The sequence below is a fragment of the Streptomyces sp. NPDC023573 genome, assembly GCF_055559735.1.
This window is the reverse complement of record NZ_JBVHKB010000002.1, coordinates 618026-729267: the sequence shown is the minus strand read 5'-3', so window position 1 is coordinate 729267 and position 111242 is coordinate 618026. Positions and strand designations below refer to the sequence as shown.

Below are 111242 nucleotides of genomic sequence, written 5' to 3'. Positions count from 1 at the left end.
ATCGGGGGACGCTCCTCGGTGTCCACCGCATGGGTGTGCGGGACGAATCCGCCGGGCCCCCGCTCGAACTGGGTGATCTCGGGGCGCACGAGGGGCCCCCGGGAGAGCCGCAGCTGCGCCGTCCGGTAGATCGTGGCCGCCATCCGGCCGAGGGCCTGGCCGTCCTGGTGGCGGTGTTTGCGTACGCCGACGTCGACCTGGGCCAGTGCGTCCAGGCCGACCGTGTGCAGCGCGTCGACGAGCAGGCCCAGCTCCACGCCGTAACCGACGGGGAAGGGGAGCCGCTCCAGGAGGGAGCGCCGCACCGCGTACTCGCCGCCCAGCGGCTGCACGAAGCCGGCCAGCAGCGGCCAGTGCAGATTGAGCAGCGGGCGGGCCACCAGTTCGGTCACCCGGCCGCCCTGGCCTGCGGCGTCGCCCAGCGGCCGGTCGTACATGGCCTTCACGAAGTGCACCGAGGGGTCGGTCAGCAGCGGGCCGACGATCCCGGAGACGAAGTCGGCGGAGAAGTCCTTGAGGTCCGCGTCGACGAAGCAGACGATGTCCCCGCTGGTCACCAGCAGGGAGCGCCACAGGACCTCGCCCTTGCCGGGCAGGACGGGGATCCGGGGGAGGACCGTGTCCCTGTGCACGACCCGGGCGCCGGCCAGCCGCGCCTCGTCGGCGGTGCGGTCGGTGGATCCGGAGTCGATCACCACCAGTTCGTCGACGAGCTGGACCTTCTCCATCAGCTCGCGCCGGATCTCCGCGACGATCGCGCCGACCGTCGCCTCCTCGTTCAGCGCGGGCAGGACGACGCTCACGCGCGAACGGTGCGGATCCTTCGCCCGCGCGGCCGTGAGCCGGTCCGGCGGGCGGTCGGCAGCAGACCAGGAACGCCTGGTCAGCCAGCGTTCCACCTCTTCCAGCACGGTCGATACTCCCTGTATGTGATCCATCTCGCGGTTCGGACGACTATCTCAACCGTCCGGTGCTTCGGTTACAGTCTTGAACAACGCGGACGACCCTCGCATGTCGGGGTCGGTCCGCGAATAAACGCCCGGATCCATGGTCCGGTGCCATAGCGCTCATCCAGAGGGACTGAGGGAACGGCCCGTCGAAGTCCCGGCAACCCTCCTGCCGACCGCGAGGTCACGGTGGGGAAGGTGCCAATTCCGTCTTGTGGCGAAATACGTCGCAAGGAAGATGAGGAGAAAGGGCCTCCGCCATCATGGCCGTGCAGACAGTTGCAGCCGACACCAATACCTCCGCAGTGGACCTCGGTCCCGCCGCGGCACTTTCCTGCCGCGAATGCGGCGAGCGTTTCGAGCTCGGCCCCATTTTCGCCTGTGCGTCCTGTTTCGGGCCGCTCGAAGTGGCGTACGACCTGCCGAGCGGCTCCCCCGAAGAGCTGAAGAAGCGCATCGCCGAGGGCCCGAACAACATCTGGCGCTACGCGCCGCTGCTGCCGGTCCCCGCCGATGTCGCGGACAAGCCCAACATCAACCCCGGTTTCACCAAGCTGGTCAAGGCCGACAACCTGGCCCGCGAGCTGGGCGTGACCGGCGGTCTGTACGTCAAGGACGACTCCGGCAACCCGACGCACTCCTTCAAGGACCGTGTCGTCGCCATCGCCGTCGAGGCCGCCCGCGCCTTCGGGTTCACCACCCTCTCCTGCTCCTCCACCGGCAACCTCGCCGGCGCGGTGGGCGCCGCCGCCGCCCGCGCCGGCTTCCGCTCGTGCGTGTTCATCCCGCACGACCTGGAGCAGGGCAAGGTCGTCATGGCCGCGGTGTACGGCGGTGAGCTGGTCGGCATCGAGGGCAATTACGACGACGTCAACCGCTTCTGCTCGGAGCTCATCGGCGACCCGCTCGGCGAGGGCTGGGGCTTCGTCAACGTCAACCTCCGGCCGTACTACGGGGAGGGCTCCAAGACCCTGGCGTACGAGATCTGTGAGCAGCTCGGCTGGCAGCTGCCCGACCAGCTCGTCATCCCGATCGCGTCCGGCTCGCAGCTCACGAAGATCGACAAGGGGCTGCAGGAGCTGATCAAGCTCGGCCTCGTCGAGGACAAGCCGTACAAGATCTTCGGTGCCCAGGCCGAGGGCTGCTCCCCGGTCTCCACCGCCTTCAAGGCCGGCCACGACGTGGTGCGTCCGCAGAAGCCGAAGACCATCGCCAAGTCCCTGGCGATCGGCAACCCGGCCGACGGCCCCTACGTCCTGGACATCGCCCGGCGCACCGGCGGCGCCGTGGAGGACGTGAACGACGAGCAGGTCGTCGACGCGATCAAGCTGCTGGCCCGCACCGAGGGCATCTTCGCGGAGACCGCGGGCGGGGTGACGGTCGGTGTGACGAAGAAGCTGATCGACGCCGGCCTGCTCGACCCCTCCCTCACCACGGTCGTCCTGAACACCGGCGACGGACTGAAGACGCTCGACGCGGTCGCCCCGACGACCGGCCTGTCGGCGACGATCCGGCCCAGCCTGGACGCGTTCCGCGACGCCGGCCTCGCCGCCGCCAACTGACACCCGAGACCGAAGGAAGGCACCCACATGAGCGTCAAGGTCCGTATCCCCACCATCCTCCGCACCTACACGGGCGGTCAGGCCGAGGTCCCGGCGGAGGGTGCGACCCTCTCCGAGGTCATCGCGTCCCTGGAGCAGAACCACCCGGGCATCGGCGCCCGCGTCCTGGACGACCAGGGCAAACTGCGCCGCTTCGTCAACGTGTACGTCAACGACGACGACGTGCGCTTCGAGGGCGGCCTGGACGCGGTCACCCCGGACGGCGCGGGCGTGTCGATCATTCCGGCCGTCGCCGGAGGCTGATCGCCCCCGGGGTCACAGGACGCCCGACCGCATGACGTGAGCACAGTGGCCCTCTCCGCCGGAAAGCGGAGGGGGTCATTCTGCATGGTTGAGCACGGTACAGTTTGGGAAGTCCCCGCAGCTGCCCGTGCCGCCCGCATATGAGAATGCGCCCGGCCGCGACAAGAAGCAGCCAAAGTAAGTGAACTCCTTGCGGCATAAGTGGCCTTTGTCAGGCCCGACTTGTCCTGGAATCTTGTGAGTTCCCCCATTGCGGGCGGTCGCCTGTGCCCAGAATTCTCGTCCGATTGACCTGTTGCAGAGGGCAGTTGGGCAGATACATTCGGCCGCGGTCGACGCGTTCCGGCGCACGCCACCCTCTCCTGTCGGAGGGTGAGTTCTGACCCGGGCCCGCGAAGTGCGGCGCTCGTGCAAGGGCCAGTAATAGGGGAGTTAGGCATGGCTCAGGGCACCGTCAAGTGGTTCAACGCGGAGAAGGGGTACGGCTTCATCGCGGTCGACGGTGGTGCGGATGTTTTCGTCCACTACAGCGCGATCCAGATGGACGGGTACCGCACCCTCGAAGAGGGTCAGCGAGTTGAATTCGAGATCTCGCAGGGCCAGAAGGGGCCGCAGGCGGACATGGTCAAGCTCGCCGTCGGCTGAGCTCGGCGCGGTCGTCCGACGACACTACTCACGCACGTGAGGCCCGTACCCCGGCCAGGGGTACGGGCCTCACGTGCGTCCGCACACCCCTCCAGGTTGTCCACATCCCGAGGCGGACGCTTGCACTCGAAGGGGTCGAGTGCTAATCATTGGCGTTAGCACTCTCCAGGTGAGAGTGACAGAAACTTGGACCGGGCCGGTGAGGCCCGCAGGCCCAGTGGGGCAAGGAACCACTGAGCACGCTGGCCGTCCGTCGCGGGCGCCACTCGGTCCGGAGAATCCACCCCTGTCCGGGAGGACCACTTCACATGGCCAAGATCATCGCGTTCGACGAGGAGGCACGGCGCGGTCTCGAGCGCGGGATGAACCAGCTCGCCGACGCCGTCAAGGTCACCCTCGGCCCCAAGGGCCGTAACGTCGTCCTCGAGAAGAAGTGGGGCGCGCCCACGATCACCAACGATGGTGTTTCCATCGCCAAGGAGATCGAGCTCGAGGACCCGTACGAGAAGATCGGTGCGGAGCTGGTCAAGGAGGTCGCCAAGAAGACGGACGACGTCGCCGGCGACGGTACGACCACCGCCACCGTTCTCGCCCAGGCGCTCGTCCGCGAGGGCCTGCGCAACGTCGCCGCGGGAGCCAACCCGATGGCTCTGAAGCGTGGCATCGAGAAGGCCGTCGAGGCCGTCTCCGCCGCTCTGCTGGAGCAGGCGAAGGACGTGGAGACCAAGGAGCAGATCGCTTCGACGGCCTCCATCTCCGCCGCCGACACCGAGATCGGCGCCAAGATCGCCGAGGCGATGGACAAGGTCGGCAAGGAAGGCGTCATCACCGTCGAGGAGTCCCAGACCTTCGGTCTGGAGCTCGAGCTCACGGAGGGTATGCGCTTCGACAAGGGCTACATCTCGGCCTACTTCGCCACCGACATGGAGCGTATGGAGTCGTCCTTCGACGACCCGTACATCCTGATCGTCAACTCCAAGATCAGCAACGTGAAGGACCTCCTTCCGCTGCTCGAGAAGGTCATGCAGTCGGGCAAGCCGCTGCTGATCATCGCGGAGGACGTCGAGGGCGAGGCTCTGTCGACCCTGGTCGTCAACAAGATCCGTGGCACCTTCAAGTCCGTCGCCGTCAAGGCTCCGGGCTTCGGTGACCGCCGCAAGGCCATGCTCGGCGACATCGCCATCCTCACCGGTGGCACCGTCATCTCCGAGGAGGTCGGTCTCAAGCTCGAGAACGCCGGTCTCGACCTGCTCGGCACCGCTCGCAAGGTCGTCATCACCAAGGACGAGACGACCATCGTCGACGGTGGCGGCGAGAGCGACCAGGTCCAGGGTCGCGTCAAGCAGATCCGTGCCGAGATCGAGAACTCCGACTCGGACTACGACCGCGAGAAGCTCCAGGAGCGCCTCGCGAAGCTGGCCGGCGGCGTGGCCGTCATCAAGGCCGGCGCCGCCACCGAGGTGGAGCTCAAGGAGCGCAAGCACCGCATCGAGGACGCGGTGCGCAACGCCAAGGCCGCCGTCGAGGAGGGCATCGTCGCCGGTGGTGGCGTGGCTCTGCTCCAGGCCTCGGCCGTCTTCGAGAAGCTCGACCTGACCGGTGACGAGGCCACGGGCGCCAACGCCGTGAAGCTCGCGCTGGAGGCCCCGCTCAAGCAGATCGCCGTCAACGGTGGTCTCGAGGGTGGCGTCATCGTCGAGAAGGTGCGCAACCTGCCGATCGGTCACGGCCTCAACGCCGCGACCGGCGAGTACGTCGACATGATCGCCGAGGGCATCATCGACCCGGCGAAGGTCACGCGCTCCGCTCTGCAGAACGCCGCGTCCATCGCCGCGCTCTTCCTCACCACCGAGGCCGTCATCGCCGACAAGCCGGAGAAGGCCTCCGCGGCCGCTCCGGGCGGCATGCCGGGCGGTGACATGGACTTCTGATCCTCGGATCAGCAGCTCCAGGCAGTACCGCGGTATCCGTACGACGCCGGCCCCCGGGATTCGTTCCCGGGGGCCGGCGTCGTCGTTGTCGCCGCTGCGCGGCGCTCTGGTGGGGCCGGGTCAGGACCCGTCGGTGTTCGACGGGCCGAAGAACTCGATCTCGGCGATGGCCACCTGCTTGTCCGAGGACGCGGCGTGGGCCGACTCCACGGTGAAGCGCACCTTGACGGCATCGCCGACGCGGAAGGCCCGCCGCTGGCCGCCGGTGCCCTGGTCCAGGGTCAGCCGGCGGGTCGTCTGCTTTCCGTCCTTCGTCGTGATCGTCGCCTTGAGGCGCTGCGGCAGCGCGGACTTGTTGAGGTCGTCGGCCTTGACGGAGACGCCCGGCGTGATGATCACGTCCAGCAGCCGGGTCGGCTGGTCGAAGCGGGCCTCGATCCACTCGCCCTCACCGGACTGGTCGACTCCGGGGCCCCACCACGTGTTGTTCACCTTGTCGAAGGCGAGCTGCGGCTTGTGGCCGGTCCACGAGCGGGATGCCGCGAGGTCGTTGGGGGCGACCATCGCGCGCTTGGCGAAGTGGTCCTTGGTGGCCTGGATGCCGGCGGGGAGATACATCACGCCGAGGACGGCCAGGGTGATGACGACGGCGGCGGTGATCCATGTGCCGATGCGGTCGAAGACGCGGCGGATGCGGGGCCTGTCGCCGGCCCACGGGTTCTCGTTGCGGCGGGAGCCCGCGAGACGGCGCCACCACGGGACGGGGGCGGGCGCGCGTTCCTCGTTGTCGGCCAGCGGCATCGCGCAGCGTGCGCAGTAGTGGCGGTCGGGGCGGTTGGGGGTGGCGCACCAGGAGCAGGGCGGGCCGTTGCCGGTGTCCTGCTGGGGGCCGGGGACGCGGACCTGCGGCCGGTCGGTGTCCGGGCGGCCGGGCAGGACCGGAGCGGCGGTCGGGGGCGGCGAGGAGTGGGACGGCTCGGGCTCGGAGACCGGGACGAGCAGGGAGCGGGCGCGGTCGGCCGCGCTTTCGCCGGAGGCGGGCAGCGGGACGGTGGGGTCGGTCTCGCCCGGGTGGCGGCCGCCGGAGGCCGGTGAGGCCGCCACGGGCCAGTCGTCGGTCCCGCCGTCCGCCGTGTTCGCCCGGCCGGGCACCTGGGTGTCGCGGTGGTGGCGCGGCAGGCGCGAGGCGTCGGGTGTCGCGGCCGAAGGGCCGGCCTCGGCGGGTGCCGTCGCGGCGGTGTGGCCGCCGGCGCCGGCAGCGTGCGTCGCGTTCGGCCCGCTGTCCGGCAGCGGGCGCGGGGAGGGGGCGCCGCCGGTACGCGCGAAGCCGTCCCAGCCGCCCCCGGCGGACTCCTCGGAGGAACCGCCCGAGGACGCGGCTCCGGCCGACGGGCGTCCACCGGGCGGGGTGGATCCCGCGGGCGGGGTGGAACCGGCGGGCGGGGTGGAACCGGCGGGCGGGGTGGAACCGGCGCGGGGACCCGGGCTCCAGCTGAGCACGGCGCCGCAGGCGTCGCAGAACGACTGCCCCGGTTCCGCGCGGGTGCCGCACTCGGCGCAGTTCTGCGTGGTCATCTCTCCGGGGTCCTTTCGGCTGCCGTCACGGTGACGGTGTAGGGCATGTGCGCGGGGCGGGCGGCGGCCACGAGGGCGTCCAGGCGGTGCGTGTCCGCGGGTGTGGGATCAGGGAGGGCGATGGAGACGTGGAGGTGCGGGCGGGGCTTGCCGGGGACCGGGCCGAGGGGGCGGGCGTTCCACGTGGCGCCGCCGCTCTCGGAGATCTCCGGCTCGGTGCCGAAGGCGAGGTGTACGGCTTCGGAGAGGCCGCGCCGGGTGCCCCGTACACGGTGCAGGCGTGCGGCGGCGGCCACGGCGGCGCGCAGCCGCGGTTCCGGTTCGGTGCCGTCGGTCTCGGCTCCGACCCAGGTGCTGAGCCACTGGGCGAAGTCCACCGGGGTGAGGGCGGGGTCGAAGTAGGAGTCCACGCAGTCGAGTACGTTCAGGATCGGCGCGAGGACGTCGTCGAGGCCGCCGACGAAGCGCTGGGCGAGATCGTCCTCCGCGAAGACGGCGGGGAGCATCGTGCTGATGGGTGTGGACGAGCCGAGGCCGTCGATCGAGCCCCTCATCGGTGGTCTCCTGTGCGGGTGTCGGCCGTCACGCCCCGTCTCCGATCACCCGGACGCGGTGGTCGAAGGAGAAGACCAGGGCCGGCGGTTCGAGGTCGATGCGGTTGGTCGGGTCGCCGCGCTTGCCCGTCAGCGGGTCGGCGGGGTGCAGGATGACCTCGTCGACCAGTTCGACACCGGGGACCCGCTGGAGGACGGCGAAGACCTCGCCCGCCTGGACCGGGCGCCCGAAGGGCCAGCCCCGCCCGTCGGCGCCCCCGGTGAGCGGGTCGAGGTGGTGGTAGAGGGCGTCGTGGACCTGGCGGCGTACGCGGTCGGTGTCCACCCCGCGGAAGGCGTGGACGGTGGCCACCACGGTGACCCCCTGGTAGTAGGGCGGGCCCACGGCGACCCGGGTGCCGATGAGGCGGCGTTCGTCGAGGTGGCGGGTGATGCGGCCGAGCAGCGCGTCGCCCGGGACGAGTTGTTCGAAGCGGAGCCGGCCGCCGGGGTCGGGGACGGCCTGGGGCACGACGAGGACCCGTATCGCGTAGGCCCCGTACTCGCTCTCCTCGCCTTCCAGGCAGGTGATGCGGGCCGTCTCGGGGGCGGCCCGGCGGGCCAGTTCCTCGTAGTCGCGCAGGGTGACGGCGCGTTCCTGGGCGCGGAGGGTGATGGGCGCCCGGAGCTTGGCCTCCTCGACGGTCTCGCCGTCGACGCCGCCGCGGGCGGCCTCGCGGTTGACGACCTCGGCGACGTACGGGATGGAGGTGCGCAGGACCTGGACGGTGCCGCGGGCCACGTTGCCCTCCCGGCCGCCACCGGTGCGGTAGCGGCGGGCGCGGATGACGGAGCCCTTGGGGGCGACGGCGCCGTACTGGCGGAGGGTGCCGTCGGGTTCGCGGACGGCGGGGCCGAAGGCGATCTCGCCGGTCGCGGCGTCCAGGGTGATGTGCCGGTCGTCGGGCCGTGACGCGGCGAAGTGCGGGACCACCTGCCAGTCCTCCCAGCCGTCGTGCTCGGCGGTCTGGAGCCACAGGGGCGGGTCGTCGCCGACCACGGGGGCGTGGGTGAGCCGCAGCCGCTGGCCGGGCAGCCCGATGGACTCGCCGAGCGTCTCGTCGTAGACGGCCTCCGCGTGCACGACGCCGGTGGTGCCGCCGATGGTGTAGGCCTCGGCGGACCGGATGGTCGGCGACGTGGCGTAGAAGGGCTGGCCGGGGTGGGGTTCGGTGACGCGGCAGCGCAGCCAGCCCGCCTCCTGTCCGCCGTTGCGGGAGAGGACGTGGCCGCCGGGGATGTGCAGCACGATGTCGCCGGGCCGGTTGAGTCCGCCGGTGCCGTCGCGGTCGACCTCGCAGGGCCGCCAGCCGTCCTCGGTCCACGCCTCCCACACGAGCGGGGGCTGCCGGGGGTCGACGCCGACACCGTCGACGCGGCTGTCGAGTTCGAGGGCGAGGGCGCAGTGCGGGACGGCGGCGGTGAGGCCGATCAGCATGCAGTCGCCGGGGGTGGGGGACTCCGCGAAGCAGTGCAGGTCCTTGCCCTCGGCGAGGTCGTCGGTCCGGTCGGCGACGGGCTGGCCCTGGTGCTGCACCACGAGGCGCCGGAGCGCGGTGGGCACGACGGTCAGTTCGCGTTCGGTGGCGAAGACGACGGCGCTCTCACGCTCCGTGCGCACGGTCGCCACCTCGGTGCCGACCGGCACGGCTATCGCCTCCTCCTGCGGGGCGGAGAGCCAGAACGTGACCTCGGTGCGGGCGGCGGCCGGAGGGAAGAGGGTGATGCCGACGAGATCGAGGAAGGCCAGATGGTTCTTCTCCGGCACGCGGTTGAGGCGGTAGACGATCTGGTCGGCCATGTGCGCGACCGTCTCGACGAGGGTGACGCCCGGGTCGGAGACGTTGTGGTCGGTCCACTCCGGGGCGCGCTGCTGGATGTAGCGCTTGGCGTCGTCGACGAACTGCTGGAAGCGGCGGTCGTCGAGATTGGGGGAGGGCAGGGACATCAGCCGTCGCTTTCGGAAGGGGCACCGGAGCCGCCGGAGGAGCCCGGCTCCCCGGGTTCGTCGTGGGAGGGGATGACGTAGAACGGGAAGACCAGGCTGCGCGGGTTGTTGGTGCCGCGGATGGCGTAACGCACGTCGATGAACAGGACGTTCTGTTCGGCGCCGGCGGTGACCTCGACCTCGTGGACCTCGATGCGGGGCTCCCAGCGGTCCAGGCTGACGTGGACCTCGTGCTGGATGCGGCCGGCGGTCTGTTCGTTGACCGGTGCGAAGACGAGGTCGTGGATGGCGCAGCCGAACTCCGGGCGCATCGGCCGCTCACCCGGGGCGGTGGCCAGGACGAGCCTGATGGCCTCCTCGACCTCCCGCTCCCCGCTGACGAGGGCGATGCCGCCCGTGGGGCCGATGCGCAGCGGGAAGGCCCAGCCGGAACCGACGAACTGTTCGGCCATCAGGGAGCCACCTGCCTTCTTCTCGATACGGACCCGGCACGCGGGTACGGTCCGCCGCTCATCCGAACGGGTACTTGATGGTGTTGACGAAGAAGCCACCCATGAGGTCGAGCTTGATGGCCTTGATGTTCACGTTGGCCACGGACTGGACCGACACGATCCCCGTGGCGGAGAGCGACGCGGCGCCGGTCGCCGACAGGTTCAGGGCTCCCATCGCGTTCACGCTGACCACACCGCCCGTGGACCGGAGGTTGACCATGCCCTGCCCCTGGAGGGTGAGCGGCCCGCCGCTCTTGATCGTCACCGCGCGGCGTGCGCTCAGCGAGAGATCCGTGCCCGCCTCCACCGACACCGAGCGGCTGCCCGTGATGCTGACCGAGCCCTTGCTGTCGACGGTGATCTCGGTCTTGGTGCGGTCGAGGTTGATGGTCAGCCTGTCGTCGCCGCTGGCGATCCGGACACCCTGCTTCCGCCCGCCGGTCCGCTGGCTGAGCAGGTCGACGCGGTTGCCCTGCCGGTCGGACACGGTGTGCCGGGTGGCCTTCTTCTTCAGGCCGTCGTGCAGGGGCACGTCGTTCCTGGTGGGCACGTCCCGGCCGTTGTAGAGCCCGCCGATCACGAACGGGTGGTCCAGCGCACCCCGGTCGAAGGCGACCAGCACCTCGTCGCCGACGTCCATGGGGAAGACGCCGCCGCCGCCCACGCCGCCGGACTGCACGCTGCGCGCCCAGTCGCTGACGTAGGTGTTGTCGAGCCAGGGGAACTGGAGCTTGACCCTGCCCTGCTTGAGCGGGTCCTGCACGTCGGTGACGATGGCGTTGGCGACGCTGGGCAGCCGGCCGCCGTCCGGGGTGCCGCCGCCCGAGGCCAGCCCGTACAGCGAGCGCCACTGGCGTCCGCTGACGGTGACCCAGGACTCGTAGTGCTTTCCGTCGCCGAACACATGGCGTACGGAGGTGACGGTGTACTTCCCCTCGAAGGGTTTGCCGACGTCGGCGAGCGCCACGGGCACACCGGGCCGCAGGTCCGGGTTCCCGCGCACCACGGCCTCCAGCTCGGCGAAGGAGGAGGTGACGTCGGCGGCGAGGGACTGCGAGGCGTGCCGCACCTCGTCCTGCTTGTCGTAGGGGTTGCCGGTCTCGACGAGCTTGGCCGCCTTGAACTTGCCGGCGGCCTCTCCCGGGGTGAGGCCGATGGTGATGCCGGGATCGGTCTTGGCGGGCGAGACCTCGGTGATCTTCTTCTTGGTGGTGACGTTCCAGCCGCGCGACTCGACCTCACCGACCTGGTCGGCGGCGGTGACGGCGGCCCGCAGCCGCAGGATGTCGTGACCGGCCTGGAGGACGAAGGGGCTCTTGTCGCCGTCCGTACCGGGTGAGGGCGCGCCGGACGACGGGTTCGGTTTCACGAACCGGAACTTGCCCTTGGCGTCCAGGGACATCACCATGCCGTTCTCGTCGGCGAGCCGGGCCAGGAAGTCCCAGTCGGTGACGTTGGACTGGCTGATGAACCCGTACGCGCCCTTCGTCGCCTGGATGCGGCCCACGGGCACGCCGTCCATGCCGACGAGTTTGCGGGCGATGTCGGAGGCCGTCTGGTTGCGGTACGCGGCGACCCGGCGCTGGCGCATCAGGCGGTGCCCGAAGTCGTAGCCGCGGATGACGGTGAAGCTGCCGGTGCCGTCGTAGTCGGCCTCCATGCCGGTGACCTCACCGGTCAGCAGCGGCTTGCCGACGCCCTGGCCGTCCGCCACCGGTGTGAGGACCACCCTGGTGCCGAACTTCACGCTCAGCTCGCCGAGCACCAGGTGGTACGGGTCGCGGAAGGTGAGCCTGAAGGCGGCGGGGACACCGGCACCCTGGTCGACCCAGCCCTCGACGAGCATCGGGGCGATGGCGGCGGGCAGCTTCGCACCGCCGATGGTGACCTGCATGATGGTGGAAAACGCGGTCTGCACCATCAGTGACGCACCTCCTCGGCCGCGGGCAGCACGAGTTGCGTGCCGGAGGGCAGACGGGACGGGTCGTCGATGCCGTTGGCCTCGGCGATCGCACGCCACGCGGTGGCGTTGCCGTACTCGCGCCATGCCAGCGACTGGAGGGAGTCGCCCGCGACGACCTGGTGCACGCGCTGGGCGGTGAGTGCGCCGGAGGTCGGGTTCTGGCCCTTGGTCTTGCCGGGGATCTCGTGCAGCTGCACCTGGCAGGTGGCGCGGATGGGGATGCCGGTCGTCCCGAAGAGGGTGTACGACGCCTCGATGGAGCTGACGTACGCCGTGAAGCGGGCCGTGGAGAACGATCCCCACTGGAAGACCACCCAGGGCGGCGACGGCTGGTTGGCGGCGATGCTCTTGGCGGTCACCTCACAGCAGCCCAGCAGCGACTCCACCTTCTTCAGCACGGTGTTGCCGGTCGGCTTGGTGGAGGAGTCCAGGAAGATCTCCAGGGTCATCTCCCGGGGCTCGGCCCCCATGAACTCCGGCTTGGAGCCGTCCCGCACGGCCGCGGTCGGGGTCGCCTTCCACTGGGCGCGCTGGCTGAGGGACAGCTGCGCCGGGTTGAACTCGAAGCTGAACGTCCGCATGAGCGCGCCGGGTGTGGTGCTCGTGCCCACCGGCGGCTCGTGGATGGCGAGGCCGGCTCGTACGAGGCTCTTGCCGGCGCCCTTGCTGCTCTGGGCCATGGTCTTCCTCTCTGCTCTTCGACGCCGTCAGTCCGTGAAGCCGTGGTGGGCGATCTCCAGGACCTCGTTGGCCACGGCCGGGTTGCCGGGGTCGAGGCTGGGGCCCTGCCAGCTGACGGGCAGTACGTCGATCAGGCCCCAGCGGGCGACGAGCGACCCGTCCGCGCGCAGGGCGGAGATCTGGGCGGTCGGCCGCTTGATCCCCGTCTGGACCGAGGAGATCCACTTGGCGACCTTGGCCGTGTCCGGGGTGAGGGGGCGGGTCAGCCGGATGTTGGAGAAGGAGACGCGGGTGGGCAGTTGCCATACGAACCCGTTGTTGCCGCCCTCCTGGCGCTGCTCGATCTCCACCTGGGACGACAGGCCTTCGCACCCGTTGAAGTAACCGAGGCTCTCGCCGTCGATGGTGAGGGTGAACCAGATGGTTGAGCCCGGGTCCTGGCGGGGCATCGCGGGTGGGCCTTTCGTCGGATACGTCTGTGTCGGTGGTGGTGGTGGTCGTCGGGCGGTGGGACCGCCCGGTCAGTGGCGGGGGTCGCGGAGCCTGCCGATCCGTTCGCGGTCCATCCGCAGCTCGGTACGGATGAGGCGGGTGATGCGGCCGATGATCCGGTGGACGAGCTCGTCGAGCTGGAAGTCGGTGAGATCACGGGGGTCGAACCCGCCGTTCGGGACGGCCGCGTACTCGGGCGGCGGTTCCTGCTGCGACGTCGTGGAGCCCGGGGGCGGGGTTGAGCCGCCGGCGGGCGGGGAGTACGGGGGCGGCGAAGCCGGGGGCGGGGCGGCGGCGGTCCGCTCGACGGCCGGGGGCGGAGTGGTGCGCTCACTGCGGTGCGGCCGGATACGGCTCAGGGAGGAGGCCACCGTGTCGGCGGCCGCGGAGGCGAGCGCGCCGATGGACGAACCGCCGCCGAGACGCTGGACGACGGGTTCCGAGGCACTGCCGCCGCCGGCCTGTACGGGACGGGAGGGCGCCGGCGGTGCCGCCGGGGGCGGGGTGAGCGGCGCCACGGGAAGCGGCGACGCGGCGGCGGCCCCGGGCGGCGTGAGGCCGCGCAGCGGTACGGCGGTGAGGGGCATGGCACGGCGCTGGACGCGGGGGACGGACGCGGGCGGGACGGCGGCCGGGGGCCGGGGGGCCTGAGGAGGCACCGGGAGCGGGGGCGGCAGCGGGGCCTGGGGGATCGGCGCGGGGGCGGCCGGTGCCGTGGTGGTGGGCCGCGGGCCGGCCGGTGCCGCCGACGCGGTGGCGCGGGGGCCGACGGCCGGCGGAGTGGGAGGGGCGATGAGCGGGGCCGCGTCCGTGGGCGCCGAGGACATGGGGGCGCCGAGCGGGGTACGTCGGGTCGCGGCGGCGGGCGGCGCGGCCGTGGTGCGCTGGACCTGCTGCCCGGCGGGTGCGTGGGCCGTCGCGCGCCGGGCCTGCTGCACGGGGGCCGTGGGTGTCGTGGGTGCGGGGGAGCCGTGGGCCGGCGCGGCCGGGGGCTTCGGGGCGGGCGGCGGCGACTGGGGTGCGGTCTGCACGCGCGGTGGTGAGGCGGGTGCGGGCGCGGAAGGAGGGACGTCGGCCGGCGAGGAGGACATCGGGGCGCCGAGACCCGGGCGGGCCGTCTTCGGCGTGCCGGTGCGCGGAGCGGACGGCCGGTTGCTGCCCGTACCCGTCGGTGTGGTGTGAGGGAGGGCCGCCACCGGGAGGGCGGCGGGGGTGGTGGCGGCGGGCGGCGTGGGGGAGGCCGGGCCACGGGTGTCCGAGGCCGCGCGCTGGACGGGCGCCGGAGAGGTGGCGGGGCCGGCGGGGGCCGAAGCCGGGGCCGGGCCATGGGCGGGTGACGCCGCACGCCGGACGGGCGCCGGAGGGGCGGCGGGGCCACGGGTGTCCGAGGCCGCGAGCCGGACCGGGGCCGAGGGGCCCGGTGCCGGTGAAGTGGTGCGCGCGGTGCCGCTGTTGCCCGAGCCCGCCGACGCGGACGGCCGGGCGGCAGGCGTGCCCGCACCGGAGGCGGGGGGCGTCGGCTCGGTGCGGCGCACCGGGGGCTGACCGTCCGCGCGTACGGTGCCGCCGCGCGGAGCGGAGGCAGCCGGACCCGCAGGCCCGGCGGATGAGGCGGGGGCCACCGGGAGGGCGCGGTCGCCGGTGGGCGGCGGTGTGGCGGGACTGCCGGCACCGGCGGTGCGCCGCTGCACGGCGGCCTTCGCGTCGCGCGGACCGGCGGAGGCGGCGGGGGCGCTCGGGGCAGCCGGACCGCGGTGCGCGCTCGGGGGCGTTTCCGCCTGCGCGGGCGGGATCCTGGGCGCGCTCGTCGGGCTGCCGAGGCCGCGCGGGGCGCTCGGCTCGGCCGGCGCCGCTCCGCCGGGGCCGGCAGGCCGTACGGGCGGGGAGGCCGCCCTGTCGCGGGGGCCCCGGGGTGCCGGGCCCTGGGCTACGGCCCGCTGGACCGGGGCAGACGCCGGGGCCGGACCGGCGGGAGCCGCACCGGGGGCGCTGCGCGCGCTGTCCGCTGCGGGAGCGCTGGGCGAACCGGCGCTGGGCGAACCGGCGCTGGGTGATGCGGCACCGCGTGAACCGGCCGAGGGCGAACCGGCACCGCGTGAACCGGTCCCGGGCGAGGCGGCACCGGGCGAACCGGCACCGGGCGAGGCGGCACTCGGCGAACCGGCAGTCGGCGAACCAGCACTCGGTGAACCGGCAGCGCGTGAGTTTGCGCCCGGCGATCCCGCGCCGGACGAGGCGGCTCGGGGCGTTTCAACCCCGCGCGTCCCTGTGGTCACACCGTCGCCGGGGCGGGCCGGTGCGGTGGCGCGCCGGGCCACCGCACGCTGCACGGGTGCGCCACCGGCCGGCGTATCCCGGACGGCGCTCTGCGGCGCAGGCGAGGGCGCAGGGGACGGCGAGGGCGCAGGCGCGGGCGAGGGCGAAGGCGCAGGGGACGGCGAAGGCGCAGGCGCGGGGGAGGGCGCAGGTGAAGGCGAAGGTGGGCGCGAAGGAGAGGGCGCGGGCGAAGACGGCCGCGTGGCGCCGGGGGAGTCGGCCGAGCCGGCTCCCCCGCGGTCGCCATCAGTTGAGGTCGCCGACGCCGGCGCACTCTGCGTGCCCCCCGGGGCGGACGACCGGCGCCGCGTGGCCGGCAGGACCCGCCGCTGCACGGCCGGTGCCTTCGTCAGGGGCCGGGGGCGTGACGGGGCCGGCGGTACAGGCGCCACGCGGACACCGGGCGCCGGGGCCGGAGCGTTCCCGGACCCCGGGGTCCGGACCGCCCGTACGGGTGCGGGGGACGCCCCGGACGGTGCCGGTGCAGCGCCCGCACGGGGCGCGCTCCCCGCTGCGGTCGGTGCTGCGGCAACCGTGCCGCGTTCACCGGCAGCCGGAGGCGCCGCCGCCGGAGAGACCGGCGGCGGAGCGGGAGTCGACGAGGAAGGACGGCCCAGGGACCGCCTCTGCACGGCGGGAACGGCTGACGCCGGCGCAGGCGCCGAGGGGGCCGGCGGAGCGGTACGCCCTCCGGCCGCAGGACTCCCGGAACCCTGCGACGCGGACGGCGAAACGGGTGCCGAGGCCGGCGCGGGTGCGGGCCGGCCCGACTGTGCCGGCCGTGCCGAGGGCAGCGCCCGCAGCGGCACCGCCGGGGCGCGCCGCACCACCGGCTCCGCTGCCGCGCCCGACGCCAACGGCAGTGCGCCCGAGCGGCCTTCGAGCCCCGCCACCGGGTGGGCCGAGCGGTTCAGCGCGCCCGAGAGCAGGCTGTCCGGCGCCGTGTTCATGACGCCGATGGACGGCGTCCCGGTGAACGACGGGTTCTGCCACGTCGGCAGCCGCCCGCCGAACCCGGCGTCCGCGACCACCGGGCGTCCGGCGTCCATGGCCCGCTGCATCGGCGGCAGGCCGGACCAGGACGCGACGGCCGTGGGCACCGGCCCGGAGCCGGGTCCCGGACCGGAGCCGGCCGGATCGGCGGCCCCGGCCGGCGCGGCCTCGGCGGGTGCGGTGTGTTGTGCGTCTGCGCGAGCCTCACGGCCCCGCATCCGGTCCAGGAACCCCACGTCTCAGCCCTCCGCTCCGGCGCGCGTCACGAAGGACGCGATCTGGTCCGCGTACAGCCGGCGGTCGTGGTGTTCCAGGTCCAGGATCGCCTCGAGGCTCCAGTGGAAGTGATAGGCGACGTACGCGATCTCCTCATGCAGCCGGTCGGTCGCGTACGTCACGATTCCCCCAGGCGGCTCCCGCCGAGTTCCACCTCGAAGGGCTCGGAACAGTGCGGGCACGCCACCGCCGCCCGGGTGTGGCCCTCGGCGTTGATCTGCCGGTAGAAGTCCTGGAGGAACGCGAGGTCGGAGGCGAACATGTTCTCCACCGTCCCGTCGTGCACCATCGACAGCGTGCCGAGCCGGGTGATGACCCGGCCGAGCAGTACCACCGACAGATACGCGGGGTTCTCCTGGACCCGGACGTCCCGCAGCGGGATCAGCTCGTCCCGGGCGGTGGACAGACGCATCACGCCGTCCTTGTGCACGGTGCCCGCGTCGTCGACGTAGCCGCGCGGCAGCTCGAAGGGGAACTCCGTCTGCAGGCGCTGCGGCACGGGAGCCGGCGCGGGGGCCGGGGCCGGAGCAGGTGTCTGCTCCGGCCCCGCCACGGCCTCGGGCGCCGGTACGTCCGTGATCGGGCCCGCGCCGGCCCTGGCCGTAGTGCGCCGCATTACTCGATGACCAGTTCTTCGAAGACGATGGTCACGGTCTCCGTCAGCGCCGAGGCCTCACCGGCCTTCAGGGCGCTGGCGTCGATCTTGCTGCACCAGGCGTTGCGCATGTTGTAACGCTTCGTCGGGTTGTTCTGGTAATCCATCACGATGATGGAGGCGTTCTTGCGCGCCGTGGACATCTGACCGGCGATCGAGTCGTTGATCCACGTCGTGAACGAGGCCGACGGGGTCATACCCCGGACCACCGTGCACTGCCCGTCCTTCTGCGTGCCGGGCATGAGGCTGACCTCGGGCTTGCCCTGCGCGGAGTTGGAAAGGTGCTTGATGACGTCCTGCTCGATGGTGAGGCCGTTGACCTCGGCGAGGTACTCGACCATCACGCCGTCGATCTGAAGGCCGAAGTTATGTGAGGTGAACGCGTCACCCGGGCCGATGCTCATCTGTTTCCCGTCCTGCCAAGAATTCTTCTGGATCGCGTACGAGGGCTGGGGGTGTGGGCCGGCGGCCTACTCCTCCAGCTCGCCGTTGCCGCTGGAGAACTGGGCCAGCCGGAAGATCACGAACTCGGCGGGCTTGACCGGGGAGATGCCGATCTCGCAGATCACGCGACCGACGTCGACCGACTCCGGGGGGTTGGTCTCCTCGTCGCACTTGACGTAGAAGGCCTCCTCCGGGCGCGAGCCGAAGAGGGCGCCGCTGCGCCACTCGTTGACCAGGAACGCCGAGACGTTGCGCCGGATGCGGGCCCAGAGGTTGGTGTCGTTCGGCTCGAACACCACCCACTGGGTGCCGATCAGGATCGACTCCTCCAGGTAGTTGAAGTACCTGCGGACGTTCAGGTAGCGCCACGCCGGGTCCGACGACATGGTGCGGGCGCCCCAGACGCGGACACCGCGGCCGGGGAAGGCACGGATGCAGTTGACGCCGATCGGGTTGAGCAGGTCCTGCTCACCGCGGGTGATCTGGATCTCCAGGTCGACCGCGCCGCGTACGACCTCGTTGGCGGGCGCCTTGTGCACGCCGCGCTCGAAGTCGTTGCGCGCCCAGATGCCGGAGACGTGACCGCTCGGCGGGATCAGCTGGGACTGGCCGGACGCCGGGTCGAAGACCTTGATCCAGGGGTAGTACAGGGCCGCGAACTTGGAGTCGTAGCCGGCGGTCTCCTGGCGCCAGACCCTGATCTCGCGGGCGTTCAGGCCCGGCGGCGGGTCGATGACCGCGACGCGGTCGCCCATCAGCTCGCAGTGGGCGATCAGACCGAGCTGGACCGCCTTGACGGCCTCCAGGTCGATCGCTCCGCGCTGGTAGGCGGACATCAGGTCGGGGACGGCGACCATGGAGATCTCGTCCACGGCTTCCAGACCGCCGAAGCCGGTACGGTCGGCGGAGTCGCCGAGGTACTGGGCGGGCCCGGGGTGGGCGGAGGTGTCCGCCGCGGGGACGGCCGGGGCGGCGGCCGGGGCCGCGAGCGCCACGGTCTGGTTCTCGGGCCGTGCGAGCTGCGCGGCGGGCGCTGCCTCCTGCACGGTGATGAGCTTGGAGCGCTCCTTGACCTGCGTGACGACGTAGTTGCGGCCGCTCTTCTTGGCGGTCACGTCGAAGGACTCGGCAATCTTGTCGCCGTCCTTGACGACCAGCTTGAAGCGCTCGGCCGGGCCCTCGCCCTCGGGGTCGGCGACCTCGACGGTCAGCGGGCCGCTCTGCCCGGGCGCGAGCGCGGTCACCGTGAAGGTGCCCAGCTGCTGCGGCGCACCCGTCGGCAGCGCGGCCGGGGTCCTGGAGCCGGTCACGGCGGCGGGGGCGGCGTCGGACGCACCCTCGGCGGAACCGCCGACCCGCACGACGTAGGCGGCGCTGCCGCCGTTGTTGAAGAAGCCGTAGACGGAGTGCGCCAGGTAGTACCCGTCGGTGAAGTCACCGAACGCCGCGACGTACTGCGTCCAGTTGGTCACCAGGGTGGGTTCGTTCAGGGGCCCGGTCGACGCGAGGCCGACAAAGGCCGCGACCGAAGTGCCCACACCCTCGATCGGGCGCGAGCCGCTGGCCACCTCCTCGACGTATACGCCGGGCGACAGGTAGGACGGCATGCTCTGCTCTCCTCGGGGTACGAGACAAGACGGCTTTCACCTTCACGCGCGAAGCGCGTCCCCCGAAACGTCCTGCGGGGCTCGATCGGGGGCACCCCTCTTGCCCACAAGGGCACTTCTGTGCGATGCGTTTCCCCGTGCGTCCCGAAGTTGCCCGCGAAACTGCCCTCGCGGACCTGCCCCGGGCCAGGGCGGGCGGGTAGAGCTGGGTGGTCAGCTGTCCGCCCAGAAGGGAGCGTCGTGCGCGCACACGAAACACCGGCCCCGCAGCCCGGAGAGCGGAACAAGCCCCGCCGGGCCGGTACGCCGAGCACGCAGGCCGGCCGGATGCTGGCACTCCAGCGCGCGGCGGGGAACGCGGCCGTGTCGCGCGCCATCGAGGAGGAGCGGCACGCGCACGGGCCCGGCTGCGGCCACGGTGAGGCCGCGCCGTCCGGCGAACAGCCGGCCGTGCAGCGCCGCGTGTCGGTGCAGGAGGCGATCTCCTCGCCGGGCAGCCGGCCGGAGTCCCGCATCCTCGACAAGGCGCAGCAGGCGTACGGGATGAGCTTCGACCACGTCCGGCTGCACACCGGGCCGGTGGCGCAGCGCTCGGCGATGGAGCTCAACGCCGTTGCCTACACCACGGGTTCGGACATCGTCAGCCAGAAGCCGCGCCTGGACGACGAGACGATCTTCCATGAGCTGGACCACGTCCGTCAGCAGACGATGGGGCCGGTGGCGGGGACGGACAACGGCGCGGGGGCCAAGGTCTCGCACCAGGACGACCCCTTCGAGAAGCAGTCCGCCGCCAACGGCCGGAAGCTGGCCCAGGGTGGCGCGCCCGACCTCTCCCTGCCGGGCTCGTCCGCGCCGGTGCAGCGTGCCGTGGACTCCGCGGAGCCGGGCACACACGAGGTCCAACGGGTCGCCACCGACACCGAGGAGGCACCGGCCAAGTACCGGCAGACCAAGGAGTCGGCCCCGGGTGACCGGGACGTGGCCCTGCGCATGCTGGACCGGATGTCCCGTATCGCCCTGGAGACCATCAACAAGACGAACAAGGATTTCGCGGACAAGCGCGGCAATCCCCTGCGGGGCAAGAGTAAGATCACTCCCCACCTGGCCGTGTCGGTCCTCCCCGGCGGGGCGCTGGCCATCGCCGGCAACACCGGCGACAAGCGGGTCACCGCCAACGACAAGATCGTGGTCGAGGAGGAGCTGCGCAAGTACGTGAACGGCGACCCCGAGATGCAGCACGCCAGGGAGAAGGACCGGACGAAGCTCAAGGCCCTGACGTCGGGTGACTACGCCAAGGCCCACGGCAACGCTCCCCAGCTGCTCGCGATCGACGAGGCCCTGCGCCGGCCCATCGAGTGGTACGCGGTCGGCGGCACCGAGTCCGACAAGAGCTCGCAGCACGGTGAGATGACCGTGCTCGGCCAGCACGTCGCCCACTGGCTGGCGAACCCGAAGACCTCGGACGAGCCGGAGAAGGTCATGATGGGTGGCGTCAAGAAGGCGTGCCGCAGCTGTCAGTGGGCCTTCGACGCGGTCAACGAGCACATCGGCCGGCCCAACGGCTACGAGGTCCAGGCCTCCGGCAGCCACAACCAGTTCTTCCCCGGCTGGCGGATGCCGGAGTGGATGACCGCACACCCGAAGGTGGTGGCGGAGGTGACGGCGCAGGCCGCCGCGATCGGTGCGAAGCTGGAGGACGGGGTCCTCAAGGGGGACATGACGGAGAAGACCGTGAGTCACGACCCGGACTCCTCGGGCTCCGAGTGGGACGAGTAGCGGTACGGGCGCCGGCCGGGGGGCGTGTCCTCCGGCCGAGCCCTGAGGGCATCCCGGTGTGCCCCCGCGTCCCCTGACGCGCGTCACGTCCTCCCCTAGCGTGGGCCCGTGAGCCTGTGGACTTCCCTCGAACCCCTCTCCACCACCGTCGACCCCGGCAGCAGCACCACCGTGCGGCTCCGGCTGCGCAACACCGGTGATGTGGTGGATGAATACCGCTTCGAACCGATCGGCGGCCCCGCCCCCTGGACCACCGTGGAGCCCCAGACACTCCGCCTGTATCCCGGCACCACCGGCTCGGTGGACGTGACGTTCGCTCCGCCGCGTACGCCGGACGCCACGGCCGGGCCGAATCCGTACGCCGTGCGGATCACGCCGACCGAGCATCCGGAGGCGGTGACCGTCCCGGAGGGCAACCTCACGATCACCCCCTTCACGGAGGTGCGGGCCGAGCTGGTGCCGCCGGTCGTCAAGGGCCGCTTCCGCGGCCGGCCCCGGCTCGCGGTCGACAACCTCGGCAACACCAAGGTCACCGCCTCGCTCAGCGGCAGTGACTCCGGCGACCGGCTGTCGTACGACATCCAGCCGAGCAACGTCCAGATCGAGCCGGGCCGGGCCGCGTTCGTCAGGACGACGCTGAAGCCGCGGCAGATCATCTGGTTCGGGTCGAAGGAGGAGCAGCCCTACGCGCTGGCCCTGCGCCGCTCCGGTGCCAAGAGCATGGACGTGGACGGCACCTACGTCCAGCGGGGTTTCCTGCCGGGCTGGCTGGCCACCGTGCTGGCGCTGCTCCTGACCCTGACCATCGCGTTCGTGGTGATCTGGCTGGCGTACAAGCCTCAGGTGCGGAGTACGGCGACGGAGAAGACTTCGGAGACCGTCAGCGTCATCCCACCGCCCGAGGAGAGTGCCGCGCCCACGTCCGCGCCGCCCACCCCGGAGCCGGAGAAGACCCCCGAGACCGAGAACGAGAGCCCCGACGGCGACGGCGACGGCGGGGGCGGAGGCGGTGGCGGCGGGGAGACGAAGAAGCCGCCGGAGCGGACCGCGGCCGTCGCGGTGCACGAGATCGCCGCGCGCAGCGAGGGCCGTCACATCTGCTACCGCGCGTATGTCGCGGACCGCGGCTGGCAGGAACCGGTGTGCGACGGGGCCGAGGCCGGGACGGTCGGCAAGGGGCTGCCCATCAAGGCCCTCAACATCGCCGTGTCCAGGACCAAGGGTGTCCGGGGCGCGTCCGCCTATGTGGTCGAGGGCTGGCGGAAGGGCGACAAGTGGCAGCAGCAGAGCACCGGCAAGGACATGTACCTCGGCAGCACCAAGGAGTCGTACTCCGCGATGCAGGGGTTCACCATCGGGGTCCTCGAAGGCACCGTCTGCCAGACCACCAGCGTCGGGGGCAAGGGGTGGGGCGGCCGGTTCTGCACCAAGCCCGGGGACTGGATCTACGGCGGAAGCGACATGAAGCTGAAGCTCCAGCTGGAAGCCGTCAAGTTCACCGTGTGAGCGCACCGTGAGACGGGGCCGGCCGGGCCGGACTCACCAGTTCGCCTCGCCCGGCACCAGCCGGCCCGCCTTGCGGTACTCGCGGCGCGCGCCCTCCAGCAGGTCGTCCGCGCCGACCGGCTCGTCCCGCCCGGCGGCGAGGTAGGCGGCGGTGACCACCGCGCTGCGGATCGACCCGCCGGCCAGCTCGAAGTCCCGGGCCAGGGGGCCGGCGTCGATGTCCTCGGCCGACGGGACGTGCGCCAGGCCGTGGTGCCACAGCGCCAGCCGCTGGCCGGCGTCCGGGAACGGGAAGTCGACGACCAGGTCCAGGCGCCGGGTGAACGCCTCGTCGATGTTGGACCGCAGGTTGGTGGTGAGCAGGGCGATGCCGTCGAAGGACTCCAGCCGCTGCAGGAGGTAGGAGCTCTCCATGTTGGCGTACCGGTCGTGGGAGTCCTTGACCTCCGAGCGCTTCCCGAAGACGGCGTCGGCCTCGTCGAAGAGGAGCACGGCGTCCGTGCTGTCGGCCTCGCTGAAGATCCGTTCGAGGTTCTTCTCGGTCTCGCCGATGTACTTGTCGACGATCGAGGACAGCTGGACCACATAGAGGTCGAGGCCCAGATCGGCCGAGACCACCTCCGCCGCCAGGGTCTTCCCGGTGCCGGACTCGCCCGCGAACATGCCGACGACACCACGGCCGCGCCCGCCGCCCGCGCTGAGCCGCCAGTCGCCGAGGACCCGGTCGCGGTGGCGGGCGCGCAGGGCGAGTTCGCGCAGTTGCGTGAGGGGCGCGTCGGGCAGGACGAGGTCGCCCCAGTCCACGGCGGGCCGGATCCGGCGGGCGTGCTGTTCGAGGCCGGACGCCGACTGCTGCCGCGCGGCGAGCCGGATGTGGCCGGCGGTGAGCGGCGTCCCGTCGAAGGCGGCCAGCGCCAGGGCGGCACGGGCCGCACGCCCGACGCGCTCGCCGCCGAGGTGGTACGGAGCCACGGTGGCGGCCAGGTCGAGATGCCCGGCCTCGGGGCCCAGCGCGGCCTGCCAGACGTCTGTGCCGCCGGCCGGGCGCCGCGGCGCCTCCAGCACGAGCGGGTCCTGCGGAGACCAGTGCGGGTCGTACGGGCGCGGGTCCGCCAGCAGTACGGTCACGTCAGCGGCCCGGGTCAGCGCTTCGACCAGTGCGGCCGGTCGGTCGGGCAGGCCGGACACCACGACCGCCCGCCCGCTGAGGCGTGCCTCGCGCAGGAGCGCGTGCACGCCGTCGTCGGTGCCGGCGGAGGTGCCGTGAGGAGCGCCGTGGGCGCCCGCGGGGTCGGTGTGACCGGTGTGGCTGGTGTGACCAGAAGGGTCAGAGGGGCCGGAGTGGCCCGAGTGGCCCGAGTAGCGCAGCGCGTCGACGCCTGCCGCGCGCAGGGCGGACGCGAGGGCGGCCAGGCCGTCACCCTTTCGGTGTTCCCGCAGGTAGACGCAGAGCGGACCGTCCTTCAGCCGGGCGGCCAGCTGTCGGCCGAAGACCTCGTCCTCCTCGGCGGCGGACTGCGGGTCCGGCATCGGGTGCAGCCGGCCCAGCAGCGCCGCGTCCGGGGTGTCGTCTCCCAGCAGATGGGCGGCCACCCGGTCCGGCACGCGCAGCGAGCGGGAGAGGAACGGGCGTTCGGGCTCGTCGACCTCCAGCAGCCCGAGGGCGAGGAGCGGTGCCGTCGGATGGAAGCGCGCGCGGCCGTCCGGCAGGTGGGTGGGGAGCCCGCACAGTTCGAGGGCGAGGCCCACCGTGGCGCGGCGCCGGCTCACGTCGTCGTTGAGGTAGCCGTAGAGCGGCTCGAAGGTGCGGTCGAGGTCCGGGGCGAGCGCGATGAGCAGGACGGCCGCGTCCCGGTCGGACAGCCGCAGCCGGGCGGCCGTCCGGGCCAGCCGGTCGTCGGCGTCGTCCTGCGGCCCCGCCTGCGTCCCCGGCGGGAGCGAGGCGTCCGGATCCGCGGCCGGCCAGGCGTGCAGCAGGTGGAGCACGGCCTCGTCGGAGAGGTACAGGCCGCGCAGCGGGTCGCCCGCCGTCGGGTCGGTGGCGGAGCGCCGCTCGACCAGCGCGGTCACCGCCTGCCGCAGTGCGGCCAGCCGGGCGAGCAGCGGCCGGGAGGGGTCACGGTGGTCCGGGACGTCGGACACGGCGGCCGGGTGCGGGGCGTTCATCGCTTCTCCGCGCGGCGGGCCGCCGCCTCTTCCTCGTGGGCGGCGCGGGCCGCCGCCACCTGGTGCGGCCGGTGGGAGCGCCCCGGGGGCCGGGGGGTGTCGGCCTCCAGGTCGCCCACGCGGATCGTCGCGCCCTCGGTGACCGGGGGCCCGGCGTCGTATTCGGGGAAGGCCGGGAAGGGCGCGGTGACCACCAGGTCCAGGGAGGGCTTGAGCTCACCGCCCAGCGCGGACCAGATCTCGGCGAGGGAGCGCGCCTCCGTCTGGAGGCCGGCCACCGTCAGCGGAATCGTCAGGCCGAGGCGCCCCAGCGAGCCGGGGAGTTCCTCGGGGGTGAGCAGTTCCCGGGGCAGCAGTGTCGCCAGCACGGCGGACAGCAGCCGGTGTTCGTCCTGCGGGGTCTTCGTCCACGCCGTCACCAGGTACGACAGCCGGAACCAGCGTGGCGGCTGGCTGCGGCGCACCACGATGTTCCGTTCGTCGCGCACCGACGTGTGGCCGCGCTGCCGCCGGCTCACGTCCTCCCGGATGTCGTACAGATAGGTGTTGACCACGGGGGCGTTGCGCCGGGCCGCCCAGTCACGGGTGGGCGCCTCGAAGGCCACCTCGATGCCGGAACCCGCCAACGCCCCGCCGCTGAGCAGGCGTTTGAGGACCTCGTCCACCTCGTGGATCACTCTTGCCGCTCCCTGCCCAGCCGTGGTGCCTGTCGTACGTCCGGTACCGCCCGGTGCCGTATCCCGTCGATCGTGCCCTGCGTGCCGTCAGGGCCCCAGGCACGCCGGGGACGGCCGGCGGACAGCGGTCCTGCCCGGCGGCCCTCCCGGAGTTGCCCCAACGGTCAGATGTAACCCTCCCGAAGGGCATGGGCGACGGCGTGCGCGCGGTTACGCAGGTGGAGCCGGGTGGTGACCCCGTGCATCACGTTCTTGACGGTCCGTTCGGAATAGGACAACTTCCCGGCGATCTCCCCGGTGTCGAGGCCCTCGGCGACGAGCCGCAGCACATCGACCTCGCGGGGCGTGAGACCCAGGGAAGGACTGCCCTGCCGTCCGGCGCCCCCACGGTGCAGGGTCCCCACCTGGTTGATGAGCCGTCCGAGCAGATCCGCGGGCAGGTCGCCCTCGCCGCGGGCGGCGGTCAACACCGCCTGCACCAGCCGGTGGGCGGTGGCCTCGCGGCGCCACACGATGGCGCCGACACCGCACTCGATGACGTCCAGCAGCTCGTTCTCGCGGATCGTGTCCACGACGAGCACGGCACGAGCGCCCTCGCTGCGCACGACCCGGCGCAACCGGGTGAGGGCCGCCTCGTCGAGGGCGTCCTCGATCAGCAGGGCCACCGTGCCGGGGCGGGACTCCTCGCGCAGTTCGACCTCCGGATGCCGGCGCAGCTGGCTGACGGCACCTTCGCGGCTGATCGGGTCGGGGGCGGTCACGGATACGGGCACCCGGCTTGCCAGGGCGGTGTCGGAGGTGGTCCGGGGTGAGCTGAGCAACCGATTTCCTCTGTTCAGGATCCGCCGGGCGTGTGCGCCTTCGGCGGAAGGACCTGATCCACACTTCTGCGCCCGCAGCGGAACAGGCAATCGTGGACCACCACGACGCGGACCACGAGGGAAGCGCGGCTGCCACCCGCACATCCCGCCGGGAATCCGTATCACCGCAGGTCAACGCGGGTGCGCACACAGGGTGGTGGCCCTGCGGGGGCGATGCACATCCCGCCGTGAGACACGACACACCAGGGGGCAGAGAAGCGGGCAGAAAAATTGCCCTGTGGGTCATATCACGCCACCCGGGCGCGCGCCGGTGCCTCTCACAGTGCGACGGCGCGCACCATCTTCTCAGGAGGCCTGGATGATCAATGCGCTGCGCGAACGCGACGACGCACACACACTGTTGGCGGCCGGCACCGAGCGTGCCCTCCGTGGCGTGGGCGGCCTCGTCCTGCTGCGCGGTGCGACCGGCACCGGCCGCACCGCCGTGCTGGAGGCCGCCGCCGCACAGGCCGCGGAACGCGGCATGCGCGTGCTGCGTGCGCGTTGTTCCCCGGAGGACGACGCCATGCCCCTCTCGACCGTGGGGCGGCTTCTCGGCCACGTTCCGGAGTACGCGGGCATGCCGTCCTCCGATTACCACCGCAGAGCCGCCCGGTTGTGGGAGTTGCTGGGCTCGTCGGCGGCGCGGTCCCCCTTGTTGCTCGCCGTGGACGACGTCCATCTGGCGGACCGTTCCTCGCGCCGCTGGCTCGCCGAGGCCGCCGGCCACCTGGACCGGATGCCGGTGCTGATCGTGGCCACCGAGCGGAGCCAGTACGACATCGACCCCCAGCCCGCCGGTCTCACCCACGCGCTCTCCGCCTCCTTCGTCCGCACGCACACCCTGGCCCCCCTCACCGACGAGGCGTCCGCGGAGATGCTGCGAGCGCACCTTCCCGACGCCGACCCGGAGTGGGCGGCGGAGTGCGTACGCGCCTCGGCGGGCCATCCGCTGCTGCTGCTCGCTCTGCTCGACGACCTGCGCGGCACTCCGCCGCTCCCCCTCCCGGACTCCTGCGCCGCCCTGTACCCGGGGGCGTATCCGGCGGCCGTCGCCTGGTGGCTGGACAGCGCCGGGACGGCGACCGCCGATGTGGCCCGGGCCCTCGCCGCGCTGGAGGAGGTGGGGACGCCGGACCCCGCCGGTGATCCGCCCGCCCTGCTCGCCGAGACCACCGGGGCCGACCCCGCCCGGGTCGCCGGCTGGCTCACCGCGATGACCCGGCTCGGACTGCTGCGCCCCGGCCCCGGCAGGCAGCCCCGCTATGCCCATCCGCTGTTGCGGGACGCGGTGCTCACCGGCTGGCCGACACCGCGACGGCGGGAGGTGCACCGGGCGGCCGCCGAAGCGCTGCTCGCCCGGGGCGGACGGGTCGAGGCGGTCGCCCGGCATCTGCTGCGTGCCCCCGTCGTCGGCAAGCCCTGGGTGCTGCGCGTCCTGCGGGACGCGGTCACGGTGGCCGTCGACGCCTCGCGGCCCGAGGCCGCCGTCGGATATCTGCGCCGGGCGCTCGACGAACCGCTGTCCGACGCCCGCAGGCAGCGCCTGCTGACCGAACTGGGCTCCCTGGAATACCACTCGGCGGACGCCGGAGCCGCGATATCGCGGCTGGCGGAGGCCCTGCACCTGGAGGGCGAGCCCCGCGACCGGGTGCACACGGCCATCGCGCTGGGCACCGCCCTCGCCGGTCAGGGCGAGGTCCGTACGGCGATGGGGATGCTGCGCCGGACCGAGGCGGGACTGGCGGGTCACCCCGGGCTGGCCCGCACCGTGCAGACCGCCACCGCCATCCTGTCCGACCACGACCAGATCCAGCGTCAGGAGGCTTACGGATGGCTGGGCGAGACGGCCGCGCGCTCCCCTGAGCTGCTCGGCACCGCAGGACGGGCGCTGCTCGTGCGACATGCGGCGACGGCCGGACTGGTCTCGGCACAGGACGCGATGAAACAGATGCACACCCTGCTCGCCGAACCCGCCGACCCGTCCGCCGAGCCGTTCCTGCTGGGCACGGCGGCGGCCGTCGCCCAGTGGGCGGACGAACTCGACGAGGCGGAAAGGCTCGTGGAGCGCGGCATGGCCCTGCAGAGCTGTTCCCTGCTGCACCCCATGCACCGCGCCCTGGCCAGCACCCGGGCCGACATCGCCGCCGCCCGGGGCGACCAGGCCGCGCTGCTCGCCCACGCCGGGGCGCCGCGCTGCACACCGGCCGACGCGGGGCCGGGCAACATCGACGCCCATGTGCTGATGGCGCTCGTGCACGCGGACCGCACCGACGAGGCACAGCTGCTCGCCGCGGAGTTCGACCTGCGCCGGGCGCCGGACTCCTGGGAGCTGAACCGTTTCCTGTACGCCCGGGGCGTGCTGCGGGCCGCCGTGGGCGACTCGGCGGGAGCGCTCACCGACTGGCTGGAGTGCGGCAGGCGCCAGCTGGCGCGTGAGGTGGTCAGCCCGGTCGTCACACCGTGGCGTACCGCCGTCGCGGAGCACGGCCTGATGTCGGGGAGGGCAGGGGAGGCCGTGGAGCTGGCGGAGGAGGAACTGCGGCTGGCCGAGGTGTGGAACACCCCGCGCACGGTCGGCCGCGCCCTGCGGGTGCTGGGCACCGTGACCGGTGGCCGGCGCGGCCTGGAACTGGCCGGGGAAGCCGTCCGGATCTTACGAGGCGCACCGGCCGACACCGACATGGAGCTGATCCCGGCGCTCCTCGCGCAGGGCCGTCAGCTCATCGGCGCGGGGGAGCGCTCCCGTGCCCGTGACTCCCTGCGCGAGGCCTCGGAACGGGCGGAACGCAAGGGCGCTGTACGCTTCCACGCCCTGGCCGCCTCGGCGCTGCGCGAGGGAGGCGCCCGCCATCACTCCTCGCCCCGCACCGGGTCCGCCGCTCTGACGCCGAGTGAACGACGCGTCGCCGAACTGGCCGCGGCCGGCCGCACCAACGCGGAGATAGCCGGGCTGCTGCACCTGGCCCGGCGCACGGTGGAGACCCACCTCACCCACGTCTACCGCAAGCTGCGGATACGGCGCAGGTCCGAGCTCTCCGGCGCGCTGGGGGCGCGCGGCGAGGGGGTGAGGCGCCCGTAGCCGCCGCGCCCCCGCGCGTTCCCGGCCCGCCGCGCCCCCGCGTTCCCGGCCCGCCGCGCTCACAACCTGTGCCCGGAGCGCCGCGCCAGGCCCGCCCCCGGTCAAGACTCGAACGCACGGCCACGGTGGGTCACGCTCAACTCCCGCCTGTGTCAGCTCTATTGACACCACCCTTCAGGGCTTTTACGTTCCTGGGCACTGAGAGCGCTCTCAAGCATGCTCCCCCCATGACCGAGGTGCTGCCCATGCGAACCTCCCTCTCCAGACCAGCAGCGGCGACGATCCTGGCCATCGCCCTGGCCGCTGTGGGGCTCGGCCCCGCCGCGTCCCCGGCGGCGGCGGCCACCATCCCCGCAGGCTCCGGCAGCTACACCGACAGCCGCCCCGCCGGTACCTCCGGACCCACGACCAACACCGGTGCCCCCGTCACGCCCAAGCTCACGGCGGCGGCCAGGGACAAGCCGGTCCCGACCAACGACTGGTGGTCCTCGCTGGCCTACCAGCGTTACGGCGACAACCCGTACTCCACCCCGATGTACGGCCACCCGCTGACCTACCAGGCGACCTCCGGCGGACTGGAGGTCGGCTATCCGACCACGCCCGCGATCGTCGGCGACGGACGCCAGTACGAGTACGCGCACAAGGCCGACCTCACGGTCGGCCTCAGCGGTCTGAACTCCCCGGACACCAAGGCCGACGCGTGGTCCGACTGGACGGTCACCCCCTACTGGTCGGACGGCGCCCGCACCCTGCGCACGACCATCGGGCACGGCATGCCCTTCGTGTACGCCAAGGGCTCCGGTGGTGACGCCCGCGTCACCACGGCCGGCAACCCGACCGTCTTCGCGGACAACGGCAACGTCCTCGGCATCACGGTCGCGGGCCACCACTACGCCCTCTTCGCCCCGACCGGCAGCGACTGGAACGTCTCCGGCTCCACGATCACGGCGGGCCTCGGCGGCAAGGACTACTTCTCGCTCGCCGTGCTGCCGTCCACGGACGCGCTCGCGACCTACCGCAAGTACGCCTTCAGCTTCGTCACCGGATCCCAGGTGGCCTGGCAGTCCACCGGCGGAACGGTCAGGGCGACCTACAGCCTGACGACGGAGGCGAAGGAGGGCACCGAGCGCGGCACGCTCCAAGCCCTGTACCGCCACCAGTGGCTGCACACCACGGACGCGCTCACGCCGTACACGTACGTCTCCCCGCGAGGCACCATGAAGGTGCGGGAGTCCGCCTCCTTCACCACCAGCCAGAAGAACCAGGGCGTGCTCCCCGCCCTCCCCGCCTCCAGCGGGGTCGACAAGGCGAGGCTGACCGGATACCTCAACGAGGTGGCGAACGCCCCCGACCCCTTCTCCGGGGCCGGTGACACCTACTGGACCGGCAAGGCGCTCGGCCGCCTCGCCCAACTGGTGCCCGTGGCCGACCAGATCGGCCAGACCGGCACAAGGGACAAGCTCCTCGGCCTGATGAAGGGCCGTCTCCAGGAGTGGTTCACGGCGGGCGGGGCCAGTGAGTTCAGCTACGACAAGGACTGGAAGACGCTCACCGGCTACCCGGCCTCGTACGGCAGTGACACCGAGCTCAACGACCACCACTTCCACTACAGCTACTACGTGTACGCGGCGGCGATCGTCGCCCAGTACGACCAGGCGTGGGCCGCCGACTCCGCCTGGGGCACCATGGTGAAGACCCTGGTCAGGGACGCGGCGAACCCCAGCCGCACGGACTCCGCGTACCCGTTCCTGCGCGGCTTCGACGTGTACGCGGGCCACAGCTGGGCCTCAGGCCACCAGGGCTTCGCGGCGGGCAACAACCAGGAGTCCTCCTCCGAGTCGGTCAACCTCAGCGCCGGACTCGTCCTGTGGGGCTCCGCGACGGGTGACACCGGGCTGCGCGACCTCGGCAGCTTCCTGCTGACCACCGAGTCGGAGGCGATCACGCAGTACTGGTTCGACGCCGACCAGCAGGTCTTCCCCGGCTCCTTCGGCCATGACACGGTCGGCATGGTCTGGGGCAGCGGCGGGGCGTACTCCACCTGGTGGACCGCGAACCCGGAGGAGATCCACGGCATCAACGTCCTCCCGGTCACGGGCGGCTCGCTGCACCTGGCCCGTGAGAAGGAGGCCATCAGGCGGAACATCGCGGAGATGCAGCGGGAGAACGGCGGCCCGGCCGTCGAATGGCGTGACCTCCTCTGGGAGTTCGAGTCGCTCGCCGACCCGGCGGCGGCCAAGGCCAAGTGGGACGCGGGCAACGCGGGCTACGGTCCGGAGCAGGGCGAGTCCAAGGCGCACACCTACCACTGGATCAGCACGCTCGACAGTCTGGGCGCGCCCGACATGACCGTCAGCGGGGACATCCCGACCTCCGCCGTCTTCACGAAGAACGGCGTCCGGACGTACAGCGCCCACAACCACGGCTCCACCGCCCGCACCGTCACCTTCTCCGACGGCAAGACCCTCTCCGTCCCGGCCCGCTCCACGGCCACCGGCACGGGCACCGGCGGCGGGGACCCCGACCCGGAGGAGCCGGGACCGTCCACCGGCAACACCTTCCGGCTGAAGTCCGGCGGCATCCTCACCACCGCCACGGACGGCGCGGCGGGGGCCGACACGCTGGCCTCGGCCGACGGCGTCAACCGGGACGGCACGCCGTACCGGCCGACGGTCTACGAGATCAAGAAGGTCGACGGGACGCTCGCGTCGGGCGCGTCCACCTCCTTCCGCCTGCGGGTCGACGCGGGGACGAAGGTGGGGCTCGCCCCGCAGGTCAGGGTCAGTTACGACCTCACCGGCGACGGCACCTTCGACCGGACGGAGACCTTCCGCTACTTCGCGACCGACCCGGTCACGGGGTGGGAGGAGTACACCCAGGCCGTGGGCTCCAGGTCGGTGACCGGAAGCCTGGGCGCGCTCAGAGGCGGAACGGTCCGCGTGGAGATCTGGAGCGCGCTGGGCAGCGGCACGTCCCAGGTGCAGACCGGCACGGACGCGGCGGTCGTGAAGATCCCCTACGTCTAGAGGCGGCCCGGGTCCGGCGTGCGCGTCAGCGCCGGACCCGTACGCCCCGGGCGTGGCCGGTCCGCTCCGGCCGGGGGACGAGTCCGGCCCGGACCGCCGCGACCCGCCGGCGTACGTCGTCGGTGGGTACGGCGCCGGGAGGGCCCGCCGGTCCTTGGGCGGCCTCGCCCCGGCACGGTGCGCAGAGGCCGCCCGCCAGCGCTTCCGGGCTGCCCGGCGCACGGCACTCGCCGCACTCCAGGGTGAGCAGCGCGGTCCGCCGCTCCGGGGCCGGCCGGTGCGGGGGGAGCTTGTCGGTGAGCCGCCTGCGAAGCAGCGAGGCCGCGTGATGGACCGGCGAGGGCAGCCCGTCGGTCAGGGCGTGCAGCAGCTCCGGCTCCGTGGCACCCCGCGCGAACCACTCGCTGACCTGCGACTCCAGGCTCGCGCACTCCGCTGCCGAGAGGCTCAGCGCGGGAGCCGTGCGCCCCAGGGCGGCCAGCAGGACGAACGCCCGGCTACGGGTGGGCTGTTGCCTCTCCTGCGGTACGTCGCCCCGGATGAACGCCGCCCACCAGTCGTCGTCGCGCGCGGTCCGGGAGAAGAAGGTCCGGGTCACCCAGAGCATGACCTCGTCGGTGGCGACGCACTCGCGGCCCCGGCGCAGATGCCCGGCCGCCTGGAGCCTGTTGAGCGCGGTCCGCAGGGCGCACTGTCCGTACGGAAGCACCTTGGCCAGGGTCTTCACGGAGATGTCGGAGCCGTCCGGAAGCCGGTCGATGTAGGCGGCGACGGCGGCCTCGCGGGGCGGCAGGTGCGAGAAGTCGCGCTCGCCGCGCGGGCGCTGGTCCGTGGCGGAACGCTTGCCGTAACCGGGGTTCGCCATCGGGTGCGGGGCCACGTGTGCGGTGTGAGGGGCAGCACTAAGGTGGTCGACAGCCATCAGATCGGTTCCACTTCCGTCGATCTCGTTGGTCAGACCCCTGTCCGGTGTTGGCGCACCGACGGGGGTCGTTTGGTTGTTGGCACGCTAGAGCGTGGCGACGGTCCGTGGCAAGTCGGTCACACCTGGTCAACACCGCAGGCGAGGAGGGTGGGTGGGTGGGAACAGATCCTTCCTCCCATTCCTCTGAAAGAGCGCTCGGGGCCCAGGGCTTGAGCCCCGGAGTCAATGCCGGGGACGTGTGGCCTCGATCGGATGATCTCCGCCGCGGGGTCGGGCGTGGCGCGGTGCGAGATCGCCAGGATGACCGGTGACGGCGCCCTGACCAGCAGTTCCTGGGGACAGGGGCACTCGCATGCCGTCGACCTGACCCAGTGGGAGCGACCATGGCGAACGAGCTGAAGTACGGCGACAAGATCCACCTGCAGAACGGCTACAACAGCTGGGCGGGCGGTTACCTCGACACAAACGGCCACAGCAGCGACTCCGGCGGCAAGTACGCCGTGTCGACCGCCGATTCACCCACTCGCGGTGAGGGGACCGGCACCTGGGAGATCCTCTCGCCGACCGGCAAGGCGGTCGGTGCGACGGTGGTCAGCGGAGACGTGATCCAGCTGCGCAACCTCTACGGTGGGGACGGCGGCTACCTCGACACCAACGGCCACGCCTCGGCGGACCAGCGCAACGCGGGTGCCAAGTTCAACGTCTCGACCTCCAAGGACCAGGACCGTGCGCCCGGCTCCGGCACCGGACGCTGGCGCATCACCGCACGGAGGTCCACGCCCGCCGACCAGAACATCCGTCCCGGTGACGTCATCCACCTGTGGAACCTCTACGCCGACAACGGCGGGTTCCTGGAGACCAACGGCGCCGGCCCGGCCGGTGGCAAGTACGACGTCTGCACCAACGCCTACTCCAACCGTGCCGCGGACGTGGCGGACTGGAAGGTTCAGCGTCCGTAGCCGACGGAAGGCTCCAACGGTTCGGCCCGGACGCGCCGCGTGCGGGCCCGTGGCTCCTCAGCCGCCCGCCCCGTGGATTCGTCGGAGGTCCAGCCGGGCGGGCGGGGGCAGGGCGGCGGGCGATCCGGCCCGGAAGGACTGGAGCAGGTAGGCGGTCAGCCGCCGGGACGCGGCGGCGGCCTCCTCGCCCGCGCCGACCGTGGCCCCGCAGTTCGCGAGCAGCAGCAGGGTGATGTCGCTCAGGTCGAAGTCCTCGCGCAAGGCGCCCGCCTCCTTGGCCCGCCGGACCAGCAGGGCCAGACGTTCCTCGGCGCGGGTGCGCTCCAGGGCGAAATCCGCCTGGCCGGGGAACTCCGCGAGGAACGCCTGCGTGAAGCCCCGGTCCACCGACTGCATCAGACAGACCTGCTCGATCACCGTGCAGAAGCCGCGCCAGGGGTCCGGGTCCGCCAGCCCCTCGTCGAGCACGGACACGCAGTGGGTGAGCTCCTCCGCGAAGGCCTCCGTCACGAGCGCGTCGCGCGTGGGGAAGCGCCGGTACAGCGTGGCGACCCCGACACCGGCCCGCCGGGCGACCGCCGCCACGGGGACGTCGATGCCCTGCTCGGCGAACGCCTCGCGCGCCGCCCGGAGGATCCGCTCCCGGTTCTCCCTGGCATCGGCGCGCAGGCCTTCGCCGACCGGCTTGTGAGAGGTCTGATCAGGCATGTTTCTCACTTTAAGCCAAATGGAGGGGGCCATCCACTTACGCGCTTAGCCTGGGGGCATGAACGACATGCGCGCGGCGCTCTACGACAGCTACGGCCCTCCCGAAGTGCTCTACGTCGGCAAGGTCCCGGTACCGGCACTCCGTCAGGGCGAGGTGCTGGTCCGCGTCCACGCGGCGAGCGTCAACGGCGGTGAGCTCCACGGCCGCGCCGGACGCGTCCGCCTGGTGACCGGCCGCACCTTCCCCCAGCGCACCGGGCTCGACTTCGCCGGCGAGGTCGCCGAGGTGGACCCGGCCGTCACCGGCCTGCGCCCCGGCGCCCGGGTGTGGGGCGTCCTGCCCCGCACCTTCGGCAGCGCGGCCGAATACGTCGCCGTACGCCCCCGGAACCTCGCGTACGCCCCCGAGAACCTCGGCCTCGTCGAGGCCGCCTCCCTCCCCGTCGGCACGACGGCCATCACCGCCCTCCGGACCAAGGCACGGCTGAAGGCGGGCGAGCGCCTGCTCGTACGCGGCGCCGCCGGGGGAGTCGGCAGCATCGCCGTCCAGCTCGGCAAGGCCCTCGGCGCCCACGTCACGGGCCTCGCGGGCACGAAGAACCTCGATCTCGTCCGGGAGCTGGGCGCGGACGAGGCTCACGGCTACGCGACCACCGGACCGTCCGACCTGGGCCACTTCGACGTCATCATGGACACCGTCGGCACCGAACTCCGGGCCTTCCGGGGCCGGCTGGCACCCGGAGGCCGCATGGTCTCCATCGCCTTCGACCTCGACCACATCGCCGCGAGCCTCGGCTACATGCTGGCCTCGACCGCCCACGGCCGGGGACGCGTCCGCTTCTTCAGCGGCAACCCGGGCCACGACCTGCTCGCCGAACTCACCCGCTACGCGGAGAGCGGCGCGATCCGCCCGGTCGTGGACACCGTCCACCCGCTCTCCGGAATCGCCGCCGCCCACCGGGCCCTGGAGGCCGGCGGCGTACGGGGCAAGCATGTGATCCAGGTGGTCTGAGGGCCCCGGCACTCACACGCCGAGGCCGGCGTCCCGCGCCAGCAGCGCGGCCTGCACCCTGTTCTCGCACTCCAGCTTGGCGAGGATGCGGCTCACATACGCCTTCACCGTCGCCTCGCTCATGTGGATCCGCTGACCCGCGTCCGCGTTGGAGAGGCCCTCGCCGAGCAGGGCCAGGACGTCACGCTCGCGGCTGGTCAGCTTCTCCAGCCTGCGACGGGCGTCCTCCGCCCGCTGCGTGGTGCCTCCCGAGGCCAGCGAGTCCACGACATGCCGCGTGGCACCGGGCGAGAGATACGCCTCCCCGCCCGCCGCCGCCCGCACCGCCCGCATCAGCTCCGCGGGCGCCGAGTCCTTCAGCAGAAAGCCCGCGCTGCCCCCGGTCAGGGCACGCAGCACGTTCTGCCGCTCCCCGAACGTCGTCAGGATCAGCACCCTCACCTGAGGAGCCGCCCGGCCCAGCTCGGTCAGGGCCGTCAGCCCGTCCATCACCGGCATCTGGATGTCCATCAGCGCGACGTCCACCCGCTGCGACCGCGCGAGCTCGACCGCCTCACGGCCGTCCGCCGCCTCGGCGACGACGTCGATGTCGTCGGCCGACGAGAGGATCATCCGGATGCCCGCCCGGATCAGCGGCTCGTCATCCGCCACAAGAACCCTGATCACGACTCTCCTGAGCGGTTCTGATCGGTCAACTCCGCGGACATGGGGCCATCATCCCCGATCACCCCGCCCGCCGGGGCCCGTGGTCCCTCAGCCCGCCTCGAAGGACTTCTTCTCGATCAGCTTGCCGTCCTTGAAGCAGAACCGGAAGACCGGGTCGGCGGCCAGGCTGGACCCGATCTCCGTGGAGAGCAGGGTGAGGCACGTCGCGCCGTCCGGCTCCGGGGGTGCACCGTCGCCAGGACCCGTGTTCATGAACGATTCCCCGCTGGGCAGTTCGTCGCGCACGGACCGCTCCGACTGGCCGACCGTCACCGCGTCGTACTGCTTGGGCTCGATCATCGCCTTGTCCGCCTCCCGTACGAGGAAGACCCCCGCCACGACCACCGCGATCACGAGCACGACGGCGACCAGAGCCGCCACCCCGCAGCCGATGGCTATTCCGTTGCCCCTCTTGGTCCTGTTCACTGCCTTGGCCAACTCCTTCGGGAGACCGTTCCAGTCGATGACCGGATCACTCTCACCCGCGGGGCCCGCCGGCTTCTGCGCCCGAAAGTCGTCCGGCGGAGCGACGAACGTCTTCCTCCCGTCACCGGGCGACGTGTACGGCAGCACGCCGGCCAGCCGGAACCCGCCGTCAGCCGTGGGACCCGCGTGCACCATGCCCCCGACGAGCCGGGCCCGCTCCTCAAGACCGGTAAGGCCCTGGCCCCCGCTCGCCACCCTCCCGCGCACCTGTTCCGGCACCGGACCGTTGGCGACCTCCACGACCAGCGAGTCCGGCTCGTACCGGAGGCCGATGGTGATCGTCGCGCCCGGGGCGTGCTTGTGGGCGTTGGTCAGACCCTCCTGGACCACGCGGTACGCCGCGTGGTCGGCGGTCGTCGCGAGCGGGCGCACCTCGCCCGAGCGCCGGATCTCCACGGCCGCGCCCGCCTTCCGGGACGTCTCGGCCAGGCTGTCGACGCCCCCCACACCACGTGCCGGCGCGCCGGGGTCCTCGCCCTGGGCGCCGCCCCCGGCGGGCGGGGTGTCCGCGCCGTCGCGCAGCACGCCCACCACGTCGCGCAGTTCGTGCATCGCGGCCACCGACGCCTCACGCAGCACCCCGACGGCCTCACGCTGCTGTCCGGTCAGCTCCCGGTCCACCTCCAGCGCCCCGGTGTGCACCGCGATCAGCGCGAGCTGGTGGCCGAGGCTGTCGTGCATGTCCTGCGCGATGCGCTGACGCTCCAGCATCCTGGCCTGCCCGACGAGCATCGTGCGCTCGCGCAGGAGTTGGGCGTTGTACTCGTGGAGGGTGTCGGTCAGCGTCCGGCGCTGCGACCAGTAGCGCCCCGCGAGCCCCGGGACGATGATCGCGACTAGGATGAACATCCCGGCGACGGTCAGCAGCGACCACGACGCGTGGGACTCCCACGCGGCGGTCAGGCCGAGGCTGAGACCGTAGGCAAGCGCGAACACGGCGCATGCCCTGCCGAGACCGTCGATCCGCCGCCCCGCCGACCAGGCGACGACGAGGAGCAGCGGCGCGAAACCGAAGAACGGCGCGGAGCCGGCCGCCGCAGTCAGCAGCACGGTGGCGGGCAGCCCACGGCGCAGGACCGACAACAGCCCGGCCAGCAGCCCGACTCCGAGGGCCTGCGCAAGGCTCTGGTCGTCCAGCAGCCCGGCGCCCACCCCCAGCACCGCGAGCGTCAGGCTCAGGAAGACCTCACCCACGATGCGTTGGGCAGGCCACATCCCTGGCGCGAGGAGGGCCCGCCCGGGCACGGCCGACCAGGACGCCGCCCGCGTCCTCACCGTCGGTGCCAGGGGGGAGGGATCTGCGGGGGCCATCGAATCAACACGAGTCACGCGCCCACCGTAGGGACCTCCGCCCCGGCACCGCTGTAGCCGTTGGTCGCGACGGCGGACGACGAAAGTCGTTCCCTCTTCCCGGCCGGCTCAGCCGTGCTTCAGGCCGGCGACGAAGGTGGACCACGCGGCGGCCCGGAACACGAGGGCCGGTCCGTCCGTGACCTTGGAGTCCCGGACGGGGACGACGTGGGGGAGACCGTCGGCTACCTCCAGGCAGTTGCCGCCGTCGCCGCCGCTGTAGGTCGACTTGCGCCAGGTGGCGACCTCCAGGCAGTCACCGCCGTCGCCGCCGCTGTACGAGGACTTGTGCCAGGTCGCCGTGTTCAGGTCGTAGTCAGAGCTGCTGATCTTCATGGGAGTAATCCTCCGCCACGGTTTCCATCAGGGCCAGGGATGCTTCCGGTGACAATGCGCTGGCCACCACCAGATCGTAAGTCAGCTCGTGGTGCCGGACGGTGGCCGGATCGTCCTGCAACCTCCCTGTCCCCAGCCCCTCGAGGTAGGCGAGCGTGGGGGCGTCCTGGAAGGACATCAGCTTGAGAGACCCCTGCAGCGCCGTGTGAGCACCCGCGGAGAAAGGCAGGACCTGCAAGATCGCCCGGTGGCGGTGGGCGAGGTCCAGCATGTGCCGCAACGCTCCAGCCATCACAGCGCGGCCACCCGACTCGCGGCGCAGGACCGCTTCGTCGAGGACCACCCAAACCAGAGGCGTTGTTGGATCTGTCAGCAACTGCGCCCGCTCAAGGCGCGCCGCCACCAGTTCGTCGATCACGTCCTCGGTCGCGGTCGGCTGGTAGGCCCGGAACACGGCACGCGCGTACGCCTCGGTCTGCAACAGCCCCGGGATCAGGAGGGGCGCGTACTCCTTGATGGTGATCGCTTCCCGCTCAGCCTCCGCCGCTTCCGCGAAGTGGTCCGGGTACTTGGACTTCTGCAGGGCCGCGCAGTGCCGTTCGAAGAACCCGTCCGCGCCCAGCACCTCGTCCAGCTTCTGCGCCTGGTCCACCTGCATGCGCCGCGTACCGGCCTCCAGCTGGCCGATGAAGGAGCCGCTGACGAACAGCGGCGCCCCCAGCTCGTCCTGCGACAGGCCCGCCGCCTCTCTCCGGTGGCGGAGTTCGGCGCCGAGGAGCGCGCGGGGTGAGGACGACGGGTCGAGCTTCTTGGGTCCGGGCAAGGCGACTCCCTGTGACACATCTGCGGATGTTGGAACTGCGCCTCTTCCACGGTAGCGATGAATTGGACACGCTGTGTATGCATAGCCACTACTCAGCGTGGAAATGGGGAAGATCATGATGACGGCTACGGAACGGCGCAGAGAAGCAGCGGGCAGAGTGCGGGCTGCGGAGGACGCGGTGGAGCGGCTACGGGCCGGGCTGGCGGGGGTCGGTGTGAAGCTGCCGTCGCTGCGGATCGACCCGGTCTCGTGCGCGGGCGACGAGCCGACCCCGCTCGTCGACCTCGGCCGGTGCTCGCTGGAGACGGCCATGCGGCTGAGTGTGCAGTTGGAAGCGGCGGCGGCTCATGACAGTTGAAGGACTGGAGCCGTGTACGCCGGAGCCCGGGACGTTCGCGGTGGACGGCCGGGACGGCCGGGTGGGCCGGGTGATGGGCCGCGTCGGCCCGTACGTCCAACTGCGCCCGCCGGGCGGTGGCGCGGAGTGGGACTGCCCGCCGGAGGCCGTGCGGACGGCCCCGCCGGGGCTCGTGCTGCGGGCACGGGTGCGGGAGATCAACCGGGAGGGGCGGCTGCCGTGAGGCCGCCCGCCGGCTGCCGCTCCCTGGCCTGGACGAGCCGCTGCTGGAGCACCGCGAGGACGGCGTGCGCCGGCGGAAGGGCCAGGGCGCCGGTGAGCAGCAGGGCGACGGCGATCGGGACGAGGAGCCCGACGACGTACGCGGCGTAGGTGTTGTCCGGGCCCCACTCCAGGAAGACGTGGACCGTGCCGGAGCGCAGGGGCCGGGCGGCGAGGTGGAGCAGGACGTACATGCCGACGGTGAGCACGCCCAGGGGGAGCGCGAAGGCCGTGGTCCGGAACAAGGCGGAGGCCCGGCCCCACACGAGCGACCAGGAGCGGCGCATAGCGGCCCAGGGCCCGAGGCCCTCCGTCGCGGCGGTTGCCGGTGCGAGGGTCCAGCCGAGCCGGAGCACCAGGGCGATCGCCATGCCCAGCAGGGGCGGACCGTAGCGCAGCACCTCGTACAGGTTGGGGTACTCCCACTTCGGGACGAGCACGGTGTGCTCCCTGAACAGGGTGGTGGTGAAGGTCTCCTCCACCAGGACCCCGAGCACGACCGGGGCCCACACGAGGACTCCGCGCAGCGCGTACACGCCCAGGACCGAGCGGAAGCGGCCGCGTCCCGGGCCGGCCGCCGCCCGTTGGATGGCGGCGCACGCCACATGCAGCAGGAGTATCAGGAACGGCAGGCAGGCGAGGAGGGTGAGCCACATGTCCTGCACCCGGCTGCCGTCGGGGGCGTAGGAGTCCTCGTTGATGCGGGCCCGGACCGCGCCCAGGCGTATCTCGGTGAAGGTGGGCCACACGACGAGGAACGCCACGACCGTCACCGCCAGGCCCCCCAGCGCGGCCAGCCCGGTCACGCGCGCCGTCACTCCGAACAGCGGGCGCCCGTCACGGCGCAGGACGCCGAACACGGTGCGGACGACGCCGGGCCGTGGCCCGTGCCCGCCCTCCTCCGCGCGCGGTTCCTCGGCCGTGGTGGGACCCTTCGTCACGCTTTCCGCCTTTCGCCGTCCAGATGGGCGCTGCCGGGTGATCAGCGTCTGCACACTGAGATGCGGATGAACGGTCGCCCGGTTCTCCGGCCGAGACGGAATCGGCAGCTCCTGGGGGAAGGGCATCGCCGCGACGCGACGACACCTGCGACGAGGTCGGTGCGGGCCTCACCCGATCGTGGGACGCTGGACGGAGCGGCTCACCGCCGCACGAGCGTCGATCCACGCTTCCACACCAGGCCACAGGAGAAAGGACCTGCGATGACCGCCGCGATGGTCGAAAGCGATCAGGGCTCCGAAGGCCGCCCGTGGGAGTACCTGCTGCGGACCTGGCAGGAACTGGACGTGCCCGAGGGGTGGCGCGCCGAGATCGACGAAGGGCAGATCGTCTTGGTACCGCCGCCTCACGCGCACCACAACGGCATCGCCGCGAGGGTGCAGCGCCGACTCTATGTGAGCCTCCCCGAGGAACTGGAGATCTACCAGACGCTCGGTGTGCACGTCGCGCCGCTCGACAAGCTGTACTTCCCGGACCTCGTTGTGATGCCGGCTGAGCTGATCGCAGCTGCCGACCCGGAGACCAGCGACCCGATGGACGCGTCGGAGGCGCTGCTGATCGTCGAGATCACGTCCAAGGGGAACGCCCGGGAGGACAGGACGAAGAAGTACCGCGCCTATGCGCGGGCAGGCGTTCCGATGTACTTGCTGATCGACCGCTTCGACACGCGAGGCGCGATGGTCACGCTGTTCACCGAGCCGAACGAGGACGGAACGTACAAGCGCTCCGACGCCGTGCCCTTCGGCAAGCCGCTCCCGCTGCCCGAGCCCTTCGACGTCACCCTGCTCACGGCGGACTTTCCGGGCTGAACAGCGGGGCCGGCTCCGTGATGGGAGCCGACCCCGCCTCTGGTCGTGGTGCGCTGTGCGTCGCGGTCACATGATGCGGTAGCTGTCGTAGTAGCCGCCGACCTGTGCGTGGTAACCCGGGTCGTTCGCGTGGTTGTGCTTGTCGAACACCGGGGAGTCCTTTATCTGATCCTTGGTCAGGTCGACGAAGATCGTCTTGTGCTCCGTGTCGATCCCCTTGACCGTGCCTGCCGGAAGCAGGACGGTCCGGCCGAAGATCCAGACCCCGGTGTCGACGACCAGGTACGACGAGCCCACCTCGTCGGAGTGCTTGTCGACCTTGCCGATGCTTCCGTCCGTCGCCTCGACCGAGAATCCGGTCAGGTCGGCGCCCGCGGTGTGACCGCTCGTGGGCTGATAGCCCCACAGGTTGTCGCTCATTACGGCTCCTTCCTCGACGGTCTCATTCGGTACGGCGAATCCCATCGTGATGAGGACGAGTGCCGCTCACTATTTCGGCTGCCCCTACTTTCCCGGCCCACACCCCGTGAATTGGACGGATCGCAGAAAAACGCGGGTGGCGCGGGACCCGAAGGTCCCGCGCCACCCGCGTCACTGCTGGTCAGGGCAGGCTACCAGCGGTACCACCGGCCCCGCTTGCCACCACCGGCTGCCGGGCGGACGAAGAATCCGATCAGCCAGACCACAAGCACGATCACGGCGATCCACCAGAGTGCCTTGAGGGCGAAACCGGCACCGAAAAGGATCAGGGCGAGCAGAAGAACGAGAAGCAGGGGAACCATTGTTATCAACCTCCGAGACCTCTGGTGCCCGGCAATCAATTGCCTACACATACGTGTTCGTGAGGAAAAAATCGCGGGCTTCTCGTGACCCCTCTCCGATGGCCCGGGGCGCGTCCCGGGCCATCGGAGACCCGTCGGTCAGACGCCTGCGGTCTCCTTCGCCGGGGAGCCGCCGGAGGCGGCGGCCGGGCCGGTGGCCGCGACCGTCGACGGGGCCGGTTCCTGGGAGACGTTGAACTCCTCCAGGAGGGCCCTGCTGAAGCCGAAGAAGTACGTCGCCACGAAGCCCGCGACGTAACCGACGAGCAGGCCGCCCGCGTAGATCGCGATCGTGGAGCCGAGGCCGTGGTTGCCGTCGAGGAGCGGGAACAGGGCCCAGCCGGACGGGCCGATGGCCGTCGACCCGACCGAGTCGCCGAGCTGGTTGAACAGGCCCACGAAGCCGCCGCCGAACGCGCCGCCCACACAGGCCGTGATGAAGGGGCGGCCCAGCGGGAGCGAGACGCCGTAGATCAGGGGTTCGCCGACGCCCAGGAGGCCCGCAGGCATGGCGGACCTGATCGTCTTGCGGATCGACTCGTTGCGGGGGAGGCGGAGGTAGACCGCCGCCGCCGCGCCGACCTGGCCGGCTCCGGCCATCGCGAGGATCGGGAGCAGGACCGTGAAGCCCTGCTGCTCGATGAGTGTGGTGTGGATGGGGATCAGGGCCTGGTGCAGGCCCAGCATCACCAGGGGCAGGAAGAAGCCGCCGAGCAGGAAGCCCGCGCCCGCGCCGCCCGTGGAGAGCAGCCAGTCGGCGAACGTGCCGATGGCGGTGGAGACCTCACCGGCCACGTACATCAGGCCGAAGATCGTGACGAGGCCGGAGATCAGGACCGTCAGGGTCGGGGTGACCAGGACGTCCAGCGCTTCCGGCACCCAGCGACGGCACCACTTCTCGACGTACACCGCGAGGACCGCGGCGCCCAGGGCGCCGAGGACGCCGCCCTGGCCGGGGGAGAGGGTCTGGCCGAAGGCGTCGATGTTCGCGACGCCGGGGAAGACGATGATCGCCGCGACCGCACCGCCGAGGATCGGCGTACCGCCGAACTCCTTCGCCGTGTTGTAGCCGACGAAGACCGCGATCAGAGCCATGAAGCCGGAGGCCATCGCCGCCAGGGCGGGGGTGACCGAGGGCAGCCAGCCGAGGTTCACCAGGAGGCCGTTGAGGCCGGCGATGATGCCGCAGCCGATCAGGGCGGGGATCAGCGGGACGAAGATGTTCGCGATCTTGCGCAGGAACAGCTTGAACGGGGTGGCGTTCTTCGCCTTCTGCTGCGCCTTGAGGGACGCGCCCTTGTCGGCGAGCTCCTCGGCCGTGGGGGCCGGGGCGGGAGTGCCGGACGCCCGGCCCTCCTCGACCAGCTGCTCGAACTCGGGGGTGACCCGGGCGACGGTGCCCGGGCCGAGGACGATCTGGTAGGTGTCGTCCTCGACCACGCCCATCACGGCGGGGACCGCCTTGAGGGCCTCGTCGTCGACGAGGGAACGGTCGTGCAGGCCCAGCCGGAGCCGGGTCATGCAGTGGGCGATCGAGCTGACGTTCGCGGCGCCACCGACAAGCGGCAGGATCGCGGCGGCAGTGGCGCGGTTCTTGTCTTCAGTAGCCATGGTGCGTGGTGCCTTGCTGTGCGGGGAGTGGTGCGTCAGGTGGTTCGGACGGCCGCGAGGGCGGCGCGGAGATGACCGTCGGAGTCGGCCAGGAGTGTGGCGGCGGTGGGGCCGTCGACCCCGCCGAGGATGGTGAGGATGGCGTTCTTCACCTCGCCGTCGGTGGCGGCGAGCGCCGCCTCGATCTCCTGGTCGGAGGCGCCGGTGGCGAGCGAGACGATCCGCCGGGAGCGGGCGCGCAGCTTCTCGTTGGAGGCACGCACGTCGACCATGAGGTTCCCGTACGTCTTGCCGAGCCGGATCATGGTGATCGTCGAGAGCATGTTCAGGACGAGCTTCTGTGCCGTGCCCGCCTTGAGGCGGGTGGAGCCGGTGAGGAGCTCGGGGCCGACGACGATCTCCAGGCCGTGTTCGGCCGCGGCGGCGAGCGCGGAGTCCGCGTTGCAGGAGAGGCCGATGGTGAGCGCGCCCTTGGCGCGGGCGTGCTCGACGGCCCCGATGGCGTACGGCGTGCGGCCGGAGGCGGAGATGCCGACCACGGTGTCGTCGGCGGTGAGGCCCAGCCCGTCGAGGTCGGCCGCGGCCAACTCCTTGCTGTCCTCGGCGCCCTCGACGGCCGTGACCATGGCGGAGGGACCGCCCGCGATCAGGCCGATGACCTCGGACGGGTCGGTGTTGAAGGTGGGCGGGCACTCGCTGGCGTCGAGCACACCGAGACGGCCCGCCGTGCCGGCGCCCGCGTAGATCAGCCGGCCGCCGCGCGCCATGCGCTCGGCGGTGGCGTCGATGGCCGCGGCGATCTGCGGCAGCTTCTCGGCCACGGCGGCGGGGACGGTGGTGTCCTCGCCGTTCATGATCCGCGCTATGTCCTGCGTGGGCAGCTGGTCGATCTCGGCGAGCTCGGGGCGGAACGCCTCGGTGGTGAGGGTGGCGAGCTGGGCGCGCAGTTCGCCGTAGCCGCCGGGGGTGTCGGCGTCGGTGCTGGGGTCGGTGGTGGAGGTCATGGACAGCGGCTCTGCTTTCTCGGGCTCGTACGGTTCGCGGGTGCGGGTGCGGGTGCGGGTGCTGCCGGGGTCAGCGGCTGCGGGGGGTGTGGCGGTGGGCGAGCGCCTCGTACGAAGCGGACAGTGCGGGTGCGGCCGTCTCGTACGTCTGCTGGGCGACCCCTATGAAGAGGCAGTCGACGACGAGGAGCTGGCTCGTGCGGCTCGACATGGCGGCGGGCCGCAGCTCGCTCTCCCGCGCGGTGGACGTGGTCAGGACGTGGTCGGCGTACTGCGAGACCGGTCCGTCGGGGCGCCCGGTGATCGCGATGGTCGTGGCGCCGCGGTCGAAGGCGACCCGGAGCGGCTCGATGACGTCGCCGGTGGAACCGGAGTGGGTGATCGCGATGGCCACATCGCCGGAGCGGAGCTGCACCGCGTTTGTCACGGCGAGGTGCGGGTCCATGTGGGCGTGGGCTATCAGGCCGATGCGGAGCAGCTTCTGGGCCAGGTCCTGGCCGACCAGCGAGGACGCGCCGACGCCGTAGACGTCGATGCGGCGAGCGGTCGCGGCGGCGGCCACGGCGGCTCCGAGCTGCACGGTGTCGAGGCCGGCCGCCGTGTCGGCGAGGGTCTGCTGCTCGTCGTAGGCGAGCTTCGTGACGACGTCGGCGATCGGGTCGTCGACCGCGATGTCGGCGGTGACGGCGGGCGCCCGGCCGGACTGCTGATGGGCGGCGAGGCCGGCGAGCGCGAGACGCAGGTCGCGGTAGCCGGGGTAGCCGAGGAGGCGGGCGGTGCGGACGACGGTCGCCTCGCTCGTGCCGGTGAGCTCGGCGAGACCGGTGACGGTGAGGGCGGCACACCCGGCCGGGTCCCCCGCGACCGCCTCGGCGACCCGCTGCATGGAACGGGTCATGGTCGGGGCGAGGGTGCGCACCTTGGCGGCGAGAGCCGCGGGGGCGGGCGGGGAGTCCGGGTTGAAACTTTCCTTCACGTCATTGGTCACATCTGAAAGATATTTTCAGTCGTGAATGCCGTCAACCCCCCTTTGGTCCCTACCTCTGAAGGATCAAGGCCGGGACCGTACGCCGCCGGGGGACAATGGAGCCATGGAGTTGAACAGCCTGGAACAGGAGCTGCACACCGCGCGTGCGCTGGTGATGGCCGACCTCGTCGCGGGCGACGTGGCCGAGGCCGGGATCGTCTCGATGGTCGAGGACGCGGTGGCCCACCGGCGGTGGTGGGTCGAACAGTGGCCCGAGGGTGTGTCCTTCGTCACGGGGCTCGTGGCGCAGGACGTCCAGGACGCGCTCCTGGAGGGGCACGGGCGCTGGCCGCTGTGCCCGGTCTGTACGGAGGGAGGGCCGCACGCCCTGGACGTCGAGCCGGAGCTCGGTCCCGATCCGCACTGGGTCTGCACGAAGGCGACGGTCTCCGTCGCCCCGGTCGGATCGCTCGCCGAGGTGCTCGGGCGGTGACCGTCTACATCGATCCGCCGACCTGGCCGGGCCACGGCCGCATGTGGTCGCACCTGGTCAGCGACGTGTCGTTCGAGGAGCTGCACGCCTTCGCCGCCACGATCGGCTGCCCGCCCCGCGCGTTCGAGCGCGACCACTACGACGTGCCCGAGGCGCGTTACGCGGACGCGGTGCGCGCCGGGGCGCTGGAGGTCGGCTCGAAGGAGATCGTGCGCCGGCTCACGGACGCGGGGCTGCGGAGGCCGAAGGGGCGTCCTGCGCCGGGATGACGTGCGCCGGTGTGCCCGTGGCGATGCGCCGGGACGGCTTGCCGTCGCCGCCCAGCCGCAGGGAGACCGTCACGGCCACCAGGCCGAGCAGCAGCATCGCGGCACCCGCCCAGGCCGTGGCCCGGAAGCCGAAGTCCGCGTCGATCACCGCGCCGCCCAGCCAGGGCCCGCTGGTGTTGCCCAGGTTGAACGCGGCGGTGGTCGTCGCGCCCGCCAGCGTGGGGGCCACCCCCGCCACGTTGAACATCCGGGCGTTGAGCGCCGGGGCCGTGTAGAACGCCGACAGCCCCAGCAGGAACGCCAGGACGACGACGGCGACCTGGTTCGACGCGAAGAGGGCCAGGGCCACCAGGAAGACCGTCGAGGCGCTGATGCCGCTCAGCAGCACACCGAAGAGGTGCGCGTCCGCGACCCGGCCGCCGATCGTCGTACCGATGATCGCGCCGAGCCCGAACAGCGCCAGCACCCACGGGACCCAGCCCGAACTCAGTCCCGCCACGTCGGTGAGCAGCGGCGCGAGGTAGCTGAACGCGCAGAACACGCCGCCGGCCGCGAGGGCGGTGATCACGATGGACAGCCACACCTGGCGGTCCCTGTAGATCGCGACTTCCTTCTTGAGCTGCGGCTTCTCGTCCGGCAGCGGAATGCGCGGGATGCGGGTGACGACCCCTACCAGCGCCACGGCGGACGCGGCGCCCACCGCCCAGAACGCCGAACGCCAGCCGAAGCTCTCCCCGAGGAAGGCGCCCAGCGGCACCCCGAGCACGTTGGCGATCGACAGCCCGCCGATCATCACGGCCATCGCCCTGGCCCGCGCGTTCACCGGCACCATCGCGATGGCGACCGCCGCGCCGACCGCCCAGAAGCCGGCGCACGCCAGCGCACTCACCACACGGGAGACGAACAGCACGTCGTACGTCGGCGCCAGCGCACCGGCGACCTGGCCCAGCCCGAAGACCGAGATCAGGGCGATGAGGGTCGTGCGGCGGGGCAGCCGCAGCGTGGCGACGGCCAGCAGCGGGGCGCCGACCACCATGCCGATCGCGAAGGCGGATATGAGGAGTCCCGCCTTCGGTATGGACACGTCCATGTCGTCGGCGATGGGCGGCAGCAGCCCGGACAGCATGAACTCGCTGGTGCCGAGGGCGAAGACGGACAGGCCGAGGATGTAGACGGCCATCGGCATACGGGAGCGGCTGGAAACAGAGTCGGGCATGACAGTGGCCAACAGTGCTTTCGGCCCTGTCATTCCCCCGTCTCGGTAAGTGAACGGCTCAGCGGGTGAGCAACTCCAGCTCCGTGGTCAGGTTCTGCCGGGCCCTCGGCTCCCATTCCGCCGTCCCGTGGGGCGTGCGGAACAGGCAGGGCAGATCCAGCAGCTGACGCAGGACGGCGGCCCGCCCCTCGCGGAACGCGTCGTCCGGGACGAAGCCGTACTCCTCCCGGACCTGCGCCGCGTACGCCGCGTACTCCTTGGGGGACGCCGCCAGGATCGCGAGGTCCGCGTCGCACAGCACCTCGCCGTTGGTGTCGCCGTCCGCCGGGTCGTGCGTGACGGTGAGCCGGACCAGCCGGGCGACCTCGGCCGTCGCCGCGTCGGGGAGACCGGCCTCGGGCAGGGCCCGCTCGGTGAGCGCCGCGCTGCGCTCCTCGTTCTCCGAGCGGTCGGGGCGGTACACCGCGTCGTGGAACCAGACGGCGAGGCGCACCAGGTCCGGGTCGGCGGCGTGGCCGGCCAGGGTGTCGACGCGGTCCAGGACCTGGGTGAGGTGAGCCGTGGTGTGGTAGCGCCGCTGGGGTTCGGCCCAGCGCGCGAGCAGGGCGTCGGCGTACGGCTCGGGGTCGGGCGCGAGGCCCGTCCCGCCGCGTGCGGCGAGCAGGGCATCGCGCCACCGGCCCCGGAGCGCGGAGGTGCCGGACGTGTCGGGGGCGCTGTCGCTCATACGCCGAGGGTAGGCCGTGCGCCCCGCGCGCACGGCTCAGCCCCTGCCGGTCAGTGACCAGGCGCCGTGTCCAGGGCCAGTGCGGCGTACGTCGCCAGCCAGTGGTCCGAGGAGAAGTCCCCGGAGGACACCGTCGGCAGGCCGAGCGCGAGATGGGCCTCGGCCGAGGCCAGGAGCGCGGTGCGGGCCGGGCCGTCCGGGAGGGCGCCTGCGATCGAACGGAGGGCGGCCGCCCGGCTCAGGGTGAGGCCGAGGAGGTGGCCGATCTGGGGGTCGGCGTGGTCGGAGACCACCGGCGGGTCGAGCAGCGTGGAGCCGGGCGTGGCGGACACCAGGTCCGGCAGGAACCCGGCGATCCAGGTACGGAACTCCGCCGTCGGCAGCACCCGCCGCATCGCGTCCGCCTCGGCCAGGGCGGGGGAGAGGAAGTCCTGGCCGGAGGGCTCCCAGTGGGCGGGCGCGTCGTGGTCGTCGGTGAACCAGGTCCGCAGCCGGTCCGCCGCCGCGTCGAGGACCGGTGCCGGCAGCCCGGCGGCCCCGCCCGCGTCGAGGACCAGGCCCAGACCGAACGCGCTGTTGTTGTGGACGCCGTGCCGGACCGGGTAGGTCGCCTTGGGCAGCCAGTCACCCAGCAGGTCGCCGACCGCTGCCACCCCGGGGGCCAGCGCCTCGGCCCAGCGGTCGCCGTCGGGCGTCCCGAGCGCCCGGCACTCACCGGCGAGCGCGATCAGCCAGGCCCATCCGTAGGGGCGCTCGAAGTGCGGCCGGCCGCGCAGGTAGGCCGCCTCGACGGCGATGTTCCCGGGGGTCAGATGGGTGTCGAGCACCTCACGGATACGGGTGGTGAGGGTGGCCGGGAGGTCGCCGGTGGTGGAGAAGCGGCGCATGATGCGGACCAGCAGCCAGTGCATGTGCACCGTGGAGTGCCAGTCGTAACCCCCGTAGAACGCGGGGTGCAGGGTGCGGGGCGCGACGAGTTCCTCGGGGCCGGCGTAGAGATGGGCGGGCGCGTTGGGGTATTCGCGTACGACGTTGGCGAGGGCCAGTTCCGCGAAGGGGACGGCGTACGCGGCGGGGAGCGCGGGGGACATCGGGGTCACTCCAGGGGGTGGTTCGGGTCAGAAGGCTCGGAGGTCTCGGAGGCTCGGAGATCTCAGAAGGCGAAGAGGGCCATGATCGCGACGTTGCAGACCAGCAGGGCCGCTGCCGTGGGGAGCTGGGCCTTGATCGGGCCGTACTGGTCCTTGAGTTCGAGGAGGGCCGCCGGGACGAGGTTGAAGTTGGCGGCCATCGGCGTGACGAGCGTGCCGCAGAAGCCGCACAGCATGCCGATCGCCAGGACGGCGGGGGCGTTGCCGTTCATCTGCTCGATGAGGACGGGCCAGCCGATCGCGGCGGTCATCACCGGGAACGCGGCGAAGGCGTTGCCCATGACGATGGTGAACAGCGCCATGCCGCAGCAGTAGACGGCCACGGCCACCACCCGCTGGCCGTCCGGCAGCACCGACTCGGTGATCCGTCCGACCTGTTCCCCGACACCCGCGGTCTGGAAGATCGAGCCGAGGACGGAGAGCAGCTGCGGGAGGAGCAGGGCCCAGCCCATCGATTCGAGCATGTTGCGCCCCGAGTGCAGCGGCACGGAGACCTTCCGCTCGCGCAGGAGCACCATGCCCACGGCCAGCGCGGCGATCGCGCCGACCCCGAGGCCGAGAATCGTCTCGGAGCCCGGTTCCAGGACCGGTTCGCCGCCGATCTTCCAGTTCTTCACGAGCGTCGCGCAGATCATCGCGACGACGGGGATGGTGAGAGCCGGGAGGAACAGCTTGTTGCCGAAGCGGGCGGCCGAGGCCGCACGCTTCTCGCGGGCCGGGGTGTGTGCCTCGCCCTTGCCGGTGAGGCCGAAGCCGCCCAGGACGATCAGGACCAGGACGACGACGCCCAGGGGTTCCGCGGGGAGCGACTTGTCGACGACCCCGGTGGAGTAGAAGAACGCGGCACCGAGCAGACCCCAGAAGCCGGCGGAGCCGAAGCGCTTGGGGTTGGTGCGGTCCACGGCCATCTGCGCGGCCATGACGAGGAACACCGCGCCGACCAGCCAGAAGAAGTACTCGGACTTGATCACTTGGCGTCCTCCGTCCGGAGCCCGGTGTGTGCCGTCAGGTCGTTCTCGGCGGCGGCGACGGCGAGTTCGCGCTCCAGCTGCCGGTCCAGGTTGAGCAGCCGTGCCCCGTGGATCAGGAAGGCGCAGATCGCGGAGGGGATCGCCCACATCGCCAGGTGCAGGGGCTCCAGGTGCTGGTCGTACGTGGAGTTCACGAAGCCGGTGATCAGCAGGATCGATCCGATGGCGAGGAAGCAGTCCTCACCGAAGAACACCCCGATGGTGTCGGCGCCGGACGCGTGCGAGCGGACCTTCTCCCGCAGCTTCTGCGGCAGCGGACCACCCGCCTTGGTCTCGGCGGCGGCCTCGGCCATCGGGGCGATCAGCGGACGCACGCTCTGCGCGGGGCCGCCGATGCTGGTGAGGCCGACGGCGGCGGTGAGCTGCCGGATCAGCAGATAGAGCGTCAGGAAACGGCCGGTGGTCAGCTTGCCGAGCCTGCCGATGAGCGTACGGGCCTGCTCCTGGAGCCCGTAGCGCTCCAGGAGCCCGATGACCGGCAGTGTGATGACGAAGACCGTCACGGAACGCGCGGAGGCGAAGCTCTCCCCGAAGGAGGCCAGTACCTCCTGCGGGGACATCTTGCCGAGCAGCCCCGTGACGATGCCTGCGACACCCACGACGAGGAGGGGATTGCGGCGGGTGGCGAATCCGAGGATCACCACGAGCACGCCGAGGAGAACGATCACGCGTCGGCCTTCTTCCGCGCAGAGACGTGACGGCGCACGGTCCTGCTCAGACGGGGGTTATTAGGCGAGACCTTAGGGCGTTGTTCAACAATCCCACAAGAGTGTGGACTACATGGATCGGAATCGGGTGGTACGGGAGAGAAAGGGGGCTTTCATGGGTGACGGACGGGGGCCGGAGCGGAGAACAATCCGGGACTACCGTTCGGTGAGCCGCTGCGCGTACGCCTCCGCCAGCTGGCGCCGGGAGTCCTCCAGGTAGAAGGCGAGCATCCGCTCCGCCCCGGCCGCGTCCCCCTTGGCCAGTCTGTCCGTGATCTCACGGTTGCGGGTGAGGTAGGGCTCGTGGAAGCGGCGGGGGTCGGCCATCACATGGAAGGCGAGCCGCAGCTCCGCCAGGACGTTGCGCATCAGTTCGTCGGTGCGGGGGCTGTTCGCCAGGCCGGCCAGCGCCTGGTGGAAGCGGATGTTGGCGGTGGAGCAGGCCGGCCAGTCATCGCGCAGGGCGGCCTGTTCGCCCGTCGACACCGCCGCCTCGACCGCCGCCAGGTCGAAGGGGGGCTCGCCCAGGGCCCGCAGGGCCGCGCACTCGACGAGGAGCCTCACTCGATAGATGTCGACCAGGTCGTCCACGGCCAGGACGCGGACGAAGACGCCCCGGTTGAGGCGGTGCTCCAGGAGCCGTTCGTGCGACAGGAGGCGGAACGCCTCGCGCAGCGTGTTGCGCGACACGGCCAGGGCGCCGCTGATGCTCTCCTCGGACAGGCGGCTGCCCGGCGGGAAGTAGCCTTCGGTGATCCGGTCCCGCAGGATGGCGGCGACCCGCTCGGCCGTGCCTGACCGCTCCAGGGAGGCGCTGTGGGCCGCCAGTTCCGAGAGGTCCGGGGTGCCGCCGGTCCGTCCGCCGCTCGTCGTCCCCGCCATGCCCCGCCCCTTGCCTGGTGTCCCGTCAGCTGTGTTCAGTGCCCAGTGAACCGTACGGGCGCCCCCGGCGGTGGACGGCCCCTTGTCAGATTGTTGAACAATCGCTAGCGTGCGCCCGTGACGGATCTGACGAGTGTGACGCGCCCCGTGCGGTCGATGGACCTCAACGCGGACCTGGGTGAGGGGTTCGGACGCTGGACCCTCACCGAGGACGAGGCGCTGCTGACCTGTGTCACCAGCGCCAACGTCGCCTGCGGCTTCCACGCGGGCGACGCCTCCGTGATGCGGCGGGTCTGCGACACGGCCGCCGAGCGTGGGGTGCGCATCGGGGCGCAGGTGTCCTACCGCGACCTGGCCGGCTTCGGGCGGCGCGCCATGGACGTGCCGGCGGACGAGCTGACCGCCGAGATCGCTTACCAGATCGGCGCCCTGCGGGTCTTCGCGGAGGCGGCCGGTTCCACGGTGTCGTACGTGAAACCGCACGGCGCCCTCTACAACCGTGTCGTCCGGGACGAGGAGCAGGCCGCCGCCGTCGTCGCGGGCGTACTGCTCGCGGGCGGCCGGCCGGCCGTCCTCGGGCTGCCCGGTTCGCGGCTGCTCGCCCACGCGGAGGCGGCGGGACTGACCCCCGTGGAGGAGGCCTTCGCCGATCGGGCGTACACCCCGCAGGGCACGCTCGTGCCACGGAGCCAGGCCGGCGCGGTGGTGCACGACGCGGACGAGGTCGTACGCCGCAGTGTCGGCATGGCCGTCGACGGCGCGGTGACCGGCGTGGACGGCAGCCGGATAGCCGTCGCGGCCCGGTCGCTGTGCGTCCACGGCGACACCCCCGGGGCCGCTGCGCTCGCCCTGCGGGTGCGGACGGCACTGGAAGAAGCGGGCGTCCGCGTACGGGCGTTCGCGTGAGCGGCATCCGGGTCCTGGCGGCCGGGCCCCGCGCCCTGCTCGTGGAGCTCGCTTCCGGCGAGGACACGGAGGCCTTCCACGCGGAACTGCTCCGCCGCCGGGCCGCCGGGGAGCTCCCGGGCGTACGCGAGATCGTCCCCGGTGCCAGGACCGTGCTGCTGGACGGGGTGGAGGACCGTACGCTCGCCGGACGGCTGCGGTCGTGGACCGTGGAGCCGCTGAGCCGGGGCGCGGGGGAGGCCGTCGAGATACCCGTCGTCTACGACGGCCCGGACCTCGCCGACGTGGCCGGGGCGTGGGGCGTCGCCGTGGAGGAGGTGGGCCGCATCCACGCCCGTACGGAATTCCGGGTGGCCTTCTGCGGGTTCGCGCCCGGCTTCGGCTATCTGACGGGACTGCCGGGGCACCTGAGCGTGGAGCGCCGGGCCACGCCCCGGACCCGGGTGCCGGCCGGTGCGCTGGCCCTCGCGGGGCCCTACACCGGGGTCTATCCGCGCGAGTCGCCCGGCGGCTGGCAGCTCATCGGCCGGATGCCCGGACCGGAAGCGCTCTGGGACCCGGCGCGCGAACCCGCCGCGCTGCTCGGCCCCGGGGTCCGTGTGCGCTTCGTGCCGGCGGGGGTGTCCGGATGAGCGCGGGGCTCGAAGTGGTGCGGGCGGGCGTCCTGACCACGGTGCAGGACGAGGGCCGGGCGGGATGGGCCCATCTCGGCGTACCCAGGGCGGGGGCGCTGGACGCACCCGCCCGGCGGCTGGCCAACCGGCTCGTCGGCAACGCGCCGGACGCGGCCGTGCTGGAGACCACACTCACGGGGTGCGCGGTCCGGATGACCGGCACCCGGCCGGTGTACGCCGTCGTCGGCGGGGCGGGGTGCCGGGTCACGGTCGACGGTCGCCCCGTCGCCTGGGGCGCGCCCGTCCGGGTGCCCGCAGGCGCGGTGCTGGAGGCCGGGCCCGCCGTGCACGGGCTGCGCGGCTACCTGGCGTTCGCGGGCGGCCTGGTGCCCGAGCCGGTGCTCGGCAGCCGGTCCGCCGACCTGCTCTCCGGGCTCGGCCCGCCGGTCCTGCGTGACGGCGACGTCCTGCCGCTGGGCCGGCCGGGAGGCATCCCGTACGCCGGGACCGTGCCCTGGCCCGGCGCTCCGGCCGAGCTGGTGCTGCCCCTGCACCGGGGCCCGCGCGACAACTGGTTCACCGAGGAGGCGCTGCGCACGCTCACGACCGCCGCGTACCGGGTCTCGGAGCGCAGCAACCGCATCGGGCTGCGCACGGAGGGGCCTGCTCTGCGGCGCGCCCGGGACGGTGAACTGCCCAGCGAGGGCATGGTGCTGGGGGCCGTCCAGGTGCCGCCGGACGGTCTGCCCCTGGTGTTCCTCAACGACCACCCGACGACGGGGGGTTACCCGGTCGTGGGCGTGGTCGCCGAAGCCGCGCTGGCGGGCGCGGCGCAGGCGGCCCCGGGGACGCCGGTGCGCTTCGTGCGGGCATGACGGGAACCCGGACGCGGACATCGGCCAACAGGAGGTGACCGAACCCGCCTCAGCAAGGGATGCCCATGAGCCCAGGAACCGACCGGTGAGCGCCCCGCCGGGGTTCGAAGTGCTGGAGGTCCCCGCCGGCGCCGACGGGTGCACCGAGTCCGACGCCTCGGTCGTCCGCCGTTCCCTGGAGGACCCCGACGCCTTCGCCGTGCTGTTCGACCGGTACGCCGACGACATCCACCGTTACGCGGCCAGGAGGCTCGGCACCGAGGCGGCCGACGACCTGATGGCCGAGACCTTCGTGATCGCCTTCCAGCAGCGCCGCGGGTACGACCTGTCGAAGCCGCATGCCCGGCCCTGGCTGTACGGCATCGTCACCAATCTGGTGGGAGGTCACCGGCGTGCCGAGGCCCGGCGGCTGAGGGCGCTGTCCCGCGCCGCGTCCACCGCTCCGGATGCCGGGAGCGGCGACGGTGAGCCCCTGGCGGACCGGGTGGCCGCCCGCGTCAGCGCGGAGGGCATCCGCGGTGAACTGGCCGGTGCCCTCGCGCGGTTGCCCGCCCGCTACCGGGACGTGCTGCTGGTGGTCGCCTGGGGCGACCTGGACTACGCGGAGGCGGCCGAGGCGCTGGGCATACCGGTGGGCACCGTGCGCTCACGGCTGCACCGGGCGCGGAAGAAGGTGCGCGAGGCGCTGGGCGGTTTCGATCCCACCCGCCCGCACGACGACGACCACGAGGAGCCCGGCCATGGATGAACTCACCGCGCTGCGTGAGCTGGAGGCCGATGTGCCCGCGCTCACCACGGACGCCCGTGCGGCGGGCCGCGCCCGGCTGGCGGGCGCCATGGCGAAGGAGGGACGGCGGAGAGCCGGTGTGCTGTCGAGGCGGCTGGTGCTGCGAGCCGCCTTCACCGCGACGGCGGCCGCCGCGGTGGCCGGGACGGTCGTCGTGGCCAGGGGCGGGAGCGGCGGTGACGCGGACGGGCCCGACGCCGGCAGGGGAGTGTCCATGCTGTCGGCGTCGCAGGTGCTGCACCGGGCGGCGGACAGGACGCGCGCCGACGGCGCCGGGACGACGGTGCCGCGTGACGACCAGTACCTCTACGCCAAGGAGGTCTACACGCGGACCCTGAAGGGCGGGAAACGAACGACGCACGCGGACGAGTTCTGGATCTCCGTGGACGGCTCCAGGCTCTCCCGGTACATCTACGACGGGCGGATCAAGGACGAGCCCCCGTCAGCCCACAGCGTGCAGTGGCCGCCCACCGAGTACGCGAAGTTGGCGAAGCTGCCGACCGACCCGGAGAAACTCCTCGAAGCGTTCGGCGGAGCCGACTCGGGTGGGCAGGTCGTGCGGGCCGACGGGGAGGTGGTCGACCCGGACGAGGTGGAGCGCATGACCGGGCAAATGACCTACGGAAACATCTGTGCGCTGCTGCGCGGTCCCCGGGTCATGCCACCGGGACTGCAAGCCGCCGCGTTCGAGGCCCTCGCGCTGCTGCCCCGCATCGTGCTGGACGACGAGGTGGACGCTCTCGGTCGGCACGGCATCGGTGTCTCGTATCCCCGGATGTCGTACGGCCTGGTCTTCGAACGGGGCACCTGTGCCTACCTCGGCATGCGCCTGGAGGGCACCAGGGGGACGAAGGCCCGCGAGAAGTACACCGAGGTCAAGGGGCTCGTGAAGGCCGGCGTGGTGGACGAGCTCGGCCAACGGCCCCGGTAGGAGTGGGGGAGGAGCCCGGCCATGCACGTTACCGAAGCGTAACTTACCGACGAGTTACCTCAGGTAACGCCACGGTGTTAGCTTGCGCTCACCTTCATCGGAGCAGAGCGAGGAGTGAGCCGTGAGTCCGCGCAAGATCACCCGTTCGAGCTCGACCATGAACACCCCCCACCTCCTTGGGCCCCGCCGGACGGGGCGCCTGCTGGCCGCCTCGGTGGCCGCCGCGGCCTGTCTGGGCGCGGCGGCCGTACCCGCCTCCGCCACCACGTCCGCCGGGTCGGAGCCGGTGGTCTCCCGGGGAGTGACCATCCCCGACTTCTACAACCCGCCGGCGCAGCTGCCCTCCGCCGACGGGTCCCTCGTGCGTACGGAGCCGCTGCTGCTCGGGATCAGCCTTCCCGGCCTGGACGGCCGCCGGATGCCCGGCACCGCGACGCGGCTGATGTACAAGTCCACCGACGCGGGCGGCGGGCCCGTCGCCGTCACCGGCGCGTACATCGAGCCGTCCGCCGCGTGGAAGGGCGACGGCCCCCGCCCCCTGGTGGCGCTGGCCTCGGGGACCATGGGCCAGGGCGACCAGTGCGCCCCCTCGCTCTCGCTCCAGCACCCGCTGACCATCGGCGAGGGCACGGTCTCCATCGGCTACGACAACATCGCGGTCTACCGCTTCCTCGCCGCCGGTGCCGCCGTCGTCGTCACCGACTACGCCGGCCTCGGCGCGACCGACCGGCTCCACACCTACGTCAACCGCGTCGACGAAGGGCACGCCCTCCTGGACGCGGCCCGCGCGGCGCGCTCCGTCTCAGGCGCCTCGGTCACCTCGGCCTCGCGGGTCGGCCTCTACGGCTACAGCCAGGGCGGCGGCGCGAGCGCGTCGGCCGCCGAACTGCAGGCGTCGTACGCGCCCGACGTCAATCTGGCCGGTACCTACGCCGGAGCCCCGCCCGCCGACCTCACCGAGGTCATGAAAGGCATAGACGGCAGCGCCCTGGCCGGCGCGCTCGGCTGGTCGATCAACGGCTTCGCCCAGTCGGACCCGACGCTGAAGGCGGTCGTCGACGCGAACACGAACGACACGGGTAAGGCCGCGCTCAAGGACACCTCGACGATGTGCGTGGGCGACGCGATCCTCGGCTACGCCTTCACCAACAGCAAGAAGTGGACCGCGAACGGCAAGCCGCTGGCCGACATCATCGCGGCCGAACCGAAGCTGCAGGCGATCCTCGCCGAGCAGCGCATCGGCAATCTGAAGCCGACGGCCCCGGTGCGGTTGGCGACCGGGGTGCACGACGACATCGTCGGTCACCGGCAGGCCAGGCAGCTCGCGGTCGACTGGTGCGGCAAGGGTGCGAACGTGACGTACGAGGCCGTCAGGCTGCCCAACCTCGGCGACAAGATCCTCACCAACCACCTGGCCCCCTATCTCACGGACCAGGGCAGCGCCATTTCCTGGATGACCGACCGTCTCTCCGGCAGGAAGGCCGCCTCCAACTGCTGGTCGATGCCGCTCCAGCCCTGACCTCCCTCCTCCCGTGACCCACGAGGCCGCGGCGCGTCCGCTCCACGGACGTCGCCGCGGCCTCGCGTATCTTCACGCAGGCGTCCCCATGGGGAGCTGCGCGCAGGGTGGCCGACCCGTAGTCTGGTTTATTGGACTAGACCTGTAGTCCGTAGCCGCTCCGAAGGATGGGAACACCATGAGCAACCGTGCACTCCTGGAGGTGATCGCTCTCGACGCGGAGGACGCGGTCGCGGCGCAGGCGGGCGGTGCGGACCGCCTCGAACTGGTCACCGACATGGCGGCCGACGGCCTGACCCCCTCGCTCCCGGTCTTCAAGGAGATCCGGGCCGCCGTCGGGATCCCGCTGCGAGTCATGCTCAGGGTCGCTGACGGCTTCGCGGCCGGAGACATCGGCGTCCTTGTCGAGAAGGCCCGCACGATGCGCGCCGCCGGGGCCGACGAATTCGTCCTGGGCTTCCTCGACCAGGACGGCCACGTCGACCTGGTGGCCGTCGAGCGGCTCGTCGCCGCGCTGAACGGCTGCTCGTGGACCTTCCACCGCGCCATCGACCGCGCCGCCGACCGCGATGGCCTGCGCAAGCACCTCGCCGACCTCCCCGGCCTGGACACCTACCTCACGGCGGGCTCACCGAAGGGCGTCGACGCGGGCATGGAGACGCTGCTCGCCGAAGCGGAACACTCCGACCTGCCCGGCTACGAGCCGCAGATCATGGTGGGCGGCGGCCTGCGCCTGGACCACCTGCCGCGCCTGCGCGCCGCGGGCATCGAGGCCTTCCACATCGGAGGGGCGGCACGGCCCGGCGGCTGGACCGGCCCGGTCGACGAGGCGGCGGTACGTGAGTGGCGCGACGCGCTGGACGGGTGATGCGGGGGCGCCTCATGGCCCCGGCCCGGTGATCACCGGGCCGGGGCCACGAACTGTCCCGCGCCGTCAGTCCTGTCCGGCCTGCCGGCGGCGCCGGCTCTGGGCCACTGCTCCCGCGGCGAAGATCAGGGCGGCGCCGGTCAGTGAGACCGCCGTCGCGACGGGCAGGTAACCGGCCGAGGAGTCCTGGGCGGAGGCCGCGAGCTCGGCCTCACCGGCTGCCGCCGCGTGCCCGGCGTGCTCCGCGTGGACCTGTGCCGGCTTGATCCCGGCCTTCTTCTCGGCTGCCGCCAGGTCGGCCGCCGACATCCCGCTGCCCTTCATGCCGGTGACCTCGCCGTTGCCGCCGTCGAAGACGATGTCGGAGCAGGAGTAGAAGTTCTCCTGGCTGTCCGAGCGGATCCACTGGATGAAGAGCATGTGCTTGCCGGTCTTGCCCTGCGGGAGCTGGAGGTTCCAGTAGTAGTTACCTCCGTCCGAGCCCGCGCCACCCGCCTGCGGCGGGTTGGTCACGGTCTGGGTGAGCGTCAGGTCGTCCCACGCCAGTGGCTGGCTCGGCGACCAGCCGTCGTTGGTGATGTAGACGTTGAACTTGCCCGGGTGGGCCGCCCAGTTGCTGTACTTCACCTGGGCGGTGGTCCCCGCCGTGAGATGGGTCGTCGGCCAGTCGCTGCGCGCCGCGTTGTACGACGAGAAGTTGTACGGGCCGTTGTGGCCGCCGCTGCAGAGCTCGCCGTCCGGGATGTAACCCTTGGTCTTCCCGCCGCCGTTGGAGTCCAGGACGCCGAACCAGTTGTACAGCGGAGTGGTGCCGGTCGCCGCGACCGCGGCGGCACAGGCGGGGTTGGACGGCATCTGGTTGCCGCTCGCGATCATGTCCTTGTAGCACAGATAGCTGCGCGAGCCCGGATCCATGGCGACACCGTGAGCGGACGCGGGGGAGGGCAGACCGGCCAGGGTGAGGCCCAGCAGGCCCGCTCCCAGGATGCTCAGCACGCGGGGCGCGCGCAGCGGGGACGTTCTCCGGAAGATGGTTCGCATGGCCATGAGGTTGATCTCCTCTGGGGGGATGAAGGAGAGTGCGAGGTCTGTGGGAGCGCTCCCAAAAACGTAGCGCGCACCTGGTGGTCTGTAAACGCTTCGTACAGCGCCTGCTCCAACTTCCCTCAGAAGACCGGCAGTTACGGACATCTGGTGGCCGGGAACCGATTGCCGCTCCCGTTCGTCACCAGGAGTAAGCGAATGAACGGGGAGTGACACCATGTCGGTCACGCTGGGCGAAGAGATCATGCTGCTGTCTCTGGACGACGAGTCCGGGGCGGCCAAGGACCGGCAGGCCGCCGGATGGGCCGTCGCGGGTGGCATCCTGCTCGAACTCTTCCTGGCGGGGCGGCTGTCGGTCGACCGCGGCCGGTTGTCGGTGACCGACCGCACGCCCACCGGTGTCGCCCTGCTCGACGAGCGGCTCGGTCTGATCGACGCCTGGGCGGCCAAGAAGAGCAAGCCGCCCAAAGTGACGGACTGGCTGGCAAGGGACCACGGCAAGGCGGTCGAGGCGACGATACAGAGCCTGCGGGCACGTGGGCTCGTGAGCGAGGAGCGGCGCAAGGTGCTCGGCGTCTTCCCGGTGCGCCGCTATCCCGAGGCGGACGGGGCGACGGAGGCGGAGCTGCGTGAGCGCCTGGCCTCGGTGGTGCTGCGCGGCACGGATCCGGACGACCGCACGGCCGGCCTCGTCGCCCTGATCCACGCCGCCAAGCTGCACCGGCTCGTGTTCCCCGAGGTGCCGGCGCGGGAGGTGAGACCGCGCATGGAGAAGATCGCGGACGGCCAGTGGGCGGGCGACGGCGTCCGCACGGCGATCCGCGAAATGCAGGCGGCGATGGTGGCGGTCACCGTCGCCACCACGGTGGTGGTGACCGCTTGACCTGAGCCGGCCCGCACCGCGTGTGCCGGCCTTCCCCTGCGCCGGCCGGTCCGGTCCGGCCGGCGCCGTCGTATGCCGGCCCGGTCTGTGTGTGCCGGTTCCGTCTAGCCCAGTTGCTCCGGCAGCTCCGCCGCGTGCAGCACGACCAGGCCCGACACCGCGCGGGTCAGGGCCACGTACAGGCGGCGCAGGCCCGTGCGCTCGTCGGGTTCGCCGTCGACCACGGCCGCCGGTTCGTCCAGCACCACGTAGTCGTACTCCAGCCCCTTGGCGAGTGAGGCCGGCACCAGGGTCAGCCGGGAGGCGGCGGTCGTCTCCTCGCCCGGGGAGAGATACGCGTGGCCCGCCGCACCGAGCGCCGCCGCCAGGGCCGGGATGCGGGCGTCGGCGGCGATCAGGCCGATCGAGCCCTCGTGCCTCAGCGACTCCTCGCACGCCGCGACCACCGCGGAGTCGAGCTCGTCGGCCGTCGCCACCGCACGCACCGCGAGGGAGCCGGGCGTCTCACGCACCGACTCCACCGGGGCGAGTCCCGGCGAGATCGCGGGGAGCAGCCGTGAGGCGTACGCGATCACCTCGCGCGGCACACGGAAGCCGGCCGTGAGCTCCTCCACCACCGCGTCCGCCTTGCCCAGATGGAAGAGCGCCTGCTCCCAGCTCCCCGTCGACCACGGCGTCGTCCCCTGCGCCAGGTCGCCGAGCACCGTCGCCGAACCGGTCGAGCAGCGGCGGCCCACCGCGCGGTACTGCATGGGGGACAGGTCCTGCGCCTCGTCGATCACGACATGGCCCAGCGAGTGCGTCCGGGCCACGAGGTCGGCCGCCTCGTCGATCAGGACGGCGTCCGCCGCGGTCCACTTCGCCGACTTCACGCTGCGGGCGGGCTTCGGCATCAGGATCCGCTTCTGCTCGTCGTCGGTGAGGATCCCCTCCGCGTGCGCGGCCAGGAACTCCGCGTCCGTCAGGAGCCGCAGCACCAGCTTCGCCGGGTCCACCGCCGGCCAGACCGCCTTCACGGCCGCCTTCACCGCGGGATCGCGCGCCACCGCGTTCTGCACCCGGTCGTCGGGGGCCTCGCCCGCCTCCTCCATCCGTACGAGGACGGCGTGGGCGATGCGCTGCGGAAGGGCCTCGTGCGCGGCCCCGTACCGCATGTCACGGGCCAGCAGCTCGGTGGTCATCTCCTCGACCTCGTACGCCGGGACCCGCCAGCGCCGGGAGCCGCGCACCACCACGACCGGCTCCACCGGCGGCGTCACATGCGAGCGGATCGCCCGCCGCAGCACCTCCGCCATCCGGGCGTCGCCCTTGATCACCGCGGCGGCGGACTCGTCCGTGCCGCGCACCTCGACGCGCGCCGCCACCAGGTCCTCGACGGTGGCCTGCTGCACCTCCAGCTCGCCCAGCGCCGGCAGCACCTGCTCGATGTAGTGCAGGAACGAACGGTTCGGGCCGACGACGAGCGTGCCGGTGCGGGCGAGGCGCTCGCGGTGCGCGTACAGGAGGTAGGCGACACGGTGCAGGCCGACGGCCGTCTTCCCGGTCCCGGGACCTCCCTGGACGCAGACCGTGCCGCCGAGATCACTCCGGACGATCTCGTCCTGTTCCGGCTGGATCGTCGCCACGATGTCGCGCATGGGGCCCACGCGGGGCCGCTCGATCTCCGCCTGGAGGAGCTTGCTGGTCTGCTCGGTCTCCGCCGGGTCGGTGAGGTACTCGTCCTCGTACGCGGTCAGCTCCCCGCCGGTGTAGCCGAAGCGGCGGCGGTGGTCGACGTCCAGCGGATCGTTCCTGGAGGCGCGGTAGAACGGCTGGGAGACCGGTGCACGCCAGTCGATGACCATGGGGTCGCCGTGTGCGTCGTGGACGTGGCGACGCCCGATGTAGAAGCGCTCCCCCTCGGCCCCCTCCGCCTTCTCGGCCCCCACCACATGCAGATAGTCGAGGCGTCCGAAGAACAGCGGGGTGTGGGAGAGGTCGGCGAGCGCCTTGATGCGGTCGTCGATCTGCGACTGGAGGACCGCGGCGTTGACCCAGTTCGCGGTGACGTCGCGGATGTCGAGCGCCTGCACGTCCTCGCGCATGGCGCGCAGCGCGGCACGGGACGCGGCGAGGTGCGCCCGCTCCCTGACCAGTGGATTGCTTGACTCTTCGTGCGCGGGCACGGTGTTGCCTCCGGCTTTTCGACGCAGGACGGCGGACAGGGCTCACCGCCCGGTCCGCTCGGGGACGTTCACACACAGATGCGCACGCGGGGTGGGCGCGTGCGGCTGTTGTCGGCCGGTTTCCGTCCGGTCGGCGGCGCTCCCCCGGCTGCCGGCCGCTCGAAGGGCTGGCCGGTACCACGGTGCGGGAGGCGGGCAGACCGGCGATTGTATCGACGGCCGCCCCCGGGGGCGAACGAATAGATCGTGGGTCCCGTCCGTCCCGTAGGGGACGGGTCCCTCTTTCGGCCGACCCGGATCCGGGTCATCTTCGGCCGGTCGGCCGATGCGGGGGAGCGGGCCGGCGGAGCACCATGGAAAGCATGAGCACCGTTTACCTGAACCCCCGCAGGACCGGCCCCGCGCACGGCGCCACGGCGGCCACCGGTCACCCTCGCGGCCACCGCATAGGAAACGCGGTGCGTGCCGTCTCGGTCTTCACGCGCACCGCGTTCGGTGTGGCCGTCCTCGGCGAGTACGCGGAGGAGGCGGGCGTCGTCCGCCGCCACCGCTGAGCCCGCCGGCCCGGCCGCCGGCCCCTGTCAGCTCTCCGTCAGCAACTCGTCCGCGTCGACGATCCGGTACGCGTAACCCTGCTCGGCCAGGAACCGCTGGCGGTGCGCGGCGAAGTCCTGGTCGATCGTGTCGCGCGCGACCACCGAGTAGAACCGGGCCTCGTGTCCGTCCGCCTTCGGCCGCAGCACCCGGCCGAGCCGCTGTGCCTCCTCCTGGCGCGAGCCGAACGTCCCCGACACCTGGATGGCGACCGTCGCCTCCGGCAGGTCGATCGAGAAGTTCGCGACCTTCGACACGACCAGCACACTGATCTCGCCCTGCCGGAACGCCTCGAACAGCTTCTCCCGCTGCGCGTTGCTCGTCTCGCCCTTGATCACCGGGGCGTCCAGGTGCTCACCGAGCTCGTCGAGCTGGTCGATGTACTGCCCGATGACCAGGGTCTGCTCGCCCTTGTGCTTGCGTACGAGCGCCTCGGTGACCTTCCGCTTCGTCGCGGTCGTCGCGCAGAAGCGGTACTTCTCCTCGGCCTCCGCCGTCGCGTAGGCGAGCCGTTCCGAGTCCGTGAGGTTCACGCGGACCTCGACGCAGTCGGCGGGCGCGATGTAGCCCTGCGCCTCGATCTCCTTCCACGGGGCGTCGAACCGCTTGGGGCCGATGAGCGAGAAGACGTCCGACTCGCGCCCGTCCTCACGCACCAGCGTCGCGGTGAGTCCGAGACGGCGGCGGGCCTGGAGGTCGGCGGTGAACTTGAAGACGGGCGCGGGCAGCAGGTGCACCTCGTCGTAGATCACGAGTCCCCAGTCACGGGAGTCGAACAGCTCCAGGTGCGGGTAGATCCCCTTACGGCGGGTCGTCAGCACCTGGTACGTGGCGATGGTGACCGGCCGGATCTCCTTGCGCGTACCGCTGTACTCGCCGATCTCCTCCTCGGTCAGCGAGGTCCGCTTCACCAGCTCGTGCTTCCACTGCCGCGCGGAGACGGTGTTGGTGACCAGGATCAGGGTGGTCGCCTTGGCCTCCGCCATGGCGCCGGCTCCGACCAGCGTCTTCCCGGCACCGCAGGGGAGGACGACGACACCGGAACCGCCGTGCCAGAAGCCCTCGACGGCCTGCTTCTGGTACGGACGCAGCGCCCAGCCGTCCTGGTCGAGATCGATCGGGTGCGCCTCGCCGTCGACGTATCCGGCGAGGTCCTCGGCGGGCCAGCCCAGCTTCAGCAGCGTCTGCTTGATCTGGCCGCGCTCCGAGGGGTGCACGGCCACGGTGTCCGGGTCGAGGCGCGCCCCGACCAGCGGCTGGACCTTCTTCGAGCGGAGGATCTCCTCCAGCACGGGCCGGTCGTTGGAGGTCAGCACCAGCCCGTGGACCGGGTGCTTGGACAGGGTGAGGCGGCCGTACCGCGCCATCGTCTCGGCGATGTCGACGAGGAGCGCGTGCGGCACGGGATAGCGCGAGTACTCCACGAGCGCGTCGACGACCTGCTCGGCGTCGTGTCCCGCGGCGCGGGCGTTCCACAGGCCGAGCGGGGTGACCCGGTAGGTGTGGATGTGCTCCGGGGCACGCTCCAGCTCGGCGAAGGGTGCGATGACACGGCGGCAGGCCTCGGCCTGGTCGTGGTCGACTTCGAGGAGCAGCGTCTTGTCGCTCTGGACGATGAGGGGTCCGGTCACGCGCGTCGGCCCTTTCCGGCGTGGGGTGGCCGCCGGGTGCGAACGGCCAAACGTCCAGTGTGCCTCATCGGGGCGGTGACCGGGCGGCTACGTTGAGGCCATGAGCCAGACCCACCACCCGGGACCGCCGGAAGCCAGATGAAGGTTTTCTCATCCTGGCTTCATGAGGACCACCGGCCGGAGGCGGCAGGCTCCGTGTATGGCCTTCTCGCACCGTATCGCCACCCTGGCAGCCGTCGTCGCGATCCCGCTGGGCATCGCCGCGACGAGCTATGCGCTGGCAGACAGCCCCGCCCGGCCGGAGGTACCCGCCCGGGTCGACCTGGACCGCGGCTCGCCGTCGGGCAGCCCGGACCCCGGCAGCACCGCCGGCCCGGGGCCGGACGGCAGCGCCGGCCCGAACCCGGGCAGCACCGACCCGACGGCACCGCCGAGCGACGTCGTCGTCCCGCAGCCACCCGCCACCGACACGGACGACGATGACGCCGACGACACCGATGACGACAAAACCTCCGGTGCCCCCGACGACGACGGCAACGACGACGGATGAGCCGCCGGGAGCCCGGCACCGGATATCGGCCCGGGTCCGCATCCTGCTCTGGCTGCTGGTGGTGATGACAGTGGCGCTCGCCGCGGTCGCCACCACCACGCGCTCCATCCTGCTGGGCGACCTGGACCACCGGATCAACACGCTGCTCGCCCAGGAGACCCAGGAGTTCGCGAACTTCGTCGAGCACGGCAAGGACCCCGACACCGGCGCCCCCTTCGACGGGCCCCGGCGGCTGCTGGAGGTGCATCTCCAGCGGCAGTACGCCGACACCGGCGAGGAGCTGCTTGCCGTCGTCACCGAGGGAGCCGGTCCTTCCACCCTCCGGCAGAACCGTGAGATAGCCACCACTCTGCCCCTTCACAAGGACCGCGGCTCGCTGAGGACGATCACCGGGTCGTCGGAGAGCACGGGGACCCTGCGGCGGCCCGGCGGCGAGATCCGCTGGGCGAAGGTCGATGTCGGCGACGGCAGCGGCGACGGGACCCGGGGGACCTTCGTGGTCGCCTTCCACGCGGACGGCGAACGGGCCGTGGTGAACGGTGTCTTCCGCGTCCTGCTCGCCATCTCGGGTGTGGCCCTGCTGATGACCACCGGCATCGCCTGGGTCGTGGCCGGGCGGATACTCGCGCCCGTCCGGCTCGTACGCACCACCGCCGCGCAGCTCACGGAGCAGGACCTCACCCGTCGTATCCCCGTCCACGGCCGGGACGACATCTCGGCGCTCGCCGAGACGTTCAACGCGATGCTGGACCGGCTGGAGCGTGCCTTCGGGACCCAGCGGCAGTTCATCGACGACGCCGGGCACGAGCTGCGCACCCCGATCACCATCGTGCGCGGCCACCTGGAGCTGATGGGCGACGACCCGGCCGAGCGCGAGGAGACCGTGCGGCTGGTCACCGACGAGCTCGACCGGATGAGCCGGATCGTCGAGGACCTGCTGCTGCTCGCCAAGGCGGAACGCTCCGACTTCACCCATCCCGAACCGGTTCAGCTCGCCGAGCTGACCGCGGACGTCTACGTGAAGGTACGGGCGCTGGGGCGCCGCGACTGGAAGCTGGACGGCAGCGCCGAAGGCTGGGCGACGCTCGACCCGCAGCGCATCACCCAGGCGATGGTGCAGCTCGCGCAGAACGCCGTCCAGCACACGGCTCCCGGTGCACAGATCCGCATCGGTTCGCGGCCGACGGACACCGGCGAGGTGGAGCTGTACGTGGCGGACAGCGGCTCCGGTGTACGGCCGCAGGACGCCGACGTGATCTTCCAGCGGTTCCGCCGCGGGGCCGCCCGGCGCGGCTCGCGCGGCAGCGGTGCGGGGCTGGGGCTTTCGATCGTCAAGGCCATCGCGGAAGGCCACCGGGGGCGCGTCGACCTGCGCCCCACCCCCGGCGGCGGGGCGACCTTCGTCCTGCTGCTCCCCTGCTCGCCCGTCGCCGAACCCGATCCGGCACCTGATGTGGAGGCTTTCGGACTGTGAGCAGGATTCTCATCGTCGAGGACGAGGAGCGGATCGCCGCGTTCGTCGAGAAGGGCCTGCGGGCCAACGGCTTCACCACGACGGTCGCCGGCGACGGGCGTACGGCCGTCGACTACGCGTGCACGGGCGGCTTCGACCTGATCGTCCTGGACATCGGCCTGCCGGACCTCGACGGCTTCTCGGTGCTGCGGGAGGTACGGGAGGCCCAGGTCACGACCCCGGTGATCGTCCTGACCGCGCGGGACTCGGTGCGGGACACGGTCGCCGGCCTGGAGGGCGGCGCGGACGACTGGATGACCAAGCCGTTCCGCTTCGAGGAGCTGCTGGCGCGCGTACGGCTCCGGCTGCGCACCGCGGCCCGGGTCCCGGAGGTGACCGTACTGCGCAGCGGGGATCTCACCCTCGACCTGCGCACCCGGCGGGCCAGGGCGGACGAACGCACCGTGGACCTGACGGCCAGGGAGTTCGTCCTGCTCGAACTCTTCCTGCGCCACACCGACCAGGTGCTGTCACGCGAGCAGATCCTGTCGCACGTGTGGGGCTACGACTTCGACCCCGGCTCCAACATCGTGGACGTCTATGTCCGCGCGCTGCGCAAGAAGCTCGGCGCCGAACGGCTGGAGACCGTGCGGGGCATGGGGTACCGGATGCGGTGAGCGTGGGCCCCGCGCGCATGAACTTTCCTTCACGGACGGCTCATGAGGGGCTCACGGCGGCTTCGCAGACTGGGTGACACAGGCCGGGACCGGCCCGGACACGCCCTGTGGAGGAGCCCAGGTGAACCTGACCATCCGGCAGACGGTGACGGCAGGCGCCGCGTCGATCGCGTGCGTGGTGCTGCTCGTGCCCGGGGTCGTGCGGGGCCTCGACGTGGACGGTCGGATCACCCTGGTCGTGTTCGCCGTCGCCACCTGCGCCTGGATCGGGACCGCGGTGGACGACACGTACATCGCGCTCGGCGCGGGTCTCGTGCTCGCCGCGGCGGGAGTGATCAGCAGCGACACCCTGTTCGCGACCCTCGGCGACTCCACCGTCTGGCTGCTGATCTGCGCCTTCGTGATCGCCGCCGCGGTGTCGCGCAGCGGGCTCGCGGGCCGGGCGGCAGCCTTCCTGGTCGGCGGGGCCCGCACCGTGCGGCAGCTGGTGCACCTGACGACCACGGCCCTGGTGCTGACCGCGTTCGCCGTGCCGGCGACCTCGGGACGGGCGGCGCTCGCCCTGCCCGTCTTCCTGGCCCTGGCCAAGGCGCTGTCCGACCGTAAGCGGCTGGTGGTCATGCTGGCGCTGCTCTTCCCCACGGTCATCCTCCTCTCGGCGGTGGCCACACTCATCGGGGCCGGCGCGCACCTGATCACGGTGTCCGTGCTGTGGGAGGTCACCGGAGAGCGCATCGGCTTCACCCAGTGGCTCCTGCTGGGGCTGCCGCTGGCCGTGGTCGCCTCCCACCTCGCGGCGGAACTGGTGCTGCTCACCACGACACGGCGGGAGGACCGGCAAGGACCCGTCCGCATCACCGTGGCGGAGATCCAGGAGCACAGCGACAAGCCGGTGACCGGTCCGCTGGAGCCGGGCGAGGCGCGGTGCGCGATGCTGCTGGGCACGGTGGTGCTGCTGTGGTGCAGCGAGCCCCTGCACGGGGTGTCCCCGGCCCTGGTGGCGCTGATCGGCGCGGTCGTCGCCGCGTCACCGGCCCTGGGCACGGTCCGGCTGAAGGACGCCCTTTCGACGGTGCCGTGGTCGCTGCTGCTGTTCATGGCGGCGACGATGGCGATGGGTGCCGCGCTCTCGCAGTCGGGGGCCGCGGAGTGGCTCGTCTCAGGGCTGCCCACCGGCGCCGGGGTGCCCACCTGGGCCTTCCTGGCGGTGGTTGTCGTCCTCAGCACCGCAGCTCATCTGGTGCTCCAGTCGCGTTCCGCCCGCTCCAGCGTGCTCGTGCCGCTGGTCGTGGCGGCGGCAGCGGGACTCGGGATCAACCCGGTGGCCGCCGCCCTGGCCTCCACCGCCGCCGCGGGGTTCTGCCACACCCTGCCCGCCTCCGCCAAACCGGTGGCCCTCTTCGCCGACATCCCCGGCGTCCCGACGTACACCCCGCGCGATCTGCTGCGCCTGTCGGCGGTGCTGGCACCGCTGAGCGCGGCGGTCGTCCTGCTCTTCGCGCTCGGGGTCTGGCCGCTGCTCGGGGTCGCGCCCTGACAGGGCGACCGCCCCCTCCACCCACCGCGTCCTTCACCTGCCATCTCAGGAGCAGTCATGCCCGCTACCTACCGTTTCGCCGTCGCACCCAGCGGTTTCAAGGAGTCCCTGTCCGCGCAGGAGGCCGCACAGGCCATCGCGGAGGGGCTGCTGCGTGTGGTTCCCGACGCGGAGATCGACCTCATCCCACTCGTCGACGGCGGCGAGGGCACCGCACAGGCGCTGGCCGCCGCCACGGGGGGCCGGCTGGTGCACCGCACGGCGACGGGACCGGTCGGCGAGCCGGTCGCCACGCACTTCGCGCTGCTCGGCGGCGCCGCCCACGGGCCACGCACCGCCGTGGTGGAGATGGCCGCGGTGGCGGGGCTCGGTCTGGTGCCGCCGGACCGCCGCGACCCGGTCTCCACGACGACGTACGGGGTCGGCGAGCTCATCCGCGCCGCCCTGGACGCCGGGGCGCACCGCATCCTGGTCGGCTGCGGGGACTCGGGGACGTCCGACGGCGGCGCGGGCGCGCTCCAGGCACTGGGGGCGCGGCTCCTCGACGCCGACGGACGTGAACTCCCTCCGGGCGGAGGGTGCTTGCGCCGTCTTTCCCGCATCGACTCCTCGGGCCTCGATCCCCGGCTCTCCGAGGCGGAGATGCTCGTCGCCTGCAATCCGTACAACGTGCTGTGCGGGCCGCAGGGAGTGGCCCGGGTCTTCGGCCCGCAGAAGGGGGCTACCGAGCACCAGGTCGAGGAGCTGTCCGCCGCCCTCGACCACTGGGCGGGTGTGCTCGCCCGCGACGTACGCCCGCGTCTGTGCGGCGCGGCGGGCACGGCCCCGCCCTCCCTGCGCCACGGGCCCGGCACCGGTGCGTCGGGCGGGCTCGGCGCGGGTCTCGCCGCGCTCGGGGCCCGGCTGCTCCCGCGCTTCGAGGTGCTGCTCGACCACCTCGACCTGGACGCGCGGCTGGCCCGCGCCGACCTCGTGATCACCGCCGAAGGCGCCTTGGACCGGCAGACCCCGCGCGGCAAGGTGCCCGCCGAGGTGGCGCGTCGGGCCAAACTCTTCGGCCGCCCGGTGCTCGCCCTGGCCGGGACGATCGGCGAAGGGGCCCAGCAGGTACGGGAGTCGGGCGTCGACGCGTACAGCGGCATCCTGCCCGCGCCGGTGGGCCTGGCGGAGGCGCTCGACCGGGGTGGGGAGTTCCTCGCCGACGCCTCGGAGCGTGCGCTGCGCATGGTGCTGATCGGGATCGGCCTGACGTCCACCGGCACACCGGGCCACGGCTCACCGGGCCCCCGTGCGGCGGCGACCGGCGTGCTGGCCCAGGCCGGGTGAGGCCGGGCCGTAGCGTGGCGGCATGGATGCGACGGATGCGGCAGGTCCCGCGCCGGGGGCCGAGGACCCGGGCTTCCCGGCCCACCACGCGCCGCGGTGCGCGGGGCTCGCCGAACTGGACGCGCTCGTCACGGAGTGCCGCGCCTGCCCCAGGCTGGTCGCCTGGCGGGAGGAGGTCGCCGTGACCAAGCGCGCGGCCTTCCAGGACTGGGACTACTGGGCGCGGCCCGTCCCCGGCTTGGGGCCGTCCGACGCCACGGTGGCGGTGGTCGGGCTCGCCCCCGCCGCCCACGGCGGGAACAGGACCGGCCGGATGTTCACCGGCGACGCGGCCGGCGACTTCCTCTTCGCCGCGCTGCACACCCTGGGCATGGCCTCGCAGCCGTCCTCCGTCCACGCCGGCGACGGGCTCGCCCTGCGCGGCGTACGGCTCACCTCCCCCGTGCACTGCGCGCCCCCCGCCAACAAGCCCACCCCCGGGGAGCGCGACAACTGCCGCCCGTGGCTGGCCGCCGAGCTGGATCTGCTGAGCCCCGGACTGCGCGCGGTGGTCGTCCTCGGCGGGTTCGGCTGGCAGGCGGTGCTCCCGGTGCTCGCCGCGGCGGGGTGGCGGCTGCCGCGTCCGCGTCCCGCCTTCGGCCACGGCGCGCACGTCGTGCTGCCCGCCACGGAGCGCAGGCAGGAACTGCACCTGCTGGGGAGTTACCACCCGAGTCAGCGCAACACGTTCACGGGCCGCCTCACGATGCCCATGCTGGTCGACGTCCTGCGCGAGGCCCGGGCTCTGGGAAGTTCCGGGCAGGAACATCCGGCCAATGGGGCGGATGGCCGTCCGTGACGTCCCGACGGTCAGGTCGGCTGGTCGTCCGCGAGCTCCGCGACGCCTGTGATGCGGTGCAGCGGGTACGTCCGGACCTCGTCGGCCGTGTGGTCGTACGCCGTCACGAAGCCGCCCTCCACCTTGACGGGGGCGATCACCCGCTGGCTGGCCGCGCCGTCGGCGTTGACGTAGCCGATCCAGACGGCCGAGCCGGTCATCGCGGCCGCCTGCACGGTGGCCAGGGTCTCGGCGGGGGACGTGCGGGGGAGCGAGCCCGCCGTCGCCGTGTCCGGGCCGTCCCTGTGCACGGCCCTGGCGGCGGTGTCGCCCGCCCGGATGGCCCGGACCGCGGCGCTCAGCAGGGTGGTGTCCGGGACCGGCGGGCCTTCGGGGACGGGCGTCGGGGGCGTGCGCGGCGGAGTGCGGCGGGCGCCGGCGCGGGTGACCAGGACATCGCCCTCGGCGGACTCGGCGGCCGGGGCGTACCCCATCTCGCGCAGCCCTTCGAGGAGGGACCCAGGGTCCGCCTGCGCGGCCAGGACGGTCGGCGCGAGCCGGCGCAGCCGCAGGGTGGCCGAGCGCTTGTCGGCCAGGATCTCGTTGAGCACGGCCTCGTCGTCGCAGCGTACGTACGCGGAGGCGGCGCCGATCCGCAGATGGCCGTGGCGGCGGGCCACGTCGTCGATGAGGTAGCTCAGCGGCTGCGGCACCGGCGTACGGCTGTGGGTGGCCAGGAAGGCGTGCAGGTCCGTCGCGGCCCGCCCGGCGTCCAGCGCGCGGCGTACGGAGCCGGGGGTGAAGCGGTAGACCGTCGCGCCGCCCTTGGACTCGACGTCGGCGAGCACCGACAGCATGTCGGCGAGCGGGCGTTCCAGCGGGCCGGGGGCGACCGCGGTCAGGTCGGCCTGGAGCAGTACGTGGTCCAGGGGTTCGGGGATCAGTGGGGCGAGGCGGGCGGCGGCCGCGTCGGGGCCCTCGTCGAGCAGCGCGCGGGCCTGGGAGGAGAGGGCCCCGCGGCCGGTGATCCCCAGCAGCTCCGCGTCGTTGACCGTCCACAGGGCGATCCGGGAGCGGAGGTCGGAGGCGTCACCCGGCGCCGACGGCCCGCCCGGGGCGTGGGAGCGCAGCGGCCGTTCCCAGCGGAGCCGGGCGAGCAGCGTCTGCGGGTCGGGCGCTGTGCCCGGCGGGAGCGAGGCGAAGAGGGCCAGCACCCGGCGGCGTACCTCGGGGGCGGCCGAGCGGTCCAGGTCGGGGCCGAGTGCGGAGAGCGCCCTGCCCTTGGCGTCCTGTCCGCCGATCAGGCCCGCGGTTCGGGTGGCGGCGAGCCAGGCGGTGGCGAGGTGGGTCCACCGGTCCTGGGCGGGGAGGTCCAGCCACTCGTCGGACGCGGGCGTCGGGGCGTACCGCTCGTCGGTCTCGCCGTCGGAGGCCAGCAGGCCCGCCGCGTAGGCGAGTTCGATCCAGAAGGCGGCGACGGTCTCCGAGACGTCGAGCGCGCTCGCGGCGCGCTTCAGCTCGCGCACGCTCAGGCCGCCCGCGCGGAGGATGGCCGGGCCGCCGTCGTTCCAGAGCTTGAGGAGCTCCTCGACGGTGGACAGCGCCATGAAGCCCTGGCCCGCCGCCGCTCTGTCCACAGCCTGGGGATCCCGCTCGGCCGCCGCCACGATCGCCGGGGGCACGGGCTCGGGCACGCGGTGGGCGCGGCCCGCCCGCAGATGCAGCGCCGCCTCGCGCGGCAGGACGACGGTGCGCGTGGACACGGGCAGCAACAGCCCCCGGTCGCGCAGCCATTGCACGGGCGGCGCGGGGTTCGGGGTGACCTCCCCGTACGGCGGCCCCCAGACCAGCCGGTCGAGCACGGCCAGCGCCTCGACGGGGGCGGTGTCCAGCAGTTCGGCCATCCTGGTGCGGTCGGTGAAGAGCCCGGCCAGCGCGGAGACGGCGGAGACCGGGTCGTGGGTGGCGGGCAGTCCGGCGGCGGCCAGGATCTCCTGGAGCCTGCCGGGCGACATCCCGGCCGTGGCCTCGGCGACGGTCGGGCCGAGGCCCGTGGGGGAGGGGTGCTGCGGTGACGGGGCGAGCAGCTCGCGCGCGGTGCGCACGAGGTGCAGCCCGGTGTCCTCGCCCCAGACCAGGGCCTGTTCGCGCAGCGTAGTGAGGGCGCCGGGCAGCGCCGCGGTGATCGCGGCGCCCGCGTCGTCGCGCCCGTCGCCGTCGTCCTGGCCGTCCCCGGTGAGGAGCGCGAGCAGCGTGTCGTACGGTGCCGGGTCCGGCGCCACGGCCAGCGCCTCCGCGGTCTGCAGGGCGAAGCGGTCGAGGTGCTCCAGCGCACGGACGACGGAGGCACGCGTGCCGGCCCGGGTCGCCAGCTGGGTGATGTCGTTCGGCACGGGGCTGAGCAGGTCGGGGCGGGCGCGCAGCAGCCCTGCCAGCGATTCGTCGCCCCGGGCGCGCAGAGCTTCGGCGAGCGTGCGCGGTGGTGTGGTCGTCCCCATCCGTCCCACGGTAGCCCCTGGAACGCTACCGTCGGGGCAGGGCGCCGGAGGGAGAAGGATCGCGTGGGGATCGAGAGCGACCAGCTTGTCTACGACTACCTCAGCCGGGTCGGTGACCTGGCGCAGCAGCAACAGCTGTCCTCGGGCGCCCGGATGAGGCTCGTCGTGACGCTCCGGGGAGAGATCGACCGGCAGCGCTCCACGGACGGCTCGGACTCTCCCGCGGCGGTCCGGCGCATCCTCGGACGGCTCGGCGCCCCGGGCGAACTCGTGGCCGCGGCAGCCGAGTCGGGCGACGGGGCGGTGTCCCTGCCGTCACCTCGGGCGGACACGGCCACGGGCGCGGCGGAAGCGCGCCGGGTGCCGCCCGCGCGGCGGAGCGTGCTCAGGAAAGCCGCGTCGCGCAAGGGCGCGTCGCCGCTCCGCAAGGAGCCCCGGAGCGCCGCCGGGAGCCCGGAGCCGGGGCTGGAGGAGCCGGACGTCAAGGGGCCGGTCCCCGGCGAGCCGGATGCGGACTGGCCGTCGGCGTCCGCGCCGCACATGGCGGGACTGGACCAGGCGCCGGCCGGGGCGGAGCCCGAGTGGTGGCGGATCGAGCCGGGGCCCTTCGGCGAAGGCGGCCCCGGCGGGCAGGGCGCGCCCGGGGCCATGGGGCCCGGCACCGCCGTGCCGGGGTTCGTGGGCGGGCTGGAGAGCCCCGAGCTGTTCGGACTGCCGAGCGCTCCGAAGGCCCCGGGACCGCGCACGCCGGCCGAGGCGGAGGAGCCCGGGCCGGGGGAGCCCGGGCCGGCGGAGTCCGGGGAGGGGGCCGAGCCGCCGGCGCCCCGGCGGCGGAAGCTGCGGCTGCCCCGTGTCCGGCGGGTCGCCGGGGACGGCGAGGCCGCCGTGCGGCCCCGTCTCTCGAACCCGTTGCTGCTGCTGGCTGCCGCCCTGCTGGTGGCCGGCGCCGTGTCCGGGTCGTGGCTGGCGCTCGCGGGCGGCTGGCTGCTGGCGTACAGCTCGCGCAAGTTCTCGCGCGCCGAGGCGAAGTGGGTCGCGCTGGGCCTGCCGGGCGTGGTCGTGGCCGGGGCCTTCGTCTGGCTGTGGGGCCGCACGGACGGCCGCTGGGGCGAACCCCTCGCGGCGGACGCGATGGGGGACGCGATGACGGACGTCTGGCCCGTGGTGGTGCGGGTGGCGGCGGTGTCGTCGGCGTTGTACCTGGTGTGGCGGTCGCGCCGGCTGGTGGGGTGACCGCGGCCCGCACGGAGAGTGTACGTTCGTACACTCCACGGTGTAGGCTCGCCCGCATGCCGACGGACTACTTCGCCAACGATCCGCGTACCAACCTCGAGCGCATGCTCGCCGGTGACCTCTACGTCGCCGACGACCCGGAGATCGGCCGCCGGCAGCAGCGGGCCATGCGCCTCGCGGCCCGCTTCCAGGCCGCCTACACCGAGGACGCCGACGCGGCCAGGACGATCCTGGCCGAGCTGCTGGACTCCGTGGGCGAGGGCGTCGACCTGCGCCCGCCGCTGTACGTCGACTACGGCAGCAACATCACGATCGGCGCCCGCACCTTCGTCAACTACCACCTCACCGCGCTGGACGTCGCGCGGATCACCATCGGCGAGGACTGCCAGATCGGCCCCAACGTCCAGCTCCTGACCCCCACCCATCCCGTGGAGCCCGAGCCCCGCAGGGACAAGCTGGAAGCGGCGCTCCCCATCACCATCGGTGACAACGTCTGGCTCGGCGGCGGGGTCATCGTCTGCCCCGGGGTGACGATCGGCTCCAACTCCGTGATCGGGGCCGGTGCCGTGGTCACGAAGGACATCCCCGCCGACGTCGTCGCCGTGGGCAACCCCGCCCGCGTCGTCCGCGGCGTCTGACCCGCCCGCCCATGGCCACCGGACGCACGGATCCGCAGCGGCGGGAGCGCATCCTCGCCGCCACGCTCGACCACATCGCCGAGGAGGGTGTCGTCGGCGTCTCCCACCGCAAGATCGCGAGCCGCGCCGACGTACCGCTGGGCTCGATGACGTATCACTTCGACGGCATCGACGACCTGCTGCGCGAGGCCTTCACGCGCTTCGCCGACCACATCGTGGCCGTCTTCGAGCTGCATCTGGGCCGGGCCGGCACCCCCGAGCAGGCCCGTGAGGCCGTCACCGACCTCATCCACGTGCTCTCCGAGGGCCCCAGGCGCGACCTCGTCCTCACCCAGGAGCTCTACACACTGGCCGCCCGGCGCGACGAGTACCGCGAGCTCACCCACGCGTGGATGAACCGCAGCCGCCGCCTGCTGGAGCAGCACTTCGACCCGGACACGGCCCGTCAGCTCGACGCGCTGATCGAAGGGCTGGCCCTGCACCGGTCCCTCGACACCGAGCCGCAGGACCGCGAGCTGACGCGGCTGGCGGTGCTCCGCATGACGTCCGGCGCCTGATGCCCACCCGAACCGCCTGTGGGGCGCGGACCTGACACCGCGCCCCACAGGCTTCGGCGTCCTACTTCGTCAGGTCCGCCCGGAGCTCGTCCAGGATCTTGCCCGCAGCCGTGTAGCCGATGCCCTGGATCCACAGCTCGTCCTCGACCGGGAAGGCCTTCCCGGCCTTCACCGCGCCCATGTTCTTCCACAGCCCGCTGCCCACGGTCTGCTTCTGCTTGGACTTCTCCGCGTCCCCGTACGTCGAGTGGAAGACGACGTCCGCGTCGGCCTGGTCGATCTTCTCCGGGCTGACGTCGTACGAGAAGCCGTCCTTCGCCTTGTCGACGATCGCGGGCCGGCCGAGGCCGACGTCGGCGAGGATCGTCGCGATGTAGCTCTGGCGGCCGTAGATGCGGATGTCCGCGCCCTCGACGAACCGCACCATGTTGACCTCGGTGGCCGCAGCCTTCTCCTTGCCGCCGAGCGCCTCGGTGACCTCGCCGACGTGCGCGTCGTAGCCGGCGATGACCTTCTCGGCCGCCGGGACCTTGCCGAGCGCGTTGGCGTGGACCTGGAAGTTCTCCTTCCAGGGGTAGCCCGTGTTCTCCGTCATGACCGTCGGGGCGATCTTCGAGAGCGCGTCGTACTTGTCGCCGTGGCGGATCTTGCTGGTGAGGATCAGGTCGGGCTTCAGCCCCGCGATCGCCTCCAGGTTCGGCGTCATCATCTCGCCGACGTCCTCGATGCCCGCGACCTTCTCCTTCGGCAGGTAGCTCAGGAAACCCGACTCCGTGCCCGTGTGCGTGGCGCCGACCGGCTTGACGCCGAGGGTGAGCGCGGAGTCCAGCTCCGCGGTGTCCAGGACGACGACCCGCTTCGGGGCGACGGGGACCTTGATGTTGCCCATCGCCGTCGCGACCGTGTGGGTCTTGCCGTCGGAGGAGGAGGCCGAGCCGCCGGAGCCGGAGCCGGAGTCGGACGAGCCGCAGGCGGTGAGGGCCAGCGCGGTGGTCACGGCCAGCGAGCCGGTGATGAGCAGACGGGCCGCAGGAGGTGTGGGCATGTCAGAGGGCCTTTCCGGAAGGGGAGGAGGACGGGGCGGGAGTCCAGGGTGCGCCGGGTACGACGAGCGGCGAGCCCGTGACCGGGTCGGGGACGATGACGGCTTCCAGGCCGAAGACCTCGCGCACCAGTTCGGCGGTGACGACGTCCCCGGGCCGCCCCTCGGCGACGATGCGGCCCGCCTTCATGGCGACGAGGTGATCGGCGTAGCGGGCGGCCTGGTTGAGGTCGTGCAGGACGGTGACGACGGTCCGTCCCCGGCTGCCGTCCGCGGCCGGGGCGGCGAGCCGGCGCACCAGGTCCAGGACCTCGACCTGGTGCGCGATGTCGAGATACGTCGTCGGCTCGTCGAGCAGCAGCAGATCCGTGTCCTGCGCGAGCGCCATCGCGATCCACACGCGCTGGCGCTGGCCCCCGGACAGCTCGTCCACCGGCCGGTCGCCGAGCGCGGTGATGTCCGTGCGCTCCATGGCGTCGCTCACCGCGCGCTCGTCCGCGTCCGACCACTGCTGCCACCAGCGCTGGTGCGGCTGGCGGCCGCGGGCGACCAGGTCGGAGACGGTGATCGCCTCGGGCGCCACGGGCGTCTGCGGGAGCAGCCCGACCGACTGGGCGATCGTCCGCGTGGGGATGCGGGACAGCTCCGTACCGTCCAGGAGCACGGAGCCGCCGGCCGGCTTCAGCAGCCGGCCCAGCGCGCGCAGGGTCGTCGACTTGCCGCAGGCGTTCGGGCCGACGATGACCGTCACGCACCCGTCCGGCACGGCCAGGTCCAGCTCGTGCACGACGGTGCGGTCGTCGTAGGCGAGGGTCAGGGCGCGCGCCGTGAGCCTGGACGTGGCGGTCTCCTGCGTACGGGTCGTCGTCATGCGTTGCCTCCACTGCGGCCGCCGTGGCCACGGATGATCAGCCAGATCAGATACGGGGCGCCGACCGCCGCCGTCAGCACACCCACCGGAAGCTCGGTGGGGGAGAAGAGCCTGCGGGCCAGCAGATCGGCGAGGACGACGATCACGGCGCCGAGCAGCGCCGAGCACAGCAGCGGGATCTGCGCCGTACGCGTCATCCGGCGGGCGACCTGCGGGGCGAGCAGCGCCACGAAGTCGACCGGGCCGGCCGTCCCCGTCGCCACCGACGCCAGGACCACCCCGAGGGCGACGAGTCCCAGCCGTACGCGTCCGAGGCGGACGCCCAGCGCCGTCGCGGTGTCGTCGTCCATCGAGACGGTGCGCTGCGCGCGCGCCGCCCACAGGACCGCCGGGAGCAGGACCAGGAGCGCCCAGCCGATGGGGGCGGCCTCGTTCCAGCCGCGGCCGTTGAGCGAGCCCGTCATCCAGATCTGCGCCTGCTGGGCGACCAGGTAGTCGCCCTTCGTCAGGAACAGGGTGGTCACCGACCGCAGCGCGATCGCGAAGCCGATCCCGATGAGCACGAAGCGGGTCGCGTGGAGCCCGCCGCGCCACGCGAAGAGGTACACGAGGCCGGCGGCGGCGACACCGCCGATGACGGACAGGTAGGGCAGGACGGTGTACGAGGTGAGGCCGAAGGTCATCGCGCCGACCGTGAGCGCGCTCGCGCCCTGGCTGATGCCGATGATGTCGGGGCTGGCGAGCGGGTTGCGGGCGACGGTCTGGATCAGCGCCCCGGCGATCCCGAAGGCCGCGCCGACGAGCAGCCCGACGACCATGCGGGGCAGCCGCAGGGTGCCCACGACCAGCTCGTCCGGCGACGGCTGCCCGAGGACGACCTTCACGACCTCCGCGGGCGCCACGAAGCTCTCACCGGTGCAGAGGTAGGCGACACAGACCGCCGCCAGCAGGACGACGAGGGCCACGGCGACCAGCCCGGCCCGCCGGTGGAGCAGGAAGCGGCCCCGCTTGCCGACCCGGACGACCTGGTAGCCGGCGGGGCGGACCGGGGTCCGGACGGGCACTGCCGTGTCCGCGCTCATGCGGGCACCGCCTTCCGGCGTACGAGGGTGACCAGGAACGGCACGCCGATCAGCGCCGTCATCACGCCTGCCGGGACCTCGCCGGGCGGGAACAGGACCCGGCCGACGACGTCGGAGACGAGGAGCATCACGGGCCCGACGAGGGCCGCCATCGGCAGCACCCACCGGTGGTCGCCGCCCACGATCGCCCGGGCGATGTGCGGCACCGCGAGCCCGACGAAGGCGATCGGTCCGGCCGCCGCGACGCCCGCGCCGGTGAGCAGGGTCGCGCCGACACCGCCGATGACGCGGACGGCCGCGACGTTCTGTCCCAGGCCCTTGGCGACGTCCTCGCCCAGGGCCAGTGCGTCGAGCCCGCGCGCGACGGACACCACCAGGACGGCCCCGATCAGCAGGAACGGCCAGATCTGCTGGGCGACCTGGGCCTCGCGGCCGGCGATCGAGCCCACCTGCCAGAAGCGGAACTCGTCGAGTGCCGACGCCTTCGTGGTGAGCACCGCCATGGTCACCGACACGAGCAGCGCGTTGATCGCGGCGCCGCCCAGCGCGAGCTTCACCGGCGTCGCGCCGCCCCGGCCCCGGGCGGCGATGGCGTACACGGCGACGGACGCGACGGCGGCCCCGCCGAAGGCGAACCACACGTAGCCGGTGAGGGTGTGGACGCCCGCGTAGGCGATCGCCAGCACGACGGCCACCGAGGCGCCCTGGCTGATCCCGAGGATCCCCGGGTCGGCGATGGGGTTGCGCGTGATGCCCTGGAGCACCGTGCCCGCGAGGGCGAGCGCCGAGCCGACCATCAGCCCGATCGCGGTGCGCGGCACCCGCATCTGCCGGATCACCTCGGCGGCGTCGGAGTGCCCGCCGTGCAGCAGGGCGTCCAGGACCGCGGACGGCGCGATGGTCCTCGCACCCACGGCGAGGCTGAGCAGGACGGAGAGCAGCAGGGCGACGACGGCGGCGGCCGTCGCGAGCGCGCGTCTGGACAGGCGTGGAGCGGCGGCTGCCATCGGAACCAATCGGGGTGAGCGAGAGCCGGGGACTGCGAGAATCGGGGTATTGCGAGGTAAGGCTTGGCTAAGTCTATGTGTGGTCCATGAGCCCGGGCACGGGGCCCATGGGCCCCGTCACCGGGCCCTCGCCCTGCGCAGGGCGACCTCCTCGGTGGTGACCGGAGCCTGGATCTTGTAGACGTCCCCCACGCGCAGGCCGTCCGGCGTGCTGTACTCCCCGTGTACGGCGACGAAGGAGACGGCCGTCAGCGAGCCCTGCTGCCAGAACGTGCGGTAGTACGGCGCGTTCCCCGGGTACTCCGGGATCTCCACCAGCGGGACGCCGCGCCGCCGCAGAAGACGTTCCAGCTTCTCGAACCGGAGCCGCGGGGCGAACCCTCCGTAGCGGGCGCGCAGCACCTCCCCCGGGAGGGTGCGGTCGCGGCGGGCCAGCCGGTGCACCTGGAGGCTGAAGTGGTGCCCCGACCAGGGGCCGTGGGCCCGGGCACGGTGGTAGTGGAACTCCGCCAGGCCGTAGTCACGCCACATGGTCCGTCCGAAGTCGTTCTCGGCGAAGTCCGTCCCCAGGACCGAGGCGACCTCCTCGGGGGACGCGTCGGGGCGGAGGCCGAGCACGGTGCCGGTGGTGACGGCATGGACGTAGAACGCCAGGGAGTACGGGGTCAAGGGCCGTTCCTCGGTAGGGGGGGCGGATGCGGTGGGCCCGCACTGCGGACGGCCGGGCCGCCCGGTGCGGGGCCCCGGCACAATGGACCTCATGCCTTCACACACCCTGACGGTCGGCTTCGACCTCGACATGACGCTCATCGACTCCCGCCCGGGCATCAAGGTCGCCTACGAGAAACTGGCCGCCGAGACAGGTGTGTACATCGACACCGACCTGGTCGTCAGCCGGCTCGGGCCGCCGCTCCAGGACGAGATGCGCAACTGGTTCCCGGCCGACGCGGTCGATGAGGCGTGCGACCGCTACCGGGCCCTGTACCCGGAGACGGCGATCACCCCGACGACCGCGCTCCCCGGCGCCCGGGAGGCCGTCGAGGCGGTCCAGGCGCTCGGCGGGCGGGCGATGGTCGTCACCGCCAAGTACGAGCCGAACGCCAAGCTCCACCTCGCGCACCTCGGCATAGGCGCGGACGTGCTGATCGGCGGGCTCTGGGCGGAGGGCAAGGCGCAGGCGCTCCTGGAGCACGGCGCGCGGGTCTACGTCGGCGACCACACCGGGGACGTGCGGGGCGCGCGGGCGGCGGACGCCCTGTCGGTCGCCGTCACCACCGGACCGTGCGACGAGGCCGAGCTCCGCGCCGCCGGAGCCGATGTGATCCTGCCCGACCTCATGGTGTTCCCCGCCTGGCTGCGGACCTTCGCCGCGGCCTGACGGGCCACCGGAAGGCGCCTGCCGCTACCTCGCGGCGGCGCGCTTCGGGGAGTTCTTCCACACCGACCGCACCACCCCCGCGGCCGCGATCAGGAAGCCGAGCCCCATCAGCATGCACACCGCGTAGGCGATGGACGGGAACGGGTCGGTGCCCAGGAAGAGTGGGGCCACGGTGACCAGTGTGGCCAGTGCGCCGATGAAGAAGATGATCGCGCCGACCTGTACGAGCCGGTCGCCTGCGCCGGAAGGAGTAGTACTCACCCGGTCAGGGTAGTTCCCAGCTCGGCGGAACCATCCGGCGACGTCTTGTGTCCGGCCCCTGGACCATTAGCCTGGGGCATGGCGGGTCGGAAGACCCGCTGTACTGCTATCCGGAGCCGTTTCCCGGCTCTCCCGCGCACCGACGAGTACGAGGACGAGGACAGACGTGCCCACGGGTAAGGTCAAATGGTTCAATTCGGAAAAGGGCTTCGGCTTTCTTTCGCGCGACGACGGCGCCGACGTCTTCGTCCACTCCTCCGTACTCCCGGCCGGCGTCGAAGCGCTCAAGCCGGGCCAGCGCGTCGAGTTCGGCGTGGTCGCCGGCCAGCGCGGTGACCAGGCCCTCTCCGTGGTGATCCTCGACCCCACCCCGTCCGTCGCCGCCGCGCAGCGGCGCAGGCCGGACGAGCTGGCCTCGATCGTGCAGGACCTCACGACGGTGCTGGAGAACATCACGCCGCTGCTGGAGCGCGGCCGCTACCCCGACAAGGCGGCGGGCGCGAAGATCGCCGGCCTGCTGAGGGCGGTCGCCGACCAGCTCGACGTCTGACGTCCGCGGGGGCGCCCGGGCACGGCCCGGGCGCCCCCGTCAGCGCCCGGTGACGGAGAACGCGTCCGGTGCCAGGGCCGGCACGAGGCCCTCGGCCGCCGCCCGGGTCAGGAGGCCGCGGATCGCCGCATAGCCGCTCTCGCCGAGATCGGCGGTGAACTCGTTCACGTACAGCCCGATGTGCTGGTCGGCCACGGCCGGGTCCATCTCCTGGGCGTGCTCCAGGACGTACGGGCGCGAACGCTCCGGGTCGTCCCAGGCCATCCGCACCGACGTCCGGATCGACTCCGACAGCCTGTTCAGCGTCTCCTCGCCCAGCGAGCGCTTGGCGATGATCGCGCCGAGCGGGATCGGCAGGCCGGTGGTCGACTCCCAGTGCTCACCCATGTCGGCGAGGCTGTGCAGACCGTAGTTCTGGTACGTGAACCGGGCCTCGTGGATCACGAGCCCGGCGTCCACCCGGCCGTCGCGCACCGCCGGCATGATCTCGTCGAACGGCATGACGACGATCTCGCCCACGCCGTCCGGCACGACCTCGGCCGCCCACAGCCGGAACAGCAGATAGGCGGTGGAGCGCTCGCTCGGCACGGCGACGGTCTTCCCCGTCAGGTCCGCGCCCGCCTCCTTCGTGAGGACGAGCGGCCCGCAGCCGCGCCCCAGGGCGCCTCCGCACGGCAGCAGGGCGTACTCGTCGAGCACCCAGGGGAGGACGGCGTACGACACCTTCAGCACGTCGAGCTCGCCGCGCTCGGCCATGCCGTTGGTGAGGTCGATGTCGGCGAAGGTGACATCGAGGGCGGGCGCGCCGGGGACCCTTCCGTGCGCCCAGGCGTCGAAGACGAAGGTGTCGTTGGGACACGGCGAGAAGGCGATCCGCAGCGCGGGGAGCGAGGCGCCGGAGGAGTCCGTCGCGGAGTCAGTCACGGTGTCGGTCGAGTCGGTCATGCCAGGTCCAACTTTCCACTACGGGTGCGGTCTTCCCGAACGCCTCGGTGAGCGCCGCCAGGGCGTCGCCGATGCGCCAGGCCGCGCGGTCGCGCGGCCCGACGGTGTTCGAGACGGCCCGGAGCTCCAGCGCCGGCACGCCGAGCCTGCCGGCGGCCTCCGCGACGCCGAAGCCCTCCATGGCCTCGGCGACGGCTCCGGGGTGCGCGGCCAGCAGCTCGGCGGTGCGGGCCGCGCTGCCGGTCACGGTGGAGACGGTGAGGACGGGGCCCGGCACGGCGCCGGTGGCCTCCGCCACGTCCCGTACGAGCGCCTCGGGCGGCAGGAAGGTGTCCCTGCCGAAGCCGAGGCCGGTGACGGGCACGAAGCCGTCCGGGGTCTCGGCACCCAGGTCGGCGGCGACGATACCGGTCGCCACGACGAGGGAGCCGACGGGCGCGGCGGGGGCGAAACCACCGCCGATGCCGGCCGAGACGACGGCGGCGTAGGGCCCCGAGGCGGGCGCGGCGGCGAGGGCGAAGGCGGTGGCGGCCGCCGCGGCGGCCGGACCCGCGCCACTCGCGAGGACGTCGAACGGGCCCGCCCGGTGCAGCTCGGCGCCGGGAACCTCCCGCACCTCCGGATCACCGGCGAACGCGCGCGTCACCGCGTCCCGTTCGGCCGGGACGGCGGTCACGACGAGCACCCGCACGGTGGTCCTCCTGGTCGAAGGGTCGGTCAGGAGGTCTTCGTGAGCTGGAAGTGCCAGACGCCCGTGAGCTTCTGTCCCTTGGTCTCGACGATGCTGACCTGCGTCTTGTCCGCCGTGGTCTCACCGGTCTGGCTGGCGAAGAAGGCGCTGCCGGGGATCGACCGGTACGTCTTCTTGTACGGCTCCTGCTCGGCCTGCTGGCCGTTGATGAAGAGGGTCCAGCCGTGGTCCGCGACCTCGGGGTCGACGCCGAAGCGGACCTTGTCGTCCATCGCGACCTTGACGGACTTCTCCGCCTTCTTGTTCAGGCAGCCCTGGATCTCGGACTCCTTGAGGGCCTTGCCGTCGTTGTAGCAGGACGCCTCGGTGCTCACCGAGTTGTCGCCGACCGTCACGGTGGCGAGCGGCGTCGGCTTGTCGCAGGCGGACAGGACAAGGAGTCCCGCGGACACGGCACCAAGAGCGACGCCGATTCGACGGCCCTTACCGGAGAAGAACGCAACGGTCATGCGCCGAAGGTTATCGGTCGGTGCCGCTCACGCCACGCGGGGGTGCGGTGAGCCGCGCCGTGCGGCCCCCAGGAGCCCCCGTACGGAGGCGGCGGCGCCCAGCGCCAGGAGCCCCGCGGCGACGGACATGCCGAGTACTCCGTTGAGCGGCAGGGCGATACCGATCGCGCCGCCGACCACCCAGGACATCTGGAGCAGCGTCTCCGACCGGGCGAAGGCCGACGTACGCACCTCCTCGGGCACGTCGCGCTGGATCATCGCGTCCAGCGACAGCTTCGACAGGGCCTGAGTGAAACCCGCCACCGCGGCGAGGGCGGCGACCATCACCGTGCTGAAGAACACCGCCGCGAGCACGGCGGCCCCCAGGGCGAGGCCCAGCACCGTCGCGACGATCGCCTCGGGGCCGCGCGCCCTGAGCCACGAGCCGACCGCCGTGCCGCAGGCGTTCCCGGCACCCGCCGCGACCCCGACGATCCCGAGGGAGACGGCGGCGCTCTGCCCCGCCAGGGGGTGCTCGCGCAGCAGGAACGCCAGGAAGAAGATCAGGAAGCCGGAGAGCGCGCGGTGCGCGGCGTTGGCCTGGAGGCCGTGCAGGACGGACGGGCCGACGGACCGCAGCCCCGGCGGCTTCTCCCGCCCGTTCCTCCTCCTGAGCCTCGTGCTGCCGCTGCGGTTGCCCTTGGAGGTGTTGACGCGGACGGGCGGCGCGGGGGCCGTCTCCTCGTGCGGGACGACGAGGCGGGCCTTGCGCTCGCCCTTCGCGGAGTCGACCTTGTGGGGCAGGGTGAAGGCGAGGACCGTACCGCCCAGGAAGATCGCACAGGCGCCGTAGAGCGGCCAGGGGGACCCGACGCTCTGCAGCCCCGCCCCGATCGGCGCCGCGACACCGGTGGCCAGCAGACCGGCGAGGGTGACCCGCGAGTTGGCCTTCACCAGGGAGAAGCGGGGCGGCAGGAGACGGGGCACGACGGCGCTGCGCACCACCCCGTACGCCTTCGAGCACACCAGGACGCCCAGGGCCGCCGGATAGAGCTCCAGGCCGCCCGTGGCCACCGCGCCCGACATCGTGATCGCGAGGACCGCCCGGGCGAACATCGCCCCGGCCATCGCGGCACGGCGGCCGTGCGGCAGACGGTCCAGAAGAGGGCCGACCACCGGGGCGAGCAGGGTGAAGGGGGCCATGGTCACGGCGAGGTACAGGGCGACGCGCCCGCGCGCCTCGTCCGTCGGCACGGAGAAGAACACCGTGGAGGCGAGCGCCACGGTGATCATGACGTCACCGGCGCCGTTGACCGCGTGCAGCTCGATCAGCTTGCCGAGGCCCGACTCGCCCGCCCCATGGGCGTGGGTCGCCTTCCTGATCCCCCGCGCGGTGCCCGTGAACGGGGCGCGCAGGGCACGGGCCATCGCCCGTCCCGCCCTGCGGAGCGGGCCGGATCCGTCGGACGACCTGGCGGCGGCCACGTGGTCATAGTGCCCCACCCCCTGCCGTCACGAACCCATGATCGGGCCGGGGCGTGGCGGCGGACGCTCCGTCGGGTGAGTCGCCCCGGCCGGGAAATGGCCGGTACGCACCTCCGGACCCGGGCGATTTCGACCTTCGCGCGGCGGCGTAACCGGACCGGAGGGGAAGGGTTCCTGTCCAGTTCCGGACGGGCAGGTGGGCGCGGGGCGGCGGAGAGGGTAGCGTGCACTCACGCGCCACCGGCGGTTGTTCTTGGCCGCGCGCCTCTCCGCGATCCCGCAGAATGGGTGGCAGAAGGCGCGCCCGAGGCAGGCACAACGGGTGTGGACGTCGACGCGGCCCCCAGGTCCGCTCCGCTCACAACTGTCATGGCCGAAATCGGACATCGATGGAGCTGCTGGCGCGCTCGTGAGACGGCGTATGGAGAGAAGCGAGACCTGTGAGTGCTGCGACGACGCGAAGCCGTACGGCCCGTACCCCCGCCCCTGACCGTCTGTGCGCCGAGGCGGTAGACCTCGCACGCGCTGCGGCGGAGGAGGCCGCCGCCCCAGGAGTGGTGGGTGAGCACGTGGCCCTGGTCTCCGAAGGTGACCGGGTGGTCACGCACTACTTCGAGGCCGAGGAGCCCGGCTACCGGGGCTGGCGCTGGGCGGTGACGGTCGCCAGGGCCTCCCGCGCCAAGAAGGTCACCCTTGACGAAACGGTGCTGCTGCCCGGAGCCGACGCGCTCCTCGCCCCCGAGTGGGTGCCCTGGAGCGAGCGCCTGCGCCCCGGCGACATGGGCCCGGGCGACCTGCTGCCCACCGAGGCGGAGGACCCGCGCCTGGAGCCCGGCTGGACGGGCGAGGACGAGCCCCTGCCGAACTCCGCGGTGTCCGAGGTGTCGCAGGAGCTGGCCGCCCTCGCCGACGTCGAGGACGCGGAGCTGACGACGCTGCCCGCGACCAGCCGCGGCTCGATCGCCGCGGTCGCCGACGAGCTCGGCACGCGGCGTGCGCGGGTGCTCTCCCGGTACGGGCTGCGGCTGGCGGCGGACCGGTGGGACGAGGAGTTCGGCGCACGGACGCCCATGGCGCAGGCGGCGCCCGCGTCCTGCGTCAGCTGCGCGTTCCTGGTGCCGATGGCCGGCTCGCTGAAGCAGGCCTTCGGTGTCTGCGCGAACGAGTTCGCCCCGGCGGACGGCCGGGTCGTCTCCCTGGCGTACGGCTGCGGGGGCCACTCCGAGGCGGCGGTCATGCCGAAGCCGCCGAAGCCCGCGCCGCACGCGCTCGACACGATGCGGGTGGACGACTACTCCCTGCGTCCGTCCGACGGCTCCGGCTCGGTCCCGGACCGTCCGGACGGCGCGACGGAGGACCTGGGCCACTCCTGACGCGCCTGCCCGCCGCGGTGCCCGGGCACCGCGGGGCCGGGGCCTCCCGGCGCCGGTCTCGTCCCCGGTCTCCCCGGATTCCGTCCGGGGCCCCGACGGGCCTGCTCTGCCGGGCCCCGCGTGTCGCCGGTCCCGGGCCGGCCGGCCTTGAGGGCTGTCCCGTCGCGGTACCTTCGGGCGCACACTGGGCGTCACGGGTAACCGGAAGAGCGGAGTAGGAGCGTGGGCATGAATGCGACCGAGGGGGCCGATCCGTTCGGGACGGCGCGACTGCGGCGCGGCGTGCTCGACGCCTGGGGCGCGGGCCCGGCCCGCTTCCGGGAGGACGCCAACGCCGAGGAGGACCTCGCCCTGGGCGGCTACCGCGACCGGCTGGTCGTCGAGCTCGCCCAGAACGCCGCCGACGCCGCCGCCCGCGCCGGTGTCCCCGGCCGGCTCCGCCTCACCCTGCACGAGGCGGGCGACGGGAGCCCCGCCGTCCTGGCCGCCGCCAACAACGGCGCTCCCCTCGACGCGACCGGCGTCGAGTCGCTGAGCACCCTGCGCGCCTCCGCCAAGCGCGAGGGGCACGAGTCGTCCGTGGGCCGCTTCGGTGTCGGTTTCGCCGCCGTGCTGGCCGTCAGCGACGAGCCCGCCGTGATCGGACGCCACGGAGGCGTCCGCTGGTCCCTCGCGGAGGCCCGCGACCTCGCGCGGCAGGCGGCCGTCGCCAGCCCCGGCCTCGGCGACGAGCTGCGCCGCCGCGACGGACACGTACCGCTGCTCCGGCTCCCGCTGCCCGCCGAGGGCACCGCGCCCGACGGTTACGACACCGTGGTCGTCCTTCCGCTCCGCGACGGAGTCGCCGAGGACCTCGTGAGCAGGCTGCTCGACGGCGTCGACGACGCGCTCCTCCTGACCCTGTCCGGTCTCGACGAGGTCGTCATCGAAACCCCCGGCGGCGTAAGGACGTTGCGGCGCTCGCAGCACGGCCCGTACACGCACGTCGACGACTCCGCGCACGGCCTCCACCGCTGGCGCACCGTCGCCCGGCAGGGCCCCCTGGAGCCCGCACTGCTGGCCGACCGGCCCGTCGAGGAGCGGCTGCGTCCCCACTGGTCCGTGACGTGGGCCGTGCCCGTGGGCGAGGACGGGGCGCCCCAGCAGCCCCGTACGGCGCCCGTCGTGCACGCGCCGACCCCCACCGACGAACCCCTCGGCGTCCCCGCGCTGCTGATCGCCTCGCTGCCGCTGGACACCACCCGCCGGCACCCCGCGCCGGGCCCGTTGACCGACTTCCTGGTGCAGCGCGCGGCCGACGCCTACGCCGAGCTGCTCGCCGGGTGGGAGCCCGTGTCCACCGCCACGATCGCCCTGGTGCCGGGCGTGCTCGGCAAGGGGCAGCTCGACGGCGCCCTGCGCGCCGCGATCCTGGAGCGGCTGCCCCGGGTGGCGTTCCTGGAGCCCGCCGCGCCCCGCGACCCAGCCGAGGCCGCGGCGCAGTGGGACGACTGGGACGGCGCCGGTGCCCCGACCCCGGGGACCACCGCGCTGCGGCCCGTCGAGGCCGAGGTGGTCGAGGGCGTGGGCGACCGGACCGTACGGGTACTCGCCGAGGTCCTGCCCTGTCTGCTGCCCGCCGGGCTCGAACGCCGCGTGGAGCTGCGTACGCTCGGGGTCGCCCGGGTCCCGCTGACCGAGGCCATCGACCGGCTGGCCGGTCTCGAGCGCGACCCGGACTGGTGGCGGCGGCTCTACGACAGCCTGACCGGCGTCGACCCCGACCGGCTCTCCGGGCTGCCCGTGCCCCTCGCGGGCTCCGCCGACGCGCCGCCCCGCACCACCATCGGCCCCCGTCAGGTGCTCCTGCCGCTGCCGGACGCGCTCACCTCACCCGTGCTCGCCCGGCTGGCCCGGCTCGGCCTGAAGGTCGCCCACCCGGACGCCGCCCACCCCCTGCTGGAGAAGCTGGGCGCGCTGCCCGCCACGCCCCGCGCCGTACTGACGACCCCGCAGGTCAGGGCCGCCGTCGCGGGGTCGCTGGACGCGGGAGAGATCTGGGACGAGGACGCCCTGGACGGGGACGAGCTCGCGGAGACCGTCCTCACGCTCGTGCGCGACGCGGACCTCTCGCCCGGCGACGAGCCCTGGCTGGGCGCGCTCGCCCTGCCCGACGAGGACGGTGAACCCGCCCCCGCCGGCGAACTCGTGCTGCCGGACAGCCCGTTCGCCCAGGTGATGCGCGAGGGCGAACTCGCCCTGTGCGACGCCGAGCTGGCCGGCCGCTGGGGCGAACAGCCCCTGACCGCCTGCGGGGTGCTGGCCACCTTCGCCCTCGTACGCGCCACCGACGTCGTCCTGGACCCGGACGAACTGGAGCCCCGCGACACAGACTTCGCCGAGACCGACGACGCCGGGCTGCTCGACGCCGTCGACGTGTGGTGCGAGGACGTCCTGGACCAGCTCCCGGACACCCCCGTCCCGCCGGTCGCCACCGAGCTCGTCGCCGTACGCGACCTGGACCTCGTCGACGACGACGCCTGGCCGCAGGCGCTGGCGATGCTCGCCCGCCCGCCGCTGCGCGACGCGCTGACCCAGCCGGTACGGGTGCTGCTCCCGGACGGTACGACGCAGTCGGTGCGGCCCTATACCGCGTGGTGGCTTCGCGACCACCCCGTGCTCGACGGCCGCCGCCCGGCCGGCCTGCGCGCGGCGGGCGGCGACCCGCGCCTGGCGGGCCTGTACGACTCCGCGGACGCGACGGGCTTCGACGACGCCCAGGTGCTGCGCGCCCTCGGCGTACGGACCTCGGTGGCGGCGCTCCTGGACGAGCCGGGCGGGGCGGCCGAGCTGCTGGGCCGGCTCGCCGACGAGGACCGTCCCGTCGGCCCCGTACAACTGCACTCGCTCTACACGGCGCTCGCCGAGCTGGACCCCGAACAGGTGACGCTGCCGGACGAGTTGCGGGCCGTCGTGGACGACGAGGTGCGGGTCGCCGACGCGGCGGACGTCGTGATCGCCGACGCCCCCGACCTGCTGCCGCTGACCGGCGGGCTCCCGCTGCTCCCGGTGGCCCCGGCGCGGGCCGCCGAGCTGGCGGACCTGCTCCAGGTGCGCCGGCTGGGCGAAAGTGTCGAGGCCGTGGTGACGACGGAGGGCGAGGAGCACCAGGTTCCGGAGTCCGTACGGATCCTGCTCGGCGCCGGGACCCCCGGCACCTACGTCGAGCACGGCGAACTGCGGGCGGGCGGAGTCGAGCTGGACTGGCGCCGCACCCCGGACGGTGTGGTCCACGCGTCGACGCTGGAGGGCGTGGCGGCGGGCCTCGCCTGGGCGGCCGGCCAGTGGCCGCGCCGCTTCGAGGTGGCGGCGCTCCTGGAGGACCCGTCCCGCACGGAGGAGCTGGCCCGGGACCGCTGGTTCGACTGAGCCGCCGGCCGGGCGCCGGCCGGCGGGCGCCCGGCCGGCCCTGTGCCGTCGGCCTGGTGCCGCCGGGCCGGGCTCACAGCTCCTGGACGTACCGCTTCGCGACGACCAGCGAGGCGAGCGGGTGGTCGCCTCGGACGGTCTTGACCGCCGCGATGTCACCGTGGGCGCCGCGGACGGCCCGGACCTTGTCCGCGTCGACCTGGCCCCGGAAGCCCTCGTACGTCCCGTAGTGATCCCAGAAGGCGCGCTTCCGCTTCCGGGCGGCGCGGTCTCCGGCGATCCCCAGGGCCCCCGAGATCCCGAGCGCGAGGGCTCCGGCGAGCAGGTCGATCATGCGCATGTCCCTTCGGGGGCGAGGGCGTTGACACCTGGCCGCTGCTACCCCGGTTCGGCCCATGTATGCGATCTTCACGGAAAAGTCGCGCCCCGGGCACAACCTTTCACGCTTGTTCACTGTCTGTTCGTGCGAGTCACCAGACTCATCGACCAATCGGGACCCGCCGGGAGGACACCACCCCCGGGGAGGTCCCCTGCCCCACAGGGGAACACATGCGTATTCGTGCCACAGTCGCCGCTGTTTCCGGCGCCCTGGCTCTGTCCGCTCTCGCCGTCCCGGCCGCGCAGGCGGGTGACCAGGAGGTCCCGAACCTGGACAGGCCCACCGCGGCCGAGGTCTTCGGCACCGGCGCCGAGGCGCCTCGCGCGGCGGCGCGCGCCGTCGCGACGACCCCGAAGATCTCCAAGGTCGTCGTCAACGGCGGAAAGGACGTCGTCGTCGGCACCACGGCCGCGAAGAAGTTCACCGTCTCCGTCACCGCCTCGCACCCGTCCGGCATCGTCGACGGCTACATCGACCTGTGGCACGGGACGAACGTGACCACCGGTCTCGACGGCGTGCTGCTGCCCAACGAGAGCGCGGCGTCCTGCAAGAACGTCAACGCCACGACCGCCACCTGCTCGATGACGATCACGGCGTACCCGGGCTACGACCTGTACAAGAACACGCTGGCCGGCACCTGGAAGGTCACCGCGGGGGCGCTCGCCGGCGACCAGTCGGTCGCGTGGAACGACTACCAGGCCACGGCCCGCGTCCAGCGCCTCTCCAAGCTGACCGTCAACGCCGCGCCGGAGCCCGTCAAGAAGGGCAAGACCATCACGGTCACCGGCAAGCTGTCGCGTGCCAACTGGGAGAACGGCACGTACATGGGCTACACCGTGCAGCCCGTCAAGCTGCAGTTCCGCAAGAAGACCAGCAACACCTACACCACCGTCAAGACCATCAAGACCAACAACACCGGTGCGCTGAAGACCACGTCCAAGGCCTCGGTGGACGGCTTCTGGCGCTACAGCTTCGCCGGCACCTCGACCACCCCGGCCGTCACGACCGCCGGTGACTTCGTCGACGTGAAGTAGCTCCCCGGAGTCCTACGAGCGGAAGCGGCGGCCGACCATACGCCAGGCCAGTTCCAGGACGGCCGCCGCGACCACCGCGATACCCACCGCCGCCCACGGCATCGTGGTCCCCACCAGCTTCAGCGCGAAGAAGTCCTGGAGCCAGGGCACCGCGAGCACGATGAGGAAGCACAGGCCCATCGTCGCCACCAGGGCGATCCGCCACCAGGTGTAGGGGCGGGCGATGATCGCCAGGACCCACATGGAGACCAGGAACAGCGTGAGGGTGGCCGCGCTGGTCTCCGCGTCCAGCGCCCCCGTGCCGGCGTAGTGGTGCCGGGCGATCAGATACGTGGCGAAGGTGGCCGCCGCCGCGATGACCCCGGAGGGGATCGCGTACCGCATGACACGGCGTACGAAGTGCGGCTGGGCCCGCTCCTTGTTGGGCGCGAGCGCCAGGAAGAACGCCGGGACGCCGATCGTCAGCGTGGACAGCAGCGTGAGATGGCGCGGCAGGAACGGGTACTCCACCTGGAAGCAGACCACCAGGATCGCCAGCAGCACCGAGTAGACGGTCTTCGTCAGGAACAGGGTGGCGACCCGGGTGATGTTGCCGATGACCCGCCGGCCCTCCGCCACGACGGACGGCAGCGTCGCGAAGCTGTTGTTCAGGAGCACGATCTGGGCCACCGCGCGGGTCGCCTCCGAGCCCGAGCCCATCGAGACCCCGATGTCGGCGTCCTTCAGCGCGAGCACGTCGTTGACGCCGTCGCCGGTCATCGCGACCGTGTGCCCGCGGGACTGGAGCGCCCCGACCATGTCCCGCTTCTGCTGCGGGGTGACCCGGCCGAAGACCGCGTTCCGCTCGATCTCCGTCGCCATCTCGTCGCTGTCCTCGGGCAGCCGGCGGGCGTCCAGGGGGTGCTCGGCGCCCGGCATCCCCAGCTTCTGGGCCACCGCGCCGACGGAGACGGCGTTGTCGCCGGAGATGACCTTCGCGGCGACGTTCTGCTCGTCGAAATAGGCCAGCGTGTCACCGGCGTCGGGCCGCAGCCGCTGCTCCAGGACGACGAGCGCGGTGGGCTCGGCCCCGGCGGCGGCGTCGGGGGCGTCCAGGCCGCCGCGTGCCCGGGCGAGGAGCAGGACCCGCAGCCCCTGCTCGTTGAGGTGGCCGGTCTCCGCGAGCACGCGGTCGTCGGCGGCCAGCAGCACATCGGGGGCGCCCAGCAGCCAGGCGGACGCGGCACCGTCGCCCTCGGTGAAGGCGGCCCCGCTGTACTTGCGGGCCGAGGAGAACGGCACGGCCTGCGTGACGCCCCAGCCCCCTTCGTCCGGGTAGGCGTCGATGATGGCCTGGAGGCTGGCGTTGGGCCGGGGATCGGAGGCGCCGAGGGCGCCCAGGACGCGGCACACGTACTCCTCGTCGGAGCCGTTCAGCGGGCGGACCTCGGTGACGTCCATGCCGCCCTCGGTGAGGGTGCCGGTCTTGTCCAGGCAGACGACGTCGACCCGGGCCAGGCCCTCGATGGCGGGCAGCTCCTGCACGAGGCACTGCTTGCGGCCGAGCCGGATGACACCGATCGCGAAGGCGACCGAGGTGAGCAGCACCAGGCCCTCGGGGATCATCGGGACGATGCCGCCGACCGTGCGGGCGACCGAGTCCTTGAAGTTGTTGTCCTTGACGACCAGCTGGCTGATGATGAGGCCGATCGCCGTCGGCACCATCATCCAGGTCACGTACTTGAGGATCGTGCTGATGCCGCTGCGGAGCTCGGACTGCACGAGGGTGAAGCGGGACGCCTCCTCGGCCAGCTGGGCGGCGTAGGCCTCGCGGCCGACCTTGGTGGCGGTGAACGCCCCGCCTCCGGCGACGACGAAGCTGCCGGACATCACCGGGTCGCCGGGCCGCTTGACCACGGGGTCGGCCTCGCCCGTCAGGAGCGACTCGTCGATCTCCAGGCTGTCGGCCTCGGCGACCGTGCCGTCCACGACGGCCTTGTCCCCGGGGCCCAGCTCGACCAGATCGCCGAGCACGATCTCGGAGACGGAGACCTCCGCGGCCCGTCCGTCACGCCGCACGGTCGGCTTCGCCTCGCCGATCACCGCGAGGCTGTCCAGGGTCTTCTTGGCGCGCCACTCCTGGACGATGCCGATGCCGGTGTTGGCGACGATCACGAAGCCGAAGAGGCTGTCCTGGATCGGCGCGACGGCCAGCATGATCACCCAGAGCACGCCGATGAGCAGGTTGAACCGGGTGAGGACATTCGCACGGACGATCTCGGTGACGGAGCGGGACGAGCGGACCGGTACGTCGTTGACCTCGCCCCGGGCCACCCGCTCGGCGACTTCGGCGGTGGTCAGCCCGCCCGCCGGCGCCGGCGAGGTCCGTACGGGGTCCGGATGCTCACCGGAGGAATCGAGTGCCCGCTGCGTCATGGTTCCGACCGTACGGGCGGAAGGGGCGGTTCACCCGCCGGAGGCCGGAAGATCCGACCGGGGGACGACCGGAATGGTCCCACGGTCGTACGCGCCGGGGGAGACGCGGGCCGGGGGCCTCGTCAGCGGTGTGCGCCGTCCGTGGCGGTGCCCCCGGCGGCGGCCCGCCTGCGCTCGGCGTCCCGCTTGATCGCGGCGTCCCGCCCCCGGACGTACCAGATGCCGATCAGGCCGAGTCCGGCGCCGGCCAGGCAGACCCAGATCCACCAGGCGTGGCCCCGGTCGTCGAACCAGCCGTAGAAGGGGACCTGCACGACGAAGAGGACGAACCAGAGGATCGTGCCGCCCGTGACGGTGGCGACGACAGGGCCCTCCAGGGGCTCGGGCGCCTCGTGCTTCGGTGTCCACTTCTCCATGCCGTCAGTCTACGGGCTGCTTCGCGGGCCAGTCGGCCCAAGGATCTACGCGCGGAGATAGCGATCTTCCCCTTATGTATTCATACTGAATCTGCTTGTGGATGACTCGATTCATTCGTGTGAACATCCAAATCTGACTGCTTTCATCCCCCCGATGCACGACTGAAGGTCATACATGTCCTCCTCGGCCACTGCTCCGGTCGATCAGCCACCGATGCCGCAGCAGCCGCACGGTGTCCTCGACCGTTACTTCAAGATCTCCGAGCGGGGGTCGACGGTCGCGCGCGAGGTCCGTGGTGGCTTCGCCACGTTCTTCGCGATGGCGTACATCATCGTGCTCAACCCGATCATCCTCGGCAGCGCGAAGGACATGTACGGGCACCAGCTCGACGGTGGCCAGCTCGTCACGGCCACCGTGCTGGCGGCCGCGTTCTCCACGCTCCTGATGGGCGTCATCGGCAACGTGCCGATCGCCCTCGCGGCCGGCCTCGGAGTCAACACCGTCGTCGCCCTCCAGCTCGCCCCCCGGATGAGCTGGCCCGACGCGATGGGCATGGTCGTCCTCGCGGGCATCGTCGTGATGCTGCTCGTCGCGACCGGGCTGCGCGAGCGCGTGATGAACGCCGTGCCGCGCTCGCTCCGCAAGGGCATCGCGATGGGCATCGGCCTCTTCGTGCTCCTGGTCGGCCTGGTCGACTCCGGCTTCGTCTCCCGCATCCCGGACGCCGCGCACACCACGGTGCCGCTGCAGCTCGGCAGCGACGGCCACCTCAACGGCTGGCCGGTCCTGGTCTTCGTCCTCGGCGTCCTGCTGACGCTCGCGCTGATCGTCCGCAAGGTGCCGGGCGCGATCCTGCTCTCCATCGTCGTCATGACGGTCGTCGCGCTCGTCATCGAGGCGGTCGCCGACCTGCCTGCCGGTGCCTGGGGGCTGACGGTCCCGGAGTGGCCGGGCAACCCCGTCTCCTCCCCGGACTTCGGGCTCCTCGGTGAGGTCAGCCTCTTCGGGGGCTTCGGGAAGGTCGGGCTCCTGACCGGGATCCTCTTCGTCTTCACCGTGCTGCTGTCCTGCTTCTTCGACGCGATGGGCACCATCCTCGGCGTCGGCGACGAGGCCAAGCTGATGGACAAGGACGGCCACTTCCCGGGCATCAACAAGGTCCTCCTCGTCGACGGTGTCGCCGTCGCCGCGGGTGGCGCGAGCTCCTCCTCCGCGTCGACCTGCTTCGTCGAGTCCACGGCGGGCGTCGGCGAGGGTGCCCGTACCGGGCTCGCGAGCGTGGTGAGCGGGCTGCTCTTCTCGGTGGCGCTGCTCCTGACGCCACTGGCGACGATGGTCCCCTCGCAGGCGGCCACCCCGGCGCTGATCGCGGTCGGCTTCCTGATCCTCGCGGGCAACGTACGGGACGTCGACTGGAGTGACCTCACGCTCGCCATCCCGGCCTTCCTGGCCATGCTGATGATGCCGCTCACGTACTCGATCACCAACGGCATCGGCATCGGCTGCATCGCCTTCAGCGCGATGCGCCTGGCGGCCGGTCGTGGCCGGGAGGTCCCGGCGGCGATGTACGTGGTGTCCGCGGTCTTCGTCTTCTACTACGCGATGCCGGCGCTCGGCCTCACGTAAGCACGCGCCTCTACGCACGCCTGCGGGGCGGAGCCCGTCATGTGACCCGGTCGGCCGGGTCCGCGTGACGGGTCTCCGCCCCGTAGAACTTCTCCGTCTCGTCGACGGCGGCGTGGAAACGCTCGTCGAAATCGTCGCGTACGAGCGTCTGGACCACGTAGTCCTGGACGCTCATACCGCGTCTCGCGGCGTGCCGGCGGAGCCGGTCGAGCAGCTCACCGTCTATGCGCAGGCTGAGCACTGTCGATCCCATGCCAAGCAGGGTCGCGGCACGCGCGCCCTTTTCGCGCCTCTTTCCGCCTCATACTCACTCGTTCGGGTGATCAGTTTCTCGCGCGTGTACCACCGGCTGGTATTTAGCACAGCTAATGAGTTACGCTAAGGAACATGCCTGACCTGATCCACGACGGTGACAGTGCCGCCGCCGTGAGCTCCCTCCGCTCCGCCGTGATGCTGCTGGGCCGGCGCCTGAAGCACCAGCGCGTCGACGAGTCGCTGAGCCCCACCGAGATGTCGGTGCTCGGCACACTCGCCCGCTGCGGTTCCGCCACCCCCGGTGAGCTGGCCCGCAAGGAGCATGTGCAGCCCCCGTCGATGACCCGCATCGTCGCGCTGCTGGAAGCGAAGGGCCTCGTCAGACTGGAACCGCACCCCGATGACCGTCGGCAGAAGATGGTCAGCCGGACCGAGCAGGCGCAAGCCATGCTCGCCGAGAGCCGCGACAAGCGGAATGCCTGGCTGACCAGACTCGCCGAGGGCCTGGACGAGGACGAGTGGGAGAAGCTGCGGGCCGCCGCGCCCGTGCTGGAGAAGCTCGCCCACCTGTGACCCCTTCGGGCGCTGCCGGACCCCGGTCCGCGGCGCCCGCCGTCACGTCCCCGTCAGTACGAACGCCGTATACGTCCGAGGAGGCGAACTCTTTTGAGTACGGGATCCGGAGCAGACTCCGCCCCCGCACCGACTTCCACCCACGAGAGCAAGACCGGCGGGACCTTCTCGTCGCTGAAGATCCGCAACTACCGCCTGTTCGCCACGGGCGCCGTGATCTCCAACACCGGTACCTGGATGTCCCGCATCACGCAGGACTGGCTCGTCCTGAGCCTCACCGGGTCCGCCGCCGCCGTCGGTATCACCACGGCCCTCCAGTTCCTCCCGATGCTGCTCTTCGGCCTGTACGGCGGCGTCATCGCCGACCGGCTCCCGAAGCGGCGTCTGCTGCTCATCAGCCAGGCCGCGCTCGGTCTCTGCGGCATCGCGCTCGCGGTCCTGACCCTCTCCGGCGTCGTCGAGGTCTGGCACGTCTACCTGATCGCCTTCCTGCTCGGCATGGTGACCGTCGTCGACAACCCGGCGCGCCAGTCGTTCGTCTCCGAGATGGTCGGCCCCGCGCAGCTGCGCAACGCCGTCAGCCTGAACTCGGCGAACTTCCAGTCCGCCCGGCTCATCGGCCCCGCCGTCGCGGGTGTCCTGATCACGACGGTCGGCAGCGGCTGGGCGTTCATGTTCAACGGGCTGTCCTTCATCGCTCCGCTCGTCGGCCTGATGATGATGCGGACGAGTGAGCTCCACGCCTCCGTGACCGTCAAGCGGGCCAAGGGGCAGCTCCGTGACGGCCTGCGCTACGTCTCCGGCAGGCCCGAGCTGGTCTGGCCGATCGTCCTGGTCGGCTTCGTCGGCACGTTCGGGTTCAACTTCCCGATCTTCCTGACGGCCTTCGCGGACGAGATCTTCCACGGCGGCGCCGGGATGTACTCGTTCTTCAACATCCTCATGGCGGCCGGCTCCCTCGCAGGTGCCCTCCTCGCCGCCCGCCGCCGCTCCTCGCGGCTGCGGATGCTGGTGGCGGCGGGCACCCTGTTCGGTCTGCTGGAGATCGCCGCGTCCCTGTCGCCGTCCGTCTGGCTGTTCTCGCTGCTGCTGCTCCCGATCGGCATGATCGGGCTGACGACCAACATCAGCGCCAACACGAGCGTCCAGATGGCCGCGGACCCCGAGATGCGGGGCCGGGTGATGAGCCTCTACATGATGGTCTTCGCCGGAGGCACGCCGGTGGGCGCCCCGATCGTCGGCTGGATCAGCGACACCTACGGCGCGCGGACCGGCATGGCGGCCGGAGGCGCGATCTCGATGCTGGCCGCGATCGGTGTCGGATTCATGCTGACCCGGGTCGGCGGCCTTCGCCTGAAGGTCGACCTGCGGCCGGGCCGTCCCCGCGTACGAATAGTCCCGCGCGAGCAGCTGGCCACGGCGGCCTGAGAGCCGGTGACACACGACTGCCCTCCTCCCGGCCGGGAGGAGGGCAGTCGTGTGCTCAGTCGCGGGGGGAAGTCGGAGGTCTCCAGGGTGAGGCCGACGACGGTCCCGGTGAGGTCGACGGGGGTGCCGAAGTCGAGGCTCAGTACGCTGCGGTACTCGTCGTCCTTGGGGATCGTGTGCAGGTGCCACGTGCCGGTGTACGGGTCGACGACGAGGTACACGGGCACGCCGGCGGTGGCATAGGTGGACTTCTTCGAGCCGTAGTCGTTGGCGGCGGTGTCCTTGGAGATCACCTCGGCGACGAACTCGATGTCCCAGTGTGTGTCCCGTTGCGGCGACAGGTAGACGTTCCCCTCGACGCTCTCGACCTTGAATCCCTAGGGGGTGGGCTCAAGCCACTCGAACATCATGTCCAGGGTGCGCTCGTCGCTGGTGTCGGCCATCTCGATCCTGTCGTCGACGACGGTCATCGTGCCGCTCCTCCCCGCTGCCGCACGGCGCGGACAGCCGCGTAGCTCAACGATAGGCATGGACCCCCGGACATGCCCGGACGCTGGGACACTCGCCGCATGAGCAGCCAGAGACTCTTCGCCGCCGTCCTGCCGCCCGGACCCGCCGCCGACGAGCTGGCAGAGGCCGTCGGCCCGCTGCACGCGATCCCGGGGGCCGTGAATCTGCGCTGGACCGCCCGTGCGGGCTGGCACTACACGCTGGCCTTCCTCGGGGAGGTCGACGACGAGCTGCTGCCCGAGCTGTACACCCGGCTGGAGCGTGCGGCTCACCGGACCGAGCCCTTCCCGCTGAGCATCCACGGTGGCGGACGGTTCGACGGGCGGGCGCTCTGGGCGGGGGCGGAGGGCGACCTGTCGACGCTGCGGCTGCTGGTGCGGCGGGCGCACGCCGCCGCGCGCAAGGCCGGGATCCCGATGGAGGAGCATCGCCGCTACACCCCCCACCTCACCCTGGCGCGCAGCCGCGAGCAGGCCGACCTGACCCCGTACACGGCGGCGCTGGAAGGGTTCGAGGGCATGCGCTGGGAGGCCGGGGAGCTCGGTCTCGTACGCAGCAGTCTCCCCGTGGACGGGGTGCCGGGGGAGCAGCCGCGCTACGAGGTCGTGCGGGCCTGGCCGCTGGGGCGGTGAGCGGGGCGGTTACGCTCGTCGGGTGGATCCGAAGACCAGAAACCGCATCATGGCCTCCGTGCTCGTACTGATGTTCATCGTCGTGGCGGCGGCGTCCGCCCTCGGGGGCTGAGCCCGCCGAGAACGGACGCACGCGTCTGCGCCGTCTACCAGGCGAAGTTCTCCGGCGACGGCCCCGGGCCGGGGAAGATCTCGTCGAGGGCCGACAGCACCTCGTCCGACAGCTCCAGCTCCACCGCGCGCAGCGCCGAGTCGAGCTGCTCCCGCGTGCGCGGGCCGGAGATCGGCCCCGTCACGCCCGGCCGCGTGAGCAGCCAGGCCAGACCGGCCTCGCCGGGCTCCAGGCCGTGCTTCTCCAGCAGGTCCTCGTACGCCTGGACCTGCGCCCGCACCTTCGGGTCGGCGAGTGCCTCGCCGGAGCGGCCGGAGGTGGACCGGGCGCCGCCGCCGTCGCGCTCCTTGCGGATCGCGCCGCCGAGCAGTCCGCCGTGCAGCGGCGACCACGGGATGACGCCCAGGCCGTACTCCTGGGCGGCCGGGATGACCTCCATCTCGGCCCCGCGCTCCATCAGGTTGTAGATGCACTGCTCGCTGACCAGGCCGTAGCCGCCTCGCTGCCGGGCCCGCTCGTTGGCCTGTGCGATCTTGTAGCCCGAGAAGTTGGACGAGCCCGCGTAAAGGATCTTGCCCTGCTGGATCAGTACGTCGATGGCCTGCCAGATCTCGTCGATCGGGGTGTCCCGGTCGACGTGGTGGAACTGGTACAGGTCGATGTGGTCCGTCTGCAGCCGCTTGAGGCTGGCGTCGACGGCACGGCGGATGTTGAAGGCGGAGAGCTTGTCGTGGTTGGGCCACGCCTCGCCGTCCGCGCCCATGTTGCCGTAGACCTTGGTGGCGAGGACGACCTTGTCACGGCGGTCGCCGCCCTGGGCGAACCAGGTGCCGAGGATCTCCTCGGTGCGGCCCTTGTTCTCGCCCCAGCCGTAGACGTTCGCCGTGTCGAAGAAATTGACGCCCGCGTCCAGGGCGGCGTCCATGAGCGCGTGGCTGTCGCTCTCGTTGGTCTGGGGGCCGAAGTTCATCGTCCCCAGCACGAGGCGGCTGACCTTGAGACCTGTGCGTCCGAGCTGCGTGTACTTCATGGAGCCCAAGCCAACTCCTTCGAGCGCACTCGAAGCAAGGGGGAGCCGCTCAGGCGCGCCGCCCGAACCGGTCCAGAGCGGCCCGCACCGCCCGGGACGTGGCCGCGCCGCCCAGGTGGCCCGCGTCGTCGATCACCGTCAGCTCGGCGTCCGGCCAGGCCCTGGCCAGCTCCCAGGCGGTGATCAGCGGGCTGCCGAGATCGAAGCGGCCGTGCACCAGGACACCGGGGATGCCCGCGAGCCGGCCGGCGTCGCGGATCAGCTGCCCCTCCTCCAGCCAGGCCGCGTGCGAGAAGTAGTGCGCACAGATCCGGACGAGCGCCAGCTGCTCACGGCCCGGCCGCCCGCTGTACGGGGGCGGGCCGCTGTGTGTCTCCATGGACAGCACCGCGTCCTCCCAGGCGCACCAGTCGGCCGTCGCCCTGGCCCGTACCTCCGGGTCGGGGCTCTCCGTCCGCCGCGCGTAGGCGGCGACGAGGTCCCCGGGGCCCTCGGCCTCCGGGACGCCCGCCCGGAAGAGGTCCCACGCCTCGGGGAAGATCTGCCCGGCACCCCGGTACAGCCAGTCGATCTCGCTGCGCCGGGTCGTCGTCACCGCCGGGATCACGATCTCGGAGACCCGCTCCGGGTGCTGTTCGGCGTACGCGAGGATCAGTGTGGAGCCCCAGGAGCCCCCGTACAGCAGCCACTTCCCGATGCCGAGGTGGGAGCGCAGGAGCTCCATGTCCGCGATCAGGTGCGCCGTCGTGTTGTGCCGCAGGCCGGCGGCGGGGTCGCTCGCGTGCGGGGTGGAGCGCCCGCAGTTGCGCTGGTCGAAGAGCACGACGCGGTAGAGGTCCGGGTCGAAGTCCTGGCGGGGCTTGGTGCCGCATCCGGAGCCGGGCCCGCCGTGCACGACGAGGGCGGGCTTGCCCGACGGGTTGCCGCAGACCTCCCAGTACACGTGGTCGCCGTCGCCGACGTCCAGCATCCCGTGGTCGTAGGGCTCGATCGGCGGGTACTTCCCGTCGGGCTCCCGGTTCACCGCTCCTGCTGCGGAGGGCCGATGGGCAGCCGGCGCTTGTGGTCGGTCAGGCGGTAGCGGCCGACGATCGTGTCGAAGGCCTGCTGGTCCACCGGCTTGCCCTCGAGGAAGTCGTCGATGGTGTCGTAGGTGACGCCGAGCGCCTGCTCGTCCGCCTTGCCCGGGTCGAGCGTCTCCAGGTCGGCCGTCGGCACCTTCCCGACCAGCTCGGCCGGGGCGCCCAGCGCCTGGGCGACGGCGCGCACCCGGCGCTTGGTCAGCCCGGTCAGGGGGACCAGGTCGGCGGCGCCGTCCCCGTACTTAGTGAAGAAGCCGGAGACCGCCTCGGCGGCGTGGTCCGTGCCGACGACGAGGCCGCTGTGCGCCCCGGCCACCGCGTACTGGGCGATCATGCGCTGCCGGGCCTTGACGTTGCCCACCACGAAGTCCTGGTGGTGGGGGTCGCGGAACGCCACGTCGCCGGCGAGCAGGGACTCCTGCGTCGCGTCGGTCGCGGGCTTGATGTCCACGGTCAGCACCTGGTCGGCCTGGATGAAGGAGAGCGCGAGCTGCGCGTCGTGCTCGTCGGCCTGCACGCCGTAGGGGAGGCGCATCGCGTAGAACCGGGCCTCGTGGCCCGCGCCCCTGGCCCGCTCGACGGCGAGCTGGCACAGCCGGCCGGCGGCGGTGGAGTCGACGCCGCCGCTGATGCCGAGCACCAGGGAGCGCAGACCCGTTGAGGTCAGCCGCTCGGCGAGGAAGGCCACGCGGCGCTCGATCTCCTGCTGGGCGTCGAAGGTCTCCGCGACCTCCAGCTCCCGGGCGATTTCCTGCTGCAGGGCGATGTTCGCCGGCTCGCTCACGTCTGCTCCTCGGTCCGGTCCACGGTGCGCTGTCCCGCCCACCCTACCCAGGGCTCTTTCCCACACTCCCCGAGCGCCGGCGGAGAGCCGTGGCGCCGGCCGTACGTCAGCCCCTGACAGCCACGTGGTACGCCGACACCCACAGCGTCGCGGCGGAGGCGAGGCCCACCACGGCGCGCACGCTCCCGTCCGACAGGCCCGCCGCGAGCAACGCGAAGCCGAGGACCGCGACGGCGCTCAGCAGCGCGGCCGTCCCCTTGTACTGCCACTGGTCGTAGAGGCGCGCGAGCGGGACGAAGTGCAGACCGACCACCAGCGCGACGGCCGGCGGAATGACGGCGGGGTGGCCGGAGGCGTTGGCCGCGGCGATCACCGCGAAGACCGCCGCCAGTTCGACGACGTTAATGATGCCGACCGACCGCGCCCAGTTCGCGGGCAGCGAGACCAGCCGTGGCGAGGGCGAGGCGCCTTTGCGGTAGGCGAGGTGGAGCGCCACCGCCGTGACCGGTACGGAGACGATCTGGACGGCGAGGGCCGCCCCCGAGGAGGCCAGCCCGGACGCCCCGGCGAAGGCCCACACGACGGCGAACACCGACAGGACGGCGGTGCCCCGGCGGCGCAGGCTCCGGGTCAGCGCCACGCACTCGGCGTCCGTGGCCGCAGGAATCGGGGGTGTCGGCTGAGTCATCGGCCGAGAGTACTGCGGCCACCGGGCCCGTCCGGCGGTTTCGGCCCCGAGGGAGAAGTCCTCCACTTACGGAGGCCCCCCGTCCGGCCCCCCGCCGGCGGACCCGGCAGAGGTTAGGCTCGACCAGGTCCACGAGGCCCACGAACGCTACGACGAGGAGGCCGGCATGAACGCCACCCCGCAGGTGCTGGCCGTGCTGGAGGAGCTTCTCGCCTCCGCCGCACCCGGCGAGCGCGGCGCCCTCTGGCATCTCGCCGAGCAGGGCCGGGAGTTGGACGCCAACATCGTCCATCTGCCGCCGGGCGCCGGGGTGGGGGAGCATCAGGAGGACGTCCTGGACGTGCTGCTCGTCGTCCTCGCGGGCGGCGGGAGCCTGCGTACGGTCGCCGGCGACACGCTGGACCTCGCCCCGACGACCGTCACCTGGCTGCCCCGTACCTCACGGCGGTCGCTGGAGGCGGGGCCGGACGGGCTGACGTACCTCACGGTCCACCGCCGGCGCCCGGGCCTCTCGATCAAGCCGGCCGTGCGCACTCCCGCGTACGAGGGCGGCGAGGCGCCCTGCATGCTGGACCTGGTCTGCCCGGAGTGCGGCCGGCTGTCGGCCGACCGGACACCGAAGTTCTGCAGCGCGTGCGGGGAGCGGTTCCCGGAGCGCTGACGGGGCCGCGTCCGCTCACGCCGGCCAGGCGCTGTCGCCCGTCGCGGTGAGCGAGAACCCCGCCCGGTCCAGGGCCCGGGAGACGGCGGTCAGTCGGGTGACGTTCCTCCCGCGGATACCGATCGCTGGGGCCGTGCACCCGAAGGGGATCGCACCGGGTGCTTCCCCCCGGGCCGGGTGTACCCAGTGCCACCCCTGGCTCGGGGCGTACGCCCAATGTGCTCGCCCGCCCCGCTCCGTAGCGTCGTGGACGTGGCGCAGAGCGCGTCCGACGAGCAGAGGGTGATGGTCATGTCCGACCGCAGACGACAGCCCACCAGCCGGACCGCCGAGGCACTGCGGCTGGTCTCCGTGAGCAAGGTGTACGGCACCGGGGACACCGCCGTGACCGCCCTGGACGGCGTGACCCTCAGCCTCCCGCGGGGAAGCTTCACCGCGGTCATGGGCCCCTCGGGTTCCGGCAAGTCCACGCTGCTCCAGTGCGCCGCCGGCCTGGACCGCCCCGACCGGGGGCAGATCGTCGTGGACGGCGAGGAGATGAGCGGCGGCGGCGAGGCGGCGCTCACGAAGTTCCGGCGGGACCGGATCGGCTTCGTCTTCCAGCAGTACAACCTGCTCCCCACCCTCACCGTCGAGGAGAACACCGCGCTGCCGCTCCGGCTCGCCGGCCGCAAGGCCGACCGGGAGGGCATCCGCGCGGTCCTCACGCAGGTCGGCCTGGGCGACCGCCTGGGCCACCTCCCCGACGAGCTCTCCGGCGGGCAGCGCCAGCGGGTCGCCATCGCGCGCGCCCTGGTGACCCGGCCCGCGGTGATCTTCGCCGACGAGCCGACCGGCGCCCTGGACACGCGCAGCGCCCGCGATGTGCTGAGCCTGCTGAAGGACAGCGTCCGGCTGCACGGCAGCACCGTCGTGCTCGTCACCCACGACCCGGTCGCCGCCTCCTACGCCGACTCGGTCCTCTTCCTCGCGGACGGACGGCTGGCCGGGCACCTTCCCGCCCCCACCGCCGAGGCCGTCGCCGAACGCATGACCCACCTCGGTGACCGTGCGGCCGAACGGCGCGCGGACAACGTCCCGTTGATGGAGGTGTGAGCCATGCTGTTCCTTGCCTCGCGCTCGGTCCGCAAGCGTCCCGGGCGCTTCCTGGCGACGCTGCTCTCGGCGTTCCTCGGCGCCGTGATCATCATGACGTTCAGCTCCCTGCACGACACGGCGGCGGCCCCCGGGGTCGACGAGGTCAGCTCGGAGTCCATGACCGTCTCCGCGAGCGTCGTCGGCGGATACGGCTCCCTCCTCGTCTTCTTCGCCATCGCCTCCACCCTCACCGTCGGCGTCCGCCAGCGCGCCGAGGAGATCCGTCTGCTGCGCTGCACAGGGGCGACTCCCGCACAGGTCACGCGCATGGTCGTCGGGGAGTCCGCCGTCGTCGCGCTCGTCGGCACCGCGCTCGCCGTCGGGCCCGCCGTGCTCGGCGGCCGGCTCCTGGTCGGCCTGTTCAAGGACAGCGGCCAGGTCGCCGCGGACGTCGCCCCGGCCTTCGGCGCGACGGCCCTCGGCTCGGGCTTCGGTATCGCTCTCCTCGCCTCCGTCGGCGCCGCGTTCCTCGCCGTACGCCGCGCCACCAAGGCCGCCGCCGGTGCGCGCGGACCGTCCGGCCGCCGGGGCCGCACCCTGGCCGGCTGCGCCGCGCTGGTGGCGGGGGCCGCCGGGATCCTGACCACGTACGCCGTCGACAGCACCGAGGAGATGCTGATGGCGTTCCCCGCCTACGGCGCCATCCTGCTCTCCGTCGGCTTCGCCGTCCTCGCCCCGTCCCTGCTGGGCAGGCTCCTGGGACTGCTGCGAGGCCCCCTCGCGGCGGTGGGCGGCGCGGGCGGCTACCTGAGCGCCCGCAACCTGCGCCGTCGCGGCGCGGAACTGTCCGGGGTGCTCATGCCGATGATCATCTTCACGGGCATGGCCACCGCCACCCTCTACATCCAGGGAGTGGAGAGCGACTGGGTCGCGGCGTCCGGCCTGGACAAGACGGTCGACGACAAGAACCTGGAGACCCTCAACCTCGTCGTCGTCGGCATCATCGTCGTCTTCTCCTGCATCATGCTCGTCAACAGCCTGTACGCCGCCACCTCCTACCGCGGCCGCGAGTTCGGCCAGCAGCGCCTCGCCGGTGCCACCCCCGGGCAGGTCCTCGGCGCGGTCGGCTGGGAGGCGGCGCTGCTCACCCTGACCGGCCTGGTCCTGGGCACGGCCGCGGGAATCGCGGGGATCATTCCCTTCACGATGGTCCGCACCGACCAGGTCCTGCCGGACCAGGGCCCGGGCACCTGGCTGGCCATCATGGCCGTCGCCACCGTGGCCACCCTCGGCACGAGTCTCGGAACCGCGCGCAGGACCCTGCGCGCGCCTGCCGTCGAGGCCGTCACCGTGGCCGCGTGATCCGCGCGAGGCCCTGTGTCCGAGGCCCCGCCACCCTCTCCGCCACCAGGCGGGCCGCTCGCGCGTACCGCTCCGGCTCGCCCGGCCCGGCCCGGCCGGAGGGCCCCAGGAGCTCGCTGAGCGCGACGAGCCGGAAGAGCAGCGCGCGGATCAGCATCTGCCACCAGTCGGCGTGATCGCCGCCCACCGACAGCAGTTCGTCCGGTAGGTCCCACCACAGCAGACCGTCCGCGATCACGACGGCCTCGGCGAACAGCGGGGGCCGCCAGTAGGGCGAGAAGTCGATCACAGCCGGCACCTCGTGCGCGGCGAAGAGGACGTTGCCGGCGAGATCGCCGTGGACGAGCTGAGCCGAGCCCTGATCCACGGGACGCCTCAGCTCCAGCAGGGCCGAGAACGGCGCCGAGAGGCCCTCGGCCACCTCGACGTCCTCCTCGCCCCACGCGACCCGGTCGGCCACGGCCCAGGGATGGGCCCGCCGTTCGAGGAACGCGGGCCGGGGATGCGGCCGCAGCGCGGCGTGGAAGGCGCGGCCGGCACGCAGGACGTCGTCCCAGCGCCCCTGCGGACCGGGCTGCCCGGTCAGGAACTCGCCGGCCGTCCACCCCTCCACGACGCTCCGGCCGTCGGGGGCCCGGAGCGGCCGGGGGACGCGGAAGCCACGGCCCGTCGCCAGCGCGTCGAACAGCGAAGCGCCCCACTCGGCCTCGGTCCCGGCGCCCTCGGCCGGCTTGAACACGTACCCGCCCACGAGAACGCTCCGCCCCTGCCCACCGGTCAGCGGGACAGGGGCCCCCTCCACGCCGAAGGCATCGAGGACGGAACGGGGCGGAACGGCGTCGCTCATCGGCTCGGTCACGGCGCCATCCTGCGACGCGGCCCTGCCGGGCGCACCTCCTTTTCCGGCCCGCGGCACCGGACGGACGACGAGACGCTGCCCGTACGAACATCGGTCCGTGGCGTCGCGGGTGAAACATTTCCCGACGGCCACCGCATCTGAAGGGGTGTAGGTGAGAGGGGGTGGCGGATGAGGCAGTCCAGGGAGGGCGCCTTCCGTGAGTTCGCGGAAGCCCGTATGGGTCATCTGTTCCGTTCGGCGTGTCTGCTGACCGGCGGGGACACGCATCTCGCCGAGGATCTCGTGCAGGAGACGCTCGGCCGGATGTACGCGGTATGGGGGCGCACCTCGCGGGTGGGGAACCCGGCGGCGTACGCGCAGACCGTGCTCGTGCGGTGTTATCTCGGGCACCAGCGGCGCCGGTCGGCCGGCGAGCGGCCGAGCGGCGACCTGCCGGAGCGCGCGGGGGAGTCGGCGGAGGACGCGTCCTTGCGGATGACGCTCCTCGACGCGCTGCGCAGCCTGCCGCCCAAGGACCGGGCGGTGATCGTGCTGCGCTACTGGGAGGACCGGTCGGTCACGGAGACCGCGGACGCGCTGCACGTCAGCTCGGCGGCGGTACGCACCCGCAGCACCCGTGCGCTCGCCCGGCTGCGCGAGCACCTGGGCGGCAGCATCGGCGAGCTGGCCGCGCACTGAATTTCCTTTCGTGATCCTTTCCTTTTTCTTCTTTCCACAGGTGTGGGGACGGTGGTGGACGGCATGCGTGAAAACGGTGCGCAGGACGACAGGGACGCCTTCGAGGGCGTGCTCGGCTCGGCGATGAAGCAGGCGGGGGAGGGCTTCTCCGTCGCGGGCCGGCCGCTGGTCGACGGGGGCGTGGCGCGCGGCCGGCGCCGGGCGGTGCTGCGGCGCGGCGCCGTGGTGACCGGGAGCGTGGCGGCGCTGGCGGTGATCGGACTCGGCGGGACGTACGTCACCGGGGACATCGGCGCCTCGCGGGACGCCGGCGACGGGGCGGCGGTGGGCGCCCGGGCGACGGACAAGGCCGACAGGACCGAGGAGCCGGCCCCCTACTCCGGCCGGCAGGTGAGCAGGACGCTCGAAGGGCTGCTGCCGGCCGGGAAGTTCAGCAAGCAGACGGGCAGCGGCACCGCCGGAGAACGCGGGCGGAAGGGCATGCCCACGCCGTACGCCTCCGTCGTGTACGACGACGGCCACGGGAAGGCCGCCGTGTCGGTGAGCCTGACCCGGCAGCACCCCGACCAGAAGGTGCCCGAGGGTGAGCTCACCTGCCCGGACAAGAACCTGGACGCGTTCGAGGCCTGCTCCGCCACGACGCTGGAGGACGGCTCGCGCCTCGTGCTGTTCAAGGGCTGGGAGTACCCGGACCGGCGCGTGGAGACCAAGCGGTGGTACGCGGACCTGCTGACGCCCGAGGGCTACCGGATCTTCGTATCCGAGTGGAACGCGCCCGCCGAGAAGGACGCCCCGGTCAGCCGTCCCGCCCCGCCGCTGTCGCTGGACCGGCTGAAGGCGGTCGCCCGGGCCGAGGAGTGGCGCCCGATCATCGCGTCCCTGCCCGAGCCCGCACAGCCGCCGCTGGAACAGCCGGCCCCGCAGGGACAGAACGGCAGCGTGATCCTGGGCAGACTGGTCAAGCAGCTCCCCGACCGCCTGACGGTGAAGGCGTCCGGCGGACAGGAGACGGAGTACGCGTACGTCGTGGTCGACGACGGCGAGGGCAAGAGCTTCGTGCAGATCAACGTCCAGCCGGACATGTCCTCCGTCGAGGCCGACCTCTTCGGCCCCGACGCGAAGGTCCTGCCGGACGGCACGAAGGTCACCACCCGTCAGGGGCCGGGCGAGAAGGGCGGTGACGGTGTGAAGATGTGGACGGTCGACACGATCCGCCCCGACGGCTTCCGGGTGGTGATCTCCGCCTTCAACGCGGCGAACCAGAACGAGGCCGCCACCCGCGAGACCCCCGCCCTGACCCTGGCCGAGATGGAAGGGATCGCCACAAGCACGACGTGGCTGAACTGACCCCGACGACCGGCTCAGCTGGGGTGGGTCGCGGCGTAGCGGAGGCCGTCGACCAGGAGGGTGATCATTCGGCTGGTGTGGCCGGTGTCGTCCTCGGTGGCGGGCAGGGTGAGGTTGCGTGTGGCGATCAGCAGGTCCTCGGGGTCCACGTCGGAGCGGATCTCGCCGGCCTCCGCCGCCGCGTCGATGAGCGTGGTGAGTACGGGCATGAAGCGCTGCTCGAAGTAGGACGGCAGGCTGTCGTACGCCGAGTCCCCCGAGTGCAGGGCGGCGCTGAGCCCGCGCTTCGTGGCGAAGAAGAGCGCGAAGCGCTGGAGCCACCTGGTGAGCGCCTCCGCCGGTTCGTACTCCGCGGCGAGGGCGGGCGCGGCGTCGGCACAGGCGTCGACCTCGTGGCGGAAGACCGCGGCGATGAGGTCGGAGCGCTGCGGGAAGTGCCGGTAGAGCGTGCCGGCTCCCACGCCCGCCTTCGCGGTGATCTGGC

General features: G+C 72.5%; 105 protein-coding genes, 1 pseudogene and 1 riboswitch (2 of these 107 running past the window's edge). Of the genes and pseudogenes, 47 read left to right on the top strand and 59 right to left on the bottom strand.

Going from position 1 to position 111242, the window contains the following annotated elements; translation table 11 throughout:
• Positions 1 to 911, bottom strand: the 5' portion of a protein-coding gene (locus ACZ32T_RS09935; RefSeq protein ID WP_467366309.1) for a glucosyl-3-phosphoglycerate synthase. It extends 40 nt beyond the left edge of the window; 911 of the gene's 951 nt are visible here — the first part of the coding sequence; its start codon is at positions 909 to 911; the stop codon falls past the left edge of the window.
• A 153-nt stretch (positions 912 to 1064) separates the two neighbouring features.
• Positions 1065 to 1192, top strand: a riboswitch (SAM riboswitch).
• A gap of 18 nt (positions 1193 to 1210) precedes the next feature.
• Here ACZ32T_RS09935 and thrC point away from each other — a divergent pair.
• The 4 genes from thrC to groL all read left to right on the top strand — a co-directional run bounded on the left by thrC (position 1211) and on the right by groL (position 5388).
• A complete protein-coding gene (thrC, locus tag ACZ32T_RS09930; protein ID WP_467273037.1) occupies positions 1211 to 2509 on the top strand; it encodes a threonine synthase in 1299 nt (432 codons plus the stop codon).
• A 27-nt stretch (positions 2510 to 2536) separates the two neighbouring features.
• The gene (locus tag ACZ32T_RS09925) at positions 2537 to 2812 is read left to right on the top strand and encodes a MoaD/ThiS family protein (protein ID WP_099174090.1); all 276 of its coding nucleotides are present in this window, start codon (positions 2537 to 2539) and stop codon (positions 2810 to 2812) included.
• Positions 2813 to 3250: 438 nt separating this feature from the next.
• Positions 3251 to 3457 carry a cold-shock protein gene (locus ACZ32T_RS09920; protein ID WP_003967346.1) on the top strand — a complete coding sequence of 69 codons (207 nt, stop codon included), beginning with the start codon at positions 3251 to 3253 and terminating at the stop codon, positions 3455 to 3457.
• Between the two features lie 308 nt (positions 3458 to 3765).
• On the top strand, positions 3766 to 5388 hold the full coding sequence (gene groL, locus ACZ32T_RS09915) for a chaperonin GroEL (RefSeq protein ID WP_351272810.1): 1623 nt from the start codon (positions 3766 to 3768) through the stop codon (positions 5386 to 5388).
• Positions 5389 to 5508: 120 nt separating this feature from the next.
• On the opposite strand, the gene ACZ32T_RS09910 is transcribed toward groL, so the two are convergent.
• The 12 genes from ACZ32T_RS09910 to ACZ32T_RS09855 all read right to left on the bottom strand — a co-directional run bounded on the left by ACZ32T_RS09910 (position 5509) and on the right by ACZ32T_RS09855 (position 19422).
• Positions 5509 to 6963 (bottom strand): NADase-type glycan-binding domain-containing protein, encoded by a 1455-nt coding sequence (locus tag ACZ32T_RS09910; protein WP_467366170.1) that lies wholly within the window; start codon positions 6961 to 6963, stop codon positions 5509 to 5511.
• On the bottom strand, positions 6960 to 7517 hold the full coding sequence (locus ACZ32T_RS09905; RefSeq protein ID WP_467273039.1) for a phage tail protein: 558 nt from the start codon (positions 7515 to 7517) through the stop codon (positions 6960 to 6962). The genes ACZ32T_RS09910 and ACZ32T_RS09905 overlap by 4 nt, the downstream gene beginning before the upstream one ends.
• 28 nt (positions 7518 to 7545) lie before the next feature.
• Positions 7546 to 9504 (bottom strand): putative baseplate assembly protein, encoded by a 1959-nt coding sequence (locus tag ACZ32T_RS09900; protein WP_467273040.1) that lies wholly within the window; start codon positions 9502 to 9504, stop codon positions 7546 to 7548.
• Complete coding sequence (locus tag ACZ32T_RS09895) at positions 9504 to 9956, bottom strand: GPW/gp25 family protein (RefSeq protein ID WP_467273041.1); 453 nt, start codon at positions 9954 to 9956, stop codon at positions 9504 to 9506. The genes ACZ32T_RS09900 and ACZ32T_RS09895 overlap by 1 nt, the downstream gene beginning before the upstream one ends.
• Positions 9957 to 10014: 58 nt before the next feature.
• Positions 10015 to 11916: a VgrG-related protein gene (locus ACZ32T_RS09890; RefSeq protein WP_467273042.1), complete on the bottom strand. Its 1902-nt coding sequence runs from the start codon at positions 11914 to 11916 to the stop codon at positions 10015 to 10017.
• Complete coding sequence (locus tag ACZ32T_RS09885) at positions 11916 to 12638, bottom strand: CIS tube protein (protein ID WP_467273043.1); 723 nt, start codon at positions 12636 to 12638, stop codon at positions 11916 to 11918. The genes ACZ32T_RS09890 and ACZ32T_RS09885 overlap by 1 nt, the downstream gene beginning before the upstream one ends.
• A 27-nt stretch (positions 12639 to 12665) precedes the next feature.
• Positions 12666 to 13088: a phage tail protein gene (locus tag ACZ32T_RS09880; protein ID WP_104787882.1), complete on the bottom strand. Its 423-nt coding sequence runs from the start codon at positions 13086 to 13088 to the stop codon at positions 12666 to 12668.
• A 72-nt stretch (positions 13089 to 13160) separates the two neighbouring features.
• Positions 13161 to 14822, bottom strand: a complete 1662-nt coding sequence (locus ACZ32T_RS09875) for a hypothetical protein (RefSeq protein WP_467273044.1) — start codon at positions 14820 to 14822, stop codon at positions 13161 to 13163.
• Between the two features lie 1857 nt (positions 14823 to 16679).
• Positions 16680 to 16838: a DUF6760 family protein gene (locus tag ACZ32T_RS09870; RefSeq protein WP_187355792.1), complete on the bottom strand. Its 159-nt coding sequence runs from the start codon at positions 16836 to 16838 to the stop codon at positions 16680 to 16682.
• Positions 16835 to 17332 carry a hypothetical protein gene (locus ACZ32T_RS09865; RefSeq protein WP_467366168.1) on the bottom strand — a complete coding sequence of 166 codons (498 nt, stop codon included), beginning with the start codon at positions 17330 to 17332 and terminating at the stop codon, positions 16835 to 16837. Before ACZ32T_RS09865 ends, ACZ32T_RS09870 begins: the two co-directional genes overlap by 4 nt.
• Positions 17332 to 17775 (bottom strand): phage tail protein, encoded by a 444-nt coding sequence (locus ACZ32T_RS09860; protein ID WP_104787890.1) that lies wholly within the window; start codon positions 17773 to 17775, stop codon positions 17332 to 17334. Before ACZ32T_RS09860 ends, ACZ32T_RS09865 begins: the two co-directional genes overlap by 1 nt.
• 66 nt (positions 17776 to 17841) lie before the next feature.
• Entirely contained in the window at positions 17842 to 19422 is a 1581-nt protein-coding gene (locus ACZ32T_RS09855; protein ID WP_467273046.1) for a phage tail sheath subtilisin-like domain-containing protein, read from the bottom strand.
• A 240-nt stretch (positions 19423 to 19662) separates the two neighbouring features.
• Here ACZ32T_RS09855 and ACZ32T_RS09850 point away from each other — a divergent pair, with 240 nt between their 5' ends.
• Both ACZ32T_RS09850 and ACZ32T_RS09845 read left to right on the top strand, forming a co-directional pair.
• Positions 19663 to 21198, top strand: a complete 1536-nt coding sequence (locus ACZ32T_RS09850) for an eCIS core domain-containing protein (protein ID WP_467273047.1) — start codon at positions 19663 to 19665, stop codon at positions 21196 to 21198.
• Between the two features lie 108 nt (positions 21199 to 21306).
• Positions 21307 to 22704, top strand: a complete 1398-nt coding sequence (locus tag ACZ32T_RS09845; protein ID WP_467273048.1) for a hydrolase — start codon at positions 21307 to 21309, stop codon at positions 22702 to 22704.
• A 33-nt stretch (positions 22705 to 22737) separates the two neighbouring features.
• Here ACZ32T_RS09845 and ACZ32T_RS09840 read toward each other — a convergent pair whose 3' ends face one another.
• The 3 genes from ACZ32T_RS09840 to ACZ32T_RS09830 form a co-directional block, all read right to left on the bottom strand.
• Positions 22738 to 24870, bottom strand: coding sequence for an ATP-binding protein (locus ACZ32T_RS09840; protein ID WP_467273049.1), 2133 nt, complete (start codon positions 24868 to 24870; stop codon positions 22738 to 22740).
• Positions 24867 to 25547, bottom strand: coding sequence for a Pvc16 family protein (locus ACZ32T_RS09835; protein WP_467273050.1), 681 nt, complete (start codon positions 25545 to 25547; stop codon positions 24867 to 24869). The genes ACZ32T_RS09840 and ACZ32T_RS09835 overlap by 4 nt, the downstream gene beginning before the upstream one ends.
• 164 nt (positions 25548 to 25711) lie before the next feature.
• Positions 25712 to 26368 (bottom strand): helix-turn-helix transcriptional regulator, encoded by a 657-nt coding sequence (locus ACZ32T_RS09830; RefSeq protein WP_467273051.1) that lies wholly within the window; start codon positions 26366 to 26368, stop codon positions 25712 to 25714.
• Positions 26369 to 26726: 358 nt separating this feature from the next.
• Here ACZ32T_RS09830 and ACZ32T_RS09825 point away from each other — a divergent pair, with 358 nt between their 5' ends.
• Complete coding sequence (locus ACZ32T_RS09825) at positions 26727 to 29489, top strand: LuxR C-terminal-related transcriptional regulator (RefSeq protein WP_467366166.1); 2763 nt, start codon at positions 26727 to 26729, stop codon at positions 29487 to 29489.
• Positions 29490 to 29716: 227 nt separating this feature from the next.
• On the top strand, positions 29717 to 32515 hold the full coding sequence (locus ACZ32T_RS09820; RefSeq protein WP_467366164.1) for a glycosyl hydrolase: 2799 nt from the start codon (positions 29717 to 29719) through the stop codon (positions 32513 to 32515).
• A gap of 25 nt (positions 32516 to 32540) precedes the next feature.
• On the opposite strand, the gene ACZ32T_RS09815 is transcribed toward ACZ32T_RS09820, so the two are convergent.
• Positions 32541 to 33380: a hypothetical protein gene (locus tag ACZ32T_RS09815; RefSeq protein ID WP_467366307.1), complete on the bottom strand. Its 840-nt coding sequence runs from the start codon at positions 33378 to 33380 to the stop codon at positions 32541 to 32543.
• A 443-nt stretch (positions 33381 to 33823) separates the two neighbouring features.
• Here ACZ32T_RS09815 and ACZ32T_RS09810 point away from each other — a divergent pair, with 443 nt between their 5' ends.
• Positions 33824 to 34399, top strand: a complete 576-nt coding sequence (locus ACZ32T_RS09810; RefSeq protein ID WP_467273055.1) for a hypothetical protein — start codon at positions 33824 to 33826, stop codon at positions 34397 to 34399.
• 57 nt (positions 34400 to 34456) lie between these two features.
• Here the strand turns inward: ACZ32T_RS09810 and ACZ32T_RS09805 are convergent, their stop codons facing one another.
• Entirely contained in the window at positions 34457 to 35107 is a 651-nt protein-coding gene (locus tag ACZ32T_RS09805) for a TetR/AcrR family transcriptional regulator (protein WP_467273056.1), read from the bottom strand.
• 58 nt (positions 35108 to 35165) lie between these two features.
• Here ACZ32T_RS09805 and ACZ32T_RS09800 point away from each other — a divergent pair, with 58 nt between their 5' ends.
• Positions 35166 to 36119 (top strand): NAD(P)-dependent alcohol dehydrogenase, encoded by a 954-nt coding sequence (locus ACZ32T_RS09800; RefSeq protein WP_467366162.1) that lies wholly within the window; start codon positions 35166 to 35168, stop codon positions 36117 to 36119.
• A gap of 12 nt (positions 36120 to 36131) precedes the next feature.
• Here the strand turns inward: ACZ32T_RS09800 and ACZ32T_RS09795 are convergent, their stop codons facing one another.
• From ACZ32T_RS09795 to ACZ32T_RS09780, 4 genes are all read right to left on the bottom strand, one after another.
• The gene (locus tag ACZ32T_RS09795) at positions 36132 to 36785 is read right to left on the bottom strand and encodes a response regulator transcription factor (RefSeq protein WP_467273058.1); all 654 of its coding nucleotides are present in this window, start codon (positions 36783 to 36785) and stop codon (positions 36132 to 36134) included.
• 87 nt (positions 36786 to 36872) lie between these two features.
• Positions 36873 to 38525 carry a sensor histidine kinase gene (locus ACZ32T_RS09790; RefSeq protein ID WP_467273069.1) on the bottom strand — a complete coding sequence of 551 codons (1653 nt, stop codon included), beginning with the start codon at positions 38523 to 38525 and terminating at the stop codon, positions 36873 to 36875.
• Positions 38526 to 38729: 204 nt separating this feature from the next.
• Complete coding sequence (locus tag ACZ32T_RS09785; RefSeq protein ID WP_467366160.1) at positions 38730 to 38996, bottom strand: DUF397 domain-containing protein; 267 nt, start codon at positions 38994 to 38996, stop codon at positions 38730 to 38732.
• Positions 38977 to 39819: a helix-turn-helix domain-containing protein gene (locus ACZ32T_RS09780; RefSeq protein WP_467366158.1), complete on the bottom strand. Its 843-nt coding sequence runs from the start codon at positions 39817 to 39819 to the stop codon at positions 38977 to 38979. The genes ACZ32T_RS09785 and ACZ32T_RS09780 overlap by 20 nt, the downstream gene beginning before the upstream one ends.
• Positions 39820 to 39976: 157 nt before the next feature.
• On the opposite strand from ACZ32T_RS09780, the gene ACZ32T_RS09775 reads away from it, so the two are divergent.
• Positions 39977 to 40177, top strand: a complete 201-nt coding sequence (locus tag ACZ32T_RS09775; RefSeq protein ID WP_356707922.1) for a hypothetical protein — start codon at positions 39977 to 39979, stop codon at positions 40175 to 40177.
• Positions 40167 to 40400, top strand: a complete 234-nt coding sequence (locus ACZ32T_RS09770) for a hypothetical protein (RefSeq protein WP_467273062.1) — start codon at positions 40167 to 40169, stop codon at positions 40398 to 40400. The genes ACZ32T_RS09775 and ACZ32T_RS09770 overlap by 11 nt, the downstream gene beginning before the upstream one ends.
• Here ACZ32T_RS09770 and ACZ32T_RS09765 read toward each other — a convergent pair.
• Complete coding sequence (locus tag ACZ32T_RS09765) at positions 40375 to 41379, bottom strand: hypothetical protein (RefSeq protein WP_467366156.1); 1005 nt, start codon at positions 41377 to 41379, stop codon at positions 40375 to 40377. The two genes, ACZ32T_RS09770 and ACZ32T_RS09765, sit on opposite strands and share 26 nt — an antisense overlap.
• Positions 41380 to 41640: 261 nt before the next feature.
• Between ACZ32T_RS09765 and ACZ32T_RS09760 the strand changes: the two genes are divergently transcribed.
• The gene (locus ACZ32T_RS09760) at positions 41641 to 42246 is read left to right on the top strand and encodes a Uma2 family endonuclease (protein ID WP_467366154.1); all 606 of its coding nucleotides are present in this window, start codon (positions 41641 to 41643) and stop codon (positions 42244 to 42246) included.
• Between the two features lie 66 nt (positions 42247 to 42312).
• Here ACZ32T_RS09760 and ACZ32T_RS09755 read toward each other — a convergent pair whose 3' ends face one another.
• From ACZ32T_RS09755 to ACZ32T_RS09735, 5 genes are all read right to left on the bottom strand, one after another.
• Positions 42313 to 42666: a PRC-barrel domain containing protein gene (locus ACZ32T_RS09755; protein ID WP_467273065.1), complete on the bottom strand. Its 354-nt coding sequence runs from the start codon at positions 42664 to 42666 to the stop codon at positions 42313 to 42315.
• Between the two features lie 191 nt (positions 42667 to 42857).
• Positions 42858 to 43028, bottom strand: coding sequence for a DUF5670 family protein (locus ACZ32T_RS09750; RefSeq protein WP_031093367.1), 171 nt, complete (start codon positions 43026 to 43028; stop codon positions 42858 to 42860).
• 138 nt (positions 43029 to 43166) lie between these two features.
• Entirely contained in the window at positions 43167 to 44678 is a 1512-nt protein-coding gene (locus tag ACZ32T_RS09745) for a PTS transporter subunit EIIC (protein WP_467366152.1), read from the bottom strand.
• Positions 44679 to 44713: 35 nt separating this feature from the next.
• Entirely contained in the window at positions 44714 to 45682 is a 969-nt protein-coding gene (gene murQ / locus ACZ32T_RS09740) for an N-acetylmuramic acid 6-phosphate etherase (RefSeq protein ID WP_467270103.1), read from the bottom strand.
• Positions 45683 to 45752: 70 nt separating this feature from the next.
• Complete coding sequence (locus ACZ32T_RS09735) at positions 45753 to 46670, bottom strand: MurR/RpiR family transcriptional regulator (protein WP_467270105.1); 918 nt, start codon at positions 46668 to 46670, stop codon at positions 45753 to 45755.
• A gap of 103 nt (positions 46671 to 46773) precedes the next feature.
• On the opposite strand from ACZ32T_RS09735, the gene ACZ32T_RS09730 reads away from it, so the two are divergent.
• Positions 46774 to 47142: a hypothetical protein gene (locus ACZ32T_RS09730; RefSeq protein ID WP_467270107.1), complete on the top strand. Its 369-nt coding sequence runs from the start codon at positions 46774 to 46776 to the stop codon at positions 47140 to 47142.
• Entirely contained in the window at positions 47139 to 47411 is a 273-nt protein-coding gene (locus tag ACZ32T_RS09725) for a DUF4031 domain-containing protein (RefSeq protein WP_467270109.1), read from the top strand. Before ACZ32T_RS09730 ends, ACZ32T_RS09725 begins: the two co-directional genes overlap by 4 nt.
• Here ACZ32T_RS09725 and ACZ32T_RS09720 read toward each other — a convergent pair.
• From ACZ32T_RS09720 to ACZ32T_RS09695, 6 genes are all read right to left on the bottom strand, one after another.
• Positions 47362 to 48597, bottom strand: a complete 1236-nt coding sequence (locus ACZ32T_RS09720) for a Cmx/CmrA family chloramphenicol efflux MFS transporter (protein ID WP_467366305.1) — start codon at positions 48595 to 48597, stop codon at positions 47362 to 47364. The two genes, ACZ32T_RS09725 and ACZ32T_RS09720, sit on opposite strands and share 50 nt — an antisense overlap.
• Before the next feature lie 88 nt (positions 48598 to 48685).
• On the bottom strand, positions 48686 to 49354 hold the full coding sequence (locus tag ACZ32T_RS09715) for an HD domain-containing protein (protein ID WP_467366150.1): 669 nt from the start codon (positions 49352 to 49354) through the stop codon (positions 48686 to 48688).
• 50 nt (positions 49355 to 49404) lie between these two features.
• Positions 49405 to 50445 (bottom strand): DUF2891 domain-containing protein, encoded by a 1041-nt coding sequence (locus ACZ32T_RS09710; RefSeq protein ID WP_467366148.1) that lies wholly within the window; start codon positions 50443 to 50445, stop codon positions 49405 to 49407.
• 62 nt (positions 50446 to 50507) lie between these two features.
• Positions 50508 to 51476: a DUF979 domain-containing protein gene (locus ACZ32T_RS09705; protein WP_467270115.1), complete on the bottom strand. Its 969-nt coding sequence runs from the start codon at positions 51474 to 51476 to the stop codon at positions 50508 to 50510.
• Positions 51473 to 52204 carry a DUF969 domain-containing protein gene (locus tag ACZ32T_RS09700; protein ID WP_319331030.1) on the bottom strand — a complete coding sequence of 244 codons (732 nt, stop codon included), beginning with the start codon at positions 52202 to 52204 and terminating at the stop codon, positions 51473 to 51475. Before ACZ32T_RS09700 ends, ACZ32T_RS09705 begins: the two co-directional genes overlap by 4 nt.
• 195 nt (positions 52205 to 52399) lie before the next feature.
• Positions 52400 to 53125, bottom strand: coding sequence for a GntR family transcriptional regulator (locus tag ACZ32T_RS09695; RefSeq protein ID WP_467270117.1), 726 nt, complete (start codon positions 53123 to 53125; stop codon positions 52400 to 52402).
• Between the two features lie 156 nt (positions 53126 to 53281).
• Between ACZ32T_RS09695 and ACZ32T_RS09690 the strand changes: the two genes are divergently transcribed.
• The 7 genes from ACZ32T_RS09690 (at position 53282) to ACZ32T_RS09660 (ending at position 59625) form a co-directional block, all read left to right on the top strand.
• Entirely contained in the window at positions 53282 to 54031 is a 750-nt protein-coding gene (locus ACZ32T_RS09690) for a LamB/YcsF family protein (protein ID WP_467366303.1), read from the top strand.
• Positions 54028 to 54663, top strand: a complete 636-nt coding sequence (locus ACZ32T_RS09685; protein ID WP_467366145.1) for a 5-oxoprolinase subunit B family protein — start codon at positions 54028 to 54030, stop codon at positions 54661 to 54663. The genes ACZ32T_RS09690 and ACZ32T_RS09685 overlap by 4 nt, the downstream gene beginning before the upstream one ends.
• On the top strand, positions 54660 to 55520 hold the full coding sequence (locus ACZ32T_RS09680) for a 5-oxoprolinase subunit C family protein (protein ID WP_467366143.1): 861 nt from the start codon (positions 54660 to 54662) through the stop codon (positions 55518 to 55520). The genes ACZ32T_RS09685 and ACZ32T_RS09680 overlap by 4 nt, the downstream gene beginning before the upstream one ends.
• 85 nt (positions 55521 to 55605) lie before the next feature.
• Positions 55606 to 56268 (top strand): RNA polymerase sigma factor, encoded by a 663-nt coding sequence (locus ACZ32T_RS09675; RefSeq protein WP_467366141.1) that lies wholly within the window; start codon positions 55606 to 55608, stop codon positions 56266 to 56268.
• Positions 56261 to 57238 (top strand): CU044_5270 family protein, encoded by a 978-nt coding sequence (locus ACZ32T_RS09670; protein WP_467366139.1) that lies wholly within the window; start codon positions 56261 to 56263, stop codon positions 57236 to 57238. The genes ACZ32T_RS09675 and ACZ32T_RS09670 overlap by 8 nt, the downstream gene beginning before the upstream one ends.
• Positions 57239 to 57395: 157 nt before the next feature.
• The gene (locus ACZ32T_RS09665) at positions 57396 to 58757 is read left to right on the top strand and encodes a lipase family protein (protein WP_467366302.1); all 1362 of its coding nucleotides are present in this window, start codon (positions 57396 to 57398) and stop codon (positions 58755 to 58757) included.
• 178 nt (positions 58758 to 58935) lie between these two features.
• Complete coding sequence (locus ACZ32T_RS09660; protein ID WP_467366137.1) at positions 58936 to 59625, top strand: copper homeostasis protein CutC; 690 nt, start codon at positions 58936 to 58938, stop codon at positions 59623 to 59625.
• Positions 59626 to 59691: 66 nt separating this feature from the next.
• On the opposite strand, the gene ACZ32T_RS09655 is transcribed toward ACZ32T_RS09660, so the two are convergent.
• Positions 59692 to 60672 (bottom strand): lytic polysaccharide monooxygenase auxiliary activity family 9 protein, encoded by a 981-nt coding sequence (locus ACZ32T_RS09655; RefSeq protein ID WP_467270128.1) that lies wholly within the window; start codon positions 60670 to 60672, stop codon positions 59692 to 59694.
• A 214-nt stretch (positions 60673 to 60886) separates the two neighbouring features.
• Between ACZ32T_RS09655 and ACZ32T_RS09650 the strand changes: the two genes are divergently transcribed.
• A complete protein-coding gene (locus ACZ32T_RS09650) occupies positions 60887 to 61552 on the top strand; it encodes a GOLPH3/VPS74 family protein (protein WP_467366135.1) in 666 nt (221 codons plus the stop codon).
• 104 nt (positions 61553 to 61656) lie between these two features.
• On the opposite strand, the gene ACZ32T_RS09645 is transcribed toward ACZ32T_RS09650, so the two are convergent.
• Positions 61657 to 63717: a HelD family protein gene (locus ACZ32T_RS09645; RefSeq protein WP_467366133.1), complete on the bottom strand. Its 2061-nt coding sequence runs from the start codon at positions 63715 to 63717 to the stop codon at positions 61657 to 61659.
• 362 nt (positions 63718 to 64079) lie between these two features.
• Here ACZ32T_RS09645 and ACZ32T_RS09640 point away from each other — a divergent pair, with 362 nt between their 5' ends.
• Positions 64080 to 64271 (top strand): hypothetical protein, encoded by a 192-nt coding sequence (locus ACZ32T_RS09640; protein ID WP_356707896.1) that lies wholly within the window; start codon positions 64080 to 64082, stop codon positions 64269 to 64271.
• A 27-nt stretch (positions 64272 to 64298) separates the two neighbouring features.
• Here the strand turns inward: ACZ32T_RS09640 and ACZ32T_RS09635 are convergent, their stop codons facing one another.
• Positions 64299 to 65942, bottom strand: coding sequence for a DNA repair helicase XPB (locus tag ACZ32T_RS09635; protein ID WP_356707895.1), 1644 nt, complete (start codon positions 65940 to 65942; stop codon positions 64299 to 64301).
• Between the two features lie 199 nt (positions 65943 to 66141).
• On the opposite strand from ACZ32T_RS09635, the gene ACZ32T_RS09630 reads away from it, so the two are divergent.
• The 6 genes from ACZ32T_RS09630 (at position 66142) to ACZ32T_RS09605 (ending at position 72323) form a co-directional block, all read left to right on the top strand.
• Positions 66142 to 66492 carry a small hydrophilic protein gene (locus tag ACZ32T_RS09630; RefSeq protein ID WP_467366131.1) on the top strand — a complete coding sequence of 117 codons (351 nt, stop codon included), beginning with the start codon at positions 66142 to 66144 and terminating at the stop codon, positions 66490 to 66492.
• Positions 66440 to 67966 (top strand): sensor histidine kinase, encoded by a 1527-nt coding sequence (locus ACZ32T_RS09625; RefSeq protein WP_467366129.1) that lies wholly within the window; start codon positions 66440 to 66442, stop codon positions 67964 to 67966. The genes ACZ32T_RS09630 and ACZ32T_RS09625 overlap by 53 nt, the downstream gene beginning before the upstream one ends.
• On the top strand, positions 67963 to 68622 hold the full coding sequence (locus ACZ32T_RS09620) for a response regulator transcription factor (RefSeq protein ID WP_467270137.1): 660 nt from the start codon (positions 67963 to 67965) through the stop codon (positions 68620 to 68622). The genes ACZ32T_RS09625 and ACZ32T_RS09620 overlap by 4 nt, the downstream gene beginning before the upstream one ends.
• Before the next feature lie 121 nt (positions 68623 to 68743).
• On the top strand, positions 68744 to 70159 hold the full coding sequence (locus ACZ32T_RS09615; RefSeq protein ID WP_467366127.1) for an SLC13 family permease: 1416 nt from the start codon (positions 68744 to 68746) through the stop codon (positions 70157 to 70159).
• Positions 70160 to 70216: 57 nt separating this feature from the next.
• A complete protein-coding gene (locus ACZ32T_RS09610) occupies positions 70217 to 71485 on the top strand; it encodes a glycerate kinase (RefSeq protein WP_467366125.1) in 1269 nt (422 codons plus the stop codon).
• A gap of 22 nt (positions 71486 to 71507) precedes the next feature.
• On the top strand, positions 71508 to 72323 hold the full coding sequence (locus ACZ32T_RS09605) for a uracil-DNA glycosylase (protein WP_467270143.1): 816 nt from the start codon (positions 71508 to 71510) through the stop codon (positions 72321 to 72323).
• Between the two features lie 11 nt (positions 72324 to 72334).
• On the opposite strand, the gene ACZ32T_RS09600 is transcribed toward ACZ32T_RS09605, so the two are convergent.
• Positions 72335 to 74800 carry a helicase-associated domain-containing protein gene (locus ACZ32T_RS09600; protein WP_467366122.1) on the bottom strand — a complete coding sequence of 822 codons (2466 nt, stop codon included), beginning with the start codon at positions 74798 to 74800 and terminating at the stop codon, positions 72335 to 72337.
• 63 nt (positions 74801 to 74863) lie between these two features.
• Here ACZ32T_RS09600 and ACZ32T_RS09595 point away from each other — a divergent pair, with 63 nt between their 5' ends.
• Genes ACZ32T_RS09595 through ACZ32T_RS09585 form a run of 3 tightly spaced genes read left to right on the top strand, consistent with a single transcriptional unit; the run spans position 74864 to position 77228 of the window.
• Positions 74864 to 76033, top strand: coding sequence for a hypothetical protein (locus ACZ32T_RS09595; RefSeq protein ID WP_467366120.1), 1170 nt, complete (start codon positions 74864 to 74866; stop codon positions 76031 to 76033).
• 56 nt (positions 76034 to 76089) lie between these two features.
• The gene (locus ACZ32T_RS09590) at positions 76090 to 76671 is read left to right on the top strand and encodes a sugar O-acetyltransferase (RefSeq protein WP_393757519.1); all 582 of its coding nucleotides are present in this window, start codon (positions 76090 to 76092) and stop codon (positions 76669 to 76671) included.
• Positions 76672 to 76682: 11 nt separating this feature from the next.
• Entirely contained in the window at positions 76683 to 77228 is a 546-nt protein-coding gene (locus ACZ32T_RS09585) for a TetR/AcrR family transcriptional regulator (RefSeq protein WP_467366118.1), read from the top strand.
• 61 nt (positions 77229 to 77289) lie between these two features.
• Here ACZ32T_RS09585 and ACZ32T_RS09580 read toward each other — a convergent pair whose 3' ends face one another.
• From ACZ32T_RS09580 to ACZ32T_RS09560, 5 genes are all read right to left on the bottom strand, one after another.
• On the bottom strand, positions 77290 to 78273 hold the full coding sequence (locus tag ACZ32T_RS09580; RefSeq protein ID WP_467366116.1) for an ABC transporter substrate-binding protein: 984 nt from the start codon (positions 78271 to 78273) through the stop codon (positions 77290 to 77292).
• Position 78274: 1 nt separating this feature from the next.
• Positions 78275 to 79141, bottom strand: coding sequence for an ABC transporter ATP-binding protein (locus ACZ32T_RS09575; RefSeq protein WP_467270152.1), 867 nt, complete (start codon positions 79139 to 79141; stop codon positions 78275 to 78277).
• Positions 79138 to 80223, bottom strand: a complete 1086-nt coding sequence (locus tag ACZ32T_RS09570; RefSeq protein ID WP_467270154.1) for a FecCD family ABC transporter permease — start codon at positions 80221 to 80223, stop codon at positions 79138 to 79140. The genes ACZ32T_RS09575 and ACZ32T_RS09570 overlap by 4 nt, the downstream gene beginning before the upstream one ends.
• On the bottom strand, positions 80220 to 81230 hold the full coding sequence (locus ACZ32T_RS09565) for a FecCD family ABC transporter permease (protein ID WP_467366114.1): 1011 nt from the start codon (positions 81228 to 81230) through the stop codon (positions 80220 to 80222). Before ACZ32T_RS09565 ends, ACZ32T_RS09570 begins: the two co-directional genes overlap by 4 nt.
• A 117-nt stretch (positions 81231 to 81347) precedes the next feature.
• Complete coding sequence (locus ACZ32T_RS09560) at positions 81348 to 81899, bottom strand: hypothetical protein (protein WP_467366112.1); 552 nt, start codon at positions 81897 to 81899, stop codon at positions 81348 to 81350.
• Positions 81900 to 81990: 91 nt separating this feature from the next.
• Here ACZ32T_RS09560 and ACZ32T_RS09555 point away from each other — a divergent pair, with 91 nt between their 5' ends.
• On the top strand, positions 81991 to 82608 hold the full coding sequence (locus ACZ32T_RS09555; RefSeq protein WP_467270159.1) for an HAD family hydrolase: 618 nt from the start codon (positions 81991 to 81993) through the stop codon (positions 82606 to 82608).
• 24 nt (positions 82609 to 82632) lie between these two features.
• Here ACZ32T_RS09555 and ACZ32T_RS09550 read toward each other — a convergent pair whose 3' ends face one another.
• A complete protein-coding gene (locus ACZ32T_RS09550) occupies positions 82633 to 82869 on the bottom strand; it encodes a hypothetical protein (protein ID WP_356707881.1) in 237 nt (78 codons plus the stop codon).
• Positions 82870 to 83035: 166 nt separating this feature from the next.
• Between ACZ32T_RS09550 and ACZ32T_RS09545 the strand changes: the two genes are divergently transcribed.
• Positions 83036 to 83419, top strand: coding sequence for a cold-shock protein (locus ACZ32T_RS09545; protein ID WP_014154805.1), 384 nt, complete (start codon positions 83036 to 83038; stop codon positions 83417 to 83419).
• A gap of 39 nt (positions 83420 to 83458) precedes the next feature.
• On the opposite strand, the gene ACZ32T_RS09540 is transcribed toward ACZ32T_RS09545, so the two are convergent.
• The 4 genes from ACZ32T_RS09540 to ACZ32T_RS09525 are packed head-to-tail and all read right to left on the bottom strand — an operon-like array spanning position 83459 to position 87028.
• Positions 83459 to 84364, bottom strand: coding sequence for a 1,4-dihydroxy-6-naphthoate synthase (locus tag ACZ32T_RS09540; RefSeq protein WP_467270162.1), 906 nt, complete (start codon positions 84362 to 84364; stop codon positions 83459 to 83461).
• Entirely contained in the window at positions 84336 to 85055 is a 720-nt protein-coding gene (locus ACZ32T_RS09535; RefSeq protein ID WP_467270163.1) for a futalosine hydrolase, read from the bottom strand. The genes ACZ32T_RS09540 and ACZ32T_RS09535 overlap by 29 nt, the downstream gene beginning before the upstream one ends.
• Before the next feature lie 26 nt (positions 85056 to 85081).
• The gene (locus ACZ32T_RS09530; protein ID WP_467270165.1) at positions 85082 to 85564 is read right to left on the bottom strand and encodes a DUF2771 domain-containing protein; all 483 of its coding nucleotides are present in this window, start codon (positions 85562 to 85564) and stop codon (positions 85082 to 85084) included.
• A 27-nt stretch (positions 85565 to 85591) separates the two neighbouring features.
• Positions 85592 to 87028: an MFS transporter gene (locus ACZ32T_RS09525; RefSeq protein ID WP_467270167.1), complete on the bottom strand. Its 1437-nt coding sequence runs from the start codon at positions 87026 to 87028 to the stop codon at positions 85592 to 85594.
• A 440-nt stretch (positions 87029 to 87468) separates the two neighbouring features.
• On the opposite strand from ACZ32T_RS09525, the gene ACZ32T_RS09520 reads away from it, so the two are divergent.
• Positions 87469 to 88401, top strand: coding sequence for a DUF3027 domain-containing protein (locus ACZ32T_RS09520; RefSeq protein ID WP_467270168.1), 933 nt, complete (start codon positions 87469 to 87471; stop codon positions 88399 to 88401).
• Between the two features lie 228 nt (positions 88402 to 88629).
• Positions 88630 to 91809 carry a sacsin N-terminal ATP-binding-like domain-containing protein gene (locus tag ACZ32T_RS09515; RefSeq protein WP_467366110.1) on the top strand — a complete coding sequence of 1060 codons (3180 nt, stop codon included), beginning with the start codon at positions 88630 to 88632 and terminating at the stop codon, positions 91807 to 91809.
• A gap of 73 nt (positions 91810 to 91882) precedes the next feature.
• On the opposite strand, the gene ACZ32T_RS09510 is transcribed toward ACZ32T_RS09515, so the two are convergent.
• Positions 91883 to 92143, bottom strand: coding sequence for a hypothetical protein (locus ACZ32T_RS09510; protein WP_467270172.1), 261 nt, complete (start codon positions 92141 to 92143; stop codon positions 91883 to 91885).
• 215 nt (positions 92144 to 92358) lie between these two features.
• Here ACZ32T_RS09510 and ACZ32T_RS09505 point away from each other — a divergent pair, with 215 nt between their 5' ends.
• Entirely contained in the window at positions 92359 to 93222 is an 864-nt protein-coding gene (locus ACZ32T_RS09505; RefSeq protein WP_467366108.1) for a calcium-binding protein, read from the top strand.
• A gap of 12 nt (positions 93223 to 93234) precedes the next feature.
• Here ACZ32T_RS09505 and ACZ32T_RS09500 read toward each other — a convergent pair whose 3' ends face one another.
• Positions 93235 to 95637: an HAD-IC family P-type ATPase gene (locus ACZ32T_RS09500; protein WP_467270175.1), complete on the bottom strand. Its 2403-nt coding sequence runs from the start codon at positions 95635 to 95637 to the stop codon at positions 93235 to 93237.
• A gap of 122 nt (positions 95638 to 95759) precedes the next feature.
• On the bottom strand, positions 95760 to 96053 hold the full coding sequence (locus ACZ32T_RS09495) for a DUF2530 domain-containing protein (RefSeq protein ID WP_467366106.1): 294 nt from the start codon (positions 96051 to 96053) through the stop codon (positions 95760 to 95762).
• A gap of 175 nt (positions 96054 to 96228) precedes the next feature.
• On the opposite strand from ACZ32T_RS09495, the gene ACZ32T_RS09490 reads away from it, so the two are divergent.
• Positions 96229 to 97680, top strand: coding sequence for an NCS2 family permease (locus ACZ32T_RS09490; protein WP_467366104.1), 1452 nt, complete (start codon positions 96229 to 96231; stop codon positions 97678 to 97680).
• 37 nt (positions 97681 to 97717) lie between these two features.
• On the opposite strand, the gene ACZ32T_RS09485 is transcribed toward ACZ32T_RS09490, so the two are convergent.
• Positions 97718 to 97933, bottom strand: coding sequence for a hypothetical protein (locus ACZ32T_RS09485; protein WP_187355795.1), 216 nt, complete (start codon positions 97931 to 97933; stop codon positions 97718 to 97720).
• Between the two features lie 134 nt (positions 97934 to 98067).
• On the opposite strand from ACZ32T_RS09485, the gene ACZ32T_RS09480 reads away from it, so the two are divergent.
• Positions 98068 to 98508, top strand: a complete 441-nt coding sequence (locus ACZ32T_RS09480; RefSeq protein WP_467270182.1) for a MarR family winged helix-turn-helix transcriptional regulator — start codon at positions 98068 to 98070, stop codon at positions 98506 to 98508.
• Between the two features lie 93 nt (positions 98509 to 98601).
• Positions 98602 to 99936: an MFS transporter gene (locus tag ACZ32T_RS09475; RefSeq protein WP_467270184.1), complete on the top strand. Its 1335-nt coding sequence runs from the start codon at positions 98602 to 98604 to the stop codon at positions 99934 to 99936.
• Positions 99937 to 100001: 65 nt separating this feature from the next.
• On the opposite strand, the pseudogene ACZ32T_RS09470 reads toward ACZ32T_RS09475, so the two are convergent.
• Positions 100002 to 100406 (bottom strand): annotated as a pseudogene (locus ACZ32T_RS09470) (Uma2 family endonuclease); the annotation flags it as partial.
• Between the two features lie 99 nt (positions 100407 to 100505).
• Between ACZ32T_RS09470 and thpR the strand changes: the two are divergent.
• Positions 100506 to 101078 (top strand): RNA 2',3'-cyclic phosphodiesterase, encoded by a 573-nt coding sequence (gene thpR / locus ACZ32T_RS09465; RefSeq protein ID WP_467366102.1) that lies wholly within the window; start codon positions 100506 to 100508, stop codon positions 101076 to 101078.
• Positions 101079 to 101224: 146 nt separating this feature from the next.
• Here thpR and ACZ32T_RS09460 read toward each other — a convergent pair whose 3' ends face one another.
• The 4 genes from ACZ32T_RS09460 to ACZ32T_RS09445 form a co-directional block, all read right to left on the bottom strand.
• Positions 101225 to 102220 carry an aldo/keto reductase gene (locus ACZ32T_RS09460; RefSeq protein WP_467270189.1) on the bottom strand — a complete coding sequence of 332 codons (996 nt, stop codon included), beginning with the start codon at positions 102218 to 102220 and terminating at the stop codon, positions 101225 to 101227.
• A gap of 49 nt (positions 102221 to 102269) precedes the next feature.
• Positions 102270 to 103244, bottom strand: coding sequence for a prolyl aminopeptidase (gene pip, locus ACZ32T_RS09455; RefSeq protein WP_467270191.1), 975 nt, complete (start codon positions 103242 to 103244; stop codon positions 102270 to 102272).
• Positions 103241 to 104086: an ammonia-dependent NAD(+) synthetase gene (gene nadE, locus ACZ32T_RS09450; RefSeq protein ID WP_467270193.1), complete on the bottom strand. Its 846-nt coding sequence runs from the start codon at positions 104084 to 104086 to the stop codon at positions 103241 to 103243. The genes pip and nadE overlap by 4 nt, the downstream gene beginning before the upstream one ends.
• Before the next feature lie 106 nt (positions 104087 to 104192).
• Entirely contained in the window at positions 104193 to 104774 is a 582-nt protein-coding gene (locus ACZ32T_RS09445) for a hypothetical protein (RefSeq protein ID WP_467366100.1), read from the bottom strand.
• Between the two features lie 166 nt (positions 104775 to 104940).
• Between ACZ32T_RS09445 and ACZ32T_RS09440 the strand changes: the two genes are divergently transcribed.
• From ACZ32T_RS09440 to ACZ32T_RS09430, 3 genes are all read left to right on the top strand, one after another.
• Entirely contained in the window at positions 104941 to 105435 is a 495-nt protein-coding gene (locus ACZ32T_RS09440) for a hypothetical protein (protein ID WP_467270196.1), read from the top strand.
• Between the two features lie 285 nt (positions 105436 to 105720).
• On the top strand, positions 105721 to 106530 hold the full coding sequence (locus ACZ32T_RS09435; protein WP_467366300.1) for an ABC transporter ATP-binding protein: 810 nt from the start codon (positions 105721 to 105723) through the stop codon (positions 106528 to 106530).
• 3 nt (positions 106531 to 106533) lie between these two features.
• Complete coding sequence (locus ACZ32T_RS09430; protein ID WP_467270198.1) at positions 106534 to 107874, top strand: FtsX-like permease family protein; 1341 nt, start codon at positions 106534 to 106536, stop codon at positions 107872 to 107874.
• Here ACZ32T_RS09430 and ACZ32T_RS09425 read toward each other — a convergent pair.
• Positions 107858 to 108733, bottom strand: a complete 876-nt coding sequence (locus tag ACZ32T_RS09425) for an aminoglycoside phosphotransferase (protein ID WP_467270200.1) — start codon at positions 108731 to 108733, stop codon at positions 107858 to 107860. The two genes, ACZ32T_RS09430 and ACZ32T_RS09425, sit on opposite strands and share 17 nt — an antisense overlap.
• A gap of 168 nt (positions 108734 to 108901) precedes the next feature.
• On the opposite strand from ACZ32T_RS09425, the gene ACZ32T_RS09420 reads away from it, so the two are divergent.
• Positions 108902 to 109411, top strand: a complete 510-nt coding sequence (locus ACZ32T_RS09420; RefSeq protein WP_467270202.1) for a SigE family RNA polymerase sigma factor — start codon at positions 108902 to 108904, stop codon at positions 109409 to 109411.
• A gap of 63 nt (positions 109412 to 109474) precedes the next feature.
• On the top strand, positions 109475 to 110758 hold the full coding sequence (locus ACZ32T_RS09415) for a hypothetical protein (protein WP_467366098.1): 1284 nt from the start codon (positions 109475 to 109477) through the stop codon (positions 110756 to 110758).
• Positions 110759 to 110772: 14 nt separating this feature from the next.
• Here ACZ32T_RS09415 and ACZ32T_RS09410 read toward each other — a convergent pair whose 3' ends face one another.
• Positions 110773 to 111242, bottom strand: the 3' portion of a protein-coding gene (locus tag ACZ32T_RS09410; protein ID WP_467270205.1) for a TetR/AcrR family transcriptional regulator. It continues 154 nt past the right edge of the window; the window shows 470 of its 624 coding nt (coding positions 155-624); its start codon lies beyond the right edge, outside the window — the gene reads right to left on this strand; the stop codon is at positions 110773 to 110775.

Bases quoted from the DNA above. Each gene is read 5' to 3' on its own strand.
- thrC (WP_467273037.1), top strand. From the start codon at position 1,211: ATGGCCGTGCAGACAGTTGCAGCCGACACCAATACCTCCGCAGTGGAC.
- ACZ32T_RS09925 (WP_099174090.1), top strand. From the start codon at position 2,537: ATGAGCGTCAAGGTCCGTATCCCCACCATCCTCCGCACCTACACGGGC.
- ACZ32T_RS09920 (WP_003967346.1), top strand. From the start codon at position 3,251: ATGGCTCAGGGCACCGTCAAGTGGTTCAACGCGGAGAAGGGGTACGGC.
- groL (WP_351272810.1), top strand. From the start codon at position 3,766: ATGGCCAAGATCATCGCGTTCGACGAGGAGGCACGGCGCGGTCTCGAG.
- ACZ32T_RS09910 (WP_467366170.1), bottom strand. From the start codon at position 6,963: ATGACCACGCAGAACTGCGCCGAGTGCGGCACCCGCGCGGAACCGGGG.
- ACZ32T_RS09905 (WP_467273039.1), bottom strand. From the start codon at position 7,517: ATGAGGGGCTCGATCGACGGCCTCGGCTCGTCCACACCCATCAGCACG.
- ACZ32T_RS09900 (WP_467273040.1), bottom strand. From the start codon at position 9,504: ATGTCCCTGCCCTCCCCCAATCTCGACGACCGCCGCTTCCAGCAGTTC.
- ACZ32T_RS09895 (WP_467273041.1), bottom strand. From the start codon at position 9,956: ATGGCCGAACAGTTCGTCGGTTCCGGCTGGGCCTTCCCGCTGCGCATC.
- ACZ32T_RS09890 (WP_467273042.1), bottom strand. From the start codon at position 11,916: ATGGTGCAGACCGCGTTTTCCACCATCATGCAGGTCACCATCGGCGGT.
- ACZ32T_RS09885 (WP_467273043.1), bottom strand. From the start codon at position 12,638: ATGGCCCAGAGCAGCAAGGGCGCCGGCAAGAGCCTCGTACGAGCCGGC.
- ACZ32T_RS09880 (WP_104787882.1), bottom strand. From the start codon at position 13,088: ATGCCCCGCCAGGACCCGGGCTCAACCATCTGGTTCACCCTCACCATC.
- ACZ32T_RS09865 (WP_467366168.1), bottom strand. From the start codon at position 17,332: ATGCGGCGCACTACGGCCAGGGCCGGCGCGGGCCCGATCACGGACGTA.
- ACZ32T_RS09860 (WP_104787890.1), bottom strand. From the start codon at position 17,775: ATGAGCATCGGCCCGGGTGACGCGTTCACCTCACATAACTTCGGCCTT.
- ACZ32T_RS09855 (WP_467273046.1), bottom strand. From the start codon at position 19,422: ATGCCGTCCTACCTGTCGCCCGGCGTATACGTCGAGGAGGTGGCCAGC.
- ACZ32T_RS09840 (WP_467273049.1), bottom strand. From the start codon at position 24,870: ATGAACGCCCCGCACCCGGCCGCCGTGTCCGACGTCCCGGACCACCGT.
- ACZ32T_RS09825 (WP_467366166.1), top strand. From the start codon at position 26,727: ATGATCAATGCGCTGCGCGAACGCGACGACGCACACACACTGTTGGCG.
- ACZ32T_RS09820 (WP_467366164.1), top strand. From the start codon at position 29,717: ATGACCGAGGTGCTGCCCATGCGAACCTCCCTCTCCAGACCAGCAGCG.
- ACZ32T_RS09815 (WP_467366307.1), bottom strand. From the start codon at position 33,380: ATGGCGAACCCCGGTTACGGCAAGCGTTCCGCCACGGACCAGCGCCCG.
- ACZ32T_RS09810 (WP_467273055.1), top strand. From the start codon at position 33,824: ATGGCGAACGAGCTGAAGTACGGCGACAAGATCCACCTGCAGAACGGC.
- ACZ32T_RS09805 (WP_467273056.1), bottom strand. From the start codon at position 35,107: ATGCCTGATCAGACCTCTCACAAGCCGGTCGGCGAAGGCCTGCGCGCC.
- ACZ32T_RS09800 (WP_467366162.1), top strand. From the start codon at position 35,166: ATGAACGACATGCGCGCGGCGCTCTACGACAGCTACGGCCCTCCCGAA.
- ACZ32T_RS09790 (WP_467273069.1), bottom strand. From the start codon at position 38,525: ATGTGGCCTGCCCAACGCATCGTGGGTGAGGTCTTCCTGAGCCTGACG.
- ACZ32T_RS09785 (WP_467366160.1), bottom strand. From the start codon at position 38,996: ATGAAGATCAGCAGCTCTGACTACGACCTGAACACGGCGACCTGGCAC.
- ACZ32T_RS09770 (WP_467273062.1), top strand. From the start codon at position 40,167: ATGACAGTTGAAGGACTGGAGCCGTGTACGCCGGAGCCCGGGACGTTC.
- ACZ32T_RS09760 (WP_467366154.1), top strand. From the start codon at position 41,641: ATGACCGCCGCGATGGTCGAAAGCGATCAGGGCTCCGAAGGCCGCCCG.
- ACZ32T_RS09755 (WP_467273065.1), bottom strand. From the start codon at position 42,666: ATGAGCGACAACCTGTGGGGCTATCAGCCCACGAGCGGTCACACCGCG.
- ACZ32T_RS09750 (WP_031093367.1), bottom strand. From the start codon at position 43,028: ATGGTTCCCCTGCTTCTCGTTCTTCTGCTCGCCCTGATCCTTTTCGGT.
- ACZ32T_RS09745 (WP_467366152.1), bottom strand. From the start codon at position 44,678: ATGGCTACTGAAGACAAGAACCGCGCCACTGCCGCCGCGATCCTGCCG.
- murQ (WP_467270103.1), bottom strand. From the start codon at position 45,682: ATGACCTCCACCACCGACCCCAGCACCGACGCCGACACCCCCGGCGGC.
- ACZ32T_RS09730 (WP_467270107.1), top strand. From the start codon at position 46,774: ATGGAGTTGAACAGCCTGGAACAGGAGCTGCACACCGCGCGTGCGCTG.
- ACZ32T_RS09720 (WP_467366305.1), bottom strand. From the start codon at position 48,597: ATGCCGATGGCCGTCTACATCCTCGGCCTGTCCGTCTTCGCCCTCGGC.
- ACZ32T_RS09715 (WP_467366150.1), bottom strand. From the start codon at position 49,354: ATGAGCGACAGCGCCCCCGACACGTCCGGCACCTCCGCGCTCCGGGGC.
- ACZ32T_RS09710 (WP_467366148.1), bottom strand. From the start codon at position 50,445: ATGTCCCCCGCGCTCCCCGCCGCGTACGCCGTCCCCTTCGCGGAACTG.
- ACZ32T_RS09695 (WP_467270117.1), bottom strand. From the start codon at position 53,125: ATGGCGGGGACGACGAGCGGCGGACGGACCGGCGGCACCCCGGACCTC.
- ACZ32T_RS09690 (WP_467366303.1), top strand. From the start codon at position 53,282: ATGGACCTCAACGCGGACCTGGGTGAGGGGTTCGGACGCTGGACCCTC.
- ACZ32T_RS09680 (WP_467366143.1), top strand. From the start codon at position 54,660: ATGAGCGCGGGGCTCGAAGTGGTGCGGGCGGGCGTCCTGACCACGGTG.
- ACZ32T_RS09670 (WP_467366139.1), top strand. From the start codon at position 56,261: ATGGATGAACTCACCGCGCTGCGTGAGCTGGAGGCCGATGTGCCCGCG.
- ACZ32T_RS09665 (WP_467366302.1), top strand. From the start codon at position 57,396: ATGAACACCCCCCACCTCCTTGGGCCCCGCCGGACGGGGCGCCTGCTG.
- ACZ32T_RS09660 (WP_467366137.1), top strand. From the start codon at position 58,936: ATGAGCAACCGTGCACTCCTGGAGGTGATCGCTCTCGACGCGGAGGAC.
- ACZ32T_RS09655 (WP_467270128.1), bottom strand. From the start codon at position 60,672: ATGGCCATGCGAACCATCTTCCGGAGAACGTCCCCGCTGCGCGCGCCC.
- ACZ32T_RS09650 (WP_467366135.1), top strand. From the start codon at position 60,887: ATGTCGGTCACGCTGGGCGAAGAGATCATGCTGCTGTCTCTGGACGAC.
- ACZ32T_RS09640 (WP_356707896.1), top strand. From the start codon at position 64,080: ATGAGCACCGTTTACCTGAACCCCCGCAGGACCGGCCCCGCGCACGGC.
- ACZ32T_RS09630 (WP_467366131.1), top strand. From the start codon at position 66,142: ATGGCCTTCTCGCACCGTATCGCCACCCTGGCAGCCGTCGTCGCGATC.
- ACZ32T_RS09625 (WP_467366129.1), top strand. From the start codon at position 66,440: ATGACGACAAAACCTCCGGTGCCCCCGACGACGACGGCAACGACGACG.
- ACZ32T_RS09610 (WP_467366125.1), top strand. From the start codon at position 70,217: ATGCCCGCTACCTACCGTTTCGCCGTCGCACCCAGCGGTTTCAAGGAG.
- ACZ32T_RS09605 (WP_467270143.1), top strand. From the start codon at position 71,508: ATGGATGCGACGGATGCGGCAGGTCCCGCGCCGGGGGCCGAGGACCCG.
- ACZ32T_RS09600 (WP_467366122.1), bottom strand. From the start codon at position 74,800: ATGGGGACGACCACACCACCGCGCACGCTCGCCGAAGCTCTGCGCGCC.
- ACZ32T_RS09590 (WP_393757519.1), top strand. From the start codon at position 76,090: ATGCCGACGGACTACTTCGCCAACGATCCGCGTACCAACCTCGAGCGC.
- ACZ32T_RS09585 (WP_467366118.1), top strand. From the start codon at position 76,683: ATGGCCACCGGACGCACGGATCCGCAGCGGCGGGAGCGCATCCTCGCC.
- ACZ32T_RS09580 (WP_467366116.1), bottom strand. From the start codon at position 78,273: ATGCCCACACCTCCTGCGGCCCGTCTGCTCATCACCGGCTCGCTGGCC.
- ACZ32T_RS09575 (WP_467270152.1), bottom strand. From the start codon at position 79,141: ATGACGACGACCCGTACGCAGGAGACCGCCACGTCCAGGCTCACGGCG.
- ACZ32T_RS09570 (WP_467270154.1), bottom strand. From the start codon at position 80,223: ATGAGCGCGGACACGGCAGTGCCCGTCCGGACCCCGGTCCGCCCCGCC.
- ACZ32T_RS09565 (WP_467366114.1), bottom strand. From the start codon at position 81,230: ATGGCAGCCGCCGCTCCACGCCTGTCCAGACGCGCGCTCGCGACGGCC.
- ACZ32T_RS09555 (WP_467270159.1), top strand. From the start codon at position 81,991: ATGCCTTCACACACCCTGACGGTCGGCTTCGACCTCGACATGACGCTC.
- ACZ32T_RS09540 (WP_467270162.1), bottom strand. From the start codon at position 84,364: ATGACCGACTCGACCGACACCGTGACTGACTCCGCGACGGACTCCTCC.
- ACZ32T_RS09530 (WP_467270165.1), bottom strand. From the start codon at position 85,564: ATGACCGTTGCGTTCTTCTCCGGTAAGGGCCGTCGAATCGGCGTCGCT.
- ACZ32T_RS09515 (WP_467366110.1), top strand. From the start codon at position 88,630: ATGAATGCGACCGAGGGGGCCGATCCGTTCGGGACGGCGCGACTGCGG.
- ACZ32T_RS09510 (WP_467270172.1), bottom strand. From the start codon at position 92,143: ATGATCGACCTGCTCGCCGGAGCCCTCGCGCTCGGGATCTCGGGGGCC.
- ACZ32T_RS09505 (WP_467366108.1), top strand. From the start codon at position 92,359: ATGCGTATTCGTGCCACAGTCGCCGCTGTTTCCGGCGCCCTGGCTCTG.
- ACZ32T_RS09500 (WP_467270175.1), bottom strand. From the start codon at position 95,637: ATGACGCAGCGGGCACTCGATTCCTCCGGTGAGCATCCGGACCCCGTA.
- ACZ32T_RS09495 (WP_467366106.1), bottom strand. From the start codon at position 96,053: ATGGAGAAGTGGACACCGAAGCACGAGGCGCCCGAGCCCCTGGAGGGC.
- ACZ32T_RS09490 (WP_467366104.1), top strand. From the start codon at position 96,229: ATGTCCTCCTCGGCCACTGCTCCGGTCGATCAGCCACCGATGCCGCAG.
- ACZ32T_RS09485 (WP_187355795.1), bottom strand. From the start codon at position 97,933: ATGGGATCGACAGTGCTCAGCCTGCGCATAGACGGTGAGCTGCTCGAC.
- ACZ32T_RS09480 (WP_467270182.1), top strand. From the start codon at position 98,068: ATGCCTGACCTGATCCACGACGGTGACAGTGCCGCCGCCGTGAGCTCC.
- thpR (WP_467366102.1), top strand. From the start codon at position 100,506: ATGAGCAGCCAGAGACTCTTCGCCGCCGTCCTGCCGCCCGGACCCGCC.
- ACZ32T_RS09460 (WP_467270189.1), bottom strand. From the start codon at position 102,220: ATGAAGTACACGCAGCTCGGACGCACAGGTCTCAAGGTCAGCCGCCTC.
- ACZ32T_RS09445 (WP_467366100.1), bottom strand. From the start codon at position 104,774: ATGACTCAGCCGACACCCCCGATTCCTGCGGCCACGGACGCCGAGTGC.
- ACZ32T_RS09440 (WP_467270196.1), top strand. From the start codon at position 104,941: ATGAACGCCACCCCGCAGGTGCTGGCCGTGCTGGAGGAGCTTCTCGCC.
- ACZ32T_RS09435 (WP_467366300.1), top strand. From the start codon at position 105,721: ATGGTCATGTCCGACCGCAGACGACAGCCCACCAGCCGGACCGCCGAG.
- ACZ32T_RS09430 (WP_467270198.1), top strand. From the start codon at position 106,534: ATGCTGTTCCTTGCCTCGCGCTCGGTCCGCAAGCGTCCCGGGCGCTTC.
- ACZ32T_RS09420 (WP_467270202.1), top strand. From the start codon at position 108,902: ATGAGGCAGTCCAGGGAGGGCGCCTTCCGTGAGTTCGCGGAAGCCCGT.
- ACZ32T_RS09415 (WP_467366098.1), top strand. From the start codon at position 109,475: ATGCGTGAAAACGGTGCGCAGGACGACAGGGACGCCTTCGAGGGCGTG.